Genomic DNA, 114,107 nt, shown 5'->3' on the forward strand with positions numbered 1-114,107 from the left:
CTCGCCCAGCCCGGCATCGACCTGAAGGGCATCGGCACCGTCTCGGGCAACATCGATGCCGCAGCAGGAGCACGCAACACTCTCGCCCTCCTCGAGCTCGCCGGCCGCACCGACATCCCCGTGGCCGTCGGCGCGACCGACCCGCTGGCCGGCGAGTACGACGGCTACGTCCCTCACATCCACGGCCGGAACGGCATCGGCGACGTCGAGATCCCCGACGCGTCGGTCTCGGTCGCCGACGGCAGCGCCGCCGAGATGCTCGTGGCGCTCGCGCACGAGTTCCCCGGCGAGCTCGAGGTCGTCGCCGTGGGCCCGCTGACCAACCTCGCGCTCGCGCTCCAGCTCGAGCCGGCGCTGCCCCGTCTCGTGAAGAACGTCACCGTCATGGGCGGTGCGCTCTGGGTGCCCGGCAACGTCACGCCGGTCGCCGAGGCCAACGTCTACAACGACGCCGACGCCGCTGCGATCGTCGTGAAGGCCGGCTGGCCGCTCACCCTCGTGCCGCTCGACGTCACCATGCAGCACCACTTCGACGAGGGTCACCAGGCCGCCTTCGCCGAGGTCGGCACCGGCTTCCACTCGGCGCTCGCCGGCATGCTGACCACCTATCTCGACTTCTACGAGACCGTCTTCGCCGAGCGCCGGTCGTCGCTGCACGACCCGTTGGCCGTCGCCATCGCCACCGGCGACGTCGTGCCCGACATCGTGCGGTCGGTCGGGGTCGACGTCGGCACGTCGGGCGACGAGCGCGGGCACACCGTGCCGGTCGAGGGCGGCTCGCCCGCGGTGCGCGTGGTCACGCACGCGCCGGCCGACACGGCGACGATCCTGTCCGCCGGCATCCTGTCGCTGGCAACGCCCGACCGCGCGTAGGGCGCGGGCGTCGGGGCGCCCCGCTCGCGATGCGGCGCGTTTCACGCATTGCGGCGTGACGCGTCGCGCCGTCGTGCGTCAAACGCGCCGCGTCCCGGAGCTACCATCGTCGTGCGGCGCCGCCGCGCGTGAAACGCGCCGTCCCGCGTGAGACGCGCCGCCACGGCGCCGGCCCAGGAGACGGGGCCGAGCGAGCTACGCGTGGCCGGGTGAGACCCTCGTGCTCCTGCGCCCGCCGGCTAGTCGAGGTGGATGGCGTCGCCCAGGCGCCGCAGCAGCTCGATGAGCTCGTCGCGCTCGCCCCGGCTCAGCCCGGCGAGCTGCTCGTCTTCGCTCGACACCAGCGCGACCATGGCGGCGTCGACGAGCTCGCGCCCCTCGTCGGTCATGTGGACGAGCACGCCGCGGCCGTCTTCGGGGTTGCGACGGCGCTCGACGAAGCCGCGCTCTTCGAGCAGGTCGAGGCGGTTGCTGAGGGTGCCGCTCGTGACCATCGTGATGCGCACGAGCTGCGCGGGGCTGAGCTGGAACGGCTCGCCGGCGCGGCGGAGAGCTGCGAGCACGTCGAACTCCCAGATGGCGAGGCCGGCGCTGCGGAAGGCCTGCGCGCGGATCCCGTTGAGCCGGAGCGAGATGCGACGCAGCCGCGACATGATGTCGAGCGGCGAGAAGTCGACCTCGGGCAGCTGACCGGCCCAGGCATCGATGAGGAGATCGACTTCGTCGCTCCGTCGGTCTGCCATGGGTCCGAGAATAGTGCACTGCTCCGGCCGTCCCGTCACAGGCGCCGGATGAACGTGCCGGTTCGTCACGCGCACGAAACCCGGGGTGGGTGATACTCGGTGCATGTCTCCAGAAGAGACGAGGAACGCCGCCACCCCGCCACAAGCGACCGGCGCCCTTCCCGTCACCGTGTCCATCACCCGCATCGTCGACGAGCACAGGATTCCCGAGGTCACCCGCTGGGTGCAGGCGGGCGTGAACCTCGCCAACCGCTACCCGGGATTCCTCGGCTCCGGCTGGGTCCGCGCTCACGGCCATTCGCTCGAGTGGCACATGCTCTACCGCTTTGCAGACCCGGTGCTGCTCGACGCGTGGGAGAACTCCGACGACCGCCGCACCTGGCTCGCTCTCGGCCGCGGCCTGGTCACCGAGTCGCGGGTCGAGAAGCGCACCGGCATCGAGGGGTGGTTCGACGCGCCGGTGTCCGCTGCGGCGGGTGACGATCAGGGCGCAGGATCGGCCAGTGCCGCCGAGGGCTCCGCTGCTCCTGCGGTCATCCCTCCCCGCTGGAAGCAGGCCACCAGCATCTGGGTCGGGTTCTTCCCCGTGAACCTCGCGTTCAACCTGCTTCTCGGCGCCGTCTTCCCGGCGTGGGCGCACGTGCCGGTGCTGCCGAAGGTGTTCGTGACGACCGTCGTTCTCACGCCGATCATGGCGTACTGGGTGCTGCCGCTCGCGACGCGGGTGCTGCGGCCGTGGCTGATGGCGCCGCGGCGGCGCTGACAGTCTGAAGGATCCGAGTGCCGATCGGCGGAGCGCGGCTCGCAGCCCGTCCGCCGGACCGGCGCCGGGGCGGCGCGTTTCACGCGGTGCGGCGCTTCACGACGGTGGCACCTCCGGGAAGCGGCGCGTTTCACGCATGTCGGCGCGACGCGTCACGCCGCAACGCGTGAAACGCGCCGCATCGCGAACAGTCAGGCGGACGGGCCGCGCGCCCGCTACACCAGCGCCCAGGCGTCCTGCAGCGTGCCGCGGAGGATCTGCTCCATCTCGTCGAACTCCGCCTGGCCCGAGATGAGCGGCGGCGCGACCTGGATCACGGGGTTCACGCGGTCGTCGGGGCGGCAGTAGAGGCCGTTGTCCATGAGCGCGTTCGGCAGGAACTGCTTGATCAGCAGCTCGCGCGCGGCCGCGTCGAAGGTCTCCTTCGTGCCCTTGTCGCGCACCAGCTCGATGCCCCAGAAGTAGCCGTCGCCGCGCACGTCGCCGACGATCGGCAGGTCGAGCAGCTTGCGCAGCGTGTCGCCGAAGGCCTGCTCGTTGTCGAGCACGCGCTGGTTGAGGCCCTCGCGCTCGAAGATGTCGAGGTTGGCCAGCGACACCGCCGCCGAGACCGGGTGACCGCCGAAGGTGTAGCCGTGCGGGAAGAAGTTCGTGCCCTGGAGGAACGGCTCCATCACCCGCTCGTTCGCGATCATCGCGCCGATCGGCCCGTAGCCCGACGACATGCCCTTGGCGCAGGTGATGATGTCGGGCTCGTAGCCGAACTTCTCGCAGGCGAACATCGTGCCGTGACGGCCGAACGCGCAGATGACCTCGTCCGAGACGAGCAGCACGTCGTACCTGTCGCAGATCTCGCGCACGCGCTGGAAGTACCCGGGCGGCGGTGTGAAGCAGCCGCCGGAGTTCTGCACCGGCTCGAGCACGACCGCGGCGACCGTCTCGGGCCCCTCCTGCAGGATCGCCTCCTCGATGCGGTTCGCCGCCCAGAGGCCGAAGTCGACGAGGTCGTCGCCGTGCTCGGGAGCGCGGTAGAAGTCGGTGTTCGCGGCGCGGAACCCGCCCGGCGTGAGCGGCTCGAACGCCTGCTTCATCGCGGGCAGGCCGGTGATCGCCAGGGCGCCCTGCGTGGTGCCGTGGTACGCCGACATGCGCGAGATGACCTTGTGCTTCATCGGCTTGCCGGTGAGCTTGAAGTACTGCTTCGCGACCTTCCACGCGCTCTCGACGGCCTCGCCGCCGCCCGACGTGAAGAAGACGCGGTTCAGCGAGCCGGGGGCGTACGACGCCAGGCGCTCCGAGAGCTGGATCACCGGCTCGTTGGCGATGCCCCAGGCCGGGAAGTAGGCGAGCTTCTTCGCCTGCTCCGCGGCGGCGTTCGCGAGCTCCTCACGCCCGTGGCCGGCCTGCACGACGAAGAGGCCCGAGAGTCCGTCGAGGATCTTCTGGCCGCGGTCGTCGTAGAGGTAGACGCCCTCCGCGTGGTCGATCACGCGCATCGGCTTCTCCTGGAAGGGCGCCATGCGCGAGAAGTGCATCCACAGGTGGTCGCGACCGGCCTCCTGCAGGGGGGTCCAGTTCACGCCTGCGGCGGGGGCGGACACGGGCTCGGTCTGGACGTTCGCGGTCGTCGTCATGAAGACCATGGTGCCGCGTGGGGCGCAGGATCGGAAGGACGTTCCGGCGGCTCCTGCGCCCACCCCTGCCACAGTGGCACGGCCTCAGGCGGGAAGGACGCACAGCGAGAGGAAGTGCCGCAGCTGCGCCGTGACGTTGACGGCGCCCGGCTCCATGAGCCACTGCAGCTGCGCGCCGTCCCACAGGGCGACGAGCGAGGCGCCGGCGAGATCGGGGTCGACGCCCTCGCGCAGCCGGCCGGCGGCGGCGAGAGACCGGAACTCGTCGGCGTAGTGCTCGCGGGTGCGCCGGAAGCGCGTGGCGAAGTAGTCGTGGGCAGGATGCCCGGCACCGGTCGCCTCTCCGCACAGCGTCGTGTACAGCTCGATGATGCCGGGCACCGACTCGTTGTGCCGCGCCTGGGCGAGGGTGCCGCCGAAGAGGTCGTGACCGGCCTGCACGTCGTCGCCGCGCGCGTCGCGGTCGGCGAGCACGGCGAGCAGCAGGTCTTCTTTCGCTGGGAAGTGGTGGAGCACGGCCGACTGGCTGATGCCGCACGCGTCGGCGACCGCCTGGATGCTGCCCGCGCGGTAGCCGGAGGCCGCGAAGACCTCGCGGGCCGCGTCGACGATCGCGGCGCGGCGGGCCGCCGTCTTGGCGTAGGGGCCGCGGCTGCCGGGTCGCACCGGGGGCTCGGGCGTTGGGTCGCTCATGAAAACAGTGTACTCACTCTGTTTTGGTGCTAGCGTGCTGGCATGACGACGACGCCGCTCTCGACCCTGTCCGACATCGCTCCCGGGTCGGGGCGACGGAGCCCTGCTCGGTCGTGGCTGCACTCCGACGCCCCGGCGATCGACCTGTCGGGGGAGTGGGCCTTCAGGCTGCGCGCGAACGCCGAGACCGAGGCGGGATTCGCTGATCCTGCGACCGACCTCGACGGAGGCGACTGGGCGACGATTCCGGTGCCGTCGCACTGGGTGCTCGAGGGCGGCGGCGCGTACGGGCGGCCGATCTACACGAACGTGCAGTTCCCGTTCCCGGTCGACCCGCCGTTCGTGCCCGACGAGAACCCGACCGGCGACTACCGGCGCGACTTCGAGGTGCCCGGCGACGCCTCGTGGAGCGGGTCCCGTCACCTTCTCCGCTTCGACGGCGTCGAGTCGCACTACCGCGTCTGGCTGAACGGCGAGGAGGTCGGCACCGGGTCGGGCAGCCGCCTGCAGCAGGAGTTCGACGTCACCGGCCTGCTCCGCCCCGGCCGCAACACGATCGCGGTGCGCGTGCACCAGTGGTCGGCCGCCTCGTACGTCGAGGACCAGGACCAGTGGTACCTGCCCGGAATCTTCCGCCCGGTCACGCTGCTCGCACGCCCGGCCGGCGGGCTCGACGACGTCTGGCTGCGCACGTCGTGGGTCGACGGCACGGCCGCGCTCGACCCCGAGATCGTGGCTTCGGCCGAGGCGTACCCCGTGCGCCTCCGCGTACCCGAGCTCGACGTGGACGTCACGTGGCAGGAGCCCGCCGACGTCGCCCCGCTCACCCTCGCCGGCGCCGAACCCTGGTCGGCCGAGAGCCCCCGACTGTACGACGCCCTGCTGTCGACGGCGTCCGAGACCGTCACCCAGCGGATCGGCTTCCGCACCGTGCGCATCGACGGCGACGTGCTGCTCGTCAACGGCGCGCCTCTGAAGATCCACGGCGTGAACCGCCACGAGGCGCACCCCGACCGGGGCCGCGTCTTCGACGAGGCGCACGCGCGCGAGGACCTCGCCCGCATGAAGCGCTTCAACGTCAACGCGATCCGCACCAGTCACTACCCGCCGCACCCGCGACTGCTCGACCTCTGCGACGAGCTCGGCCTCTGGGTGCTGCTCGAGTGCGACCTCGAGACCCACGGGTTCGAGCGCGGCGCCTCGGACGAGCTCGGCGGCCGGTGGCACGATCCGTCCGCCGATGCCTGGGCGGGCAACCCGTCGGACGACCCTGCCTGGCGCGAGGTCTACCTCGACCGCATCGAGCGCACCGTCGAGCGAGACAAGAACCACGCCAGCATCGTCATCTGGTCGCTCGGCAACGAAGCCGGCACCGGGCGCAACCTCGCCGCGATGGCGGCCTGGGTGCACGAGCGCGACACGTCGCGGCCGGTGCACTACGAGGGCGACCATGCCGCCGCCTACACCGACATCTACTCGCGGATGTACCCGTCGATCGTCGAGACCGAGGCGTTCGCGACCGACGGCACCTCGCTCTTCGAGGGCGCGACAGCCGCTGAGTCGGCCCGCATCCGGACGATGCCGGTGCTGCTGTGCGAGTACATCCACGCCATGGGCAACGGGCCCGGCGCGATCGACCAGTACGAGGAGCTCTTCGACGCCTACCCGCGGCTGATGGGCGGGTTCGTCTGGGAGTGGCGCGACCACGGGATCCGCACGCGCGACGCTTCGGGCCGGGAGTTCTTCGGCTACGGCGGCGACTTCGGCGAGACCGTGCACGACGGCAACTTCGTCATGGACGGCATGCTCTTCTCGGACGACACGCCGTCGCCGGGGCTGCACGAGTACGCCGCCGTGGTGGCGCCGTTCCGGTTCGGCTTCGACGACAGCGTCGTCGCGATCAGCAACGTGCGGCACTCGGCCACGACGAGCGATGTCGACTTCGTGTGGCGCGTCGAGGTCGACGGCGTCGTTTCGGCCTCGGGGTCGCTCGACGTCGTCGACGCTGGCGACATCGCCAGCTGGGGGACCGACCGCGTCATCGCGGCCGGAGAGACGCTGATGGTCTCGCTGCCGGAGGAGGCCCTCGAGGCACCGGAGGGGGCCGCGGGCCGTGAGGCCTGGCTCACGGTCGAGGCGGTGCTGCGCGACGACACGGCGTGGGCGCAGGCCGGGCACGTGGTCGGGCGCGGACAGCGCCGGCTCGCGGCTGCCTCCGGAACGCAGGCCGGGCCGGCACGCCCGGGCGGGCGCCTCGGCTCCTGGGGCCCGTGGCGCGGTGGCGGCGCGGACGTGTCTGCGACGCTCGACCTCGGCCCGGCGGCCTTCGACCACGGGCGGCTCGTCGAGCTCGCAGGGGCGCCGGTCGCCGGCCCGTCGCTCGCGCTGTTCCGGGCGCCGACCGACAACGACGCGCTGCACTCCGCCGGCCTCTACGACCCGCAGGGTCCGGAGGTGAACCTCGGCCTCGGCGTGCCCGGCCCGTCGCTCGCCGAGATCTGGCGGGCGGCCCGGCTCGACCTGCTCGCCCCGCGGACGCTCGACGTCGAGGCGTCCGCCGACGGAACGGGCCTCCTCGTGCGCGAGCGCTGGGCGGCGCCGTCGTCACGCCTCTCGTGGACGACCGAGACTCGCTGGCGGATCGCCGACGGAGAGCTCACGCTCGCGGTGGCGATCCTGCCCTCGCGCGGGTGGAACCTGATCCTGCCGCGCATCGGCGTCCGCTTCGACCTGCCGACCGCGGTCGACGGTGCCTCGTGGTTCGGCACCGGGCCGCACGAGTCGTACCCCGACAGCCGCCACGCGGCCTACGTCGGGCGCTTCGAGGCCTCGATCGACGAGCTCGCCGCGCCGTACGCCCGGCCGCAGGAGACCGGTCACCGCAGCGACGTCCGCTCGCTCGACCTCTCGCGCGGCGGCACTCCGTGGCTGTCGCTCGACGCGGTGGCCGACGAGCGCGGACGCCTGCCCGGGTTCACGCTGTCGCGGTGGACGGCGCAGGAGCTGGCGAGCGCCGCCCACCCGAGCGACCTCCCCGATCCTGCCCACTCGTACCTCTACCTCGACGCCGCGCAGAACGGCCTCGGGTCTCGGGCGTGCGGCGTCGACGTCTGGCCGGAGTTCGCGCTGCGGCCCGAGGCCCGCACCCTGCGCGTCACGCTCGCCGCCCTCTAGCCCGGCCCGCCTCTGCCGCATTTCGCGACCGAATCCGACGCCTGACCCCACCTGTGACTGCAGGCAAGCGGCGGCGGCAGTGAAACGGTCGCGAAATGCGGCAGGAGGAGCGGCGGCGCTACGAGACGGCGCGCGACTTCACGTTCGTGACGTGCGTCGTCATCGCCCGCTCGGCGGCGGCGGCGTCGCCGGCGCGCAGTGCCGACAGGATCGCCCGGTGCTCCGAGATCGCCGACTCGGCGTCGCTCACTCCGAGCCCGCCGAACAGCCGGAACCGCTGCGCCTGCCCGCCGAGCGACTCGAACGCCCGGTAGAGGAACACGTTGTCGGCCTGCCGCGCGATGAGGTCGTGGAACCGCTCGTCGGCCTCCCAGTAGGCGTGGTAGTCGGCGAACGACGGCCCCGTGGGCGACGACGCGAGCTGCTCGATCGACGCGCCGAGGGCGTCGAGAAAGGCTGCGTCGACGTGCGAGGCCGCGAGTCGCGCGTTCACCGGCTCGAGCGCGGCCCGGGCGTCGAGCAGGTCGCCGAGCTCCTTGGGGCTCAGGATCGGCGCGACACGGTACCCGCGAAGCGCCTCCCGCACCACGAGCCCCGTCGCCTCGAGCCGCGCGAGTGCCTCACGGATCGGGGTCTGCGACACGTCGAGCTCGCGCGAGAGCGCGTCGATGTTGAGCGATGCGCCAGGATCGAGCGTGTTGTCGAACAGCCGCGCCATGAGCTCGTCGTAGACGCCGTCGGCGAGCGACTGTCGGCGGGGGATCCGAGCCGGGCGGGGGTCTGCCATGCGATCAGTGTGGCACGAGGCTGGGGCGGCAAAGCCCCGCCACGCGATTTGCCCTACATCATAGATCGTATAGGATCGACGAATCTGGGATCCGCCGCCGATGACGGAACCCGGTCGCTCCGCGCCGACGCGGACCGGCCTTCGAAGGAGAAACACGCCGTGCACTCAACACCGTTCGTGGTCATCAGCGGGGTCCTCGCGATCGTCCTGCTGGTCGTCCTGATCACCCGGGTCAAGCTCCACCCGTTCTTCGCCCTGCTCATCTCGTCGATCCTGCTCGGAATCGTGAACGGACTCGGGGTCACCGACGCCGTCGGCGACTTCACGGACGGCTTCGGCTCGCAGCTCAGCGTCACCGGCGTGGTGATCGGGCTCGGCGCGATGCTCGGCGGCATCCTCATCCGCACCGGCGGCGGCGACAAGATCGCCGACGTCATCATCGGCAAGCGGAAGCTCGTCTGGATGCCGATCTCGGTCGGCCTGGTCGCCCTCATCATCGGCCTGCCGAACCTCTTCGAGGTGACGTTCGTGCTCATGGTGCCGCTCGTCTTCTCGATCGCGAAGCGCCTCGGGGTGCCCGTGCTCACGGTCGGCGTGCCGATGACCGCCGGCCTCATGACGGCCCACGGCCTGCTCCCACCGGGCCCGGCGACCGTGCTCGCGGCCACCGCGTACAAGGCGTCCATCGGCGAGGTCACGCTCTACGGCGTCATCATCGCCGTGCCAGTGCTGCTCGTCGGCGCGTGGCTGTTCCCGCGCCTCATGCGGCGCTACCTCACCGTCGGCTCGGCCCTCGACATCTCCGGCGGCTCGGGCAGTGGCGACAAGAAGCTCGAGCCCACTCGCCAGGTCGGCCTCGCCCCCGCGCTCACCTCGGTGCTCATCGCTCCGGTGCTCATGATCATCGGCACCCTCGGTCTCGACTCGGCGCCGAAGAACCAGCTCTTCCAGGCGATCGGCAACCCGGTGATCTCGCTGAGCCTCGCCGTTCTCTTCGGCTTCGTCTTCCTCGGCCGCGGCGCCGGCTTCTCCGCCGACGGGATCCTCAGCCTCGTCAAGACCAGCATCGTGCCGATCGTCGGCCTCCTGCTGATCATCGGTGCCGGCGGCGGCCTGAAGAACATGCTCACGGCGATCGGCTTGAGCGACATCGTGTCGGGGCTCGCGAAGGAGTGGTCGATCCCCGTCCTGCTCTTCGCCTGGATCGTGGCAGCGATCTTCCGCATCGCCCTCGGCTCCGGCACCGTCGCGGTGAGCGCGTCGAGCGGCATCGTGGCGGCGCTGCTCGCGGCGAACCCGGGCACCAACTCGGCGCTCCTCGTGCTCGCCACCTGCACCGGCGCGATGATCTTCTCGCACGTCTCCGATGGCGCGTTCTGGATCTTCAAGGAGTACTTCGGCCTCACCGTGCCGCAGACCCTCCGCACCTGGAGCCTCCAGGTCACCGTGATGAGCGTCGTCGGCCTGATCGGCGTCCTCATCCTGGGGGCGACCGTCCACTAGCCCCCGGGCGCCCGCCGTCTCCTCCTCGAGACCGAGAGAGCACCCCGCGATCCACCCCTCTCGGGGGATCGACGGGGTGCTCTCGGTTGTCTACCCTCAGAGGATGACCTCGCAGCCGACGGCCGGTGCCGTGCTCCCCGACGCCGCCGCAGCGCCCGACCGGACCTCCCCGATCGACCGGGCCGCGCGCAGCATCGCCATGAGTGCCGGGCTCACCGCCATCACGCTGCGCCGCATGGCGGCGACCTCCGGCCTGCCGCCCGCGACCGTCGCCTCGCACGAGCCGTCGATGGGCGCCCTGGCCGGCCGCACGTTCTCCGACCTCGCGCACGAGGAGATCGACGACATGGCCGCCCGCCTGGTCGGCGCCGCGAGCCCGCTCGACGCGCTCAAGACGCTCGTGGAGTCGCTCCTGGGCCCGGCCCACGACCTCTCCAAGACGATCTGGGCCGACGCCTGGTCGACCGGCCGTCACAACGACTTCGTCGCCACCGCCGCGCGCGAGGCGATGCTGGCCTGGCAGAGCCTGCTCGTCGAGATCCTGGTCGCAGGAGCCGAGGCGGGCCAGTTCTCGGTGAACCGCCCCGACCTCGCCGCGCAGCAGTTCTTCGCCCTGATCGACTCGACGACGGCGTACGCGCTGGTCGGCTACCTCGACTCCGACGCGCGAAGCCTGCTGGTGACGCGCTCGCTCGAGGTCGCGCTGGGGCTGCCCGAGGGCACCTTCTAGAGCGCTGCCGCCTCGTCGAGCACCGTCGCGACGTTCGCGGGGTCGTGCGCGAACCGGCCGAGGAAGAGGCCGTCGACGGCCGGGCGGAGCTCGCCGAGCAGCCCGGGGCCGGCGCTGCCGCCGTAGATGATCGGGGCGCCCGCCAGGGCCTCCGGGAGGCCGGAGCGGATTCCGGCCACGACCTCGCGCACGTACGACGGGTCAGCGGGCGCAGGGGCGCCGATGGCCCAGATCGGCTCGTACGCGAAGACGACGCGGCCGGATCCTGCGTCCGCGACCTGTGCGAGACAGGCGGCGACGGCCTCGTCGACGGTGCTGCGAGCGGACTCGCCGATGCAGAGGAGCGTCGCGAGGCCCGCGGCGGACGCCTGGGCGATCTTCGCGCGGATCACGGCCGAGGTCTCGCCGCGCTCGGCCCGCCGCTCGGCGTGCCCGATCTCGACGAGCCGCACGCCCATGTCGGCCAGAAGGCTCGCCGGGGTGTCACCGGTGGTGGGGCCAGCAGGATCGGGCGACACGTCCTGTGCGGCCACGACCACCGCCGTGCCCGAGGCCAGTCGCACGGCCGATTCGAGCAGCGGGGCCGAAGGCGCCACGAACAGACGCACGCGGCCGTCGACGACCGCCGGGTGACGGCGGGCGACGTCGGTGACGGCCTGCAGCCAGTCGAGCGAGGCGCGGTAGCCAAGGTACGCCTTCGTGGAGATGCCGATGATGACGGGACGGGCGGTGCCAGAGGCACCGCCCGTCGTCGTGCGAGGGGAGTCGCTCACGCCGAGACGGCGCGGGCGGCCCGGCGACCGGCGACCGCGATCGCGATGTCGAGCGCGTTCTGGCTCGACGTGACGCTGGCGAGGCCCTCGCCCGCGATGTCGAACGCCGTGCCGTGGGCGGGCGTCGCGATGACGACCGGAAGGCCGCCCTGGACGGTCACGCCGCCGTCGAAGCCCATGAGCTTGATCGCGATCTGGCCCTGGTCGTGGTACATCGTGACGATGCCGTCGTACTTCTCCTTCGATCCGATGAAGATCGTGTCGGAGGGGTAGGTGCCGTCGGCGTCGATGCCCGAGGCGACAGCGTCGTCGATGCCGGGCTTGATGACGTCGATCTCCTCGCGGCCGAAGATCCCGTTCTCGCCGTTGTGCGGGTTGAGCGCGCAGACGCCCAGGCGCGGCTTCTCGACACCCGAGTCGTGCAGGAGGTCGTTGAGCAGGCGGATCGCGTCGGTGACGCCCTTGCGCGTGATGCGGTCGGCGACGTCGCGGATGCCGATGTGGCTCGTGACGCGGGCCGTCCACATGCCCGGGATGATGTTGATCTCGCTGGTCACGCCGTCGTAGTGCAGCTCTTTCGCGAACCAGCGCAGCTCGTCCTCCTCGTGCATGCCGCCGAGGTGAAGGCTGGTCTTGTTGAGCGGCGTGAAGACGAGGGCGCCGATCTCGCCGGCGTTCGCCATCGCGATGCCGCGGCGCAGCTGGTGCAGGGCGCGCTCGCCGGCCTCCTTTGAGACCTGCTTCTCGGGGATCACGACGTCGCCGCGCGAGTCGTCGTCGAGCAGCGTGGCGAAGCCCGGCTTCGGCTCGTCCGACAGAGGAATCGTCACGCCGATGACCGCGGCGGCCGCGTCGAGCTCGGAGCGGTCGGCGAGGATGTAGATCTCGGCGGCCTCGAGGTTCGCAGGGTTCGACAGGAGCCGCGCGGCCAGCTCCGGGCCGACGCCGGCGGGGTCGCCGAGTGTGAGGGCGATCTTCGGGCGGACGGTGGTGGCGTCGCTCATGCGGAGACCTCCTCGGTGACGGCGGTGGCGCTCGTGGCGGGCACGGCGGCGTCGATGGTGCCCTCGACCGCCGGGCCGGATCCATCGTACGAGCAGATGGCGGCGACCTTCTCGGCCGAGGCGCTGGTCGGGTCGAAGCGGAGGTCGAGCCACTGGCGGGTCAGCTCGCGGACGAGCTCGATGCCGGCCACGCGCTGGCCGAAGCAGAGCACCTGGGCGTCGTTCGAGAGCACGGACCGCTGCACCGAGTAGATGTCGTGCGCCGTGACGGCGCGGATGCCGGGCACCTTGTTCGCCGAGATGGCGACGCCGAGGCCGGTGCCGCAGACGAGCAAAGCGCGGTCGGCCTTGCCCTCGGCGACCATGCGCGCGGCCTCGACGGCGACGTGCGGGTAGGCGGTGTGGCCGTCCGAGTCGACGCCGACGTCGAAGACCTCGGCGACGCGGGGGTCGTTCTCGAGGTCGTTCTTGAGGATGGTCTTGTAGTCGTAGCCGGCGTCGTCCGAGCCGACGACGATGCGCCAGGTGTCTGCCATGGTGGTGCTCCTTACTGGTGAGCGGGGGTTGCGGTGAGTGCGGGGAGGCCGTCGGCGATGACGCCGGCGACGCGCGAGAGCGAGACGGCGCCCGCGTCGGGGTGGCCGAGGCTCTTCTCGGCGAGCGGGCGTGCCCGGCCGCGCAGCGGGCGGAGCTGTGCGGTGGCTGCGGCGGCGTCGGCCGACGCGGCCGCGGCGCGCGACCAGGCGTCGACGACGTCGTCGCCCGCGTCGGCCGCAGCCTCGAGCGAGAGCACGAGCGGCGCGAACGCGTCGACGAGCGTCTTGTCGCCGACCTCCGCCTTGCCGAGTCGCTGGATCGCGTCGAGCGCGGCGCGGGCCGCGCGGGCCGAGGCTCCGGTGATCGCAGGATCCGACTCGTCGGCGAGCGACGCGCCCACGGCCGTGAGAGCCACTCCCCAGAGCGCCCCGGAGGTGCCGCCTGCGTTCTCCGCCCAGCCCTCGCCCGCGTCGGCGAGCAGGGCACCGAGACCCGAGCCGCGCTCAGCCGAGTCGTGGGCCGCGGCGACGGCGGCGGTGATGCCGCGCGCCATGCCGATGCCGTGGTCGCCGTCGCCGGCGATCGCGTCGATGCGGCCGAACTCCTTTTCGGCGGCGAGGATCATGTCGCGGGTCCGGCCGAGGAGTGCGACCGCGGCGGGGACTGCCGCCGAGTGGCGGGTGTCGACGTGCGCCTCGGGGCTCGCGGGCGACGCGGCGTGCGTGGCGGGGTCGGCCACCTGCTCCTGCGCCCCGATGCCAGCGCCGAGCCCGCCCGTTCGGAACGCCGGCGAGAACGCCGGTGCGCCCCACAGCTCGAGCAGGTCGTCGTCGAGCCAGGCGAGCGTCAGCGAGACGCCCGACATGTCGAGGCTCGTGACGAGCTCTCCGACCTCGGGCAGCACGACCTCGACACCCGCGGCGGCGAGGCGCTCCGCGACGAGGCCGTAGACGACGAACAGCTCTTCGTACTTGAAGGTGCCGAGCCCGTTGAGAAGGGCGACGCAGCGCGCAGGAGCCGAGGCGGGCCGCTCCGCGAGCAGCCGGTCGGCCAGCAGGGCGGCCAGCTCGTCGGCCGTGGGCAGCGCCTGCTCGGAGATTCCGGGCTCGCCGTGGATGCCGAGGCCGACCGACATGAGCCCCGCGGGCACGTCGAAGAGCGGCTCGGCGGCACCCGGGAGGGTGCAGCCGCTGAACGCCACCCCGAACGAGAACGTCGCGGCGTTGGCGCGGCGGCCGTACTCCTCGACGGCATCGAGGTCGTCGCCGCGCTCGGCGGAGGCACCGAGCACCTTGAAGACGACGAGGTCGCCCGCGACTCCGCGACGCTTGGCCGCTTCGGAGGCGTCGGCGCTTGCCACGTCGTCGGTGACCTCGATCACGCGGACGTCGATGCCCTCGCCGCGGAGGCGCTCGGCGGCCTGCCCGAAGTTGAGGACGTCGCCGGCGTAGTTGCCGAAGGCGAGCACGACGCCGCCGCCGACCTCGGTGGCGCGTGCGACGCGGCGGATCTGGCCGGCCGAGGGCGAGGCGAAGATGTTGCCGTAGGCGGCGCCGGTCGCGAGACCCGGGCCGACGAGCCCGGCGAACGCGGGGTAGTGGCCCGAGCCGCCGCCGGTGACGACCGCGACCTGGCCGGCCGGAAGGGCGTCGCGGCGGGCGACGCCGCCGTCGACGGCGCGGACGGACGGGTTCGCGGCGAGGAAGCCGGTGAGGGCGCGGGCGGCGAAGGTGGTGGAGTCGTGGTCGAGGGTGGTCACGCGGTCACCGCCGGGGACGCGGTCGCCGGGGAGGGCTCGGCTGCTCCTGCGCCCTGGCCGGAGGCCACGGCACGGCGACGCTCGGTGCCCTCGGCCGACGCGAGCGCGCGGCGGAGGTACTCGCGGTTGATCGCCGAGACGCCGAGGCCGTCGCCGCCGTAGTGCTCGCAGACGAAGCGGCCCTCGAACCCGAGCGAGATCGCGTCGCGCACGGCGTGGCGGTAGTTGATGAGGCCGAGTTCGAGCGGCGCGGGGCTCGCGGTGTAGAGACCCTGCGCGGGGTCCTCGTCGCGCGTGTAGTTCTTGACGTGCCAGTAGTTGGCGTGGGGGAGGGTCGCGGCGAGCGTCTCCTGCCAGTCGTCGATCGGGCGGTGCAGGCGGATCAGGTTGCCGACGTCGGGGTTCAGCCCCACGTTCGACAGGCCGACCTCGGTCACCAGGCGGACGGACGACGCGGCGGTGCCGAGGTAGGTGTCCTCGTACATCTCGAGGGTCAGCTCGAGGCCGAGCGAGGCTGCGTGCTCGCCGACCTCGCGGACGCGCTTCACGGCGAGGGCGAAGTTCTCCTCGTCGTCGGGGGCGTCGATCTCGCCCTGCGTCGTCCAGAACCAGAGACGCTGCCTCTGCTCGGCCGTGAGCGGGCGGTGGAAGCCGATCGAGAGCACCTCGGCGCCGAGCTGCTTCGTCGCCTCGACGGTGCGGTGCGTGTAGTCGAGGTTCTCGGCTCCGGTGACCGGGTCGATGATGCTCGACCGCACGACGCAGACGCTCGACGGCTCGGTGCCGGCCTCGCGGGCCGCCGCGGCCAGCTCGTCGACGCGGGCGGAGGGGAGGTCGCCGATGCGCACCCAGTTGTCGTTGATCTCGACGTCGGTGAAGCCGGTCTCGGCGATGCGCGAGAAGGTGTCGACCCACTCGAGTGCGTCGGCGTCCTGCGCCAGGGTGCCGTCGGGGAGGACGGCCGGGAATTGCAGCATGGCGGCCGCGATGGGCCAGGTCTCAGGCGTGTAGCGCATCTCACTCCGTTGTAAATCGTCTTTCCTATAGGATATGCGCAGTAGCCGAGGTGTCAACTCCGTCTCCTTCCTCGCGGAGTGGTCGGCCCACTAGGGTCGGGCCATGGCGAACGAACCCCTGAAGAACTTCATCGACGGCCAGTACGTCGAGGCGACCGGCACCGAGACGTTCGAGCTGATCGACCCGGCGACCGAGGAGGTCTACGGCACCTCGCCGGTCTCGGGCGCCGCCGACGTCGACCGGGCCTTCGCCGCAGCCGCGAAGGCCTTCGAGACCTGGGGCGAGACCACACCCGCCGAGCGCCAGCTCGCGCTGTTCCGCATCGCTGACGCGATGGAGGCACGCGCCGACGAGTTCGCCGACCTCGAGACCCAAGACACCGGCAAGCCGCGCGCCAACCTCGTCCAGGACGAGATCCTCCTCAGCGTCGACCAGATCCGCTTCTTCGCCGGCGAGGCCCGGCACCTGCAGGGTATGAGCGCGGGCGAGTACATGCCCGAGCACACCAGCTTCATCCGCCGCGAGCCCATCGGCGTCGTCGGCCAGGTGACGCCGTGGAACTACCCGCTCAACATGGCCGTCTGGAAGTTCGCCCCCGCGCTCGCGGCCGGCAACACCACGGTGCTGAAGCCCAGCGACACCACGCCGCTGGCGACCCTGCTGCTGGCCGAGGTCGCCGCCGAGTTCCTGCCGCCGGGCGTGCTCAACGTCGTCACCGGCGACCGCACGACCGGCGCCGCCATGGTCGACCACCCGACCCCGCAGCTCATCTCGATCACCGGCTCGGTGCGCGCCGGCATGGCCGTCGCCGAAGCCGCGTCGAAGGACCTCAAGCGCGTCCACCTCGAGCTCGGCGGCAAGGCCCCCGTGATCGTGTTCGACGACGCCGACATCCCCTCCGCCGTCGAGGGCATCGTCGCGGCGGGCTTCTTCAACGCCGGGCAGGACTGCACGGCGGCGACGCGGCTGCTCGTGCAGGGCGGAATCCACGACGAGTTCGTGCAGGCGCTCGCCGAGCACGCGCGCTCGGCTGCCCGGACGGGTGCGCCGTCGGATCCTGCCGCCTATTTCGGCCCCGTCAACAACGCGAACCAGCTCGCCCAGGTGCAGGGCTTCGTCGACCGTCTGCCCGACTCGGCCACGATCGAGCTCGGCGGGCACCGGCAAGGCACGGTCGGGTACTTCCACGAGGCGACGATCGTCTCGGGCCTTACGCAGACCGACGACGCCGTGCAGAACGAGATCTTCGGCCCGATGATCACCGTGCAGCGCTTCACCGACGAGGCCGAGGCCCTGCGCTGGGCCAACGGCGTGCAGTACGGCCTGGCGTCGAGCGTCTGGACGCGAGACCACGCCCGCGCCATGCGCCTGGCGAAGGGGCTCGATTTCGGCTGCGTGTGGATCAACACGCACATCCCGATCGTCGCCGAGATGCCGCACGGCGGGTTCAAGCACTCCGGCTACGGCAAGGACCTCTCGTCGTACGGCTTCGAGGACTACACGCGCATCAAGCACGTCATGTCGTTCATCGGCTCGTGACCGTCGGCTCCGGTCGGTTCGACCGCTTCCTCGAGCTTCTCGACGGCGTTCCGGCCGCGCCCGACGCCGAAGCCCTCTACAGGCCGCAGGAGCCCGCGGGAGCCCTGCGCCGCCGCAACCTCCTCCGCTACCTCACCCTCCTCGCCGACAGCGGCTCCCGCATGATCCTCGTCGGAGAGGCCCCGGGCTGGCGCGGAGCCACCAACACCGGGGTGTCGTTCATGAGCGTCCGCGAGCTCTCGGCGCGGCCGGGGCTGATGACGCACGGCCCGGACGGCGACGGCTTCGAGCTGCCCGAACACCCCACGGCCCCGTGGGAGGCCTCCTCGCGCGTCGTCTGGGCGGCACTCGCCGACTGGCCCGGGCCGCTGCCGGTGGCGTGGCCGATCTTCCCGCACCACCCGCACGTGGCGGGCGACCCGCTGACGAACCGCACGCCTCGGCCCGCCGAGGTGCGCGCCGGCGTTCCGGTCGCGCTGGCGCTCATCGACGCGTTCGGCGGCGACCTCGAGATCGTCGCGGTGGGGCGGAAGGCGCAGGGGGCGCTGGCGGAGAACGGTGTCGACGCGGTGGCGGTGCGGCATCCTGCGCAGGGTGGGGCCGCTCTCTTCACACAGCAGGTGCGGGCGCTCGCCCTCGCTCGCTCGTGATCGGCCCGGCACAGGAAACCGGCCCGGGACTGGCATAGAGCTCAGCGCCGCGGGCCGGTTAGAACTGAAGAGTACCCCCGAGGGCGGCCGAGCAACAGGTTTCGCCGCGTCGAGTGGACAGGAGGGTCCTCCCTCAGGACGATTTCTGTCGAAACCCATACAGTTCATTTCCCAAAAGGGGGGTACTCGCATACCGTGATGTGGTGCCTCGTCTCTCAGCCCCTCGGATCCTCGGTGCCCTGATCGGCTTCACCGGCCTCTCGGTGGTGGCCGGCGTGCTCGTCGCGATCCTCTTCGTCCCGTCCGTCGCCGTCGCCGGCGAAGGCGTCGTCACCGGCGTCAAGACCTTCAACTCGCTGCCGTCGTACCTGCAGATCACGCAGCCGGCGCAGGCGTCGTCGATCTACGCGAAGAAGGGCGGCCAGGAGGTCAAGCTGGCCTCGTTCTACGTCGAGAACCGCACCGACGTCACGCTCGAGAACATGTCGAAGTACGTGCAGGAGTCGACGATCGACACCGAAGACCCCCGCTACTACAAGGAGGGCGCGATCGACGTGCAGGGCACCATTCGCGGCGTCCTGGCCACGACCCTCGGCCACGACGTCCAGGGCGGATCGTCGATCACGCAGCAGTACGTCAAGAACGTCCTGGTGCAGCGCTGCGCGCAGGAGTACGACCAGACCACGCAGAAGGGGCTCGAGCAGGCGCAGAACTGCTACGCGCAGGTGACGGCGACGACGCCGGCCCGCAAGCTCCGTGAGATGCGCTACGCGATCGGCGTCGAGAAGCGCTACTCGAAGCACGACATCCTGCAGTCGTACCTCAACCTCGTCGGCTTCGGCGGCACCGTCTACGGCGTCCAGGCGGCTTCGGAGTACTACTTCGACAACTCGGCGAAAGACCTGCCGGTCTACCAGGCGGCGACCCTGACGGCGATCCTCAACAACCCGCAGAACCTCCGCATCGACCAGCCCGGCAACAAGGCCAACGGCGCCGCCAACGGCTACGCGCTGACGAAGGCGCGCCGCGACTATGTTCTGGGCCGCATGTACAAGGTCGGCGACATCACGAAGGCCGAGCTCGACGCCGCGGTCGCGAAGCCGATCATCCCGCACATCACGGCGCAGTCGAACGGCTGCGCCACCGCGGGCGCCTACGACGCCGGCTACTTCTGCAACTACGTCGAGGCGGCGCTCAAGGCCGACACGGCTCTGGGCGCGACCCAGGCCGACCGCAACGAGAAGCTCACCGAGGGCGGCCTCTCGGTCTACACGACGCTGAACCTCGACCTGCAGGCGAAGTCGCAGGCCGCGCTGAGCGCCTACATGCCGACGAGCGTGCCCGGCCTCAACCTGGGTGCGTCGAACGTCGCCGTCGAGCCGGGAACCGGTCGCATCGTCACGATGGTGCAGAACACCAAGTTCAACGAGACCTCCACCGCTCAGACGGGATCGACGTCGGTGAACTACAACACTGACCACGCCTACGGCGGCTCGCAGGGCTTCCAGACCGGATCATCGTTCAAGGTGTTCACCCTGGCGGCCTGGCTCGAGGCCGGGCACACGCTGAACGAGAGCGTGTCGACCACGCAGCACTCGCTGCCGATCAGCGAGTTCCACAACTCCTGCTACGGCATCGGCGGGCCCCCCTGGAACGTGTCCAACGCCGACCCGGCGCCCGCGTCGATGACCGTCGAGGCGGCGACCGCCGAGTCCGTCAACACCGCGTTCGCCGACATGGGCACGAAGCTCGACCTCTGCGACATCAGCAAGGCGGCGCAGGGCATGGGGATCCACCCGGCCGACACCACCGCGAACCCGTGGGTCGAGACCCCGTCGATGATTCTCGGCGTCAACTACATCTCGCCGCTCTCGATGGCCACGGCGTACGCCGGCATCGCCAACAACGGCGTGTGGTGCACCCCCGTCGCCGTCGACAAGGTGCTCGACCAGCACGGCAACGTCGTCAAGACCACGCCGACGAAATGCACGCAGGGCATGTCTGCCGACATCGCGCACGGAATCGCGTACGCCACGAAGGGTGTTCTGCAGGCTGGCGGCACCGGCGCAGCGGCGAACCCCGGCGACGGAGTCCCGATCCTCGCGAAGACCGGCACCACCGACGCGGCCGTGCAGAACTGGCTGGTCACCTCGACGACGAAGATCGCGCAGGCCACCTGGGTCGGCAACATCTCGGGTCAGGCCGGTTTCTATCACACCTACGTCAACGGGGTGTACGGGTACAGCCTGAAGTTCTACATGGACAAGCAGATCATCCGTGACCTCAACGCGGCCTACCCGGGCGCCACGGCGTTCCCCGACCCGCCGGCCTCCGAGATCGGCGTCGTGCAGAAGCCGGCGACCGACCCGAACTCGACCGACAAGAACGGCACGTCGAACGGGAAGACCGACGGCGGCACGTCGAACGGCAACTCCAACGGGAACGGGAACTCGAACGGCAACGGCGGCAAGAACGGCACACCGACTCACTAGCGGGCGGGTGTCGGCTGCTCCTGCGCCCTCGTGATCAGGTCGCGGGCGAGAACTCGACGTCGGCCGCCGACGCCACCTCGGCGGTGCGGCCGGGCGCGGTCTGGAACGACCAGTAGAGATTGGTGTGCGCGATGACCTCGCCCGGAGCCGGGGCGCCGTATTCGCTGAGGTCTTCGGTGGTGTGCGCGTCGCCGACGAGCGTCACGTCGTAGCCGCGCGTGAACGCGCCGTGGGCTGTGGAGCGGATGCAGGCGTCGGTCTGCGCGCCGGTGAGCACGAGGCGGCCGATGCCGTCTTTGGCCAGGATCTCCTCCAGCTCGGTCGCCTCGAACGAGTCGCCGTAGTTCTTGCGCACGATGGGCTCGCCGGCGGCCGGTGTCAGCTCGTCGACGATCTGCCACTCGTCGCTGTCGATGGCGAGGCCGTCGTCGGAGTGCTGCACCCAGACCACGGGCGTGCCCTCCGCGCGGGCGCGGTCGACGAGACTCGCGATGTTCGCGACGACGCAGTCGCGGTCGTGCGCGCCGGCCACGACGCCCTTCTGCACGTCGACGACGAGCAGGGCGGTGGCGGGGCGGTCTGTGAGCGTAGTCATGGTGGTCCTTCCGTCGTCCTCGATGGCGCCGAACCTACTCCGCGCCTCCGACACTGCCCCGTCTGGCCGCCTGCCCCCGCGGCCCCGTGCCCCGCCGCATTTCGCGACAGAATCGGGCCCGTCGTCACACCCGTCACCGAGTTTCCGGGCCGCGGCCGCCCGCGAGGTCGCGAAATGCGGCAGACGGGGCAGGAGAGGGCGGGGCGGCGGCGTCAGACGACGAGCGCCGTCTCGGGAGCGAGCGACCTCGGCGACCCGAGACCCGCCCACGCGCGCGCCAGCCGACCGACCGCGTCGTCGAGGTCGCCGAAGTGGGTGGTGATCGGGATCCTGATGTGCCTCTCGAACGCCCCGTCTATGCCGAAGCGCGACCCCGCGGTGATGGTGACGCCCTGGTCTCGTGCGGCCAGCGCCAGCGCCGAGCTGAGCGGGGCGCCGAGCCCGACCCAGAGCGCGAGGCCGCCGTCGACGTCGGGCACCTCCCACTCGGGCAGGCGAGATCGCAGGAGCCCGACGAGTCGATCCCGGGTCACCCGCAGCTCGTCTCGCCTCCCCGCCCGGATCTCGTCGAACCGCTCCATCGCCTCGACCGCGACGAGCTGCTCGATGATCGCGTTTCCCATGTCGGACGACGGGCGGGCGGCGACGATGCGGTCGATCACGTGCCGGTCGGCGCGGATCCAGCCGATGCGGAGGCCCGACCACACCACCTTGCTGAGTGAGCCGATCGTGACGACCGTGGCGCCGCGCGCAGGGATCGCGGCGAACTGCGTGGGCGTGAACGGACGGTCGATGTCGAGGTCGGCCGTGGTCTCGTCGATCACGAGCACGGTGCCTGTGCGCGCCGCGACGGCCACGAGGCGTTCGCGCGCCTCGTCGGGCATCGACGTGCCGGTCGGGTTGTGGAAGTCGGGCATCAGGTAGGCGAGCGCCGGGCGGCCGTCGCGCACGATCTCCTCGAAGTCGACCGGATCGATGCTGGACGGCCCCACCGGGCAGGCCACGAGTCGCGCGCCCGCCGCGCGGAACGAGTCGAGCGCGTGCGGGTACGTCGGCGACTCGACGAGCACGCGGTCGGCCCGGCCGAGCATCGCCCGGGCCACGAGCCCGATCGCGTGCTGGGCGCCCAGCGTGACGAGGATCTCGTCGGGTGAGGTCGGCGCGCCGGCACGGGTGTAGCGGTCGGCGATCATCTGCCGCAGGTCGGGCAGGCCGAACATGTCGATGCCGAAGCGCGACATCTGCTCGGGGAGGCGTTCGAGCGCGCGGGCGGCGAACGCCGGAAGCCCCGGCCACGGCGCGGGCACGGCCTTGCTCAGGTCGATCGACAGGGGTCGGACGGAGGCGCCGACCTGGCCGCCGCGCGGCAGCTCGAGGATGCTGCCGGAGCCCTGGATGCTCGTGAGCACCCCGCGTTCGCGCAGCGTCGAGTACGCCGAGACGATGGTCGTGCGGCTGACCCCGAGGGCCGCGGCGAGAGTGCGCTCCGCGGGCAGGCGCGACCCGGACCGCAGGCGGCCGTCGATCAGCAGCAGCTGGAGCTTCTCGGCCAGTTCGGCGTGCGCTCGGCCGCCATGACGCCACTCGCCGAGGAGCGACACCAGCGCCGTGATGCCGACGGGAAATGGACCGGGACCTGCGAGAGACATGCGTCCACAGTAGTCGAATTGGCTCTTTTTGATAAAGATATCCAGCGATTGGATTGCGACATGAGCGCACTGGACATCACGAATCAGACCATTTTCCTGCACGCCGCGAGCCGAGCGGGCCACTCCGACCGCGGCCTGAGTATCGTCATCGTCGCCACGGCCGTGATCGCAGGAATCCTCGCCGTCGGCTGGATCGCGTCCCGGACGGGCACCAGCCTGCGCACCGGAGAGCGACGCGTCGACGTGCAGCGTCGGGTCGCCCTGACCCGTCAGCCGGCGTCGGCCCGCGACCGGCTGGACTCCGGCGACTCCGGCGACTCCGATGACTCCCGCGCCACCGCCCGCGAGCGCGTCCCGTCGATGGCGGCCCAGGTGGCGGCGGCGACGGCCAGCACTGCGACGAGCGTCACCACGCCCGGCCAGCCGGCACCCGCGAAGGCGAACCCGGCGGCCCAGCCGACCACGCTGGATCCTGCGTAGTAGAAGAGATTGTAGAGCGACGCGGCCTGGGCCCGGTGCTCGGGCCGCGCGCGAGCCCCCACCCAGCCGGAGGCGACGGAGTGGGCGCCGAAGAATCCGGCGGTGAGCACGATGAGCCCGACGACGATCACGACGACGTGCGGCACGAGCGTGAGCAGCACCCCGGCGACCATCACGGCGATCGACGAGACGAGCACCGTGTGGCGACCGAGGCGCACGACGAGCGAGCCGGCCACGCGCGACGAGACGGTGCCGGCGAGGTACGCGAAGAACAGAAGGGCCGACTGCGACGCCGTGAGGCGGAACGGAGCCGCCTCGAGCCGGAACGACAGGTAGTTGTAGACGGCGACGAACCCGCCCATGAGAAGCAGGCCCTGCGCGAAGAGCACGAGGAGACCGGGATTCCGCAGCTGGCGCGCGACAACACGGGGCAGGGCCACGCGGGTCGCACCCGAGTCGCGGCGAACGAACCCCTGCGCTCGCGGGACGAGCAGCGCGAACACCACCGTCGCCGCGGCCGAGACGAGGGCGACCACGAGGATCCCGGCGCGCCAGCCCCACAGCTCGCCGAGCGGCGCGGCGACCACTCGGCCCAGGAGCCCGCCGAGCGTCGTCCCCGACACGTAGGTGCCGGCCGCGACCGCCGAGACACCCCGGCTGATCTCCTCGTGCAGGTACGTCACCGCGATCGCCGGGACCCCGCCGAGCGCGAAGCCCTGGACGACACGGACGGCCAGGAGAGACCCGAGGCCCGGCATGACCGGCACGATGAGCCCGGCGACGACCGCGGCGCCGAGCGACAGCCGCATCACCGGCAGCCGCCCCCACCGGTCGGCCGCCCACGACCACGGCAAGACGCCGATGGCGAGTCCGATCGTCGCGGCCGAGACCGTCAGCGCCGCCTGCGCCGGCGCCACCGAGAGGTCGCGCGCGACGAGCGGCAGCACGCCCTGCACCGAGTAGAGCTGGGCGAAGGTGGCGATCCCGGCGAAGAAGAGGGCCAGCAGGATCCGGCGATACTCGCGCGACCCGCGTGCGTGCCCCTCGAACCCCACGCCCTCACGCTACGCCGCCGTGCGACGCCGGCCGAGAGGGTCGCTCGGCGACGAGAAAGGCCCCGCCCACCGGGTGGTGAGCGGGGCCTTCGGGTGAGGTCGCGAGGCTAGAGCGCCGCGGCGGTCTCCGGGTGCGACACGGTCGCGTCGAGCGAGCCGTCGGCAGCGGTGAGGCGGACCTCGTCGCCGGCGGTCAGGCCGCCGTCGACCAGCAGCGAGGCGATCCGGTCGTCGACCTCGCGCTGGATCAGGCGACGCAGCGGGCGGGCGCCGTACTCCGGCTCGTACCCGTGCTCGGCCAGCCAGGCGAGCGCCGACTCGTCCGCCGAGAAGCGGATGTCCTGCACGAGCAGGCGGTGCTCCGTGTCGACGAGCATCAGCGACACGATCTCGCGGATCTCGGCGGCCGTGAGCTTCTGGAAGAGGACGATCTCGTCGATCCTGTTCAGGAACTCGGGTCGCATCGCCTCACGGAGCTTGCCCATGACGCGGTCGCGAAGCGCCTTGTCGGAGCCGAAGCCGTTGCCGGCCGACCCGTCGAACGACGAGGGCGTGAAGCCCATGGCACCGCTGCGCGATGCCAGGAACTCGCTGCCGAGGTTCGAGGTCATGATGACCACCGTGTTGCGGAAGTCGACCGTGCGACCCTGGCCGTCGGTCAGGCGACCGTCGTCGAGCACCTGCAGCAGGAGGTTGAACACGTCGGGGTGCGCCTTCTCGATCTCGTCGAGCAGGATCACCGAGTACGGGTTGCGGCGCACGCGCTCGGTCAGCTGCCCGGCCTCGTCGTAGCCGACGTATCCGGGAGGGGCGCCGACCAGGCGCGAGACGGTGTGGCGCTCACCGAACTCCGACATGTCGAAGCGCAGCATCGACGACTCGTCTCCGAAGAGCGAGGCCGCGAGAGCCTTGGCGAGCTCGGTCTTGCCGACGCCCGTCGGGCCGAGGAACAGGAACGACCCGGTGGGGCGGCGGGAGTCGCCCATGCCGGTGCGGCTCCTGCGGATCGACTTGGCGATCGCGGCGACCGCGTCGTGCTGGCCGATCACTCGGGCGTGCAGCTCGTGCTCGAGCACCGCCAGTCGAGAGCGGTCGCCCTCGGTGAGGCGCGAGGCCGGGATCCCGGTGGCGCGCGAGACCATCTCGGCGATGGCCTCCTCGCCGATCACGGCGTCGACCGAGGTCATCGAGGGCGCAGGATGCGAGGTGGCGGCCTCGAGCCGACCCTCCACCTCCTGCATCCGGTCGCGGAGCCCGGAGGCCTCCTCGTAGCGTTCGGCTGCGACGGCCTGGTTCTTCGCCGACTCGAGGTCGGCGAGCTCCTGCTGGAGAGCGCCGACGTCGACCGTCGAACCCAGACGCAGGCGGCGGCGGGCGCCGGCCTGGTCGATCAGGTCGATGGCCTTGTCGGGCAGGAACCGGTCGCTGACGTAGCGGTGCGAGAGCTCGACCGCGGCGCGGATCGCCTCGGGCGTGTATGTCACGCCGTGGTGCTCCTCGTAGCGCGGGGCGAGCCCGGCGAGGATCTGGACGGCGTCCTCAACGCTCGGCTCGGGCACCTGGACGGGCTGGAAGCGGCGCTCGAGAGCGGCGTCCTTCTCGACGCGGCGGTACTCCGAGAGCGTGGTGGCGCCGACGATGTGGAGCTCGCCGCGGGCCAGCCGGGGCTTCAGGATGTTGCCGGCGTCCATGCCGCCCTCGCTGCCGGATCCTGCGCCCACGACCGTGTGCAGCTCGTCGATGAAGACGATGAGCTCGTCGGAGTGCGCGGCGATCTCGTCGACCGCCTTGGTGAGGCGCTCCTCGAAGTCGCCGCGGTAGCGGGTGCCCGCCACCATCGACGCCATGTCGAGGGCGACGACGCGCTTGTTCCGCAGGGGCTCGGGCACCTCGCCGTCGGCGATGCGCTGGGCGAGGCCCTCGACGATGGCGGTCTTGCCGACGCCGGGCTCGCCGATCAGCACCGGGTTGTTCTTGGTGCGGCGCAGCAGGATCTCGACGGTCGCCTCGATCTCGTCGGCCCGGCCGATCACCGGGTCGACCCTGCCGTCGCGTGCGCGGGCGGTCAGGTCGGTGCCGAACTGGTCGAGGGTCGGGGTGTCCGAGGGCTCCTGGCCCGGGTGCTGCTGGCCCTCCTCGGCCGCCTGCGCCGTCTGGATGCCGCCCTGCTGGGCGAAGCGCTGCATGGCCTCGGGGGTGACGCTGGCGGCGGCCAGGAGCTGGCCGGTGACGGAGTCCTGGTTCACGACCAGGGCGAAGATCACGTGCTCGGGGTCGACGTAGGTCGAGCCGAAGCCGCGGGCGGCCTGCGCGGACTCGAGGAGCACGCGCTGGGCCGCCGGAGTCAGGCCCGGGCGCTCGGGGGCGCCTCCGCCGGAACCGGGAAGACGACCCTCGATGGCCTGGACGAGGCGGTCTCGGTCTGCTCCTGCGAACGCGATGAGGTCGCTCGCGGGGTGCTCGTCGACCGCGACCCGCAGGATGTGGAGCGCGTCGAGCTCGGCGTGGCCGTGCTCGACCGCGTAGGTGCGCGCTGCGCCGAGGAGCTCGTGGGTGCGTCGGCTCAGGAGCCGCGAGATGTCGATGGGGCGGCCGAAGTTGCCGCCGTTCTGCTGGCCGGCGAGGAGACGAGCCAAGATCTCATCGAACGAGTTGTCGTTCGACGAGCTGTCGCCGTTCGTGGGGCCGAAGTTCTCAGGCAAGGTACCTCCTGGGTAAACGTGAGTGCCTATGACTCAACTAACCCATGGAGGGTGGGGTGCATTCCCGTTCGCCGAAAAAAGTTGAGCGCACCCCGCTCAACCCTCGTCGCGTGTGCCGTGTGTGGGATGCTGGCCCGGAGGAAGGGGGCTTCGTGACCGATGAGGCGCGTCGTGTGCCGGGCGACTTCGAATCCTGGTTCGAGGGTCTCGTCCGTGCTTTTCCCGAGTTCAGCGAGACGAACGACGACGACTTCTTCCGCGACGACGACGGGCTCGTCCTGGGGCATCTCTTCGTCGGCGAGATCACGGCGAACCTGGTCGCCGGCCGGCTCGGTGACAGACATCGGGTCCGGGCACTCCTCGACTTCCTCGAGGCCGGATACGCGACGGGCGACGCCTATCGGCAGAACGTCATCGCGCTGTCGTTCGTCGAAAACCTCGGCCCGCGATCCCGCCATCTGCGGCACCTCGGGCCTCGGCTGACCGCTGTCGCTCGCGAGCTGTATCCCGATGCATTCGGCTGGCGGCGCGTGTGGGGCACGCCGCGTCGCGCGCGATCCTGACCGACGTCACCGGCCCGAGATCGCATGCTTTGTCGGCTCGGAAGGACCGGGGCGACAACGAATGCGATCTCGCGGGGCGCGGCGGGCGCGTGGCGGCGCCGGGCCGGCTAGCTGGGGTAGGTCGCCTGCGACAGGAGCTGGGTGGCGCGCGCCGCGTACTCGCCGCGCACGAGCACCTCGTACCGCCCGGCCTCCATCGTCTTGATCGACGAGAAGTCGCGCTGGCCGCGGGTCATCGCGTGCCCGACGAAGCCGAAGATGAGACCCCACACGGCGCCGATCACCACGATGGTCAGGACCACGCCGAAGAAGTTGTCCTTCGGGTTGAACAGGGCGAACAGCACGCCGAGGGCGATGCCGAACCAGATTCCCGACGTCAGGCCGCGAAGCGCCGCAGAGCCGTTCGTCACCCGGCCGCGGATGTTCTCGACCGTGCGGAGGTCGTGCCCGACGATCGACACGTTCTCGACAGGGAAGCCCTCGTCGGAGAGCCGGTCGACGGCCTTCTGGGCGTCCTCGTACTTCGTGAACGACGCGACGACCTGCGGGTACGAGCCGCCCACGAACGCGCCGACGCCGCCGAGCGACTCGGCAGCCGAGCCGGTGGCGTCGGCCGCGGGCTGCGCGGCGGCCGGCGGCGGCACGCTGCCGGGAGGGGCGTACTCGCCGTACTGCGGGGCCGGGCGGCCGGACTGCTGCGCGTCGGCCTCGGCGGCCTCCTGCCCGAGGGGCGGCGCCGAGGGCGAGGTCTCGCCGTGCGAGGTCTCGGCCGGGGGCGGAGGGGCGTCGAGCGGGCGCTCGGACGGGGGCGGCGGGGGCGTGGTGCCGGGATCCTGCTGATCGGTCATGCGGTCTCTCCTTGAAAGCTGTGTGTTTCCACCCTGCCCGCTCGATGCTTGCCGCACCCGGTGAATCCGCCTTATATCAGAAGTGCGTTCGGCAGAACAGGGATATCGCGCCACTCCACGCGCGTGTGAGAATCCGCGAGATGTCCACGCCAGACCCTGCCTTCGACGCCGAGACCGACCCTGCTCGCGACGCCGACTCCCGCCCTGCCGACACCCGTGCCGCGGACTCCCGCCGCCACTTCGAGACGGAGGGAACGGACCTCGACGAGGCCCGCGAGTTCTACACGGAGGGCTACAACGGCTCCGGCTTCCACATGGAGCGCACCGAGAAGGACTTCGTCTACCGCTACTCGCTCACCGGCGACGACGAGATGACGCTGCGCTCGTCGGCGTTCTTCGGAACGGTGCTCGGAACGGTCCAGCCGAAGGACGAGTACATCGTCTCGTGGATCTCGAGCGGCACGGCCGTCATGGACCTCGGCGGAGACGAGACCGCGCTCGCCCTCGGTCGGCCGGCGATGTTCCCCACCGGAAAGCGGTTCGCGTTCCACTTCGCCGAGACCCGGCAGAACCTCGTGCAGTTCGACGCCCGGTACCTCGAGCGGATCGCCGCTGAGCGCACGGGCGCGGCCCCGGGGCCGCTCCACTTCCACCATCAGGTGGTGCCCGAGGCGCAGGAGCTGACGGCCTGGAAATCGACGATCACCCGCGTCGCGCGCGTGGTGCTCGGTGCGCCCGGCGACGCCCCGGCGAGCCCCCTGCTGCGCGCGGAGGCGAATCGCGCCGCGGCCGAAGCGCTCCTCGCCACGTTCTCCCACGACGCACCGCGACCCACGATGCTGCTGCAGCTGCCGTCGCACGCGAAACTGCGAGCGGCCGTCGAGTTCATGCACGCGCGCGCCGAGCAGCCGATCACGGCGACGGACATCGCCGAGGCCGCGGGGCTCAGCCTGCGCGGGCTCCAGCACGTGTTCCAGCAGCAGCTCGACACGACGCCGACCGACTACCTGCGCGGGATCCGACTCGACCACGTGCGTGCAGAGCTCGGCGCGCACTCGCCGGCCGACACGACCGTCGCGGCCGTCGCCAGGCGGTGGGGCTTCGCGCACGCGGGGCGCTTCGCCGGGGCCTACGTGCGGCGGTTCGGGGAGTACCCGGCGGCCACGCTCGGGCGCGCCTGACCCTATGCTCGGGGCATGAGCTCTGCATCGGCGCCGAGTGGCCCTGCTCCTGCGCCCTCTGGCCCCGCCGCCCCGGCCGCCTTCGTCGTCGGCGAGGCCCTCGTCGACATCGTGGTCGACGGCGCGTCGACCGTCGAGCACCCCGGCGGAAGCCCGATGAACGTCGCCTACGGGCTCGCGCGCCTCGGCCTGCCCACCGTTTTCCGCACGCAGCTCGGCCGCGACGACCGCGGCGAGGCGATCGTCGCGCACCTCGACGAGACCGGCGTCGTGCTCGACGAGGCGTCGTTCGTCGACGAGCCGACGTCGACGGCGGTCGCGACGATCCAGGCCGACCGCCACGCCGAGTACGACTTCTCGATCGCGTGGGCGCCCGGTGCTCTCTCGGCGCCGGCGGGAGTGCGGCTCGTCCACACGGGGTCGATCGCGTCGGCTCTGGCACCAGGAGCCGACGACGTGCGCCGCCTGCTCGAGACCGCCTCCGCCACGGCCCTGGTGAGCTTCGACCCGAACGTGCGCCCGGGTGTCACGCCCTCCCGGCCCGACGTCGTCGCGGCCGTCGAGGCGATAGCGCGTGTGTCGCATGTCGTGAAGCTGAGCGACGAGGACGCCGCCTGGCTCTATCCGGGCGTCGAGCCCGCCGCCGTTCTCGAGCGGTTCCTGTCGCTCGGGGCCGTGCTCGCCGCGATGACCCGCGGCGGCGACGGAGCACTCGTCTTCTCGCAGTCCGACCGGCTCGACCTGCCGTCGCTGCCGGTGTCGGTCGTCGACACGATCGGGGCCGGAGACGCCTTCATGTCGGGGCTGCTCTCGGCGATCCTGCTGCGGGGTCTCGACTCGTCGCTGCGGGCCGGGTCACTGGCTCGGGCCGACCTCGAGGCCGTGGCCGACGTGGCGCTCCGCAGCGCCCGCGTGACTGTGTCGCGCGCCGGCGCCAACCCGCCGATGCCTGCTGAGCTCGCCCTCTAGCCCCTCCCCGTCTCTGAGCTACTCGTCCCCCTGCGACAAAACGCGACACCTGCGACGCACGAGAGCGTCGCAGGTGTCGCGTTTTGTCGCCCGAGACGCCGAACAGGCGGAACCGGCGCGTCAGCGGGCGACCACACGGAAGCGCGTGAGCACGGCGGGCGTCGTGTCGACGGGCGCGAAGTGCGAGCCTCCGGTGAGGGCGGAGTACTCCGCCTGGTAGTCGTCGCTCGCGTAGAACTCCTCGTGCCCCGCGCGCCACGCCGCCACCGTCTCGTACCCCTCGCCCTCGTCGATCGCGTGCGCGAGACCGACCTCGCCGAGCGGCACGACCTCGACCGCGGTCACCTCGGTGATGCAGACGGGCGCGCCGTCGGAGTCGATGACGGCCTCGCGCTCGCCGACGACCGGCAGCGGCGACCCCTCCGCCTCGTACTCCCAGAGCAGCGCCGTGGTGCTCGTCTTCGACCCGTCGAGGATGGCCGCCACGAGCTGGTCGCGCAGCGGGCCGGGAAAGGCGAACTCCGAGATCGGGAGCCCGCGGACATCGTCGTCGGTGAGCATGCCCCGACAGTACCGCCGGTCGACCGCCCCCGCGCTGCGACAAAACGCGACACCTGCGACGTGGCGAGGCGTCGCAGGTGTCGCGTTTTGTCGCATGGGGCGGGAGGGGCAGCCACAGCACCCGCGGATACGCTGGGCCGATGACGACGACCGCGCCCTTCGGCTCCTGGACCTCCCCGATCACCGCCGCGGCGCTGGCCGCCGGCGAGCACCCCGTCGAGGGCGGCACGTGGGTCGGCGACGAGGTCTGGTGGCTCGAGCGGCGCCCCAGCGAGAACGGCCGCCTGGCCGTCCGCACCCAGGGCCCCGACGGCGAGCCCGTCGACGTCCTGCCGGCCCCGTGGAGCGCCCGCACCCGCGTGCACGAGTACGGCGGCGGCTCCTGGTTCGTGACCCCCGACCGCACCCTCGTCTTCACCGAGTTCAGCGACCAGCGCCTCTACCGTCTCGACCCCGGGTCGCAGGAGCCCACGCCCCTCACCCCGGCCACCGGCTCCTTCCGCTTCGGCGAGATCCAGCTGCACGTGGTCGACGGCCACTCCGAGGTCGTCGCCGTCCGCGAGACCCACGACGAGACCGACCCCAGCCCGTCGGCCCTCACCCGCGACATCGTGGCCGTGCCGCTCGACGGCAGCGCCGCCGACGACGCCGGCGCGATCCGCTCGATCGTGAGCGGCTCGCACTTCCTCGCCTACCCGCGCTTCTCGCCCGACGGCACGCGCCTCGCCTGGATCGCCTGGGAGCACCCGCAGATGCCCTGGGACGGCACCGAACTCCGCGTCGGCACCCTCGTCGCGGACGGCGGCGGGGCGCAGGAGCTCGGCACCGTCTCCTCGTGGAAAGTCCTGGCCGGCAGCGAGACCGAGTCCGTCCTCCAGCCGACGTGGCACGGCGACAGCCTCCTCGTCACGGCCGACCGCACGGGGTGGTGGAACCTCGAACGGGTCGATCTCGACGGCACCAGGACTCCGCTGCACCCCGAGGCCGCAGAGTACGGTGGGCCGCTGTGGACGCTGGGGATGGCGTGGTACCGGGTGCTCGGCGACGGCAGGATCCTGGCGGTCCGGACCCTGGGCAGCGACCGACTCGAGCTGATCGACCCGGCCACCGGCGACGCCACCCCGATCGACCTGCCGCTCACCGCGATCGGCGTGGGCGCGGTGAACGGCGACCGCGTGCTCGTGTCGGGCGGGTCGTCGACGCTGCAATCGGGTCTGCGCGTGCTCGATCTCGGAAGCGGCGAGCTGACCGACGTGCGGCTCGAGGTCGACGACTTCCCGTCGGCCGACTATCTGCCGGGCGCCCGCGAGGAGACCTTCCCGAGCGTCGACGGCCGCGTCGTCCACGCGATCGTGCACCCGCCGCACAACGCCGAGTTCACGGCGCCCGAGGGCGAGCTGCCGCCCTACGTCGCGTTCGTGCACGGCGGCCCGACCGGGCGGACGACGGCACCGCGCGACCTGCTCACGAAGGCGTACTTCACCAGTCGCGGCATCGGCGTCGTCGACATCAACTACGGCGGCTCGGCCGGCTACGGCCGCGCGTACCGCGACGCGCTGAAGCTGCAGTGGGGCGTCGTCGACGTCGAGGACACCGTCGCGGCGGTCCGCGGCCTCGCCGACGCCGGTCTCGCCGACGGTGCGCGACTCGCGATCCGCGGGGGCTCGGCCGGCGGCTGGACCGTGCTCGCCTCGCTCACGTCGTCCGACGTCTTCGCCGCCGGGGTGTCGTACTTCGGCGTCGCCGAGCTCACGAAGTTCGCGCAGGACACCCACGACTTCGAGTCGCGCTACCTCGACGGTCTCATCGGCCCGCTGCCCGAGGCCGCCGAGCTGTACGAGACGCGCGCTCCGGTCAACAACACCGCGGGGCTGACGACTCCGGTGCTCCTGCTGCAGGGCCTCGACGACCCGATCGTGCCGCCGTCGCAGGCCGAGATGTTCCGCGACGCGCTCGTCGCCGGCGGGATCCGGCACGCGTACGTCGCGTACGAGGGGGAGTCGCACGGCTTCCGCAAGGAGGCGACGATCATCCACGCGACCGAGGCCGAGCTGTCGTTCTACGGGCAGATCCTGGGCTTCGAGCCCGCCGGGGTGCCCGTGCTGCCGCTCTCCTAGCCCGCCCAGCCCCGGTCCGAGCGACAAAACGCGACACCTGCGACGCAGCGAAGCGTCGCAGGTGTCGCGTTTTGTCGCAGGGGGGATCAGTAGCCGGAGAAGGCGTCCGTCGTCACCCGGCGCACCCCGGCCTCGTGCAGCGTTCGGCGCACCGAGTGGACGAAGCCGGGCGAGCCCGAGACGTACGCGCGGCGGTCGGCTGCATCCTGCGCCCCGGCCTGCACGAGCGCCGCGGTGAGCGGCCCGGCACCGAGGTACTCCCACCCGTCGGGCAGCGACGAGGGCGCGGCCGGCGCGACGACGAGCACCCGCGTCTCGAGCCGCACCAGCTCGGCGACGTACGGCGCCTCCTCGAGCGACGGCACCGAGTAGACCAGCGTCACGGAACGCGTGTCGCCCGTCGCCCGAAGATGCTGCAGCTGGCTGATGAACGGCGTGATGCCGATGCCGCCCGCGACGAACAGAAGGGGGGTCGCAGGATCCCGCGGCAGAGTGAAGTCGCCCCCCACGCCCGTCGCGCTCACCACGTCGCCCGGCGACAGCGCGAGCAGCGCCGCCTTGAACGTCGACGGCCGCTCGGAGGTGCGGAACCCGAAGCGCACGACCGAAGGATCGTGCGCCCCGGACGCGATGCTGAACACGCGCCGCTGGCCCCGGACGTCGGCGCGGGCGTGCGGCAGCGACAGCTCCATGAACTGCCCGGCCCCGAAGCGCACGGGGTGCGCGGGGCGGAAGGTCATCTCCCACGAGGTGGGCGTCAGCTGCTCCTTCGACACGAACGCGAGGCGCAGGCCGCGGCGCTGGCCGACCGCGAAGGCGAGCACGTTGCCGACCACGAGGGCGAGCTCGTACGAGTTGTAGACGGGCCCGACGTGGAGCGAGAGCCCGAACAGCACGCCGACGACCACGGCGAGGGCGAGCTGCTGCCACCGCTTCGGCGGCAGGGTGAGCGGCTCGGAGAGCATGAACCCGGCGAAGAACACGATCGGCGACGACAGCAGAGCGCTCTGGAGGGCCAGCGGCGCGACGAAGCCGTTCGCCGTGTAGGTCGCGGTCACCGACACCGTCGCGACGACGAAGAACAGCACGCCCATCTGCAGGTGCCGCGTGCGGAACAGGATCACGCAGGCGCCGACGACGACGATCGGCAGGATCGCCGGAGCCCCGACCCACCAGGACGGGAACGCGGCCGGGAACGCGATGCTCATCACGAGCGCCGACACCGCCGCCGGGTTGAACACGTGCCGCCCGCGCACGGCGAGCAGGTACTTCGACACCGACGCGATCACACCGGCGAGGGCGACGTAGCCGAGCGACGAGCCCGTCAGCTGCGGCGTGAACAGGAACGCCAGGATCAGCCCGGTCACGATCGACGACTCGGTGTGCGGCTTCACCCGCACGATCAGGGCGACGAGCCGGTTGCTCACGACGGTGGCGACGACGGCGACGGCGGCCGAGACGACGATCGCCCCGGGCGCGTACGCGATCCTGCCGAGGCCCGACATGATCAGCGACTCGGCGAGCACGGCCAGCAGGGCGAGCAGCACCAGCCGGTACATCGTGACCCGACCGGTGAGCCGGTCGAGCCAGGTGGTGAAGGCGGTCATGCGAAGAGGTCTCCAGAGAAGTTCGTGGTGTACTGCGCGCCGCCGTCGGCGAAGACGCGCACTGCCTCGAGGGCGAGTTCGGGGAAGGCCCGGTCGAGGGCCGCAGGATCCGCGAAGAACAGCGCCGTGGCGATCCCGTCGGCCGCTCGCGCCGTCGGCGCCACCGCCCACGTCGCGATCACGTCGGCGGTGGGGAGCCCGGTGCGCGCGTCGAGGACGTGGTGGAGCCCCTCGCCCCACGTGCGCCGGTTCACGGCGCTCGCGCAGAGGGCGCGGTTCGCCAGTTCGATCACGCCGATGGCCAGCGACGGGTCTGCCGGGTGCTCGAGCGCCACGCGGGCCGGCGTCGCCGGGTCGCCGCGGTGGCGCAAGTCGCCCGAGGCGTCGACGACGTAGTCGTCGTGGCCCGCCTGATCGAGGTGCGCCGTGACGAGATCGACGAGGAACCCCTTGCCGGCCGCCCCGACGTCGATGAGCACCGGATCTGTCGTGGTCAGCGTGAGCGCGTCGGCGTCCCACGCGGCGACGTCGTCGAAGCGCGGAACGGCCGCCGGGTCGGCGGCGGCTCCCGGAGCGGGCCGGAAGCTGTAGTCGCGGTCGTAGCCGAGGTGCTCCAGCCGCCGGCCGACGAGCGGCGACACCGCGCCGGCCGTGGCGTCGCCGAGGCGACGATAGAGGTCGAACAGGGGCGCTGCATCCTGCGGCATCTCGAAGACGCCGGGCGAGGTCGCGATGCGGGCGACGAGCGAGTCGTCGCGGAATCGCGACCAGTCGCGGTCGAACTCGTCGATGCGCCGGGCGATCGCCTCGCGCACCTCGGGCTCGACGGGTGTCGCCGTGGTGATCCGCCACGGCGCCCCGATCGCCTCGAACTCCCAGGCGTGAGGGCGCGCAGGATCGCCGAGACCCGGCATCAGGCGTCCTTTGCGGCGGCCTTGATCTTCGTCAGGGCCGCGTTGAAACCCTGGCTGGTCAGCGACGACCCGGCGACGTTCGTGACGTTGAGGTCGTCGATCTTCTTGCCGACGATGGCCGACGAGATTCCGCCGATGAACTGCTGCTCGTACTGCTGCGCGGTCGGGTCGGCCTTCACGGTCTTGACCGTCACCGCCTTGACGGAGTCGTCGGCGATCGTCAGCGAGACGTTGATGGTCTCCTGGCCGCCGGGCGAAGAGTACGAGCCGTTCGACGAGAAGGTGCCGTTCTTGTACGTGCCGGAGCCGGACGACGAGCCGGCGTCGGTCGCCGAGGAGGACGCCGAGCTCGAAGGGGAGGAAGCGGAGCCGGACGAGGAGGAGTCGCCGGACGAACCGCTTGATCCTGCGCCCTGGGTCGACCCCGAGGTGGAGGAGCAGCCGGCGAGCAGGGCGACGAACGAGGCGCCGGTGAGCGCGAGGAGGGCGGTGCGCGAGCGGGCGGCAGAAAGCATGAAGGGTCTCATCTCGAGGTGGGGGATGGAAAGATTCTCTTGGACGTTCCTACGAAAAACCCGGGGCCGCGGTTCACCGCCCGGGAATCAATTCAGCGCACTCATAAGTTGGCAACCCTGTGACCTCTCCCGCCTCTGCCTCAGCCTCCGCCTCCGGTGTCGGATTCCGCTCCGAGCGCGGGCCCATTCTGATCGCCCTCATGCTCACCACAGGACTCGTGGCCATCGACTCGACGATCGTCGCCACCGCGGTGCCGTCGATCGTGCGCGACATCGGCGGGTTCTCGTCGTTCCCGTGGGTGTTCTCGATCTACCTGCTGGCCCAGGCCGTCTCGGTGCCGATCTACGCGAAGCTCTCCGACATGGTCGGGCGGAAGCCGATCATCCTTCTCGGCATCGGGCTGTTCCTCGTCGGGTCGGTGCTCTGCGGGTTCGCCTGGAGCATGCCCGCGCTGATCCTCTTCCGGGTGATCCAGGGCCTCGGCGCCGGTGCCGTGCAGCCCATGGCGATCACGATCGCCGGCGACATCTACACCGTGAAGGAGCGCGCGAAGGCGCAGGGCTACCTCGCGAGCGTCTGGGCGATCTCTTCGGTCGTCGGGCCGACCCTCGGCGGCGTCTTCTCGTCCCTCGGCATCTGGCGAGGCATCTTCTTCGTCAACGTGCCCCTCTGCGCGCTCGCCGTGTGGATGCTGCTGCGGGCGTTCCACGAGAAGATCGAGCGGGCGCAGCATCGGGTCGACTACCTCGGGGCGTCGCTGCTCACCGTCGCGCTCACGCTCCTCATCCTCGCGGTTCTCGAGGGCGGCCAGGCGTGGGCGTGGGACTCCCCGATCAGCGTCGGGGCCTTCGCGATCGGCGCTGTACTGCTCGTGCTGTTCGTGCTCGTCGAGCGGCGGGCCGCCGAGCCCGTGCTGCCGACGTGGGTGTTCTCGCGCCGTCTGCTGCTCTCGACGTCACTCATCTCGTTCGGCGTGGGCGCCGTGATCCTGGGCCTCACGTCGTACGTGCCGACCTATCTCGAAGGGGCCGCAGGATCGTCACCGATCCTCGCCGGACTCGCCCTCGCCTGTCTCACTCTCGGCTGGCCCGTGTCCGCCTCGCAGTCCGGGCGGCTGTATCTGCGGGTCGGCTTCCGCACCACGGTGCTGATCGGCATCTCGGTGACGGTGATCGGCTCGGTGCTCCTGCTGCTCGTGGTGCATGCGCCCTCGGTCTGGCTCGTCGCGGCGGTGTGCTTCGTCATCGGCCTCGGAATGGGCCTCGTCGCCACGCCGAGCCTCATCGCCGCGCAGTCGAGCGTCGAGTGGAACGAGCGCGGAGTCGTCACGGGCACGAACCTCTTCAGCCGCTCCATCGGAAGCGCGCTCGGCGTCGCGGTGTTCGGGGCCGTCGCGAACGCGATCTACGCCCGCACCGCGCACGGCGACCAGGTGCCGTCGGTGATCGTGTCGGCGTCGGCGGCGGTCTTCGCGGCGGTGGTCGTGACGGCGGTGCTCGTGGTCGTGGCGGTGCTGGTGATGCCCCGGGTGCGGGGTGCCGCTGCTCCTGCGACCGGGCCGGTGGCGGTGCCCGCCGTCGACTGACGCCGCGGCGCCCGGCGCATACTGGGGCGATGAGGCCGGCCTGGGTCGACGCACTCGCCGCGCGGCTGCACGGCGAGCTCGACGATGCGCCTCGCCGTCTGGCCGAGTACTCCAGCGACGCCTCGAACTACCGGGTGGTGCCTCTCGCCGTCGTCTTCCCACGTGACGAGCACGACGTCGTCGCCTGCGTCGAGGCGGCGCGCGCGGCCGGCTCGTCGGTCACGGCGCGGGGCGCCGGCACGAGCATCGCCGGCAACGCGATCGGCCCGGGGCTCGTGCTCGACTTCAGCCGGCACTTCACGGGCATCGTCAGGATCGACGGCGACTCGCGCACGGCCACCGTCCGGCCCGGGGTCGTGCTCGCCGACCTGCAGCGGGCCGCCGCCGCGCACGGCCTGCGCTTCGGCCCCGATCCGTCGACGGCGTCGCGCTGCACCCTCGGCGGCATGATCGGCAACAACGCCTGCGGCCCGCGCGCCGTGCAGTGGGGCACGACCGCCGCGAACGTCCGGGCACTGCGCTTCGTCGACGGAACCGGCGAGGTCCGGACGGTCGAGAGCGGCCGCGGCTTCGACGGCTTCCCCGACCTGGAGCCGTTCATCACCCGTCACCTCGGGATGGTCCGCACCGAGTTCGGGCGATTCGGCCGGCAGATCTCCGGCTTCTCGCTCGAGCACCTGCTGCCCGAGCGCGGCCGCGACCTCGCGAAGGCCCTCGTCGGCACCGAGGGAACGTGCGGGATCGTGCTCGAGGCCACCGTCGACCTCGTGCCGCTGCCGGCGGCGACGAGTCTCGTGGTGCTGGCCTACGAGGACGCCGCGCGGGCCGCCGACGACGTGATGTCGCTCCTGCCGCTGAAGCCGCTCGCCATCGAGAGCATGGACTCCGCGCTCGTCGACGTCGTCCGCGCCGCGCAGGGCGCCACGCGCGTGCCCGACCTCCCGTCGGGAGGCGCGTGGCTGTTCGTCGAGACGCAGGGCTCCGACGAGGCGTCTGCCGACGAGGCGGCCACGGCGATCGCGGCCGCAGCGGCAGGTGCCCGGGCATCGCGCGTGGTCGGCCGCGGCGACGACGCCCGGCGGCTCTGGCGCATCCGCGAGGACGGCGTCGGCCTCGCCGGCCGCACTCTCGACGGACGACCGGCGTGGCCGGGCTGGGAGGACTCCGCGGTGCCGCCCGAGAACCTCGGCGCGTACCTGCGCGACCTCGCCGCGCTCAAGCGTCGGCTCGGCGTCTCGGGCCTCGAGTACGGCCACTTCGGCGACGGCTGCGTTCACACCCGCCTCGACTTCCCGTTCGACGAGGGTCCGCGGCGGTTCCGTGAGTTCCTGGCCGAGGCGGCGCCGCTCGTCGTGTCGCACGGCGGATCGCTCTCGGGCGAGCACGGCGACGGGCGAGCCCGCGGGGAGCTGCTACCGACGATGTACTCGCCCGAGGCCATCCACGCGTTCGCCGAGTTCACGCGGATCTTCGACCCCGACGGAGTGCTCAACCCCGGAATCGGGGTCGACCCGGCGCCCGTCGATGCCGACCTGCGGGTGCCGGCCTCGCGCATCCTGCCGGTTCGAGGCCTCTCGCTGCCCCGCGATCACGGCGACCTGTCGGAGGCCGTGCACCGCTGTGTCGGGGTGGGCGCGTGCCGCGCCGACTCGTCGGCGACCGGCGGCTTCATGTGCCCGTCGTTTCTCGCCACCCGCGACGAGAAGGACTCCACTCGCGGGCGCGCCCGCGTGCTGCAGGAGATGATCGACGGCGGCCTCGATGGTCGGGCATTCGACTCGCCCGAGGTCGCCGACTCGCTCGACCTGTGCCTGTCGTGCCGCGCCTGCGCCTCCGACTGCCCGGCCGGCGTCGACATGGCCTCGTACAAGTCCGAGGTGCTCTACCGGCGCTACGGGCGCAGGATCCGACCGGTCGCGCACTACACGTTCGGCCGGCTCCCGCAGTGGCTCGCCCTCACGAGCCTGCCGGCCGTCGCCACGACCGTGAACGCCCTGGCCCGCGTCCGCCCCCTCGTCCGGCTGGGGCTCCGTCTGGCGGGGGCCGACGCGCGCCGCGAGGTGCCCCGCCTGCCGCGACGGACCTTCCGACGATGGTGGGCGAAGCGCAGCGGCCCCGCTCGGCCGTCGGGTCGCGGACCCGTGCTGCTCTTCACCGACACCTTCACGAACGGACTGACGCCCTCGGCCGGGATCGCAGCCGTCCGTGTGCTCGAGGACGCCGGCTACGAGGTCGCGGTGCTGCCGAGGCAGGAGTGCTGCGGCCTCACCTGGATCACGACGGGCCAGCTCGACCAGGCGAAGCGGCTGCTCCGGTCGACCGTCGACGCGCTCGCGCCGTACGTCGAGCGCGGCGTCCCGATCGTCGGTCTCGAGCCGTCGTGCATGGCCGTCCTCCGCAGCGACGCGGAGGAGCTTCTGCCGGGGGACGAGCGGGCACGGGCGGTGGCGTCGGGTGTGTGGACTCTCGCCGAGCTCCTGCGCCGGACGCCGGGGTGGGAGCCGCCCCGCCTCGACGGGGAGGAGGCGGTGGTGCAGCCGCACTGCCACCAGCACGCCGTGATGGGGTTCGAGGCCGACGCCGCCCTGCTCGAGTCAGCGGGCGTCGACGCCGCGCAGGTCGCGGGATGCTGTGGGCTCGCGGGCAACTTCGGCATGGAGAGGGGGCACTACGACGTGTCGGTCGCGATCGCCGAGAACGGGCTGCTGCCGGCACTCGCCGCCCGGCCCGGCGCGGTGCTCCTGGCGGACGGGTTCTCGTGCCGCACGCAGGCGTCGCAGCTCGCGGGTCGCGACGGGATCCACCTCGCCGAGCTGCTCGCCTCCCGCCTGCCCTCGGGCGACTAGCAGGACTGCGTCGCGACCGAGGCGGTGACGACCGCGGGCTCAGGAGCAGCGGCAGACGCCGCCTCGACGACACCCGAGCCGCCGGCCCGCACCCGCCGCGCCCCCAGCGCGATCAGCACCACGGCTCCGACGACCGCGATGCCCGCCGACACCCAGAAGTCCGGCGCGATGCCGAGCGACGACACGACCGCCCCGCCGACCACGGACCCGAGCGAGATCGACAGCTGGATCGTCGACACGAAGAGCGTGAGGCCGCTCTCGGCGCCGTTCGGGCTGCTCGCCGCCATCCACGTCTGCGTGCCCAGAGGCAGAGCGCCCCAGACGAAGCCCCAGATGACGAGGAGAGCGAAGACGCCGGGCACCGACCACGCGAGCAGGGGCAGCGACAGGACCGCGGCGGCGAGCACGAACTTCGCGACGCCGAGTGTTCCGAGCACGTTGCGGCTGAGGGTGACGCCGGCCACGAAGTTGCCCGCGATGCCGGCGATGCCGAAGACCAGCAGGGCGAGGGTCACCGTGTCGGGGCTGACGCGCACGATCTGCTTGAGGTACGGCGAGATGTACGTGTAGGCGGCGAACTGCGCCGTGAAGACGAACGCGGTCGCGATCAGGCCGACGCGGGCCCGCGGGATCCGCAGGAGTCCGGCGAGCGTCGCGAACCGCACCCGGTGGATCGCGGGGATGCTCGGCAGGAAGATCAGCTGGAGCACGAGCGCCACGATCCCGAGGCCGCCGCCGATGACGAACGCGAGCCGCCACGAGGAGAGGGCGGAGACGAACGAGGCGAGCGGCAGGCTGACGACCGTGGCGACCGAGACGCCGGCCGTGATCAGCGACGAGGCGCGGATCACCGCGGGCCCGTCGACCAGTCGCCCGGCGATGCCGGCGCCGATGGCCCAGAAGCCTCCGATGCCGACCCCGAGCACGAGCCGGCCGACGAGCAGCACGGCGAAGTTCGGCGCGAGCGCCGCGATGGCGTCTGCCACGATGAGCAGGATCGAGAGCGCCACCAGCACGATCCGCCGGTCGACCCGCGACGTCGCCACGGTGACGACCGGCGACGCGACGGCGCCGATGAGCGCGGTGAAGACGACCATGAGACCCGCCGTCCCGATGCCCACGTGGAGGCCGTCGGCGATGGACGGCAGGAGGCCGATGGGGAGGAACTCGGAGAGGACGAGGACGAAGGACCCGAGGGCGACGGAGAGGACACCGGACCAGCCGCTGCGGGGTGTTGACGAGGTCATGAGCGATCCAACGCGAGCGGGGGCCGGGCATTCCCGTCAGCCGCGAATCTTCCGTGGAATCGCTGACAATTGTTTGATACTTTGGGACGCGTTCCCACTGCGAGGATCAGGGCAGTGGGAGCGGCGGTCGGCAACCGGTCGCCGGGAGGGCCCGCCGATTGGGTCGGCGGGCCCGCCCCTTCCCCCCGTGTCCTGCTGTGACGCGGGCGTAGCGTGAAGAAATGGACCCGCGCGCACAACGCAGCCGCGACCGTCTGACCCGGGCCGTGCTCGCCTTCGCGGACGCCGGACGACTCGACGACGTCAGCGTCTCCGAACTCGCGCGCGAGGCCGAGGTGACCCGCGACACCTTCTACCGCCACGCATCCAGCGTCACGGACCTCCTCACGATCGCGATCGGCGAGAAGCTCGAGGAGTTCGGCGCCGCCGCCGTCACCGAGATGCCCCCGAGGTCGGAGCTCGCCGCCGTCCTGCGCGCATCCGAGCCCGCGCTCCTGCAGCACATCGTCGACCACGCGAACATCTACCGGACCGCGCTGGCCGGCGACAACGCCGCACCCGTCTACCGAACCCTGCTGCGCTTCCTCGCCGGGAACATCGCCACGGGGCTGCGCGCCTACCCCGACATCGCGCCGCTGCCGCCCGAGCAGATGGACGACACGGCGATCCTGATGGTCTCGACGTACAGTGCCGCCGGTTTCGTGGCCGCCGTCCGCGAATGGCTCATGCTCGGCGATCTCAGCGACATCGACCGCGCGGGCGAGATCATCGCGGCCAGCGCGCCCGAGTGGTGGCGGAGGGCGACCGGTCGGGTATGAATCCGCTGGCAATTTCGGCGGCGTGATCGTAGGATGCGAGTGGAAGCGGTGAGGGTTCCGGTCGGTCCGACTCTCATCCAGCGGGCCGTCGACTTCTCTGTCGAAGACGGTGCCGTTCCGAACTCGTCAGCTCCCCTTCACTTCCTCGCTGTCCGAACCCGAACAGCGACGCCCGCACCACGAAGGGTGGCCGAAGTGCACCACGATCTCAAGATCGAATTCGTCGTCCGTGACCGCACGGGGGCCGTCGCCGCCGTCGTGACGTCCACCGGTGTCATCGACGCGGAGTTCGCGTCCGAGCAGATCGCTCGCGGCGAGGCAGCGTACTTCGCCGGCCCCGACTCGTACGTGCGAGCGCGCGTCCGGTCGATCCCGGCCCTCGGCGGCCCGTACCTCTACGCCAACTGGGACGGCACGCGGCGCAACAACCTCCACGACCTCGCGCGGGGTCTCAAGCGCATCGAGGTCCGCCGCCATGCCCACCTGGCCGCCGGCGCGACGAGCCGCCGCCGGGAGTGGTTCGAGCGTCTCTTCGGCCGGGCGCGCGCCTACCTCGCCGCCTGAGTCACGATCCCACTAGGCTGGAGTCATGGTCACCGTCTTCGCAGTCTTCCTCGGCATCGTCGCCGGGCTCATGGCGATGAGCCTGCTCGCCCTCCTCGTGACGCTGATCGTGCAGGCGGTCCGCTCGCGCACGCACGGGGTCCCCACGATCTACCGCGACTGACCTTCGACCGTCACCCTCGGGCCGCGCTTGTTGCGCGGCCCTTTTTCGTGCGCGCTGTCAGCAACCTTCCTAGGGGAATGTTTTACTCGGACTCTGGACGTGGAATTCCACGTGCGAGTACGGTCGATCCTGCCGGTGATGATGCCGGCAGGATCAGGAGTGCTCACGTGTCGTCAATCCGTCCCACCTCACGACCACCCGTCGTCTTCTCGGTGGTCATCGTTCTTGCGATCGCGGCCATGGGAGCGATCGTGCCCGCGGCGTCGGCGTCGGCAGCCACCGCAACTGGAGACGCCGATTTTCTCGCCAGCATGTCCTCGGCCGGGGTGTCACCCCTCGATCTGGTCGAGCTCTCGCACAAGGTTGCCCGCGGTGAAGCGCTCGACTCCGAGAATCCCGCGGCCGTTCCTGTGGACGTCTCGCGAGCTCCGGACGGAGCGGGTGGGCAGGCGACGACCATGACGTTCAACGATGGCTCGGTGCGCACGATCGCGACTCTCGCCATTCCTTCGGCCGACTCGAGAGCTGTGACGACGTACGTGACAATCGAGTGCAATCTGATCCACTGCACTCTCTTCATGACCAAGGCGCAGACGAAGCAGCTCGCCTCCACGGCGACCGCCGGCGCCGTCGTCGCCGCGGCCTGCAAGGCGGCCTCGTGGGCCTGCCGCATCGCCCTCGCCATCATGCGCGACACCGCGACCAGTGCCGTTTCCCAGGGGAAGTGCGTGGCGCTTCGCAAGTTCGTCGGGCCGAGTCTGGTGTCGTGGCCGGTGATCGAGAAGTGCCGGTCGTGACGGCGTCCGCGACACCTCGGCGCTATGGCGCGAGGACCAGGCTCGAGCTCGTTCTTGCCTGCTCCGGGCTCATCGTCATCGACCTTGCGTCGATCCCGCTCCGAAAGGCAGACCTCGGCCCGGTCGGCTCCGTGATCCTGATAGCCGCCGCGTTCGTGGCGATCGCCTACGCTCCGGGCCTCGTGCCTGTGGGGGCAGGGCGCCTTCGCACTCCCATCTCTGCGGTCGGCGGCGCACTGTCGTATTTTCTCGCCGTGGCCACGTCCGCTGCGGCACTCACGGCGGCGGAGATCGTCGGGGCATCCTGGCTTCCGGCCGCCGGCGCGTTCGCCGCCACGGGCATCGCCGTCGTGGTGCTGTTGCTCCGCCGCGTCTAGCGACGACGCGGCGAGGTGACGATGAGCAGGATCACGGCGATCACCGACCCGATCAGCGTCTCGACGAAGCGGTCGGCGACGAGCGTCCCGATCGCCTCGGGCGACGCGATGTGCACCATGACGAGTGCCAGAGACGTGAGGCCGATCACGGCGAGGCCGTAGTTCCGCAGCACCCAGAGCTCGGCCCAGAGCGCACCGGCAGTCGCGATGACGAGAAGCACGGGGAGGGGCGGGTTCAGCGCGAGCACCGCGCCGGCGATGACCAGCCCGAGGGCTGTGCCGGCGAACCGCTGGGTGCCCCGGCCGAGCTTCGCCCCGAGGCTCGTGCCCTGCAGCGGCACCGTCGCCGCCAGCGCCGCCCAGTACGGGTGCCCGATGCCGAGTGCGGTGGCGATGCCGCCGGCGACCAGCGGCCCGAGCGCGTAGCGGGCGACGTCGAGCCGCACCCCGGAGGCCGAGAGCAGTTCGCGCCAGCCGACGCGGGGCTTCAGGTCGTGCTTGGCCGCGCCGGTCGGCGGCAGGATCCTGCCCGCCTGCCCGATCAGGACCGCCAGCGCAGCCGACGCCAACGGCAGCGCCGACGCCCAGACGAGATCGATCGGGCTGTGCGAGAACGAGGAGACGCCGCCGGCAGCGAAGACGAGGAAGAGCGAGGGGACGGGCAGGAGGCCCTCGCGACGCGCGACGAGGAAGCCCCCGACCGAGAGGAGGGCGATCACGGCGACCGCGAGGAACGAACCCGGCTGCACCATGCCGACGAGGGTGCCCACGAAGACCGCCGAGGAGAGCGACAGGCCGGCGACGACCTGCAGGCGGAGGCGCCCGGCGTACGTCGCGTGCCGGCCGAACATCGCCGCCATGGCGCCGAAGGTCGCGTAGATCGTCAGGATCGCGTGACCCGACAGCGACAGGGCTGCGATCGGGATCAGCAGCGAGACGGCGACTCGGAACGCACCCCAGTGGGCGCGGTTGTACGGCGAGATGCCGAGGAACTCGCGACGCCACCCTGCGACAGTGCTGCGGTGCACGGGGATCGTGCGCGTGGGGGCGGTCGCTGTGCTCATCGGCTCCTCTGGTTTTTAGACAAAACCATTCTAGCGGACGCCCGCCGTGGCGTCCAGAACGCAGAACATGCCGCCCACCGGAAAGGTGAGCGGCATGTTGTGGAGCGTTCGGACGAGGTCAGGCGGTGACGCGCACGGCCTTCGCGAGGTTGGCCTCGAGCTCGGGCTTGGTCTGCTTCACGACGTAGGCCGGCTGGTCGCGCTCGACCCGCCAGCTGTCGGCGAGCGGCCCGATGTTGACCGTGTCGAAGCCGAACTCGTCGTAGAGCTTCTCGACCAGGGCGGCGGCGTCGGCGTAGTCGCTCGCCGTGGCCAGTGCCCGGCGATCCTGCGACCCGGAGGGCTTGCCGTCGGTGGTGATGTCGGCCGCGCCGATGTGGTTGAAGCCCTTCGCGACGCGGCTCGTCGGCAGGTGCTTCTGCAGGAGCCCGCTGGTGGTCTCGCGACCCTCGTCGAGGATCGCGATGTGCCCGTCTCGCTCGAAGTAGTAGTTGTTGGTGTCGATGACGATCTTGCCGGCGAGCGGCTCGACGGGCACCTGGTCGACAGCCTTGAGCGGGACGGTGACGACGACGAAGTCACCCGCGTCGGCTGCTCCGGCGGCGGTCGCGGCGCGGGCCTTCGGGCCGAGCTCCTGCACGAGCGCGGCGAGGGTCTCGGGCCCACGAGAATTGCTGATCACGATGTCGTAGCCGGCGGCGATGCCGGCTCGGGCGACCTGGCTGCCGATGTTGCCGGCTCCGATGATTCCGATGGTTGTCATACCTGGTCCAACAAGCGATCCGGCGAACGATTCCCGCCCGCGCATGGGAGCTTCCTGGACGCAGGATCGGAGGGGATTCCCAGCCGCAGGATTTGATCGCCGCCCCGACGGTGTCTACCGTGGTCGAGTCGCTGAGGCCGCCGCGAACGTCGGCCCGCGACCATGCACGGCGCTGCATCTCGCCACAGGCTGCCCAGTCTGCAGACGCCGGACCTGACCTCGAACGGCAGGGGTGGGCAGCCGACCTCTCGACCGCGAACGCGGTCGTTCCGGCGTCCCCTAGGAGCATCCCACCCCATGAAGAACACTCGAATCACTCGTACCCGTGCGCTGTTCGGCGGCGCCGCCCTCGTGGCGCTCACCGCGGGCGGCGTCGGCCTCATGGCTGCCCCCGCCAACGCGGCCTCGACGTCCACCTGGGAGTCGCTCGCGCAGTGCGAGAGCGGCGGCAACTGGGCGACCAACACCGGCAACGGCTACTACGGCGGCCTGCAGTTCACGCAGAGCACCTGGAACGCCAACGGCGGCACGGGCTCGCCTGCCGCGGCCAGCGAGTCCACGCAGATCAGCGTCGCGGAGCGCGTCCTCGCCTCGCAGGGCTGGGGCGCCTGGCCCGCGTGCTCGGCGAAGCTCGGACTGTCGGGAACCGGCGGCGGCTCGACCGCGGTGGCACCGGCCGCGAGCGCGCCGGTGACCACGACGCCGGCCGCACCTGCCGCGTCGGCCCCGGTCGCCTCGGCTCCGGCGACCACGCCGGTGAAGACCAGCGGCAAGACCTACACGGTGGCCTCGGGCGACACTCTCAACACGATCGCCACGAAGCTCGGCGTGACCGGCGGGTGGCAGGAGCTGGCGGCAGCCAACACGGCCACCGTCTCGAACCCGAACCTCATCTTCCCCGGCCAGGCGCTGCAGCTGCCCGCGTAGCGAGGCGGCTCAGAACGGCCTCACCCTTCGGGGTGGGGCCGTTCGGCGTCTCCGGATCAGTGCCGGTGCCGCCAGAGGTAGGGGATGAAGAAGGCGAGGCTCGCGCTGCCGCCGACGGACGAGCGGATGATGATCTCGGCCTCGGCCTCGTTCTCGAACGAGTCGATGTCGGCGCGCGCGCCGAGCTGATCGTGCGGGATCGACTCGATGGCGGGCGGATTCGCCCAGTCGTGTGCGGGCATGGCCTCGCACTGCGCGATCAACTCGCTGATGTCGCTCTTCGCCTCACGGACGAATTGCCGCTGATACCGATCCATGGTCTTCGTCGCCTCTCTGCGCCGCGTCCCGTTCACGCTCGACGTCGCTGTCGAGCACGCATCTATCGTACGACTGTCACGCAGTGATCGGGCGGTGCCGACCCGCTGTCGCACGTCGCGCCAGGACGGCAACGAGGGCTGCGATCAGCACCAGGAGCACGATGCTGACCGGCCCGGTGCCCCAGGCCAGACCGCCGCGGGCGTGGTCGACTCCCATCCAGTCGGCATACGAGGCGCCGAGGGGGCGCGTGACGACGTAGGCGAACCAGAACGTGACGATGGCGTGCCGACGGCCGATCGCGAACCAGAGCGCCGGGATCGCGATGACGGCCGTGAAGACGAGCCCCGAGGCGAGGTAGCCGAGATGGAACGTCGTCGCCGTGAGGTCGCCCGTCGCGGTGCCGAGCGCGAACGTGGCGAGGATCGCGCACCAGTAGAACACCTCGCGGCGCCGGGTCGTGATGCTGTGGATCGACAGCGTGCCCTCCACCCGGTGCCAGACCACGAACACCGCGGCGAGCAGGATCGCAAAGGCCGGCGCGCTCACCAGGTACGGCACGCCGAGCACCACGTGGATCACGTCGGCCACCATCGTGCCGAACACGCTCACCATCACGACCGCGAACCAGTACAGCACGGGTCGGTAGCGGTCGGCGCGGAACTGCAGGGTGAGCGCCACCACGAAGGCGACGAACGCGATCGCCACCCCGATGATCGGGTCGAGGTGCGTCACCAGGAAGTCGGACGAGGTCTCGCCTGCTCCGGTCGTCAGCACCTTGATCACCCAGAAGAGGGCGGTCACCTCGGGCACCTTCGAGAAAGCGCGAGCGGTGTGTGCGGACGACGAGATCGAGGGCGCAGGAGCCGAGGTCATGCCTGCCATCCTCTCGCCGTGCCTCCCAGAATCGACCCAGAGTGGCGTCACGACTCGTCGCCCACGACCGGAATGCCCTCCGAGCGAGCGCCTCGTGCCAGGCCTGCGTCGAACGTCGCGATGATGCCGTCCAGCTGCCGGGCGAGGAGGACGACCACGGCGTCGGGCAATCGAAGACCCGTCGACGCTCGCACCCTCGCCAGATCGAGTGCGACCTCGGCACGGAGGTCGACGAAGCGGAGCTCGAGAGCCTCGTGGCCGGCGAGTGCCGTGCTCACGGTGTCTTTCTTGACCGGGTGCACCAAGACCTCGGCGCGAGTCACCGCGCTGGCCGCGAAAGGCTGACCCGCGAACTCGTTCAGGAGCGAGACCGCGGCGTCGTGATGGGGGTCGTCGCGACTGCCGTATGCGATCAGGACGTTGGCGTCGAGGATGATCACTCGGGCCACTCGTCTTTGAGGCGTGCGGCCGCATCGGCCGGGTAGACGTCGGTGAGAGACCCCGCGTGCTCGAGGATCGCCGCACGTCGCTTCGCGATCCGCTTCTCGCGCTCGCGCTCGATCGCCTTTGAGCCCTCGTCGATGATGCGCCGGAGCGCGGCGGAGCGATTGTTCTGCAACTCGTCGTATGTGACGAGCACGATGTCGATCGCGTGCGCCAGCTCGGGCGTCTCGGAGACGCTGTACCGATGGAGAGTGGTGGCCATGCACAGAATGTAGCACTTCAGCGCGGTGCTGCACCAGGCTGAGTGCTGTACCTGCGGCGCAGAGAGGTCACTCGGTGGCGATCGTGACCTTGTTCATGTGCCGGTCGCACGTCGTGCAGTACGGCACCGACGACGCCGAGACGCCCGTCGTCTCCGACACCTTGATCCCGCACAGCGTGAGGGTGGTGTCGGACTTCGCGGCGGCGTGCAGCATCGTGCTGTTCGGCACGCGGCAGGGGACGTAGCGGAGGGGGAACTTCATGGGCATGATCTGCTCCGATCGGGTGTGCGGGTGTGCGGGTGTGACGGTGCGAGGGGCGGCCGCTCACGCCCGCTCGAGGTCGAAGCCTCGGGCGAGATGCGCGGCCTCGGTGCGGTTGGCCACACCGAGCTTGGCGAGGATGTTGCCGACGTGGACGGCGACCGTCCTGTCGCTGATGAAGAGGGCCTGGCCGATGGACCGGTTCGTGGCTCCGGCCGCGACGAGGCGCAGCACCTGCACCTCGCGACGGGTGAGGCCGCCGGGGTGCTCGTCTCCGGGGCCGGCGGACTGCGCGGCGGTGCCGTGAGGCGCGGCCTCGGGCGCCGCGACCGGCGCGGAGGTCGTCGGCGAGGGCACTGCCGCCGGCGCGGCGAGCGACGGGGCCGAGCCCTCGGGCATGAGCAGGATCGACGCGCGGCGAGCCACGGCGTCGACGAGCGCGGCCAGAGGGGCCGCCCCGAGATCGACGGCCCGCCGCCGCGCGTCGAGCAGCGTGTCTCGGGCCCGCTGCGTGTAGAGCTCGTGCACTTCGCAGGCTCCGGCGCGGGCGAGCGCGTAGGCCTCGTCGAACGGCCGCCCGAGATCCCGCTCCAGCGCGGCCAGGGCGTGCCAGGCCTCGGACGTGTCGCGCCCCCGAGCCCGGTCGGACTCGGCGTCGCACGCGGCCGAGGCCGCCGCCGCCAGGGGTGTGCGCAGGGATCCTGCGACCCGGCGGGCCTTGTCGTGCAGCTCGCGCGCGGCCGCGCTGCCCCGGGCGTCCGTGACCGTCGCCGACCGCCCCGAGTGCTGGAGTGCGTCGGCGCTGGCGCGCAGGGCGATGCGGCAGGCGTCGAGCACGAGCAGCTGGTCCTCCTGCTCGTCGAGGTCGTCGAGGGTCTCGCCGATGATGCGGATCGCGTCGGCCGGCCGTTCGGTCCACGCGGCGATCTCGGCGTCGACGAACGCCAGCTCGAAGGCGTAGGGGCTGTCGCCGATCCGCGGACGCGCCTCGTCGAGGATCGCCGACGCGGACTGCCAGTCGCCCCGCAGCGCCGCCACCTGGGCGAGCTGCGTCGCGAGGAACAGCGCGGCGGGCGAGCCGCCGGCGCCCTCGATGCCGGTGGTGGCCACCTGCCGGGCCTCCTCCCAGCGGCCGGCCGCGACCAGGGCGGTGCAGTAGTTGCTCACGATGGTGGAGGCGGCGCTCGTCACCGGCCCGTACAGCCGGCACACCTCGATCGCCTCGTCGGAGACCCGCAGCACGTCGCTCGGCCTGCCCGCGACGCCGGTCGCGAAGGCGAGATTGCCGTAGCAGCGGATCACGAGCTCGAGGTCGCCGCGGCGACGGACCTCGGGCAGCAGCGCACGAAGATCGTCGACGGCCGCGGCCGCCTCGCCGAGCTGCGCGCGACAGGCCGCCCTCGTGATGCCCGCGTGCAGGGCCACGACGTCGTCCCCGGCCTCGGCGATGGCGCGGTCGGCGGTGGTCGCGGCCGCCCGCGCCTCGCCGAGCGTCATCTCGGTCTGAGCGAGGCTGGCCAGGATCGCGGAATGCCGCTCGCGGTCGGTGTCGCCCGACGTCAGCGACTCCGCCACTCGCAGCATCCCGAGGGCGTCGCGCAGGCGGCCCGACGCGGCCATGACCCGCGCGTGCGAGTGCTCCAGCCGGGCGCGTTCGACCGGAACGAGCGCGCGCGCCCTCGCCTCCGCGGCCAGGGCGCGCGCGCGGTCGAGTCGACCCGCCCAGCGATTGGCGTCGATGGCCTCGAGGAAGACCGTGGTGAGGTCGACGTCGGCGGCGGCCGATGCTGATCCTGCCCCGCCGCCGGCCAGCGACCAGAGCCGGAGCACGGCGTCGTAATTCTCGCAGGCGTCCGCGAACGCCAGGACGTCGACCGCGTGGCGCGCACCCCTGAGGGCGGCCGCGACCGCCTCAGCGGTGCGCCCGCAGGCGAGGAGGTGCTCGGCGAGCTCGACCCCGCGCTCCGGCGACTCGGCGGCGCCCGAGCGGAGCAGAGCGTCCGCGGCCCGCGCGTGGGCGAGCGCCCGTTCGCTCGGCAGGATGTCGTCGTCGACGGCTTCGCCGACGAGGGCGTGCCGGAACGCCACGGAGCTCCGGTCGGTGACGAGCAGACCCTCGTCGACGAGGGCCGCGGCGACGCTCGTGAGCGCGTCGAGGTCGACGCCGAGGGCGTCGGCCAGCAGCCGGGCGTCGGAGCGGTCGCCCAGGACCCTCAGCTGGATCAGGAGGTCGCGGGCTCCTGACGCCTGCCGCCCCACCGCGCCGAGCAGGAGGTCGCCGATCTCGCGGGGTAGACGGTCGGGGTGCGGCTGATGGGCCAGGAGCTGCGCGTAGAACGGGTTGCCGTCGGCCAGATCGACCACGCGCGCCGCCAGGTCGTCGGCGATTCGCGGCGCCTCGCGCTCGACGATCGCCCGGGTGCCCGCGTCGCTGAGCGGACCGAGGGGGACGTCGACCGTGCGCGGCAGCCGGCGCAGCTCGGTGAGGACCCTCCGCGACTGCGACGAGCGCCCGCCGCCGGTCGAGCGCGCGGTGACGAGCAGCGACACCGGATGCGTGTCGATCAGCCGGGCCGCGAACGACAGGGCGTCGAGGGTCGCCGGGTCGGCCCAGTGGGCGTCCTCCACGACGACGAGGAGGGGCGCGGTCTCCGATGCGGCGCTCATGAGCTCGACGATCGCCGCGAGCACCCTCGTCGTCGCCAGCGGACCGGTGTCGGTGGTCGGCGCCGAGCCGTCGGCCAGGGGGCGAAGGCTGGACCACACCTCGTCGGTCACGCTGTCGGGCAGATCGGGTCGTCGCGCCAGCAGCTGGGCGAGGATCCCCAGGATCGGGCCGAACGCCACCCGCGAGCTCGAGACGGGGGCGCACCACCCGGTCACGGCCACACCGCCGCGACGCTCGAACTCGGCGGCGAACTCCGCCGCGAGACGGCTCTTGCCGGCCCCCGGCTCGCCCGTGACGATGGCGACCGTCGCGTCGCCCGACCCGCCCGAGCGCACGAGGGAGAGGAGCTGAGACATCTCGGCCTCACGCTCGATGAGAGTGCCCGCGCCCGGCGGCATGCTCCAGAGTGTAGAAGCGGGCCAGGCTCCGCGGGAGACCCTCCGCACGGTTCGGGTTCGTTCGGAGGGCCTCCCGGGTGCACCTGGGGCGCGGTCGGCCGTGATGTCGGGTGCCGGTCGGCCGGTCATGGTGCGATCTCTTCCACGCCCGAGAGCATGGCGGAGGGGCCCTCCGCGGGCCATAAGCAGTTGTGCGTATCTTGCGCGCCGCGCGCGAGCGCAGGAGCGCCGCGGCTAGCCGAGGAAGCTCGACGCCTCCGCGTACGCGATGTCGGGGAACGCCTCGGCCGTGCCCGCGTGCGTGAGATGACCCGCGACGCTCGAGACGGCCGGCAGCAGCGCCGGGTTCGCGGCGACGGCCGCCTTCCAGCCGTGCGAGGCGATCTGCACCACGTAGGGCAGCGTCGCGTTCGTCAGGGCGCTGGTCGACGTCGAGGCGAAGCCGCCCGGCATGTTCGCGACGCAGTAGAACGTCGAGTTCTCGACCCGGTAGGTGGGGTCGTCGTGGGTGGTCGGGTGCGAGTCCTCGAAGCAGCCGCCCTGGTCGATGGCGATGTCGACGAGCACCGAGCCCGGCTTCATGCGGCTCACGAGGTCGTGCGAGACGAGCTTCGGCGCCTTCTTGCCGGGCAGCAGCACCGCGCCGATCACGAGGTCGGCCTCGAGCACGCTCCGCTCGATCTCGAACGCGTTCGAGACGACGGTGGTGACCTTGCCGGCGTAGACCTCGTCGATGTGGCGGAGACGGGGAATGGAGAGGTCGAGGATCGTGACGTCGGCTCCTGCCGCGTAGGCCTGCCCGAGAGCGTTCGCCCCGGCCTGACCCGCCCCGATGATCGTCACCTTCGCCGGCCGCACCCCGGGCACGCCGCCCAGCAGCACGCCGCGGCCGCCATGGGCACCCATCAGGTGGTAGCTGCCGACCATGACCGACATGCGGCCGGCGACCTCGCTCATCGGGGCGAGCAGCGGCAGCGTGCCGTCGGGCAGTTGCACTGTCTCGTAGGCGATCGACGTGGTGCCGGAGGCGACGAGCGCCTCGGTGAGGGCGCGGTCGGCGGCGATGTGCAGGTAGGTGAAGAGCAGCAGGTCGGGGCGGAGATAGTGGTATTCGCTCGCGATCGGCTCTTTCACCTTGACGACCATCTCGGCGGCCCAGGCAGAGTCGACGTCGACCATCTCGGCCCCGGCGGCGACGTAGTCGGCGTCGGGGAACGCCGCGCCCTCGCCGGCGCCGTGCTGGATGCGCACGGTGTGCCCGCGGCCGACCAGCTCGAAGACGCCCGACGGGGTCAGGCCGACGCGGTTCTCGTGGTTCTTGGTCTCAGTGGGGACGCCGATGATCATGCGGCCCATGCTGGCGCGGATTTGTTTCAGGTGCATGTCTGACGAAGACAATTCGTCTGTCGGGCGAAAGTCGATAGATTGTGCGGCAGGATCGGGCGCATCGCCCGCATCGACGAATGACGTTCGGCCCCTTCCGGCCGGGCGGCGGAGCCCCGGGAGTGACGATGGTGGAACGTGTGTCGGATCCTGCGCTCGACCGGATCGACGAGCACATCGTCTGGGAGCTCACGCGCGACGCCCGGCTGAGCAACAAGGAGCTCGCCGACCGGGTCGGCGTCGCCCCCTCGACCTGCCTCGTGCGGGTGCGGGCGCTGCAGGAGGCCGGCGTGATCCGGTCGTTCCACGCCCACCCCGACTGGGGCGCGCTCGGGCTCTCGGTCGAGGCGATCGTCGCCGTGCGGCTGCGCGCCCAGGCGCGCGGCGAGATCGAGACGTTCGCGCAGCGGGTGATCGAGCTGCCGAACGTGCTCAACGTGTTCTTCCTCGGCGGGGCCGACGACTTCTTCATCCACGTCGCGTGCGCGTCGACGGCGCAGCTGCGGGACTTCGTGGCGCAGCAGCTGTCGATGGACACCTCGGTCGCCATGACCCAGACGAACATCGTCTTCGACCACCTGTCCGGCGTCGAGCACATGGGGCGCGGCACCGGTTGGGCCGCCGCGCGCGGGGAGTCGCCCGCTCGGCCGGGGCTCGCGCCCCGCCGATAATCGTTGATCCCCGTCGGACCCAGAATGTGCCATTCTGGATTCGAGCAGAGCTTCGGCTGTCGCCTCCACGACACTCGCCATCCATGACGAAGCCCCGGGTCCGTGAGAACGGAATACCGGGGCCTCTCGACAGTGATCGGGGAACGTGATTCAGCGGTCCGTCCGACCTTGCCCGCCCAGTCTATCGGAGAGGCGACCCTGATGAGCGGCGCGTGGTTCGACGCGTGGGTGAGCGGGCCACGATTCGCACGTTACCTCGAGGCTGCGAACGGCGACCGACACCGCGCGCGCCGTCTCTATGACTGGAACACCGAGCTGTCATCTGCCTTCCTGCACGATTTCGCGCACCTCGAGGTCGGCCTGCGCAATTCCTTCGACCGGGCCCTCACTCGAGGCGCCGTGGCCGACGACGACCACTGGACTCGACCTTCGAGTCTCGTGCGACTCTTTCCGTCTGCGGTCTCATCGCGGTCCGGGAGGAGTCCGCAGCGTGATCCTCAGGCTGTGACGCGCCGGAAGGTCGAGGAGGCGGCACTCCGGGCGGGGCGAGGCGACCGGGTCGCCCTGCCGGGGCGCGTCGTCGCCGAACTGAGCTTCGGCTTCTGGACGCAGCTCACGAGCGACCGCCACGAGAAGTCCCTGTGGGTGCCCTACCTTCACCGTGCGTACCCCGCCGGCACGAGTCGGCACGCCGTCCGCGATGCTCTCGAGGAGCTTCGGGTCGTGCGCAATCGCATCGCCCATCATGAGCATCTCCTCCGGGGCGGCGAACTGCATCGGCGACGCCTTCTCGACCAGGTCCGCCGGCTCTCCGAAGGAGCTGCAGTCGATCTGGTCGAACGGAGTCGCGTAGCGGAGATCCTGACGCGACGACCATGATGGGCGGGTGCCGCGACCGCCGATAGGATCGGCGCATGTTCGTCGACGAGCCCGAAGCAGTCCTCCGTCAGTACCAGAGCAGCCAGCAGGATCCGTCCGACTTCGACGAGTTCTGGGCCGAGACCCTGCGCGACACGAGGCAGCACGACCTCGACGTGCGCCTGTCGCCGGTCGACACGGGGCTCGCCACCGTCGACGTCTACGACGTGACCTTTGCCGGCTACCGCGGCCAGCCCGTCAAGGCCTGGCTGCGCGTGCCCCGAGGCGCGACCGGGCCGTTGCCGGCGATCGTGCAGTTCCAGGGTTACGGCGGCGGTCGCGCACGGGCCATCGACGACCTCCTGTGGGCCAGCGCCGGCTACGCGCACCTGCTCATGGACACCCGCGGGCAGGGCTCCGCCTGGGGTGGGGGAGACACCGAAGACCCGTCAGGATCGGGGCCCGCCGCCCCCGGCTTCATGACGCGGGGCATCGACAGCCGCGAGACGTACTACTACCGGCGCGTCTACACCGACGCCGTGCGCGCCGTCGAGGCCGCGCGATCGCTCGACGTCGTCGACGCCTCGCGGGTCGTCGCGCTCGGCGGCAGCCAGGGTGGCGGCATCACTCTGGCCGTCGCCGGCCTCGTGCCCGACCTGCGCGCGGCGTTCCCGCGTGTGCCGTTCCTCTGCGACTTCCCGCGCGCCACGGTCATCACCGACCGCGACCCGTACCGCGAGATCGGCCGCTACCTCGCCGTGCATCGCGACGCGACCGCACGGGTGCACGACGTGCTCGCCTACTTCGACGGCGTCAACTTCGCGCGCCGCGCGGCAGCACCAGCCTGGTTCACCACCGCCCTCATGGACGGCACCTGCCCGCCGTCGACCGTCTTCGGCGCCTTCAACGCGTACGCCGGGCCCAAGGAGATCACCGTGTGGCCGTACAACGACCACGAGGGCGGGCAGACGTACGACGACGAGGCGGTGCTGCGGCTCCTGCCGTCCGTCGTCGGCTGATCGCGGCCGTAGCCGAACCCTTTCGGGGGATCGCCGGCGTGCGGCGCGGTGCGTACCGTGAGGGCATGACGTCGACGGGAGAGCAGCTCGACGCGGTCGGCTCTCGGATCCTGCGCCGCGTCGGTGTGGCCGCAGTCGTCGCGGGCGCCCTGAGCCTGGTGGCCGCGCTGCTCACCGGCTGGCTGCTGCACGCGCTCTCCGTCACTCCCGTCACCCCGCTCGTCGAGGCGGGCGGCTACGCGCTCAACGCCCTGCCGCTGTGCATCGTGGTGTCGATCGTGCTGGCGATCGTCGCGGGTGCCCGAGGGGGCAGGGGTCGGCGGCTCGGGCTGATCGCCGGACTGCTGACCCTCGCCACGATCCCGGCCGTGTGTCTCGTCTCGTCGATCCCCGCCGCCGGCAGCTGACCGCCGTCGGCTGGTCGCCGACCGTCAGGCGCGGCGCCGGCGACGGGCACGGAGCACCGCGGCGACGATCCGCCACAGCGCGATCGCACGAACCCCGGCTGCCTCATGCTCGATGGTAGGCGTGGAGTGACGTCTCACGCGAAGAGTGACGTCACGGCGTCACTCCTCGCGTGAAGCGCCACTCCTCACGGCGCGACGGCTCTTTCGCGCGAGGGGCGGCCGCGTTAGCCTCACGCGTGAGGGGAGCGACCATGGGGACTCGGCGCGCACGCATCACGACAGGGGCGACGGCCGCGATGGCCGCCTCCGCGCTGATCGCCATAACGGCGTGCACAGGATCGCCCACGCCGCACCCGTCACCCACCTCGACGCCGCACACCCTGCCGGCCTCCGCCTGGCCCGGCACGACGACCTGTGACTCGAGCGGCGTCTCGGCGGTCGTCGAGGGGAGCTCGAAGCCCGTCTATCTCCTGGGTTGCGCCGGGGGCCTCGTGACGCACGGCACGCCCCGGAAGGTCACGATCCATCGCGGCCAGTGGATCTACCTGGCGGCGGGCTCCACCGGGCCCTTCACCGGAGGCATCACGTCGTCGCGCTCGACCGTCGCCCGGGTGTCGGGCAACGTGCTGCGAGGCGGTGTCACGGGCACCGCCGACATTCGCGCGCGGTCGGGCGTCGACTGCGACACGCGGACGGCGCCGACCGCGGCGAGCGCGTGCGTGCTCCTGCGCGTCGTCGTGACCGGCTGAGCGACGCCGCCGCGCCCGCCCGCGCCCTACCGGCCGCCCCGCACCGCGCAGTACGCTCGACACATGTCGATGACCGTCCTGCTCGAGATCACCCTGAAGCCCGACGCCGAGGGCGCCGACGACATCATCCGCGAGACGCTGGCGCAGACCGCCGCGTTCGACGGCCAGGAGAGCCTCGAGGTGCTCGTCGACGACGACGACCCGAACAAGATCGTCGTCGTGGAGATCTGGGAGTCGACGGCGCATCACGCCGCGTACGACGCGTGGCGCAAGACCCCTGAGGGCGCGTCGAAGCTCGGCACGATCACGGCCGAGCGAAACAAGCGCGTCTTCTCGCACACGATCGCCCTGTAACCCGGCGACACGCCGGTCGCGCGGGGGCATCATGTCTGCCCCCGTACTGGTGTCTTTTGTCGGACAACTGCCCGACATACAGTGGTGGCAACCAACCAGTCACCGCGGCCAGCTGTCTTATGGATCAGGTCAGCGTTCGACGCTGCGGTGACAACCGAACCAACCACTCGGAGAACACCATGAGCTCGATCGCTCCTGCCCTGCTGCGCCCGATTCGCCGTCAGAGCTACCGTGCCGCCGTCGGCAGCCCGGTGAACTCCGTGCCGCGCCCCTACGACGCCCCGCAGGCGCATGCGCCGGGTGAGAATCCCGACCGCGTGCTCGTCTTCGGCAACGGCCCCGCCGTGGGCTGGGGTGTCATCACGCAGGAGCTCGCGCTCCCCGGCCAACTGGCGAGAGCCCTGGCCGCTCGCACCGGCCGCGGATGCGACGTCGACCTCCTCGCCGACACCGCGTGGGACATGGAGTCGTCGACCGAGCACCTCGTCGGGCGCGACCTCGCCGGGTACGACGCCGTCGTGGTCGTCATCGGCCAGAGCGACGCCTACCGGTTCCTGCCCGAGAGGCGCTGGACCGCCGCCCTGGTCTCACTCCTCGACCACCTCGAGGCCTCCACCAGCCCCGCGACAGGCATCACGGTGATGGGCATCTCGCCGCTGTCGGCGGTGCCTCCGTTCCACAGTCGGCCCGGCGGCTCCAGCGATCGCTGGGCTCAGCGCCTCAACGAGCTGTCGCTGGCCATCTGCGAGGGTCGCCCGCGAGCCCACTTCGTCGACGCGCCGGCCGCCGTCGGGCCGCTGCCCGGCCAGGTGCTGCCGTCGCGCGACGACCACCGCTACCGCTCGCCGCAGCGCTTCTTCGAGTGGGCGAAGACGATCGCCGCTCACGTGGCGCCCTACCTCGACGCGCAGAGCGCCGAGGATCGCCCGGCCCGCGTCGCCCGCAACCGGCCCCAGTCTCCCGAGCGCCGCCGCGCCGCGCTCTGGGAGCTGCGCCTCGTCGACACCCCGCGCGAGAAGCGGTTCGACGACATCGTCCGCCGCGCCCAGCAGATGTTCGGCACCCTCGGCGCCGCGTTCTCGGTCATCGACGAGAACCGCCAGTGGAACAAGTCGATCGTCGGCTACGACGTCACCGAGGGGCTCCTGCGGAACTCGTTCTGCAACACGACGATCCAGCACGCGGGCCCGTTCGTCGTCGGCGACGCACGGTGCGACGAGCGCTTCGAGGAGATGGACACGCCGGTGCGCTTCTACGCCGGCTATCCGGTGGAGGCGGGGGACGGCACCCGGATCGGGGCGCTCTGCGTCTTCGACGAGCAGCCTCGCGATCCTGCGACCGTCGACCTGTCGCTGCTTCGCGACTTCGCCCTCGCGATCCAGAAGGAGCTGTCGGCGGTCACGGCGTGACTCTCGATCTCGAGGCACCGGGGCGCAGGGCTGTCGCGCCGCGGGCCACAATGGACACCATGACCACGCGCGTCTGCTTCCAGCTCCAGGTCGATCCGTCTCGTCTCGACGAGTACCGCGAGCGGCACGCTCCCGTCTGGCCGCGCATGCTGCGCGAGATCGAGGCTTCCGGGCGCCGCAACTACTCGATCTTCCTGCGGCCTGACGGGCTGCTCATCGGCTACTACGAGACCGACGACCCGATCGCGGGCGACCGCTACCTCGCAGGCTCGCAGATCGCCGCCGAGTGGGAGGAGCACATGGGCGACATCTTCGAGAACCTCGGCGGCCGGGCCGATCAGGTCGCGGTCGAGCTGCAGGAGGTCTTCCACCTCGAGGACCAGCTGGCGGCCCTCGGCGACTAGACCGCCCGTCGTGCGCCCGTCCTGCCCCGTGCGAGCCCCCCTCTTCGCGACAAAACGCGACACCTGCGACGCCCGGGAGCGTCGCAGGTGTCGCGTTTTGTCGTCCGCAGGGCATGGCGGAGATCTGCGGGAGCCCCGCTAGCCCTCGAAAGGCCAGAAGGCCCGCACCTCGACGCGCCCGAAGCGGGCCATCGGGTGGGCGGCCGCGATCTCGAGCGCCTCGTCGAGGGTCTCGACGTCGATGAGGTCGAAGCCGGCGACCGTCTCGCGAGACTCGGTGAACGGCCCGTCGGTGACGACGGTCTCGCCGTCGCGCACCCGCACGGTCTTCGCCTCGGCGGGCGGGCGGAGCCGGTCGCCGTCGGAGTGCACGCCGCGCTTCTCGAGGTCGGCGATCCACTCCTCGATGTTGTCCTGGGCCGGGTCGTACTCGGGGGCGGTGGGGTCGTCGCAGATGAACAGCATGTAGCGCATGATGGTTCCTTCCTGGTGGGATTGCGGACGCGTGGACGGGTCAGTTGTTGTGGACGAGTCGGCGCACCTCGACGGGCGCGAACCGCGCCTCGACGAAGCGGGCGGCGATGTCGAGGGCGCGCTGCTCGGTGGCGACGTCGACCTGGTAGTAGCCGCCGGTGATCTCGCGGCCCTCCGTGTACGGGCCGTCGACGATCGTCACGGCCCCGGACTCGTCGGTGCGGACCTGCTTGGCGGTCGGCACCTCGAGCTCGTCGGTCTCGACGAACTCGCCCGAGGCCATGAGCTCGGCGATCACCGCCTCGTGCACCCGCGTGTACTCGGCCATGAGATCGGCCGGGATGCTCTCGATCGTCGCGGCCTCATTGTGGATCAGGATCAGGTACTTCATCGTGGTTCCTCCTTCTCGTGGGGTGACGTCGTGTCGTTCAGCGGCATGATCGCGGAGGGCGGAGGCGCGCCGCCCCCGGGGTCCAGCTCCTCGGCCCGCCGCAGCAGCACGGCCCGCTCGCGCTCGTTGACCGACAGCGACGCGGCCGTCCGAAAGGCGCGGGCCGCAGGAGCCGCGTGCCCGAGCCGCTCGAGCAGGTCGCCCTGCACGGCGTGGAGCGGAGCGTAGTCGTCCAGTCGGCCGCCTCGGGCGATGGCGTCGACCAGGCGCAGGGCGGTGGCCGGGCCCGTGGAGCGTGAGACGGCGACGGCGCGGTTGAGCGCCACCACGGGCGAGGGACGCAGGTTGAGCAGGGCGTCGTAGAGCACCACGACCTCGGTCCAGTCGGTGTCGGCCGGCTCCTGCGCCCTGGCATGGCACGCGGCGATCGCCGCCTGCAGTGCGTACGGGCCCCGGCCCCGCGAGTCGATCAGCGAGTCGGCGAGGTCGAGCGAGCCGAGGCCTCGGGCGATGGCGGCGGCGTCCCACAGCGATCTGTCCTGGTCGTCGAGCAGGATCGCGTCACCCTCCGCGTCGACCCGCGCCTCGAACCGCGACGCCTGCAGCTCCATGAGCGCGACGAGCGCGTGCGTCTCGGCGTCGCGGGGCACGAGTCGGGCGACGAGCGTCCCGAGCCGGATCGCCTCCCGCGCGAGGTCGGCGCGCACCCACGTGTCGCCCGAGGTGGCGGCGTAGCCCTCGGTGAAGACGAGGTAGATCACCTCGAGCACGTCGGCGAGGCGTGTGTCGAACTCGCCGGCCGAGGGCGTCTCGAACGGCACCTTCGCCGCTCGCAGGGTCTTCTTCGCGCGGACCACGCGCTGCTGCACCGTCGCGACCGGCACGACGAACGCCCGCGCGATCTCCTCGCTCTGAAGGCCTGCGACGACGCGAAGCGTGAGCGCGATGCGGGCCTCACGGCCGAGCACAGGGTGGCACGCCACGAAGATCAGGCGCAGCACGTCGTCGTCGACTCCTCCGTCGACCAGGGCGGCAGGATCCGAGACCGTCCCGAACCCCGGCTCCCTCGCGATCAGCTCGTACCTCGTGGCGAGCGCATCGCCGCGCCGGAACAGGTCGATCGCCCGCCGCCGCCCCACCGTCGTGAGCCACGCGGCCGGGTTCTCGGGGATTCCGTCGCGGGGCCACTGCTCGAGCGCCTGGGCGACGGCCTCCTGGGCGAGGTCTTCGGCGAGCGGCACGTCGCGCGTCAGATGCGCGAGGGCGGCCACGATTCGGGCCGATTGGGCCCGCCACGTCGTCGCGACCGCGTCGCGCGCGGCGTCGGCCACCGCGCCACCCTGCTCGTCGGCCATGACGGCTCCTCCCTGTGCGAGCCTCGCGGCCCCGGGCCCGGGCGGGCCCTCACACAAGCGTCGAACGCCATCGTGGCAGATCGACACTCCTCCCGAACTTTTTCCTGTGCCTCCCAAAAACGACTCCGCACACGTGATTTCGCGTGCGGAGAGTCGTTTTTGCGAGGGGTAAGAGGGGCTAGGCGGGCACGGTGCTCGCGCGCACGACGAGCTCGGGCTGGTACACGACGTGGCGCGGCTCGAGCGGCGCCTCGACCGACGACTCGGCCAGCAGGATCTCGAGCCCCGTCCGGCCGATGAGGCGCGCCGGCTGACGCACGCTCGACAGAGGCACCACGGTCGACTGCGCGAACGCGATGTCGTCGTAGCCGATGATCGCGATGTCGGCGGGCACGCGGACCCCCTGCAGGATCCCGAGGCCCTGCAGCATCCCGACCGCCACGAGGTCGTTCGCGCAGAACACCGCATCCGGTCGCGAGGCCTCGGGCCGCCCGGCGAGCGCCTCGCCGACGGCGCGCCCCTCGAGAACCGTCAGGGCCGCCGTGGGGATCACCTCGAGCGTCGCCCCGGCCGCGGCGACCGCCTCCCGGGCGCCCGAGAGTCGGTCGGACACCTGACGGATGCTGTGGGGGCCCCCGACGAACGCGAGGCGTCGGCGGCCGGTGTCGAGGAGGTGGCCTGCCGCGATCCTGCCGCCGGAGACGTCGTCGACCGAGACGGACGAGAACGGGGAGCCGGGGGCCGCGCGGTCGACGAGCACCGACGGGATGCCCCGCTCGCGCAGCTGCCGCAGGCGCGCGACGCTGTCGCCGAGCGGCGACAGCAGCACGCCCGAGACGCGCTGCTTCTCGAACAGGTCGAGGTAGCCGGACTCGCGCGTGCGGTCGCCGCCGGAGTTGCCGAGGAGCACCGAGAGGCCGTCGTCGGCGGCGCGGTCTTCCGCGCCGCGGGCCAGGTCGGAGAAGAAGGGGTTGCCGGCGTCGAGCACGATGAGCCCGAAGTTGAGGCTGCGCCCGGCCCGGAGCTGGCGGGCGGCGTCGTTGCGGACGAAGCCGAGCCGGTCGATGGCGTCGTGGACGCGGGCGAGCGCCTGCTCGGAGACCTTGTCGGGCCGGTTGAGCACGTTCGACACGGTGCCGACGGAGACCCCGGCGAGCGCGGCCACGTCGCGAACGCTCACGCTCGACATGCACGCCTCCCAGGGGCCGGAATCGTCTCATTATGCCTTGACGTCTCCGCTCGACCGCGAGTACCGTGACTTGAAACGATTCACAATGCTGTGAGAACGGACCATCATGACCACTTTCGCCGACATCGCGCCCGCCCTGGAGCGGCAGGCAATCGAGCTTCCCAGCTGGGCCTTCGGCAACTCCGGCACCAGGTTCAAGGTGTTCACCACCCCGGGCACGCCGCGCACCCCCGAAGAGAAGATCGCCGATGCGGCGAAGGTCAACGAGTACACGGCGCTCGCACCGACCGTCGCGCTCCACATCCCGTGGGACATGGTCGACGACTTCGCCGCTTTGTCGCGCTTCGCCGAAGACCACAACGTGAAGCTCGGCACGGTCAACTCGAACACCTTCCAGGACGACGTCTACAAGTTCGGCAGCCTGGCGCACTCCGACCCAGCGGTGCGCCGGAAGGCGATCGACCACCACCTGAAGTGCCTCGAGATCATGACCGAGATCGGGTCGCGCGACCTCAAGATCTGGCTCGCCGACGGCACCAACTACCCGGGGCAGGACGACCTGCGGGCCCGCCAGGACCACCTCGCGGAGTCGCTCCAGGAGATCTACTCGCAGGTCTCCGAGACGCAGCGTCTCGTTCTCGAGTACAAGTTCTTCGAGCCGGCGTTCTATCACACCGACGTTCCCGACTGGGGCACGAGCTTCGCGCAGGTCTCGGCACTCGGCGATCGCGCCTACACCTGCCTCGACACCGGTCACCACGCGCCCGGGACGAACATCGAGTTCATCGTGATGCAGCTCCTGCGCCTCGGGAAGCTCGGCTCGTTCGACTTCAACTCGCGCTTCTACGCCGACGACGACCTCATCGTCGGCGCCGCCGACCCGTTCCAGCTGTTCCGCATCATCGTCGAGGTGATCCGCGGCGGCGGCCTCGAGGTCGACTCGCCCGTTCAGTTCATGCTCGACCAGTGCCACAACGTCGAGGACAAGATCCCCGGCCAGATCCGCTCGGTGCTCAACGTGCAGGAGATGACCGCCCGCGCGCTCCTCGTCGACCGGCCGGCTCTCACCGCCGCCCAGGAGGCCCACGATGTGCTCGGCGCGAACGGGATCCTCATGGACGCCTTCTACACCGACGTCCGCCCGGCCCTCGCGTCGTGGCGTGAGGAGCGGGGACTTCCCGCCGACCCGATGGCCGCCTACCTGGCCTCGGGCAACCAGAGCAAGATCGCCGCCGAGCGTGTCGGCGGCACGCAGCTGAGCTGGAGCGCATAGACACCGATGAGCACGACCACCACGACGACCACCGCGGCCGACGACCTGATCGCGAGGTCGAACCGGTTGGGGCAGGATCCCGCGAACACCAACTACGCGGGCGGCAACACCTCCGCGAAGGGCACCGCGACCGACCCGGTGACGGGTGAGCCGGTCGAGCTGCTGTGGGTGAAGGGCTCCGGCGGCGACCTCGGCACTCTCACGCCGAAGGGACTCGCCGTGCTGCGGCTCGACCGGCTCCGCGCCCTCGCGAACGTCTATCCGGGCGTCGACCGCGAGGACGAGATGGTCGCCGCCTTCGACTACACGCTCTTCGGCACCGGCGGCGCGGCGCCCTCGATCGACACGGCGATGCACGGCCTCGTCGACGCGGCGCACGTCGACCACCTGCACCCCGACTCCGGCATCGCGATCGCGACCGCGGCCGACGGCGAGGCGCTCACGGCGACCATCTTCGGCGACAAGGTCGTCTGGGTTCCGTGGCGCCGACCGGGCTGGCAGCTGGGGCAGGACATCGCCGACATCAAGGCGGCGCACCCCGACGCGATCGGAACGATCCTCGGCGGCCACGGCATCACGGCGTGGGGCGACACCTCCGACGAGGCCGAGCAGAACTCGCTCTGGATCATCCGCACCGCCGCCGACTACATCGCCGAGCACGGGTCGGCCGAGCCGTTCGGCGCCGCCCGCGAGGGCTTCGGCCCGCTTCCCGAGGCTGACCGTCGCGCGCGGGCGGCTGCCCTGGCACCGGTGCTGCGCGGCCTCGTGTCGACCGACGGCGTGAAGGTGGGGCACTTCTCGGACGACAGCAGGATCCTTGAGTTCCTCGCCTCCGAGTCGCTCGACCGGCTGGCCGCCCTCGGCACCTCCTGCCCCGACCACTTCCTGCGCACGAAGGTCAAGCCGATGGTGCTCGACCTCCCGCCGACGGCGTCGGTCGAGGAGTCCGTCGCGCGGCTGCATGAGCTGCACGAGCAGTATCGCGCCGACTATGCGGCGTACTACGAGCGGTATGCGACGCCGGAGTCGCCGGCGATGCGGGGGGCTGATCCTGCGATCGTGCTGATCCCGGGCGTCGGGATGTTCTCGTACGGGGCGGACAAGCAGACGGCGCGGGTCGCGGGGGAGTTCTACCTCAACGCGATCAACGTCATGCGCGGCGCCGAGGCGATCTCGACGTACTCGCCGATCGACGAGTCGGAGAAGTTCCGCATCGAGTACTGGGCGCTCGAGGAGGCGAAGCTCGCGCGTCGACCTGCGCCTGCGCCGCTCGCTGGTCGTATCGCCCTGGTGACCGGTGCCGCGAGCGGCATCGGCAAGGCCATCGCCACGCGCCTGGCGAAGGAGGGCGCGTGCGTGGTGATCGCCGACCTCGACGCGTCGAAGGCGCAGGAGGCGGCAGCGTCGCTCGGCTCGACCGACGTCGCCGTCGGCATTGCCGCGAACGTCACGAGCGCCACCGAGATCCAGGCGGCGATCGACGAGACCCTGCTCGCCTTCGGCGGACTCGACCTCGTGGTCAATAACGCCGGGCTCTCGCTGTCGAAGTCGCTGCTCGAGACCACCGAGGCCGACTGGGACCTCCAGCACAACGTCATGGCGAAGGGCTCGTTCCTCGTCTCGCGAGCAGCAGCGAAGGTCCTCATCGACCAGCAGCTCGGCGGCGACATCGTCTACATCTCGTCGAAGAACTCCGTCTTCGCCGGCCCGAACAACATCGCCTACTCGGCGACGAAGGCCGACCAGGCGCACCAGGTGCGGCTGCTCGCGGCCGAGCTCGGCGAGCACGGGATCCGCGTGAACGGCATCAACCCCGACGGCGTCGTCCGCGGCTCCGGCATCTTCGCCGGCGGCTGGGGTGCGAAGCGCGCGGCGGTCTACGGCGTGCCGGAGGAGAAGCTCGGCGAGTACTACGCCCAGCGCACCCTGCTCAAGCGCGAGGTGCTGCCCGAGAACGTCGCCAACGCCGTGTTCGTGCTCGTCGGCAGCGACCTGTCGCACACGACCGGGCTGCACATCCCCGTCGACGCGGGCGTCGCGGCCGCGTTCCTGCGCTAGGGGCGGCGCATGGGGAGCAGCGCCACGGGCGGTCACGTGACGGGCGGCAGCGTCGCCGCCGTCGACCTGGGGGCGACGAGCGGTCGCGTGATCCTGGGCCAGGTGGGGCCCTCGACGCTGCGCCTTCAGCACGTCGCGCGATTCCCGAACCGTCCCGTCGCGGTGCCCGAGGCGGGCGGCGTCGAGGGGCTGCACTGGGACATCCTCGGGCTGTGGCAGGCGATCGGCGACGGTCTCGCCGCCGCCGGGCGCGCCACGGGCGACCTGGCGTCGATCGGCGTCGACTCGTGGGCCGTCGACTACGGGCTGCTGCGGCAGGGGCGGCTGGTGGGGCTGCCGTACCACTACCGCGACGAGCGGACGGCGGGCGGCGGCGCCGGAGCCGGCGTCTCGCTCTCGAGCCTCACCGAGACCGATCTCTACGCCAGAACCGGGATCGCCAACCTCCCCTTCAACACGGTCTTCCAGCTCGCCGCCGACCGCGCCGCCGGCACCCTCGACCTCGCCGACCGCGCGCTGCTCGTCCCCGACCTCATCGGGCGGTGGCTGACCGGCGTGGACGCCACCGAGCTCACCAACGCGTCGACGACGGGCATGCTCGCAGCGGGGGAGGAGGCCTGGGACGCCGAGATCCTCGCCGCGGCGGGGGTGCGGGCGGGTCTCTTTGCGCCGTTCGTGCCGCCCGGTGAGGCGGTCGGCGGGCTGCTGCGACCCCTGGCCTCGCGCGTGGGGCGCGACGTTCCGGTGACCGCGGTGGGATCGCACGACACCGCGTCGGCCGTGGTCGGCGCGCCGCTGCTCGACGACGAGTCGGCGTACCTGTCGAGCGGCACGTGGTCGCTGCTCGGCCTCGAGCTCGACCGGCCGATCGTGTCGGAGGAGGCGCGGCTCGCCGGGTTCACGAACGAGGGCGGTGTCGACTCCCGGGTGCGGTTCTTGAAGAACATCTCGGGGCTGTGGCTGCTGTCGGAGTCGATACGCGCGTGGGACGCCCAAGACGCGGGCGGCGGCGACGCGACCCGGACCGACGCCACTCGCTCGTCCGACCTGGCGTCGCTGCTCGCCGCCGCCGCCGACGTCACCGCCGAGGTGCCCGTCTTCGACGCCGCGGACGACTCGTTCACGGCGCCCGGCGACATGCCCGCGCGCATCGCCGCGTGGTGCACCTCGCACGGGCTGAGGGCGCCCGAGTCGCGCCCCGAGTTCGTGCGCAGCATCCTGGAGTCGCTCGCCGCCGCCTACGCCGCCGCCCTCGACGAGGCCTCACGGCTCTCAGGGCGCAGGATCCGCACGCTCCACGTGGTCGGAGGCGGCTCGCAGAACGACCTGCTCTGCCGCCTCACCGCGGACCGCACCGGATGCACAGTGCTGGTCGGCCCCGTCGAGGCCACGGCGATCGGCAACGTGCTCGTCCAGGCGAGGGCCGCGGGGCTCGTGCCGCGCTCCTCGTCGCTGGAGTCGCTGCGGGCACTGGTGCGCTCGGCGTACCCGCCGCGCCGGTACGAGCCGTCGCCGGCTGCCGCGCGCGCCTGACCGCGCCTGCGCGCCAGTTCTCGGCGCGACAAAACGCGACACCTGCGACGTGCTAGAGCGTCGCAGGTGTCGCGTTTTGTCGCGTGTGCGTGCCGCTACGCGCGGGGGCGCGGCGCCAGACGCTCCAGCTGGGTGACGTGCGCCGGCGTGAGCTCCTCGAGCGAGTGCGCGCCGAGGAGCTTCATCGTGCGGACGATCTGATCCTGCAGGATCGCGATCATGCGGTCGACGCCCGCGCGCCCCCCTGCCATCAGCCCGTACAGGTAGGCGCGGCCGACGAGCGTGAACGAGGCGCCGAGCGCGATGGACGCGACGATGTCGGCGCCGTTCATGATGCCGGTGTCGACGATCACGTCGACGTCGCCGCCGACCTCGCGAACGACGGACGGCAGCAGGTGGAACGGGATCGGAGCACGGTCGAGCTGCCGGCCGCCGTGGTTCGACAGCACGATGCCGTCGACGCCCAGGTCGGCGAACTTCTTCGCGTCGTCGACGCTCTGCACGCCCTTGATCGCGAGCTTGCCCGGCCACATCTCACGGATGATCTTGAGGTCGTCGAAGCTGATCGTCGGGTCCATTGCGGCGTCCAGGAGCTCGCCAACGGTGCCCCCGGTCGACGACAGCGAGGCGAACTCGAGCTTCGGGGTGGTGAGGAAGTCGATCCACCACCACGGCCGCGGAAGCGCGTTGATGACGGTCGAGGGCGTCAGCTGCGGCGGGATCGAGAAGCCGTTGCGCTTGTCGCGGAGCCGGGCGCCGGCGACGGGGGTGTCGACCGTGAACAGCAGGGTCTCGAATCCTGCGGCCGCCGCCCTCTCGACGAGTCCGTAGGAGATCTCGCGCTGGCGCATCACGTAGAGCTGGAACCAGTTGCGCCCGTTCGGGTTCTCGGCCTTGACGCCCTCGATCGAGGTCGTGCCGAGGGTCGAGAGCGAGAACGGGATTCCGGCGGCGGCGGCAGCACCCGCGCCCGCGATCTCGCCCTCGGTCTGCATGAGGCGCGTGAATCCGGTCGGGGCGATGCCGAACGGCAGGGTCGAGGTCGCCCCGAAGACGGTCGCCGTGGTGTCGACGTTCGCCACGTCGCGCAGCACCTGCGGGTGGAACTCGACGTCGCGGAACGCCTGCCGCGCCCGCTGGATCGAGATCTCGTTCTCGGCCGAGCCGTCGGTGTAGTCGAACGCGGCCTTGGGGGTGCGACGCTTGGCGATCGACCGCAGGTCTTCGATGGTGAGGGCGGCGTCGAGGCGCCGCTTCTTGCCGTCGAGCTCGGGCTTCTTGAACTGGAGGTACTCGAAGATGTCCTGGGGCTTGGGGAGCTGGCGCTGCGTCATCGCATTCCTTCTGTGTGGGTCGGCCGGGGCTGGTCGGCCCGGCTGGTCGAGTTCGGTGGCCGGTGTCTGGGCGGCCTGAGGGTCAGGGTCGTGGTCGGTGGTGCTCGGCGAGCGTCGCCCGGTCGACGTGGTCGAGCAGGCGGTCGCGGGAGGTCTCGATGTGCTCGCGCACGAGCCGTGCGGCCTCGTCGGGCGTTCCTGAGACGACGGCGCGCAGGATCAGCGAGTGCTGCCCGGCGATATCGCTCGGCGGCCACAGCGAGTTCGCGTCGACCTGCCCGATGCACAGCTCGATCTCGCCCATCAGCGCGTCGTGCATGCGGGTGAGCCGAGGGCTGCCCGCGGCACTGACGAGGGCGCGGTGGAACGCGATGTCGTCGGCCGCGAACGGGGCCTCGTCGGGAGCCAACTCGAGGGCGCGGTTGTGCGCCACCGCCGCGGGCGGGACGGCGCCGGTGCGCGCGAGAGACGCGAGAGCGGCGGATTCGACCAGGGCGCGCGAGTCGTACAGGTCGACGATGTCGGCGCGGCTCAGCACGGGCACTCGGGCGCCGCGATTCGCCTCGCGGCGGAGGAGCCCCGCGGCCACGAGCTGGTCGATCGCCAGCCGGGCGGTGGGTCGTGACACCTCGAACCGGGCGCTCACGGAGGCCTCGGTCACGGCCTCGCCGGGCAGGATCCGGGCCGAGACCACCTCGGAGCGCAGCGCTGCCGCCACTGCGGCGGGCACTCGGGCGACCTCGTTGTTCTCGACCATGATTGCCTGCCAATCTAGCAGATTGCCAGGCAATCGGTCACCTCCGGACTCGTCCCCGCCCGGTTTCGCGACCGATCCCGGTCGCGAGCCGCTAAGTGCCGGTAACGGGTGTGACTGGGGCGGCGATTCGGTCGCGAATTCGCGCCAGGGGCTACAGGCGAGCGGCGTCGTAGGCCCGCGACGGTATCTGCGTCGCCAGCTTCCCGCCCGACACGTCGATGAGGGCCCCGGTGATGTACGACGCCTGATCGCTCGCCAGGTAGGTGATGAGGTCGGCCACGTCGTCGGGGGTCTCCCAGCGGCGGAGGGTGAGTGTGTCGAGGAGTCGACCCTGTGCATCCGGCGCCATCTCGGCGAAGCCGTTCATCGCGGTCGGGATCATGCCCGGCGCGTACGCGTTGACGGTGACGCCCCACGGCCCGAGCTCGCCGGCGAGCACGCGCGTGAGCTGAACGACAGCGGCCTTGGACGCGGCGTAGGCGGCGCTGCCGATGCTGGGCACGATCGCGGCAAACGAGGCGGCGTTGATGATGCGGCCGGACTTCTGCCGCTTCATGATCGGCGCGACGGCCTGACTCATCAAGAAGACGCCGCCGACGTTCACGTCGAAGCACTTCTGCCAGCGTGCGAAGTCGAGGTCGTCGATCAGCCCCTCGACGTTGATGCCGGCGTTGTTGACCAGCACGTCGATGCGGCCGAAGCGATCGTCGATCGCGGCGACGGCCGAGGCCACCGACGACGGGTCGCTGACGTCGCAGTCGAGGCGCAGGATCCGATCGCCGACCGGCACCCCGTCGCCCGTCGCGGCGCCGCCACTCGTTCCCTCCTCGCCGAACGCCAGATCGAGCGCGACGACCCGCGCACCCTCGCCCGCGAATCGCGAGACCAGGCCGGCGCCGATTCCGCGCCCGCCGCCGGTGATGACGACCACGCGGTCGGTCAGATCGATGTGCACCGTCGCACTCCTCCCGGGCGGAGCCCGATTAGTCATACTATTGGGGTCAGCCTACCCGTGCGGGGCGGCGGGAGGAAGGTGCGATGAGCGAGGTCAGGGCGGTTGGCGGTCCTGCGGCGGAGGGCGGCGCGGGGGCGCCCGGCGACGAGAGGGTCGTGTGGGTCACGGGCGCAGGCTCGGGCATGGGGCGGGCCAGCGCCCTCGCGGCGGCCCGCGCCGGCTGGCGCGTCGCACTCATGGGCCGCCGCGAGGGCAGGCTCGAGGGCGTGGCCGGCGAGATCGAGGCGGCGGGCGGCGCTGCGCTCGTGGTGCCGGGCGACACGGCGGTGACGGGTGACGTCGAGGTGGCACGCGATCGGATCCTGCGCACCTGGGGCCGAATCGACGCCGTGGTCGCGGCCGCCGGGCTCAACGCGAAGCGTCGCGCCTTCGCCGACCAGACGATGGCCGGCTTCGACGAGGTCGTCGCGACGAACCTCGGCGGAACGATGCGGGCGATCGACGCGGCGCTCCCGTCGCTGCGCGAGCGCGGCGGCACGGTCGTCGTGATCTCGTCGTACTCGGCGTGGTCGTTCGTGCCGTACTCCGGCGTCGCCTACAGCGCCTCGAAGACCGCGCTCGGGGCGATGACGCGCATGCTCAACGCGCAGGAGGCGGGGCACGGCATCCGCGCGACGCACCTGTGCCCGGGCGACGTGGCCACCGAGTTCCTCGAACTCCGGCCGAGTGTGCCCGACGAGGCGGCGCGCGCCGTCATGCTCACGCCCGACGACATCGGCCGCACCGTGCAGTTCGTGCTCGACTCGCCGCCCCACGTGCGCATCGACGAGCTCGTCGTGTCGCCGCTGTCGCAGGTGTGAGCGGCGCCGGCGTGAGCGCCCACGGCAACCCCGTAGGAGCCGACGTCGGCGGCCGCGCCTTCGCGCGCGTCCTCGAGACGGTCGGCCCCCGCATCGTGAGAGGCGCCCTCCCCGCCGGCACCGTCACCACGGTCGACGCCCTCGTCGCCGAGACCGGCGCCTCGCGCAGCATCGTCCGAGAGGCCACCCGCGTGCTCGTGTCGCTCGGCCTGCTGAGCGCCGGGCGCCGCGTGGGGCTCCGCGTGCTGCCGGCGACCGACTGGAACGTGCTCGACCCCGCCGTCATCGCATGGCGCCTCGACTCACCCGACCGCCCGCGGCAGCTCGACGAGCTGCGGCAGCTCCGCGCCGCCGTCGAGCCCGAGGCCGCGCGTCTCGCCGCGCTCCGACGCACCGACACCGAGGCCGATCAGGTCGCAGGAGCAGCCCGAGACCTCGAAGCATCCGACCCCGCCGGGTACCTCGACGCCGACCGGCGACTGCACGCCCTCGTCCTGGCCGCGTCGGGCAACGGCCTGTTCGCCCGGCTCACGGCCGTCGTCGACGCGGCGCTCGAGGATCGGGCCCTGCGAGAGCGCCCGGCCCTCGCCGCCGACCCGTACGACGTGGCGCTGCACGTCGCGGTCGCCGCCGCCGTCGTGGCGCGCGACGCCGACGCGGCGGCTCGTCTCATGCGCGAGATCGTCGACCGCACCGCCTGACGGCGCCTCGCACAGAGAACCGCCCTCCGGCGGACGAACCGCCGCGCGCGGAGGTTCGTCCGCCGGAGGGCGGTTCTCAGAGCCGCGGGCCGCCTCTACGTCGTCAGGTCGAGGTCGATCTCGCTGCGGTCGACCGACACCGTCGGGATCGACGCCGTGACGACGCTGCCGTCGGGGCGGAGCATGCCGCGCAGATCGGAGGTCGTCGGGGGCGGGGTCTCGAGTCGCGGGCCCTGGTTCGGCAGTGCGACCGTCACCGGGGCTCCTGCGGTCACCTCGACCCTCTCGTGGGCGACGTGCACCGTGACCTCGGTGCCCTCCTCGATGGTGAAGGTGATGTCGTGCTGCGTGAGGTCGACGCGCATGCGTGACCCGCGGACCGTCATGCGGAAGGTGAGGTCGTCCCAGGTGGAGGGCAGGCGCGGGTTGAAGGTGATGCGACCGCCGTGGTCGCGCATGCCGCCGAAGCCGTAGACGAGCGCCGACCAGATGCCGCCGGTCGACGCGACGTGCACGCCGTCGGAGGTGTTGTTGTGCAGGTCCGCGAGGTCGACGAAGAGGGCCGACAGGAAGTAGCTCTGCGCGAGGCGGTGGTGACCCACCTCGGCCGCGATGATCGACTGCACGACCGCCGACAGCGTCGAGTCGCCGGTCGTCAGCGCGTCGTAGTACTCGAAGTCGCGGCGCTTCTCGGCCGGGGTGAACTCGTCGCCCTGGAGGAAGAGGGCGAGCACGACGTCGGCCTGCTTGAGCACCTGGAACCGGTAGATGACCAGCGGGTGGTAGTGCAGGAGCAGGGGGCGCTTCGACGCCGGAGTTGAGTCGAGATCCCACAGCTCCTTGTCGAGGAACTGCGCGTCTTGGGGGTGGATGCCGCGGTGCGGGTCGAACGGGATCTCCATTGCGTCGGCGGCGGCGCGCCAGCCGCGGATCTCGTGCTCCTGCAGGCCGAGGCGGGTGACCATGCGGTCGTAGGCCACGGGGTCTTGCACCATGAGCTCTTCGCAGGCGCGGACGGCCGACCAGAGGTTCGCCCGGGCCATGACGTTCGTGTAGAGGTTGTCGTCGACGACGGTGGTGTACTCGTCGGGCCCGGTGACGCCGTCGATGTGGAACTTCTGGTCGCCGTTCGAGCGCCAGAAGCCGAGGTCGGCCCACAGCCGGGCGGTCTCGACCAGGATGTCGATGGCCCCGCGGGCGAGGAAGTCGTCGTCGCCGGTCGCGGCGACGTACTGCGTGAGCGCGTGGGTGATGTCGGCGTCGATGTGGTATTGAGCCGTGCCGGCGGCGTAGTACGCGCTCGACTCGAGACCGTTGATGGTGCGCCAGGGGAAGAGCGCACCGCGCTGGTTCAGCTCGGTGGCGCGGTCGCGCGCGGCGTCGAGCATGCCGTGGCGGAACCGCAGCACGTTGCGCGCGACGTTCGGCGCCGTGTAGGTGAGGAACGGCATGACGTAGATCTCGGTGTCCCAGAAGTAGTGCCCGCCGTAGCCGGACCCCGAGACTCCCTTCGCCGCGACGCCGCCGCCGTCGGTGCGGGCGGTCGACTGGGCGAGCTGGAACATGTTCCAGCGGATGGCCTGCTGCAGGATCGGATGGCCCGACAGCGAGACGTCGACCCTCGTCCAGTAGTCGTCGAGCCACTCCCGCTGCGTAGCGAAGATCTCGGAGACGGGCGTCTCGCGCGCACGGTCGAGGGTGCGGTCGCAGCGGTCGGCGAGCTCGCGCGGGGGCACGCCGCGCGACGTGTGGTAGCTCACGGTCTTGACGGAGCGCACGGGCACGCCCTGCTTCGCCTTGACCCGGTAGACGTGCTTGGCGATGTCGTCGTCGATCTGCGACGACTCCTGCCAGTCGTTGTCGGTCTCGATCGCGTGCTCGGCGCCGACGGCGACGGTCATGCCCGACATGGTGGTGCGATAGCCCAGGATGTAGCGAGTGCCGACGTTCCTCTTGATCACGGGCTGCAGCACCCGGTCGGTGAACGACTCGGCCTTGCGCGGGTCGAACGTCGCCGCGGCCCGCATGCCGGCGTGGTACTCGTCGCCGAGGTCCTGGCGGTTCAGGATCTGCGACGACAGCAGGAGCGACGCGTCGGCATCCAGCATCGTCACCTCGTACTCGATGACGGCGAGGTGGCGGTCGGTGAACGACACGAGGCGACGGCTGGTGATCTGCACCCGCTTGCCGGACGGCGTGCGCCACTCGATGTCGCGGATCAGGTAGCCCTCGCGGAAGTCGAGGCGGCGGGTGTACTCGAGCAGGTCGGCCTCGGCGAGCACGAACGGCTCGTCGTCGACGTAGAGGCGGATGACCTTCGCGTCGGGCACGTTGACGATGGTCTGGCCGACCCGGGCGAAACCGAACGCCTCCTCGGCGTGACGGATCTGCCAGGTCTCGTGGAAGCCGTTGATGAAGGTGCCGTCGGAGGCGGAGCCGCGACCCTCGTCGTGGTTCCCGCGCATGCCGAGGTAGCCGTTCGCGACGCCGAAGATGGTCTCGGCGACGCCCTGGTCGTCGGCCGCGAACTCTTTCTCGACGAGGGCCCACTCGTCGACCGGGTAGCGGTTGCGGTCGAGGGGGTCGGACGTGATGACGCTCATGAGTGCTCCGGTGCTGTGGAGGAGGTGCTGGTGCTGGTGGTGCCGTCTGCCAGTCTCGCGGCGACGGGGCTGCCGTCTGTTGCGCCGAGGCCGTCGGCCGACGAGGAATCTTCGTTCACGGCGGCTGGGAGATCGCCGACGAGCTCGCCGAGGTCGGTGACGACGAAGTCGGCGCCGTTGTCGAGCAGGGTGTCGGCTCCGACGCCGCGGTCGACGCCGATCACGAGGCCGAAGTCGCCCGCGCGGCCCGCCTGCACGCCCGACTGGGCGTCCTCGACGACGACGCTCTGCGAGGCCGGGAAGCCCAGGAGCCGGGCGCCGTCGAAATACGTGTCGGGTGCCGGCTTGCCGGCGAGGCCGTCGCGCGCCGCCACCTCGCCGTCGACGACGACGGTGAAACGGTCGAGGAGCCCGGCCGCGGTGAGCACGGGAACCGCGTTGCGCGACGACGACACGACGGCGACGGCATAGCCGCGGGCGATCGCCGCGTCGAGGAACGCGACGGAGCCCGGGTACGGCTCGACGCCGTTCTCGGCGAGCTCGGCGGCGAACACGCTGTTCTTGCGGTTGCCGAGACCGCAGACGGTGTCGGCGTCGGGGGAGTCGGAGGGCTCGCCCTCGGGCAGCGTGATGCCGCGCGAGGCGAGCATCGAGCGCACACCGTCGTAGCGGGGCTTGCCATCGACGTGGTCGAAGTAGTCGGCATCCGTGTAGGGCGCGGCGTCGGGCGCGTGCTCGCTCAGGTAGGAAGTGAAGAGCGTCGCCCAGGCGCGCATGTGCACCTCGGCGGTGGGCGTGAGGACGCCGTCGAGGTCGAAGAGGAGCGCTCTCGTGTGCGCGAGCCGGTCTCGGTCGCGCGTGCTCGGAGAAGGAGTGGACACCAGGCCTGGACGCTTTCGACGGAGGGGAGGGGACGGTGCAAGCGGCGGTGATCGCACGGGTCGGCGCTTGCTGCAGACACCGCGCCACCGACAAGTCTGACACGCTCGGCGGGCCTCGGGATAGTGAACAGGTGATGCGTGTCGGGGGCCAGCCGTGTGCTCCTGCGCCCTGAGGGTCTAGAGCTGCTCGGAGGCAGTGCCGTCGACGCCGCCCATACGCTCGAGAGCGGCCGTCAGCAGAGTGCCGACCGCGTCGGGGAGCACGTGGTGGTTGAGGTAGATGCCCTCGAGCCACGAGAGCACCTCGTCGGCCGGGAGGCCGACGAGCGACCAGTCGACGCCGGCGATCGCCGTGGTGACGGGCAGCTCGGTGCGCGGGTCGAGGCGGGCCTCGGCGATGGGCACGTCGGGCGTCTCGCTGGTCGCCGACCAGAGCAGCGCGATCGGGTGGTTGTCGCCGTCGATGTGCTCGTGGTCGACGTGGCCGGAGCCGAGCCAGGGGAGGGTCAGCAGCTCGCCCTCGATGTCGACGGTGAGCAGGTCGAGGTGCGTCGGCTCTTCGACCTCGCAGACGTACAGCGCGTAGCCCTCGTCGTGCCACGCCGCTGCCTCCTCGAGGTCCTCGAGCAGCTCGGGCATGCGCCGATGGAACTCGGTGAGCAGGATCGACGCCCACCTCACGACCGGCTCGGTGATGCCGTCAGGCCACGGGCTGCCGTCGGCCTCGGCCCCGTCGCCGGTGTGGAAGTGGTAGTCGATTCCGTCGTCGACGGTCTCGAGGTGCACCTGGCCACTGGCGAACTCGACGGCGAGGCTCGACTGCTCGGTCTCGTCGTCCCAGTCGCCGAAGAGATCGGGCTTGCCGAGGTTCTGCGGCGGCGGCACGGCGGCGGCGGTCTTGGGCCCGAGGTCGAGAACGGCCTGGAACCTCGTCGTCGGCAGCCGCAAAGACATATCGGTCACGAGGCAAGGCTACCGGCCCCGGGGTGCTGCTACGCCACGGCGTTCAACTCGGCGAACTCGTCGTCGGTCAGCTCGATCTCGGCGCCGTGCATGTTGTCGTCGAGGTGCGCGACCGTCGACGTGCCGGGGATCGGCAGCATGACCGGGGAGCGCTTCAGGAGCCAGGCGAGGGCGAGCTGCGAGGGCGTCGCCCCCTTCTTCTTCGCGATCTCGTCGAGCGGCCCGCCCTCGCCCGCGAGCGACCCCGTCGCCAGCGGGAACCACGGGATGAACCCGATGCCCTGTTCGGCCGACCAGTCGAGGAGAGCCTCCGACTTCCGGTTCGTGAGATTGAAGAGGTTCTGCACCGAGACGATCGTCGCGGTCTTCTGCGCCTCCTTCACCTCGTCGATCGAGACCTCCGAGAGGCCGATGTGGCGGATCTTGCCCTCCTGCTGCAGCTTCGTCAGCTCGCCGACCTGGTCGGCCAGGGGGACCTTCGCGTCGATCCTGTGCAGCTGGTAGAGGTCGATGCGGTCGACGCCGAGCCAGCGCAGGCTCATCTCGGTCTGCTGCCGGAGGTACTCCGGGCGGCCGACGGGGCGCCAGTCGTCGGGGCCGGAGCGGGTGAGCCCGCCCTTCGTCGCGATGACGAGGTCGGAGGCGTAGGGCTTGAGCGCCTTGGCGATGAGCGGCTCGGCGACGGCGGGGCCGTACGAGTCGGCCGTGTCGATGAAGTTGACCCCGAGCTCGACGGCGCGGCGAAGGACGCGGACCGCCTCCAGCTCGTCGCGCGGCGGCCCCCAGACGCCCTTGCCGGTCAGCTGCATGCTGCCGTAGCCGAGCCGGTTGATCGTGAGGTCGCCGCCGAGGTCGAACGTGCCTGCGGCCTGGGCGGGGAGTGCTTCGAGAGTCATCGGGGGTCCTTCCGTCGATCGGCCGGTGGGGCCGACACGACGAGTTAACGCGCGGCGGCCTGACCGACTTCCCAGGTCACGGCATCGAAACAGTTGTAGGTACAACCAATGGGAGGTAGGATCGGTGACATGTCCACGAATGCCGACCTCCTCGCCGCCGACACCCGCATGGGCGCGGTCACCCTGCGCGTCGCCGACCTCGACGCGATGACCGCGTACTACCGCGACGCCGTCACGCTCACGGTGCTCGCCGCCGAGCCGGGTGGCGACGGGAGGCCGGCCACGAGCATCCTGGGCCGCGGTGCGACCCCGATCGTGATCCTCGAGCACGCGCCCGAGCTGAGGCACGCAGGCCCTCGCGAGGCCGGGCTCTTCCACACGGCGATCCTCTTCGAGACCGAGAGTGCGCTCGCCTCGGCCGTCTACGGCGTCGCCTCCCGCTACCCGGGCTCGTTCACGGGCAGCGCCGACCACCTCGTCTCGAAGGCGTTCTACTTCACCGACCCCGAGGGCAACGGCATCGAGCTCTATTGGGACCGCCAGCGCACCGAGTGGAGCTGGACCCACGGTCAGATCGACATGGCCACGCTCGCCCTCGACCCGAACGCCTTCCTGCGCGACCACCTCGGCGAGGCCGCGGCGAGCCCCGAAGGCACGGCGGCGGCTCCTGCGACCGTCGGCCACGTGCACCTCTCGGTCGGCGACGTGCCGAGCGCTCGCCGCTTCTACGTCGACCAGCTCGGCTTCGAGACGACCGCCGACAGCTGGCCGCAGGCCCTGTTCGTGAGCGCCGGCAAGTACCACCACCACATGGCGATGAACACCTGGCAGAGCGCAGGAGCAGGCCGCCGCCAGCTCGCCCTCGGCCTGGGGCTCGTGAGACTCGAGCTCCCCACCCCCGACGACCTGGGGGCGCTCGACGAGCGGCTCCGCCACCACGGCGTGGCGACGGCCGACGACGGTCGGACGCTCTCGTTCGAGGACCCGTGGGCCAACCGGCTCGAGGTGCGGGTGGCCTAGACAGGTTTTCGGGGCCGCCACGGACGACGACAGCCCGCGAGACCGTGGGGTCGCGCGAGCTGTCGGATCCTGCCTCAGGCTTCTAGACCGAGGTGCGGGAGTACCACTTCACCTTGCCCCCGGCCGTCAGCACCATGTTGCCGTCGGTCTGCGTCTGCAGGATCGGGTTCGCCCCCGTCGACCGCGAGGTCCAGATCGCGCGCCCGGCGCTGTTGTACAGCACGAGGTTGCCGTCGCTCTGGAGGTCGAGGCGAGAGCCGGGGTTGCCGCCGGTGCCGCTCTGCCACTTGGCCTTGCGGTTGATGTAGACCACGAAGTTGCCGTCGGACTGCATGATGCCCTGCACGAGGCCGCTGACGTCGTGGATCGTCTGACCCGCGACGAGGTTCGTGCCCTTCGAGATGTACGAGGTGCCGGTCCAGCCGCTCGTCCACACCTGGCCGTTCGAGGTCGTCACCTGCAGCTGACCGCTCGACGAGAGCACCATCGTGCCGCCCGTGCCCGTCGTCGACGTCTTCCAGAGCGCCGTGCCCGTGGCCGAGTAGATGACGAGATTTCCGTCGGCCTGCATCGTGAGGTAGGCGCCGGATCCGCTCGTGTGCGAGTACCACATGACGTGGCCGTTGCCGGAGAGCACGAGGTTGCCGTCGGACTGCATCGACAGCGTGAACTGGCCGTTCGACGAGGTCATGGACTTGCCGGCGGTGAGCTTCGCGCCGGCCGCGAGGGTCGACGACGCCGTCGCGCCCGCCACGGGCACACTCGAGGCGGTCGTGCCGAGGGCGAAGTACTTCAGCTGGCCGATCGTGCCGTTGAAGACGTCCTGGTCGCCGGGGAACACGCCCGAGTCGGCCCACTGCCATACGGACCACGACTTCCAGCTCGCCGGCAGCGTGCCCGGCGTCGACGCGGTCGTGTAGTGCGCGATGAAGAGCGGGTTCTGCGAGAAGCCGCTGTTGTTGCCCGTGCACTGCGACCACCAGTCGGTCGTCGAGTAGATCGCCGGGCGGATGCCCGTGAGCTTGAGGACCGTGTTCGAGAAGTCCTTGATCCAGGCGACCATCGCGGCCTGGCTCAGCCCCCAGCAGGTGGCGTTGTAGCCGTACTCGATGTCGAGCAGCGGGGGCAGCGTGCGGCCGTCGTTGGTCCAGTTGCCGCCGTGGTTGACGAAGTAGGTCGCCTGCGCGGCGCCGGTCGAGGTGTTCGGCGTCGCGAAGACGTACGCGCCGCGGCTGAGGCCGGCGGCGTAGGCGCCGTTGTACTGCGACGCGAAGGTCGAGCTGGTGTAGGTCGTGCCCTCGGTCGCCTTGATGTAGGCGAACTTGGCGCCGTTGGCGGCGACGGACGACCAGTTGACGCTCGGCTGGTACGCGCTCACGTCGAGGCCCTTGAGGCCCGACGGCGTCGCGGCCTGCGCGGTCGCCTGCACCGTGGCCAGCGAGTGGAGCTTCAGCGACGTGGCACCCGACGCGGAGTCGTCGGCGGGGATCGTCGACCCCATGGCGTGGTTGCCGTTGGCGTTCTGCACGGCCAGGGAGGGGTCCTGGCCTGCGGTCGCGGAGCTTCCGCCGGCGCCGGACGAGCTGCCGGACGTCGCCGACGGGGACGCGGTCGCGGTCGGCGCCGCGGTCGTGCTCGCGCTCGGCGATGCGGTCGCGGCCGACGTGGCGGCCGCGCTCGGCGTGGCGGTCGCGGCAGCCGTGGCCGCCGCGGAAGGATCGGTGGCGGCCTGGGCCGCAGCGGCGAGCCCCACACCGCCTGCGGCGACGACGGCGAGGGTCGTCGTGAAGATCGCGGCGCGACGGACGAACGAGGTCATGAGTCTCCCTGAAAGAGGCCAGACGTACCCCTAGTAGCGCCCGACCGTTTCACGAGGCTAACAAGCCCCGAATGGTGTGCATACCCCCCGAATGAGTCCCAGTATTCACTCGATTCACACCAGTCACAAAGAAAGCCCGGAAAATCAAGGGTTTCGTAAGGCGCCGTTTTCCAAGCCGAGCGCCGATTCGAGCGCCGCGAACACGAGACCGCTCCGTTCGTCCTCCGTCTTGTACCCCACGAGGGCGTACGCCGTCGTGCTGTCGACGAGGGCGAACAGCTGCAGCGCCACGAGGTCGACGTCGGGCACCGACCACGCGCCCGCGGCATGGCCCTCGCGCAGGATCCGGGTCGCCTCCGCCGTCCATCTGTCCATCCCCTCGCGCGCGGCCTCGGCGACGAGGGGGAGGCGGCGGCCGAGGCTCCAGGCGTCGGCCCACACACTCGACACCGCGTCCCTCGCCGGGTCGAGCAGCAGGGTCAGGAGCAGGGCGAGGGTGCGGCGGGCGGCGGCGGCCGTGCCGGGTGATGCGGCGGGCGGGGTGAGGGCCGAGGTGAGCTCCGCCAGCTCCTGCGCCGCGATGTCGGCGAATGTCCGTGCGACGAGCGCCTCCATGGAGGGCTCGTAGTGGGCGACTAGGCCCGAGGCGACGCCGAGGCGCGAGGCGACGGAGCGGAGGGTGACGCCGGCGAGCCCCTCCTCGAGGGCGATGGCCCGTGCCGCCGCCACGATCTGCGCGCGACGCTCGTCGGCGCTCAGGCGAGTGCGGGGCTTGGCGGTGGTCACGCCGAAAGTCTAGGTGGTGCAGCCGGGTATTTGATCATATGATCAACAACATGCAGATCATCGAGGCCCCTGCTCTTCCGTCCCCGCTCGCACCGGCGTCCGGCGCCGAGCCCGCCCGTCGCGCGCCGCTGCGCGTCGCCCTCGTCCAGATGCGCTGGCAGCCCGACGCCTCCGCGCACCTCGCAGAGCTCGCCGAGGGCATCGCCGACGCGGCGTCGGCCGGCGCCGGCGTCGTGTTCCTGCCCGAGCTGACCCTGTCGCGCTACCCCGGCGACACCCGGGCCGTCGGCGTGCCGAAAGACACGGCCGAAGACCTCCAGACCGGCCCCACGTTCCGCTTCGCGGCGGCCCAGGCGCAGGAGCACGGCGTCTTCGTCCACGCCTCCCTGTACGAGCGCCCCGCCGCCGACGACCAGCCCGACGACCCGCGCGGCTACAACACGGCGATCCTCGTGGCGCCCGACGGGACCCTCGTCGGCCGCACCCGCAAGACGCACATCCCGATCTCGGCCGGCTACTACGAAGACACCTTCTTCCGCCCCGGCCCCGCGACCGACGCCTACCCCGTGTACGACCCGTCGGGTCTCGGCGCGCGCGTCGGCCTGCCCACCTGCTGGGACGAGTGGTTCCCCGAGGTCGCCCGGTCGTACGGGCTCGGCGGCGCCGAGGTGCTCGCCTACCCGACGGCGATCGGATCCGAGCCGACCTTCCCCGACTTCGACACGATGCCGATCTGGCGCCACGTGATCGTCGGCAACGGCATCACCTCCGGCCTGTTCATGGTCGTGCCGAACCGCTGGGGCGACGAGGGCGACATCACCTTCTACGGGTCGTCGTTCATCTCCGACCCGTTCGGCCGCGTCCTGGTCGAGGCGCCGCGCGACGCGTCGGCCGTGCTCGTCGCCGATCTCGACGTGCAGGCCCGCGACGAGTGGCTGAAGCTGTTCCCGTTCTTCGTCACCCGCCGGCCCGACACGTACGCGCCGCTGGCCGCGCCGGTCGACGTCGAGCGCGACTCATACGGCGCCTACGAGGCGATCGCCGAGGCCTCGGGCGTGAGCGTCGAGGACGCCGCCGCGTCGAAGGTGGCGCGGGCGTGAGCGGGGCGGATGCGGCGGGCGCGGGCGGGGTTGCCGCGAGTGCTTCGGGCGCAAGCGGGGCCGCCGCGGGCGCTTCGGGCGCCATCGTGCCCGGGCCGTGGCGCATGCCCGCCGAGACCGAGACGCACGAGCGCACCTGGATGGCCTTCCCGACCGCCGGCTACACGCTCGGCGACACCGAGGCGGAGGCCGAGGAGGCCCGCACGGCCTGGGCGGCCGTCGCCAACGCGGTCGCCGAGTTCGAGCCGGTGACGATCGTCGTCGACCCGTCGGCGGTGCAGGATGCGAAGCGTCACCTCTCGGGGGCCGTCACGATCGAGGTGGCGCCCCTCGACGACGCGTGGATGCGCGACATCGGGCCCACGTTCGTCGTGCCGGTCGCGGGGGAGACTCGCGGGGCGGGTGTCGGCCATCCTGCTGGATCGGGGTCTGCGGACTCGGGCTTGGGCGCCGTCGACTGGATCTTCAACGGGTGGGGCGCTCAGGAGTGGGCGTCGTGGAAGCACGACGGCCTCATCGGCGGCACGGTCGGGGCGCTCGCGGGCGCGTCGGTCGTCTCGTCGCTGCTCGTGAACGAGGGCGGTGCGATCCACACCGACGGTGACGGGACCGTGCTCGTCACCGAGACGGTGCAGCTCGATGCCGGGCGGAACCCCTACGCGACGCGCGAGCGGGTCGAGGCCGAGCTCGCCCGTACGATCGGGGCGCGGAAGGTCATCTGGCTGCCGCGGGGGCTCACCCGCGACTACGAGGAGTTCGGCACCCGAGGCCACGTCGACATGGTGGCGTCGATGCCGTCGCCCGGTGTCGTCCTGGTGCACGCGCAGCAGGATCCCTTGCACCCCGACTTCGCCGTCTCGGAGGCGGTGCGCTCGGTGCTCTCGTCGGCCGAGACCGCGTCGGGTGCCCCGCTCGAGATCGTGGACCTGCCGGCTCCCCGACAGCTGCGCGACGAGCTCGGGTTCGTCGACTACAGCTACGTGAACCACTACGTCGTCAACGGCGGCGTGATCGCGTGCGGCTTCGGCGATGCCGAGGACGATGCGCGGGCGGCCTCGGTGCTGGCGTCGGTGTATCCGGGGCGCTCGGTCGTGACGGTCGACGCGCTGCCGATCTTCGCGCGCGGCGGCGGGATCCACTGCATCACGCAGCAGCAGCCCGCGCTGTAGCGCTCTGCCCCGCGCCGCGCCGCGGCCGCCGCGCGGCGGCGGGCGGGAACGCGCGAGTCAGGCGGGGGCGACGCGCGTGTCGCCGGGCGGCAGGCCCCGGCCTCGGGCGAGCGAGTCGAGGGCGCGGAGATCGGCGGCCAGGCGGGCTTTCGGATCCTGCCCCACGTGGCCGTGGCCCGGGATCACGAGCGCCGCCTGCTCGACGAAGGGGCGCAGGGTCTCGAGGCCGTCGAGGTACGCGGCGAATCCCGCCGGGTCGTCGGTCGCGGGCAGCGGCGGCTCGACGTCGCTGAGCATGTCACCGGCCAGCAGGATCCGAGAGCCGCTCAGCCACAGCGCCCCGTGGCCGGGAACGTGGGCGTCGTGCACCACGACTTCGACGGGCTGGCCCTGCCACGGCAGGAGGCGACCAGGGCCGGGGAGCGGCGCGACGTCGCCGACCAGAGGCAGCAGCTCCGCGGGCCACGGCCCGAGCTCGCCGAGCAGCTCGTCGCGCGTCGGCGACGACGTGGCGCGGCGAGCCGTCTCGGCCGAGGCCCACCGCGGCGGCGACCCGAAGCGCGGGTGCCAGAGCACGTGGTCGAAGTGCGCGTGTGTCGAGAATCCGGCGACGACTTGCAGACCCAGCTCGTCGAGGTCGTCGGCGAGGGCCTCCAGCTCGTCGGGCTCCCAGGCAGGGTCGACGAGCAGGACCTCGTTCGACGCGGGCGTCGCTCGCACGACGGTCGACGTCGTGGTGTCGCGACGGCTCGTGGCGACGAGCACTCCCGGCGAGACCTCGACGAGACGCCGGGTCACGCGGCTGCTCGCGTCGGCTCGGTCGGACGCCGGGTCACGCGGGGGTGGGGCCGCCGGGCTCTGCAGACGCCGCCACGCCGACCCCGGCTGCGGCGTCGTCGAGCTCCTGCGCCAGGGCCCGGTTCTCGCGCCGCGTCTTGGTGCCGAGCGCCCAGAAGATCACGCCGATCACGATGAACGCCACCACGGGCACCAGTTCGGTGAGGAGGTAGAGGCCGGCCTCGGAGGCCTTCCAGCCGTCGGGGCGGAAGTCGGCGCCGAACCAGTCGTAGAAGGCGCCGGGCGCCATCAGCTGCACGACGGTGAAGGCGAGCAGCAGCATGAGCACGACGGTGAGGCCGCGCATCCACGGCATGCGGAACGGCCGCTCGACGTCGGGGTGCGAGCGGCGGAGCTTCCAGAGCGACGGGAAGATGAGCAGGTAGCTGATCAGCGTGGTCGAGATCGTCACGCCAAGCACCGCGCCGAAGAACTTGTAGGCGTTGCCCTCGGTGATCGTGGTGGCGAGCACCAGCACGACGGTCGAGACGATGCCGCTGAAGATGTTGACGCGCACCGGGGTGCCGAGCTTCGCGTCGATGACGCCGAAGAAGCGCGGCGCGGCGCCGTCGTAGCCCGACACCGCGAGCGAGCGGTCGGAGCCCATGATCCACGTGACGCCCGACGTGAGCACGCAGGCGACGAACAGAACTGCCGCCGCGGCGCCGACGGTGCCCGAGGCTCCGCCGAACACCGAGAACGTGGTCTGGATCGCGTCGACGAAACCGCCGAGGTTCGTCACCTTGTCGACCGGGATCACCAGCAGGATCCCGAGGATCGGCACCGCGTACAGCACGAACGAGAACGCGGCGGAGCGCAGGATCGCGAACGGCACGTCGCGCTTCGCGTTGGTCATCTCCTCGCCGGCGCTGTTCGGCAGCTCGAAGCCCACGTAGTTGAACAGCAGCACGCCGACCAGGGCGACGAAGCCCGCGTACGACGGCGTGAAGGATCCCGCGCCCAGCCCGTGCACCCCGTGCTCGACGCCGTAGACGATCACGGTGACGACGAAGACGCCGAGCAGGAGGAAGCGCGCGAAGGCGCCGACGGTCGTGATCCACTTGCCGACGCGGAACGAGAGCACCGCGGCGAGCACGGCGACCCAGATGAACGGGATCGTGATGACGTAGAACGCCCACGGGAACGCGTAGCCGCCGATCATCACCGTCGGCCAGTCCTTGCCGGCGTGGAAGAACACCTGCAGCGCGTACGCCGCGGCCGAGGCGAGCGTGCCGCCGAGCCACACCGGGTTCGTCACCCAGTAGAGGAAGTTGTTGATCGCGCCGGCGAGGTGGCCGAACGCCATCCTGGTCCAGATGTACGGCCCGCCCTCCTGCGGGAACGTGCTGCCCAACTCTGCGAAGAGCAGCGCCTGCGGCACGAAGAACACGACCGCGAGCACCACCATCCACGTGAAGGCCTCGCCGCCCGACGCCGCCACCGAGGCGATCGTGTCGACGCCGACGATGGTGCAGATCAGGAAGAACAGGATGTCGAACCGGCCGAAGTGCTTCTTCAGCTTGCTGCTCTCGGCTGCCGCCGGGGCGAGATTCGGGGTGGAGATGTCGAGTGCCATGGTGTGCCGTGCCTCTGAACGATGCGGGAAGGGAGGGGCGGTGCGGTGGGACGGGACAGTGCTGGTGGTGCTGTGGAGTTATGGGGTGGTGCTGATGGTGCGCAGGAGCAGACGCGGTGCGTCGCACCCCGGGGGCCCGCCTGCCGACAGGCCGACCCCCGGGGTCGGGGCGGCTACGCGCTCGCGACCGCGGTGGCCGCGAGCGACTCGGCGATCTCGGCGCCGATGCGGTGCCCGACGCGGATCGCCCCGTCGACGTGCTGGAACCCGAGCCCGGCGAGGTCGCTCGAGCCGAAGCGGATCGGCCCCACCGGAGAGTTCTGGTCCTGACCGTAGCGGCTCAGACCCCCGAGGTCGTAACTCGCGGCGTACGCGCCCTGCGTCCACTCCTCGGAGGCCCAGTCGCTCTCGTAGTAGACGGCGGGGCTGAGCGCCTCGTCGCCGTAGTAGGCGGCGAGCGACTCGAGGATCAGGCGCTTGCGCTCGTCGGCGTCGAGAGCGAAGACGCGGTCGGCCTTCTCGTCCGACACGAAGCCGACCAGGGTGCCGCGGGTCTCGCCGTGGTTGCTGTTGTCGTATGCCTCGTGCACGAGCTGGTACGGGCTGAACGCCGTGCCCGAGAGGCCCTTGTCGCGCCAGAACGGGGTCTCGTAGGTGGCGTGCACCTTGATCACGAGACCGAGCGAGAGGTGCTGGTGGAGCTGGTGCCGGCGGCGGGGCAGCGGCGGCACGTAGTCGATGCGCCCGTAGAGGTTCGGCGGCACGGCCACGAGGGCGCGCTTCGCCTCGACGCGCAGGGTGTCGGTCGTCGCGACGACGCCGTCGTCGCTCCACTCGAGGGTGTGGACGGGCTGCTCGAGCTTCACTCGGTCGCCGAGCGACGCGGCCAGGGCGAGCGGCACGCCCTGGAGGCCGCCGACGACGCGCTTGTCGAGGATGAAGTCGGCGTCGACGAGGTTCGAGAAGCTGCCGGCGCTCGCGGCCATGAGCAGCGCCTGGAGGGTCGAGAAGGCGTGCGCGGGCTTGGTCAGCATGGCGTCGGCGATGAAGAGGGCGATGTTGTCTCGCGCCTCCTCGTCGTCGGACTGCTGTTCGAGCCACGTCCTGAACGACACGTGGTCGAGCTCGTGGGCCTGCGGGTGCGCCCAGGGGGCGTCGGGGTCGACCTGGGCCACGAGCTCGTCGAGCACGACGATGAGGCGCTCGATCTCGCTCTCGGTCGTGGGGGAGGCGGGGAAGATGTCGCCGGTGAACCGCTTGGCGACGCCGTCGCGGCCGACGTAGACGCTCTCGCCCTCGCGGTACCGCGAGTAGGTCGGCAGGCCGAGCTCCTCGAGGGTCGCGAGCAGGGCCGTCTGGTCGGGCGACACCCACTGGCCGCCGATCTCGAACATCTGGCCCTCGATGTCGTTGGTCCAGAGCCGGCCGCCGACGCGGTCGCGCGCCTCCAGCACGACGACGGAGTGCCCGGCCTTCACGAGGTCGGTGGCGGCGGTGAGGCCGGTCGCGCCCGCGCCGATGATGACGACGTCGGCATTCAGTGTCTCGGTCATGGGTCGTACTTCTTTCGGTGCAGGGTTCAGTGGGCGCTCATCACGTGCTTGATGCGCGTGTAGTCGTCGATCGAGTATGCCGACAGGTCTTTCCCGTAGCCGGACTCCTTGAATCCGCCGTGCGGCATCTCGGCCACGAGCGGGATGTGCGTGTTGATCCAGACGCAGCCGAAGTCGAGGTCGCGCGCGAAGCGCTGGGCGACCCGGTGGTTCTCCGTCCAGACGCTCGACGCCAGGGCGTAGCGGACGCCGTTGGCGAGCTCGAGCGCCTCGTCGTCGGTGTCGAACGCCTGCACGGTGAGCACGGGCCCGAAGGTCTCGTTCTGCACGATGTCGTCGTCCTGCTTCACGTCGGCGATGATCGTCGGCGCGAAGTAGAACCCCGTGTCGCCCACGCGGAAGCCGCCGGTGCGGATGGTGGCGTGCTCGGGCAGCCCCTCGACGGCCTTCGTGACGGCGGCGAAGTGCCGCGCGTTGTTGAGCGGCCCGTAGAACGCCTCGTCGTTCGGCCCGGTCACCGTCGACTCGGCGGCCTTCACGAGCGCGTCGACGAACTCGTCGTGGATCGACCGGTGCACGATGACGCGGGTGGCCGCCGTGCAGTCCTGACCTGCGTTGAAGAAGCCGGCCTCGCAGATCGCCTGGGCGCTCGCCTCGATGTCGACGTCGGGGAACACCACGACGGGCGCTTTGCCGCCGAGCTCGAGGTGCACGCGCTTGAGTCCGGCTGCTCCTGAGGTCGCGACGGCCCGACCCGCGCGCACGCTGCCGGTGATCGCGACGAGACCGGGCACCGGGTGCTCCGTGAGCAGCGTGCCTGTCGACGCGTCGCCGAGCACCACGTTGAAGACCCCGTCGGGCAGGATGCCACGGGTGAGTTCGGCGAGGACCAGCGTCGACTCCGGCGTGGTGTCGCTCGGCTTCAGGACGATCGTGTTGCCGGCGGCGAGGGCCGGCCCGATCTTCCACAGGGCCATCATCAGCGGGTAGTTCCACGGAGTGACCTGGGCGACGACGCCGATCGGCTCGCGCCGGACCTGCGAGGTGAGGCCTTCGGCGAACTCGCCCGACGTGAGGCCGCGGGGGTCGCGGGCCGCGCCCGCGAAGAAGCGCATCTGGTCGGCTCCGACCGCGACCTCCTCGGTGGCGACGAACGAGGCGACCTGGCCGGTGTTGCGCACCTGCGCCTCGACGAGGCGGTCGGAGGCGCCCTCGATGGCGTCGGCCAGTGCGAGCAGCGCCTTCTGCCGTGCGCTCGGCGTCGCGGCCTTCCAGCCCGGGAACGCCGCCGCCGCGGCGGCCATGGCGCGGTCGACGTCTGACGCGTCGGAGATCGGCGAGGTGGCGACGACCTGCTCGGTGCGCGGGTCGACGACGTCGAGGGCGCCGGTGCCCGAGGCGTCGACGAAGTCGCCGTCGATGAAGTTCTGAAGCGTTGCCATGTCTCTCCTCGTGTGGGGCGTCAGGCGGTGGTCGTGGGAAGCAGGGCGTAGATGGTGTCGAGGTACTCGTGGATTCCCTCGGCGCCGCCCTCGCGGCCGAGACCCGACGACTTCACGCCGCCGAACGGCGCCGCCGCGTTCGACACGACGCCGGCGTTCAGCCCGACCATGCCCGCCCGCAGCGAGCCGATCAGCCGGTGGCCGCGCGCGAGGTCGGTCGTGAAGGCGTAGGCGATCAGCCCGAACTCGGTGTCGTTGGCGAGGTCGACGCCCTCCTGCTCGGTCTCGAACGTCGCGATCGCGGCGACGGGGCCGAAGATCTCCTCGCGCAGGAGCCGCGTCCCCGGCGTGATCCCGTTCAGCACGGTCGGCTCGAAGAACGTGCCCGGGCCGTCGATTCGCGACCCTCCGGTGAGCACGGTCGCGCCGCGCGACGTGGCGTCGGCGACGAGGTCGGCGCTCTTGTCGACCGCCGCGGCGTTGATGAGCGGGCCGATCGACACGCCATCCTCGGTGCCGCGGCCCACGCCGAGCGCCTTCACGCGCTCGGTGAGGCGGCGCGAGAACTCGTCGGCGACGTCCTTCTGCACGAAGAAGCGGTTGGCCGCGGTGCAGGCCTCGCCGATGTTGCGGAACTTCGCCAGCATGGCGCCGTCGACGGCCTTGTCGAGGTCGGCGTCGTCGAAGACGAGGAACGGGGCGTTGCCGCCGAGCTCCATCGAGGTGCGCAGCACGTTGTCGGCGGCCTGCTTCAGCAGCTTCTTGCCGACCGGCGTCGACCCGGTGAAGCTGATCTTCCGCAGCCGAGGGTCGGCCATGATCGCGCTCGAGACGCCGGCAGCGTCGGTCGAGGTGACGATGTTGACCACGCCGGCGGGCACGCCGGCCTCGAGCAGCAGGCCGGCGAAGAACAGGCTGGTGAGCGGCGTGAGCTCGGCGGGCTTGACGACCACCGTGCATCCTGCGGCCAGGGCCGGCCCGATCTTGCGCGTGAGCATCGCGAGCGGGAAGTTCCACGGCGTGATGAGGTAGCAGGGCCCGACCGGGCGGTGCGACACGATGGTGGTGCCGGTGCCCTCGGGGTTCGAGCCGTACCGGCCCGAGATGCGCACGGCCTCCTCCGAGAACCAGCGGAGGAACTCGGAGCCGTAGGTCACCTCGCCCCGCGCCTCGGCGAGGGGCTTGCCCATCTCCATCGTCATGAGCAGGGCGAGGTCGTCGGCGTGCTCCTGGCAGAGGTCGAAGGCGCGGCGCAGGATCTCGCCGCGCTTCCGCGGAGCGGTCGCGGCCCACGCGTCGGCGGCGGCGTCGGCCGCGTCGAGCGCGGCGATACCGTCTTCCGCCGACCCGTCGGCCACCTGCGCGAGCGTCTCGCCGGTGGCCGGGTCGACGACGGCGAACGTCTCGCCCGAGCCCGCGGACCTCCAGACGCCGTTGATCAGGATGCCGGTCGGCAGCTGGGCGAGGAGCTCCTCCTCGCGGGTCGACGTGGTGGTCATGAGGCCTCCAGGGCCTGGCGCACGATGTCCAGCCCCTCGCGGAGCAGGTCGTCGCCGATCGCGAGCGGGGGCAGGAAGCGGATGATGTTGCCGTACGTGCCGCAGGTGAGCAGGATCACGCCGTGCTGGTGACCGAAGCTCGCCACCTTCGACGTGAGGGCCGCGTCGGGCTCGCCCGTCACCGGGTCGACCAGCTCGATGGCGATCATTGCCCCCCGGCCGCGGACGTCGCCGACGCGCGGGTCGGCCTGCTGGATCTCGCGCAGGATCGGGAGCATCACCGCCTCGATGCCCCTCGCCCTCTCGACCAGCCCGTCGCTCTCGTACGTCGCGATCGCAGCCAGGGCGGCCGCGCAGGCGACGGGGTTGCCGCCGTAGGTGCCGCCGAGGCCGCCGACGTGCGGGGCGTCCATGATCTCGGCCCGGCCGGTGACCGCCGCGAGCGGCATGCCGCCGGCGATGCCCTTGGCCGTCGTGATGAGGTCGGGCACGACGCCCTCGTGCTCGCAGGCGAACATGGCGCCGGTGCGGGCGAAGCCGGTCTGGACCTCGTCGGCGATGAAGACGACGTCGTTGGCGCTCGCCCACTCCGACAGGGCCTTGAGGTAGCCGGGGGCGGGCACGATGAAGCCGCCCTCGCCCTGGATCGGCTCGATGATGATCGCCGCGAGGTTGGCCGCGCCGATCTGCTTCTCGATGACGCTGATCGCCTTCTTCGCGGCCGTCGGCCCGTCGAGCCCGTCGCGGTAGGGGTACGAGAGCGGCGCGCGGTAGATCTCCGGCGCGAACGGCCCGAAGCCGGACTTGTAGGGCATCGACTTCGCCGTGAGGGCCATCGTGAGGTTCGTGCGGCCGTGGTAGGCGTGGTCGAACGCGACCACGGCCTGCTTGCCGGTGTACGACCTGGCGATCTTGACCGCGTTCTCGACCGCCTCTGCTCCGGTGTTGAACAGCGCCGTGCGCTTGTCGTGGTCGCCGGGCGTGAGGCGGTTGAGCGCCTCGGCCACGTCGACGTAGAGGTCGTAGCCGGTGACCATGAAGCACGTGTGCGTGAAACGGCCCACCTGCTCCTGCACGGCGTCGACGACGGCGGGCGCGGCGTTGCCGACGCCGGTCACGGCGATGCCGGTGCCCAGGTCGATGAAGCTGTTGCCGTCGACGTCGACCAGCACGCCGCCGCCGGCGACGTCGGTGAAGACGGGGAGGCTGATGCCGATGCCCTGCGGCACGGCGGCCGTCTTGCGGGCCAGGAGCTCGCGCGACCGCGGCCCCGGGATCTCGGTCACGATGCGGCGCTCCTGCGGGAGCGACGGGCCACCGGTCTTGTGGTCTGGTTCGACGATCGTCATCGGGCGTCTCCTCTCGCAGCCGCTGTCGGACTGCCCACCGGTGCAGCCCCGGTCGGACTGCCCACGCCCACCGTAGAGAGGCACGCCGAAGCGCGTCGTTGCCATTTCGGCAGATTGTGGAGAACACCTGGCCTGAGCGGCAATTGGGGATAACCTCGGACGGTGCTGACCACCACGCCCCCGACGGTCCGGGGCCTCCTCGCCGAGGGCGACCTCCGGCTCCTGCCCCGCCTCGAGGGCGAAGGGCTCGACACCCCCATCGCCTGGGTCCACTCGTCCGACCTCACCGACCCGACGCCGTTCTTCACCGGCGACACCATGCTGCTCACGACCGGCACGCAGTTCCCCGCCGACGACTCCGACGCCGCGTACTACGACGCCTACGTCGAGCGCCTGGGCGCGGCCGGGGTCGTCGCGATCGGCTTCGGCCTCGAGGTGATCCGCGAGGGCACCCCGGCGCCGCTCGTCGCCGCCTGCGACGCGCGCGGCGTCACCCTGGTCGAGGTGCCCTACGAGGTGCCCTTCATCGCCCTCATCCGCTGGGTCGCCGATCGCATCGCCGCTCGAGACCGCGAACGCGACTCCTGGACCCTGCGCGCCCAGCGCGCCGTCTCCATCGCCGCGCTCACCACCGGGACCCTCGCGGCGGTGGCCCGTGCGCTGGCCGAGCAGGTGGGCGGCGCCGTCGTCGTCCTGTCCTACGGCGGCGACGTGGTCCTCGAGGAGCGCGTCGGCCACGTGGGCCTCGACCCGCTGATCGTCGAGGGTCGCAGGATGCTGGGGAGAGGCACCCGCGCGAGCGCCGAGGTCCCCGTCGCCGCCTGGGACGGCTTCGCCACCGTCCAGACCCTCGGCCCCCGCGGCACCCTCCGCGGAGCGATCGGGGTCGCCGGGGTGGGGCGCCACGACGTCGCCACGCAGGCCGTCGTCACGGGAGCGGTGGCGATCGCCGAGGTGCTGCTCGGCTACGGCGACTCGGAGCGCCGGCTCGGGCAGAGGGCCGGTGCCGTGATCCTGCGCCTCCTGCTCGAAGGCCAGCTGCCGGCCGCGGCCGCGCTCGCGGCGGAGTTCGACTCGCCGCTGCCCGACCCCCTGCGCGTCGGCATCGCAGCGCTGCCCGCGGGCACGGGCGAAGCCGCGCGCGGCCAGATCGTCGAGGCGCTGACCCGCGACGGCCTCTCGTTCGCCGACGATCGCGTCGACCGGATCGTGACCGTCTCGACGGCCGGCTCGCTGGATCACCTCCAGCGCCTCGTCGCCACGGTGCCCGCGTTCGACGGCCTCACGATCGGCCTCTCCGCCGCGCTCGCGCCCGCGGAGGCGCCCACCGGCTTCGCGCAGGCGCAGCGCATGCTCGCCCAGCACGACGAGGCCGGGCTGGCCGTCTTCGGCGAGTCGACCGGCGGGCTCCTGGACGAGCTGTGGTCGCCGGCCGCCGAGAACGTCGCCCGGAAGCGTCTCGCGGTGCTCCTGGGCGAGCCCGGCGACCTGATCGAGTGCTCCCGCCTGTGGCTGGACCACAACGGCCACTGGGAGTCCGCCGCCCGCGAGGCCGGCCTCCACCGCCACACCCTCAAGGCCAGGATCGCGAGAGTCGGCACGCTCCTGCAGCTCGACCTCGACGAGTTCTCGCAGCGAGCCGAACTGTGGGCGCTGCTGCAGGCGTCGCGGGCCTGAACGGAGTCTGTGACGTTCTGGTTACAGGGGGTCCCGGGGAGTGCTTAATCGGGCGATCGGAGTTACGCTCTTACGACCACTGGTCGAACCTCCGCGACGGAGCGGAAGGCCGATCACCTGAAAGGACATCCCATGCTGCGAGACCTCGGAGGCTGGCACCTCCTCATCATCCTGGGCATCGTCGTGCTGCTCTTCGGCAGCACCAAGCTCCCGGCGCTGACCCGCGGCGTCGCCCAGTCCATGCGAATCTTCAAGAGCGAGATGAAGGAGCCGAAGGAGCCCGCCACGGCGACCTCGACGGCCGCTCCGACCGCTCCCGCCGCCGGCACGACGGCTCCGACCGTCGCCGAGCCGGTCACGACCCCGAACGTCCCGCCGACGCAGTAGCGCCCGCACGACAGCCGAAGCGCGGCATCCCCTCGGGGGTGCCGCGCTTCGTCGTTCCCCCGCTCGATCCCCTATTCCCCGCGACAAAACGCGACACCTGCGACGCGCGAGAGCGTCGCAGGTGTCGCGTTTTGTCGCAGGAGGGCAAGGCGTCAGGCGCCCACGAGCCACAGCGGATCGTCGAGGTAGCGCGCAGCCACCTCGACGGTGCCCGGGAGATTCTCGTCCCACAGGTCGGCGGGCAGCGCGTCCGCCCGGTGAGTCGTCGCCCAGCCGAGCATCGTGAGCCGCCGCATGAGCGACAGCGCGCCCGCGACCTCGAGGTCGTCGCGCGACAGAGACGCGACCGACCGGTAGCCGTCGAGCCACCGGGCGCCCATCTCGAGCGCCTCGGGCCGGTGCTCGTAGAACGTGAGCGCGGCTCCGAAGTCGTAGAGGTAGTAGCCGTCGCCGCAGTCGTCGAAGTCGATGATCGTCATCGCACCGTCGTGCGTCATCACGTTGGAGGGCCGCAGGTCGGAGTGGATGAGGCCCCAGTGCTCGCCCGTGCGGGGAACTCCGGACAGCAGCGCCCGGGCGGTGTGCTCGGCCCGCTCGACGACGTGCCTCTCCTGAGGAGTCAGCGCGGCGTTCCTCCAGTCGCCCCAGCGCGCTCCGCCTCCGGTCATGTCGTCGAGCCCCCAGGCGAACCGCTGGAATCCGGTGGGCCGCGCCCACTGCCGCGAGTGCCCGTGCAGCCGAGCCGTCAGCGCCCCGATCTCGGTGAAGTGCGACGCGAAGTCCGACTGGTCCTCGAGCATCGTCCCGGTCACGAAGTCGAACGCGACGGCGGTCCACGACGCCCCCGAGTCGTCGACCACGAACTGCACGAGGTCGCCGTCGGAGCCGTGACGCGGCGACGGCGTCGGCACTCCGGCATCCTGCTGCAGCGCCTCGACCCAGAGCAGCTCGCTGCGCACGTGCTCGATGCTCTCGGCGTACCCGGGTCGCCCGAGGCGCACGACCATCGCGGGAACGCCGTCGACCCGCACCATGAACGTGATGTTCTCCGAGACGGCGATCAGCGCGACGGCGGTGCGGCCGGGGTCGAGGTCCCAGGATCGGCACACGCCGCCGTGCACCCACGACGGCGCGGCATCGCCCCGCCGCACGTGGTCGAACGCCGAGAGCGATCCGGTCGGGGCTGCGGCGGCGAGGGAGGGTTCGATCGTCATGAGCCCGAAAATACGGCAGGCCGGCGCCTCGGACGCCGACTCTTCATGAGCCGTTCATGATCGAAACACGCCGTTCATGCGCCGGAGGCCATTGGTAACGTCCCGGCAACGCCGGGCCCTCCTCTCGCCGGCCGAACCCGGCCAGAATTGACGCATGTCCAGCACCGCATCGATCCTCGACGGCAACAGCTTCAAGGCGTCCGACGCAGCCGCGCTCGACCCGCGCACGCGCGAGCTCACCCGGCGCCGGCGCGTGCTGGGCGACGCCTACCGCCTCTTCTACCGGCACCCGGTCGAGGTCGTGCGGGGCCGCGGCGCCCACGCGTGGGACGCCCAGGGCAACGAGTACCTCGACATGTACAACAACGTGCCGAGCGTCGGCCACGCCCACCCGCGCGTCGTCGAGGCCGTGCACCGACAGATGTCCGAGCTGAACACGCACACCCGATACCTGCACGAGGCGATCCTCGACTACGCCGACGACCTCCTCTCGACGATGCCCGACGGGCTCGACGAGGTCATGTTCGTCTGCACCGGCTCCGAGGCGAACGACCTCGCGCTCCGCGTCGGCCGCGAGTACACCGGCGGCCGCGCCTACATCGCCACCGCCGAGGCGTACCACGGCAACACGGCCCTGGTGTCGGCGCACTCGCCCTCGCTGGCCGGCGCCGAGACGATGGACCCCACTCTCCGCGTGGTCACGCCGCCCGACACCTACCGCCTGGGCGACGAGACGGCCGAGGGCGCAGGAGCCGCGTGGCTCGCCCGCATCGAAGCCGCCATCGCCGAGATCGAGGCGTCGGGCGACGGCTTCGCGGGCCTCATCCTCGACTCGTCGTTCTCGTCCGACGGCATCTTCCTCGGCGAGACCGGCATGATCCGCGCGGCGCTCGACCTCGTGCACGCGCACGGCGGCGTGGTCATCGCCGACGAGGTGCAGCCCGGCTTCGGCCGCACCGGCGAGGCGTTCTGGGGCTTCGCCCGCCAGGGGCTCGGCCCCTTCGACGCGGCCGGGCGGCCGGCCGACCCGTTCGTGCCCGACCTCGTCACCACCGGCAAGCCGATGGGCAACGGGTTCCCGATCGCCGCGATGGCCGCCCGGCACGAGGTGCTCGAGGCGTTCGCCACCAAGCGGCCCTACTTCAACACGTTCGGCGGCAACCCGGTCGCGATCGCGGCGGCGCAGGCCGTGCTCGACGTGATCCGCGACGAGGGGCTGCAGCGGCGGGCTCTGGACGTGGGGGCGCAGGTTCGCGAGGGGCTACGGGAGGTCGCGCTGTCGCATCCTGCGATCGGAGACGTCCGCGGGTCGGGGCAGTACACGGGGCTCGAGCTCGTCGTCGACCGCGAGACCAAGGAGCCCGCGACCGCGCTGGCCCTCGACCTGCTGGAGGAGCTGCGGGAGCGCCGCCTGCTCACGAGCGTGTGCGGGCCGAACAACAGCGTGCTGAAGCTGCGGCCGCCGCTGGCGTTCGAGTCGTCGGACGTGCCGCGCCTGGTGGAGACGCTCGACGCGTCGCTCACGGCGCTCGGCGCCTGAGTCGCCTGCCTCGACGGTTACGATGGGCGCACCCCGCCCACCCGAAGAGGACCCGTGCCGAGAGACGCCTCCGAGCTCGCCGAGCGAGTGCGCCGCGCCATCGCGCGTGCCGAGCTGCGCACCGGCGACCGCCTCGGGTCCGAGCGGGCCTTGGCCGAGCAGTTCGGCGTGCCGAGGTCGGCGCTGCGGGAGGCGCTCGAAGAGCTGGAGTCGGAGGGGCGGATCCGCCGCACCATGGGCCGCACGGGAGGAGTGTTCGTGAGCGACGGGAAGATCGAGCGGCAGCTCAACACGATCCAGGGCGTGCCCGACATGCTGCGGCAGCAGGGGTTCTCGTCGTCGACGACGGTGCTCGAGAAGGGCATCGGCCTGGCCTCGCCGGCCGAGGCGCGCAACCTCGCGCTCGCCGAGGGCGACAACGTGTACCGGATGCGCCGGCTCCGGATCGCGGACGGCGTTCCGCTGTCGATCGACACGATGGCCCTGCCCATGCGCCTGCTGCCCGGCTTCCAGGACCAGGACCACTCGGGTTCCGTCTACCGCCTGCTGTCGACAGAGTACCGCATCGAGATGCACCAGGCCGACGAGACGATCGACGTCGCGGCCGCCACGGCGCAGCAGGCCTCCCTGCTCAAGGTCGAGGTCGGCGCACCGCTGTTCGAGATCTGGCGGGTGACGCTCGACGCGTCCGAGACGCCGGTGGAGTACTCGCACGACTTCTTCCGAGCCGACAGGACCCGCATCAGCCTGCGCCGATACGGTTCCCGGTGGAAGCGGGCGGTCGCGCCCGCGCGCTGAGCGCCTGCCGTTACACGGGGTCGGGGACGGCGTCGCCTGGGGTGGGGATCGACTCCGCGCGCTCCTGCTCCATGACGCCGGCTTCTCGAGATGGATGCAGGCCCTCCTCCTGCGGATCGCGGTGCAGCCCGCCCGAGAGCGCGTACTCCTCCTCGGGAGCCAGCACGAGATTCTTGCGGCCGACGGTGGCGAAGGCGACGATGCCGACGGCGTAGACGATGAGCATGATCACGATCGCGCTCCACAGGGCCGGGTTGAGGATCTCGCCGACGAAGATCGCCAGCCCGATGATCCCGGCGATCCAGGCGCCGGCGAGCCCCCACGGCGAGTGGTACGGCCGCTTCGCCCGCGGGTACTTGCGCCGCAGCAGCACGAACGAGGCCATCTGCAGCATGTACGACACGACCGCGCCCCACACCGCGATGTTCAGCACGAGTCCGCCGCCGCCGCCCGGCGTCGAGAGCTCGGCGGCCACGAGAGCCGCGAAGCCGATCACACTGGCCACCAGGATCGCGAGCACCGGCGTCTGACGCTTGCCCGTCACCGAGAGGCCGCGCGGGTAGTAGCCGGCCCGCGACAGCGAGTACATGTTGCGGCCGGCGGCGAACATGATCCCCTGGAGGCTGGCCAGGAGCCCGACGAGCGCGAAGGCGGAGAGGATCGCGGCGATCCTGTCGTCGGGGATGATCGCCCGGAAGCCGTCGAGCAGCGGCTCGGCGCTCGCCCCGGTCTTCGCGCCGCCCACCACGGCGGGGTTGAGGATGAGCACGATCGCGCCGCAGACGATGAGGGTGACGAGGCCCCAGACGCTGGCCTTGGGGATGTCCTTCGTGGGGTTGTGGGCCTCCTCGGCGCTCAGCGGCAGCTCTTCGATGCCGAGGAACAGCCACACGCCGAAGGGCAGGGCGAAGAAGATCGGCAGGACGCCGTGGGGGAGGAAGGCGGTCTGCCCGGCGTCGGGCTTGACGTCGAAGAGGCCCGCGAAGTCGAGCTTCCCGGAGAACACCGCGAGCAGGCCGAAGGCCACGAGCACCGCGAGCGAGATGAGCGCCACGACGAGGGCGAACCGGAAGGACACGCTGGAGCCGAGGCTGTTGAGGCCGATGAAGACGACGTACAGGATCGCCCACCACACCTGCTGCGGCAGGCTCACGCCGGTGAGGTCGTGGAAGATCGCGTCGGCGTAGCCGGCCGAGAAGTAGACGACGGCGGCCGTGGTGAGGACGTACTCGAGGGTCTCGGCGAGGCCCGTGATGAAGCCTCCCCACGGGCCCATGCTCGCCCGGGCGAACGAGTACGCCCCGCCGGTGTGCGGCATCGCGGCGCTCATCTCGCCGATGGAGAAGATCATGCCGAAGAACATCACGACGACGATCGCGCTCGCGATGAGGAGGCCTCCCCATCCTGCGCTCGTGATGCCCGCGTTCCAGCCGGAGAAGTCGCCGGAGATCACGGCCGCTATGCCGATGCCCCAGATGCCCCAGAACCCGGCGCTGCGCTTGAGGGCTCGTTTCTCGAAGTAGCTCTGATCCGCCGTGGCGTAGCTGACGCCCTGGGCCTTGAGGTCGGTCGACATGTCTTCTCCGTGGTCGTGGATACGGGGAGGTGCGTGTCGACCATTGGACCGGCTGGGCGCGGGCTGGATGTTCCGCACCCGTAAATGGGTCGTAACGAGCGTGTTAAGCGCTCCGCGGCGGCGGGCGCACGAAGGCCCCGTCACCCAGAGTGACGGGGCCTTCGATGCCCTGCGTCAGAACCGGCGCGCGAACCTCTCGAACACGCGGGTGAACGCCCACGGCGACTGCGCCACGCCCGAGCACAGGGATGCGCCCTTCGTGCCGACGCACGAGCCGTTGTCGCGCTCGAGGGCCCAGAACGACACCGTCCCGACGCCCGCCGACCGCGCCCACGCGATGAAGCCGGTGGCGCCCGAGACGGTCAGCGTTTCGCTCGGCCCGTAGTCGTCGATGCCGATCATCTGCGTGATCCCGACCTGCTGCCACAGGGCCGCCTGCGACGAGCGGGGTGAGATCGTCGAGCGCAGCTGTCCGGTGAGGGCGGTCGCGGCCGTTCGCGCGTCGGCCGCCATGTCGTGCGAGGCGCCGTCGTAGTAGTCGAATGTCATGATGTTCACGGTCGCGATGCGGGCGCCGACGGCCGCCGCCGACTGCAGCACGGCCAGCCCCGAGGGGGCGAGCCCCTGCGGCGTCGAGGGCAGGGTGTAGCTGAACGAGATCGGCCGGCGATGCTCGGCGGCCCACTTCTCGACGAGCACGATGGCCTCGTTGCGGCGCTGGATCGCGGCGGTGTCGTCGAGCGACGCCGCCTCGATGTCGAAGTCGAGCCGCTGCACCCGGTAGGTCGTGATGACGCGCTCGTAGTCGGCCGCGATCGCCGGCACCGAGGTGCAGCTGTCGGCGAGCTCCGTGCCGGTCGTGTCGGCCGAGTAGCCGCCGAACGACGGGATCACGTCGCCGCCCCGCAGCCGGATCCGGTCGATGGCGGCGCCGTACGTCGACGCCGCCACCGGGGTGGCCGTGTCGCCCGCCCAGTCGACGGTGCAGGAGCCGGCGGTCGGCGTCTGCAGGAAGGCGAGCGTGAGGTCCGCGGCTCCTGACGCCCTGGAGGCCGCCGCCAGGTCGGGCACGGCGGTGACGTCGACGTAGGGCGCGACGAGGTGTGCGGGCAGGGGCACCGCGGGGAGGATCGGCACGGGGTGGGCGGCCGGGGCAAGGGACGCACCCGGCGCGCCGGAAGACGAGGGACCCGGCGTGGCCGACGCAGCCGTCACCCCGAACCCGCCGAGCGCCGATACCGCCGCGAGAGCTGCCACGGCCGTGACGCCGACCGCGAGCCGCCGCCACGCGCGGCCGGCGGCGGGCCGCACGATCACGAGAGGCTCCCTAGCGAAGCCGAGACCGCGTTCGCGAAGGCGTACCCGTTCGAGGCGTCCCAGTTGATCGACCAGTCCATGGCGCCGCGGATGTCGGGCGCCATGGTCGAGGGCGTGAACGTGCCGCAGGCGGTTCCGCTCGCCAGGCAGGTCAGGGCGGAGGTCACGGTGGACGGGTCGACGTACCCGGATCCTGCGGCGCTGGAGGACGCGGGGAGCCCGAGCCCGATCTGGCTGCCGGAGAGACCCGCCTGGAGCGCGGTGCAGGCGAGAGTCGTGATGAAGTCGACCGAGCCCTCGCTGTAGACGCCGCCGTCGCAGCCGTTCATCGAGCCCGAGTTGTAGTACTGCGTGTTCATGATCGTGAGCACGTCTTTGATGTCGAGCGCGAGCGCGAGGTAGTCCGACGACGCCGAGAGCACGTCGATGGTCTGCGGGGCGAGGGTGATGATCGCTCCGGGGTCCGCCGCCGCGATCGAGTGCAGGGCCTGCGACATGTAGGTCGGGTTGACGCCGTTCTCGAGGTCGATGTCGACGCCGTCGAAGCCGTACTGACCGATCAGCGACTCGACGCTCGAGGCGAAGGCGTCGGCGGAGGTGGAGTCGCTCACCGAGATCGTGCCGTTCTGGCCGCCGACGGAGAGGATCACCTTCTGTCCGCGCGCGTGCAGCGTGGCGATGTCGGCGGTGAAGTCGGCGTCGGTGTAGCCGCCGAGGGCCGTCGACAGATCGGGGTCGACCGAGTAGGTCACGGCGCCCGGCGTCGTCGTCGCCGTGGCGAACGCGACCGCGACGAGGTTGTAGGTCGTCGGGACGTCCGACAGGCGCAGCGGCGTCGCGCCGTTGACGAAGTCCTGCCAGTAGCCGGTGAGCAGGTGCGCCGGCAGCTCGGAGGCGGGGCCGGTCGCGGCCGCGGAGGTGGAGGCGGTGGCGGGCGCTGCGGCGGCGGAGGGCGCTGCGGTCGCGGCCTGCGCGACCGACGGCCCGGCGAGACCGCCGACGATCAGGGTGCCCGCCGCGGCTGCGGCGAGGGCGAACGAACGGATTCTCATGCGTGGACTCCTTCGACCAGTTTGTTAGTGATCTTTACAAACTCTGTGTCAGAAGCCTAGGCGCGGCCGGCGAGGCTCGACAAGGCGGCCAAAAGGGGGACGCGCGCAGGATCGCGCCAAGAGTGCAGACGTCGGAAGACCCCGCGACCGGCGGGGCGGCGGTGACACCTGGTCGGCTCAGCCGCCGATCGTCGACTCGCGGATCACGAGCGTCGGCTCGATCACGCTCGACGACACCGGCGACCCCGCGATGAGGTCGAGCAATACCCGCCCCGCATGGCGCCCGACCTCGTCGAGCCGCAGGTCGACGGTCGTGAGCGGCGGCCTGGAGGCCAGCGCCATGACGTCCCAGTCGTCGTACCCGGTCACGGCGACGTCGCCGGGCACGGAGCGCCCGAGCTCGCGCAGGCGGTCGCAGACCCCGCGGGCGACCTGGTCGGACCCGCAGGCGATCGCGTCGAGATCGGGTGTGGTGCGCAGGAGCAGGTCGACGGCCTGCCGCCCCCACCTCTCCGACCACTCCCCGTAGAGCGGGGCCGCGGCCAGTGCGTCGCCGAGGGCCTCGGCCGCCGCCTCCGCCCGCCGGGTGGCGGCGGCATGCCGCGCGGGGCCGGAGACGAAGGCGACGCGCCGCCGCCCGGTGTCGAGGAGGTGTCGCGCCAGCACGGTCGCGCCGGCGGCGTCGTCGACCGACACCGACACGTCGTCGGGGTCGGTCGAGGGGGTGAATGCGTAGACGACGGGGATGTCGATGTCGATCGGCGGCCGGGCGTCGGACGACCGCCCGGTGACGATGATGCCGTCGACCCGCCTGGCCGACAGTGACCGGAGGTAGTGCTGCTCGCGGACCGCGTCGTCGCGGGTGTCGCACATGAGCACGGCCATCTGACCGGCGCTCAGGACGTCTTCCGCGCCGAGCATCACCGGGATCGAGAACCGGCCGAACGAGTCGGTCGTCACCATGCCGACGGTGAAGCTGCGGCCCGACGAGAGGGCGCGCCCGCGCGCGTCCATGACGAACCCGAGCTTCTCGGCGGCGTCGCGCACCCGCAGCCGGGTCTCGTCGCGGAGCTGGCCCGTGTTGTTCAGCGCCTTGGAGGCGGTGCCGATCGACACTCCGGCGAGCGCGGCCACGTCGGTGATCCGCACCAGGCCGGGGCGCACGGCGGGCTCAGTCGACACGGCAACCTTCTTTCCGAGAGAACGGCATCATATGCGCGTTCGTACCCCTAATGGAAATCACAGCAATCACGTGTTGCGGTTCGTGGAGCACGAGCCTAGGGTGATGAACAGAAAACGTATTCCGATTTTTTCCGGAAAGCCCGGGCCGCAGAGCCGGAACCGGAACGACCCCCTCACGCACTGGAGCGCCCATGACCGCAACGTCGCCGTCCGCCGTCCCGACCCTCGGGGCCCCGAGAAGGGCTCAGCCCGTCGTCCCGTCCGAGAGCGCGACGACCACCTTCGGCCCCCTCGAGGCCGGTGCCGCCCACATCGCCGGCGGCTTCTGGTCGCTCCGGCAGGAGCGCAACGGCGAAGCCGCAGTCCGTGAGGCCTATGACCTGCTCGAGAAGGCCGGCAACTTCGACAACCTCCGCATCGCCGCCGGCACGAAGGAGGGGAAGGCGCGGGGCCCGATCTTCATGGACTCCGACGTCTACAAGTGGCTCGAGGCGGCGGCCTTCGAGTACGGCCGCAAGCCCAGCGACGACCTGCTCGAGATGCAGCGCGAGGTGACCGCTCTCGTCGCCAGCGCTCAGGCCGACGACGGCTACCTCGACTCGGTGCAGCAGATCGAGGGCGGCCGCGAGGGCCGCTACACGAACCTGCCCTGGAGCCACGAGATGTACTGCGCCGGCCACCTCTTCCAGGCGGCGGTGGCGCAGCTCCGGGCGACCGGCGACACCGGCCTCCTCGACGTCGCCATCAGGCTCGCCGACCACCTCGATGCCACCTTCGGCCCCGGCAAGCGCCAGGACATCGACGGCCACCCGGTGGTCGAGATGGGCCTCGTCGAGCTCTACCGCGCGACCGGCGAGCGTCGCTACCTCGACCTCGCCGCTCACTTCGTCGATGCCCGCGGCCGCGGCTACACCAAGAGCCAGGGTAAGGAGGAGACCTACTTCTCCGACCGAGTGCCCGTCCGCGAGCAGACCACGGTCGAGGGCCACGCCGTCCGCGCGGTGTACCTGGGCGCAGGAGCTGCGGACGTCGCCCTCGAACTGAACGACGCCGCGCTCCTGGAAGCCCTCGAGACCCAGTTCGCCAGCATGATGGCCTCGAAGGCCTTCATCACCGGAGGCCTCGGCCAGCGCTGGGACTGGGAGGCGTTCGGCGACCCGTACGAGCTGCCCACCGACCGCGGGTACGCCGAGTCGTGCGCGGCGATCGGCGGTGTGCAGTGGGCGTGGCGCCTGCTCCTGGCGACCGGGAAGCCGGTCTACGCCGACGCGATCGAGCGGTTCCTCTACAACGCGTTCCTGCCCGGCGTGTCTCTGAGCGGCACCGAGTACTTCTACGTGAACCCGCTGCAGATGCGCGCCGACGCCCACGCCGACGAGAACCGCTCGCCGGCCCACGGCCGCCGCGGCTGGTTCGACTGCGCCTGCTGCCCGCCGAACATCATGCGCACGTTCGCGAGCCTCGACGCCTACCTCGCGACCTCGACCGCCGACGGGCTGCAGCTTCACCAGTTCGCCACCGGCTCGTTCGAGAGCGAGAAGGGCTCCGTGAGTGTCACGACCCGCTACCCGTGGGAGGGCTCGATCGGCATCGAGGTCACCGAGTCGACCGGCGAGTGGACGCTCAGCGTCCGCGTGCCGATCTGGTCGGACCACTCGACGCTCACCGTCAACGGCGAGGTTGTCGACGTGACGCCCGGCGAGTACGCCCGCCTCACCCGCGACTGGAAGGTCGGCGACACCGTCGTCCTCGAGCTCGACATGACCGTGCACCTCTACGCCGCCGACGCCCGCATCGACGCCAGCCGCGGCCAGGTCGCCGTCGAACGCGGACCCCTCGTCTACGCGCTCGAGCACGTTGACCAGGAGGCCCCCGAGGTCGACGACGTGCTGTTCGGCCTCGACGAGGAGATCGGCGTCGTCGAGCGCCCTGAGCTCCTCGACGGCATCGTCACGCTCGAGCTCCACGGCGAGACGCCGTCGACCCACACGGCGACGGCCTGGCCGTACCAGCGGGTCGACTCTGCGGCGTCGGGCGTCGGCTACCCGGGGGCGAATCACGACGCAGAGCCTCAGGATCCTGCGCCCGTCACCCTGACCGCCATCCCCTACTACGCCTGGGCCAACCGCGAGATCGGCCCGATGCGCGTCTGGATCCCGACGAACTAAGGAGTTCCGTCATGGACAGGAGGACCTTCCTCGCGGGAGGTCTGCTCGGAGCAGCGACGCTCGCCCTCGCCGGGTGCGCCGGTGCGCTCCCGCAGATCGACTCGGCCTCGAGCGCGTTCGAGAAGAAGGCGACCGGCACGGTCAACGTCTGGTGCCGCGCGGCGACCCAGACGGGGCTCGCGTCGCTCGTGACGTCGTTCAACAAAAGCCACTCCGACCTGAAGGTCAACCTGACGCCGATCCCCGACGCCCAGTACGTCACGAAGCTGGCCACCGCGATCCGCGGTGGCCAGCCACCGGACGTCGTCGACATGGACGACATCAACTCGGTGCTCTTCGCCTACCGCGACGTCTTCGCCGACCTCACGCACGTCGTCCAGGGGCTCGACTACTACAAGGACCTCTCGACCGGTCACCTCGACCTGGTGAAGCAGCGCGGCAAGATCTGGGGCATCCCGTACCTTGCCGACAACTCGATGCTGTACTACAACACCGACATCCTGAAGAAGGCCGACGTCGACCCCGCGTCGCTGACGAAGGGCTTCGACTCGCTGATGGCGGCGGCGAAGAAGATCAAGAAGCTCGGCGGCGACGTCCAGCCGTGGAGCCTTACCGGGGCCGCGGCCGGCATCCTCGGCTTCACCGTGCAGCCCAACATCTGGGCCACGGGCACCGACATGCAGATCGGCACGCTCGGCAAGCAGACCGGGCACATCGTCGGCAACGACGCCCTGCAGCGGACCCTCGAGTTCTACCGGCAGCTCTGGCAGGACAAACTCGTCTCGTCGGGCGCCTACGCCGACCAGGGCACGACCTGGGGAGCCGACTTCCGCGCCGGCACCGTCGGCATGATCCCGATCTCGTGGGGCTCGGTCTACACGGCCGACCCGGCGCAGCTGGCGAAGTTCGACGCCGTACTGCTCTCCGGCCCCGACGGCGGCTCGGCGTTCTTCGACGGCGGCGACAACATGTGCATCCCGAACGGCGCCGCGAACCCCGGCGGCGGGTGGGAGTTCATGAAGTACGCCACGTCGCTCTCGACGCAGGCGGCCCTGCCGGCAGGCGGCTACTTCCCGACCCGGTCGGACGTCTTGACGCCGAGCTACGAGAAGAAGTACCCGCTCTCGATCCTGCCGCTGAAGAACCTCGACAAGGGGTACGCGCCGCAGACGCTCGCGTACAACCTGCTCTACAACCAGACGGCCAGCCCCTTCCTCGCGATGTTCCGCGAGGCGGTCTTCACCGGCACCGTCAGCGGCGCCCTGAAGACAGGGCAGTCGACCTGGGACCGCATCCTCGAACAGTCGCAGGCCTGACCGGTGACTCGCACGAGCGCAAGGAGGCGCAGCTGATGTCCACGACCACCGTCAAGGCCCCCGCGGGGCAGGTGGGAGCCCGCGGCTCCACCAGGCCGCGCGCCTCGCTCACGCACCCGCCGAAGGTCGGCTTCGCCCTCGTCTCGCCGGCGCTCGCGTTCGTGCTCGTGTTCGTGGTGGCGCCGCTGATCCTGGCGGTGTACATCTCGCTGACGAACTGGCCGCTGATCGGCGGGTACCACTTCGTCGGGCTGCTGAACTACCTCAACCTGTTCCAGGATCCGACGTTCGTCCAGTCGATCCTCTACACGCTGCTCTACACGGTGATCGTGACCGTGCCGATCCTGGCGCTCGGGTACTTCCTCGCGGTCGTGGTGAGGTCGAGGCGGCGGGGGGCGACGCTCCTGCGCACCATCTTCTTCCTGCCCTACGTGGTCGGCCTCTCGACCCTCAGCTTCATGCTCGTGCTCGAGGCCCAGCCGAACTCCGGTCTCGTGAACGTGCTGCTGAAGCTCCTGCACATCACCGACGGCTCGACCGCGTGGCTGGTCAATGGGCCCCTCGCGACCGGGCTGATCATCGTCTTCGTCGTGTGGGCCGTGTCGGGGCTCACGATGGTGCTTGTCATGAGCGCGATGCAGGGCATCCCCGACGAGATCTACGAGGCCGCGTCGCTCGAGGGAGCCACCTGGTGGCAGCAGGAGCGCCTCATCACCATGCCGATCATCCGCAACACGATCGCGCTCAGCGTGATCATCTCGGTGACGGGATCGCTGCTCGCGTTCACGCAGTTCTACATCCTCACCCAGGGCGGCCCGGGCACCGAGACGCAGACGATCGTCGGCTACATCTACAACCGCGCGTTCGTGCAGCTGCAGCTGGGCGCCGCGACGGCCGAGGCGTTCGCGCTCATCGTGCTGATCGCCCTCATCACGGCGTTCCAGTTCTGGGCGCTCCGCGATCGCGACGGACGGGAGGCCCGCGCATGAGCACCGCCACCGCGCGGCAGACGTCGGGTGCCTCCGGCGCCTCGGTCGCAGGATCCCGCGACACCCGCACGCTGAAGCACCACCAGGGCAGCGTGAACCACCCCCGCGACACGCGAGTGAAGCGCACCCTCTACGTGATCGCCGGCGTCGGGAGCGCCCTGATCTTCGGGGTGCCGCTGTTCATCGCGATCCTGCGCGCCTTCCAGCCCAACGCCACGATCGTGGCCTCACCCACGTGGTCGTCGTTCTGGCACTTCGGCTGGCAGAACTTCGAGGCGATCTTCAGCCCGCAACAGCACCTGCTCACCGGGCTCGTGAACAGCCTCATCGTGGCGATCTCGACCGCGGTGATCACGGCCGTGGTGGCCACCATGGCCGGGTACGGGCTGTCGAAGTTCCGGTTCAGAGGGTCGCGGTTCTTCTTCGGGCTGATCCTCTTGACGATGATGGTGCCGTTCCAGGCGATCCTCACGCCGCTGTACCTGCAGCTGAACGCCATGCACCTCACCGACTCGCTGATCGGGCTGATCCTCTTCTACGTCACGGTGAACCTGCCGTTCGGCACGTTCGTCATGCGGAACGCGTTCGACGCGATCCCCGACGAGCTCGAGGACTCGGCGCTGGTCGACGGGGCGTCGCGCACCCGGGTCCTGCTGTCGGTGCTGCGGCCGATGCTCATGCCGGGCGCCGCGACGGCCGCGCTGTACGCGTTCCTGGCCGCGTGGACGGAGTTCCTCGGGGCCCTGACCTTCCTCACCAAGGAGTCGCTCTACACGCTGCCGGTCGCGCTGCTGAACCTGCAGGTCGGAGCGTTCGGCCAGGTCAACTACGGCACGCTCGTCGCCGGCTCGGTCGTCGCGATGATCCCGTGCATCGCGCTCTACGTCGGCCTGCAGCGGTTCTACGTGGCGGGGCTCTCGTCGGGTGCCCTCAAGGGCTGACCCCCGAAAGGCTGACCCCTGGGCCTCCCAAAAACGACTCCCCCAGACGTGAATCCACGTCTGCGGAGTCGTTTTTGGGAGGGGCATCGTTGCGGGATCGTGAGGTGCGCTCGACTGACGCCGTGACACGATCGACCCACGAAGCCCGGGGGAGGGATGGCGCTCGCCGGTGTCGGCATCGCCGCGGCGGCGATCATCGCGGTGGTCGTCGTGTCAGCGCATGCGACACCCGAGTTCGACGCGTGCCCGGCCGTCGGCTACGTCACCACGGTCGACGTGCGGATCGCGGGCGACGCCGCCGACGTGCACGACGTGCGACTCTGCACCACCGGTGGTTGTTCGGCGCCTGCCGCAGAGGCCGCGTGGGCAACTCCGGAAACGGGTGCGAGCGCGCCGGCGACCACTCCCGCCGACGACGGCTCGACGTCCTCGATTCCGGAGAAACCGACCGGGCCTGAGCTCCCCGCGCCCGTGCCGCCCACCGGTGCGGCTCGGGTCGAGGCGCCGAGCCTCGCGTTCGTGAACACCGAGATCCCGCGTACCTGGGAGTTCGAGTTGCCGACGGGGAATCCGCGTCGGGTGAGTGCGGCGGCCTACGGCGCAGACGGTCGCGCGCTGGCCGGCCGGGTGTTCGACCTCCGTTGGCACAGGAACTCGCCCGGCGACCGCTGTGACCTGTCGGAGTCGACGGGTGCGGTCACGCTGCACGTCGGCTCCTGAGGCGGGGAGCTACGCCACAGGCAGGTGCTTGCGGAACGACACCATCACGAGCACCCAGCTCACCAGCGCGAGGGCGACGACGACGCCCAGGATCGCCGTGACCGGCACGAGCGACGCCACCGCGGCGATGACCGCCGGCGCGAGGAACCCGGCGTACGCGACCGCGTAGAAGAGCCCGGTGAGCCCCGCGAGCCCATCGGGCCCGGCGATCCGCTGCACCTCCAGGAGCCCGGACACCAGCCCGATCCCCATGCCGAAGCCGATCACCGCGTTGGCCGCGAGTCCCACCCAGATCGACTGCTCGACGTCGGAGACGATCACGAGCCCGATGCCGGCCGCGATCACGAGCACCATCACGCTGAGGCCGCGGGCGCTCGTCGCCGAGTGGACCCGCCGCGCGAACGGCTGGAACGCCGACGACACACCGAGGGCCACGACGGTCGCCGTGGTGGCGAAGACGAGCCCCCAGGATCCGGTCGACGCCCGCAGCAGTGTGGGGAGGTAGCCGTAGGCGATCGCCGCGCCGGCGAAGATCCACGGGCACGACACCATGACGACTCGGACGAAGCGGCGGTGTGACGCGGCGGGGATCCGCAGCTGTCGCCACCACGGACCGGCGGCGCGGGCCTGGGCGAGCGCGGGTTCCGACCGGGACTCGGGCACGCGCGCCACCACGAAGAAGAACGGCACCGCCACGGCGATGTGGATGAGGAAGGGCAGCACCTCGGGGGCGGGCCCCCACTGCGCGATGAGTCCGGCCACGAGGGCGCCGACCCCCGACCCCAGGGTGAAGCTGAGTGACGCTCGTCGGGCTCCTGCTGCCCGGTCGGCCCGGGGGTCGAACGGGGCCTGCGAGAGCTCTTTGATCCAGGAGTTGCCGACGGCCATGGCGATGCCGACCGTGGCGCCCGAGAAGAGCCGCCCGATGAGGAGGAACTCCGGCCCCAGCGGGCCGAACGCGAGGAGGCCCGAGCCGACGATCGCCGTGCCGAGGCCGACGAGCGTGACGCGCTTGCGGCCGTGCCGGTCGGAGAGCGACCCGGCGACGAGGAGCGCCGGCGCCAGCCCCAGCACGTAGACGCCGAGGAAGGCGTTCACGAGCAGCGACGTGTAATGCTCGCGGTTCTCGTACATCAGCAGCAGCGGGCTGAACTGGTTGCCGCCCCACGACGACACGAAGACGGCGCCCCAGACCAGCGCCCAGCGCGGGAGAGACCGTCGGGCGGGAGCGGGGCGCTGATCCTGCGACCCCTGTGCCCGGCGGGGCAGGGTGACGCTGCCGGTGTCGACGCTCACAGCACGCCCCGCAGCACGTCGACGTGGCGGGCGAGCGTTCGGGCGTAGGCGTCGGCGTCACCGGCGGCGACGGCGTCGGCCAGTTCGCGGTGGTCGGCGAGCGACGTCGCCAGGTGCTCGGGGCGGATGCGCATGAGGTGGTGGCGCAGACGCTGGGCGCGGTCGTGCAGGAGCCGCGAGAAGTGCGCCGCGATGGGGTTCCTGGCCGCCTCGACGATCAGCGTGTGGAACTCGTCGTCGGCCTCGACGAAGCCGTCCACGTCGGCGGGCGTGTCGGCGATGCAGGATTCCTGTCGGTCGAGCAGCGCCTGGAGCCGCTCGACGAGGTCGGCGGGCACCGGATTCCGGAGAAGCCGACGCGCGGCCGCCGCCTCGACGGCCTCGCGCATCTCGACCACGTCGTCGGCCTCGCTCGGCGACATCGGCCGCACGACGGCGCCCTTGCGCGACTCGAGCGTGAGCAGCTCTTCGGAGGCGAGCCGCAGGAACGCCTCGTGCACCGGCGTCCGGCTGAGCCCGAGCTCGGCGCACACCGCGACCTCGCTGAGCGTGGACCCGCCCGGAAGATCGCCGCGGATGATCCGCGCCTTCGTCTCGCTGTAGGCCCGTTCGGCGGCGGGCACGTCGGTCGTGATGGTCACAGGTCGAGACTACTTTGCATGCAAAGATGCATGCAACACGTCCGGCAGGCGCGACCGGCGTACTGTAGCGCCGTGCGCCTGTTGCTCATCCGTCACGCCGAGACCCCCGCCAACGTCTCGGGCGCGCTCTCGACCAGGCCGCCGGGGCCGGGCATCACCGACCTGGGGCAGGAGCAGGCGGAAGCCCTCGCCGAGGCACTCGCCGACACGCCCCTCGACGGTCTCTACGTCTCCACGCTCCGCCGCACGGCCCTCACCGCGGCGCCTCTGGCGGCCCGGCTCGGGCTCGACGCCCGGGTGATCGACGGCGTGGAGGAGATCGAGGCCGGCGACTACGAAGACCTGACCGACCGGCAGTCGTTCCAGGACTACCTCGCCCCGATCAAGCGGTGGGCCGAGGGCGACCTCGACGCGTGCATCCCCGGCGCCTACGACGGGCGGCACTTCCTCGAGCGGTTTGACGGGGCGGTGGCCGAGGTGGCCCGGCGTCACGGTGACGACTCGACCGTCGCCGTCGTCTCGCACGCCGGAGCGATCCGGGTGTGGCTGGGCGGCCGGGCCGCGAACCTCGACGCGGCGTTCACGGCCTCGCACAACCTCGCCAACACGGGCGTGATCGTCCTCGTGGGCTCGCCCTCCGACGGCTGGATCATCGAGACGTGGATGGGCGAACCGGTCGGCCCCGTCGACGTCGCGGCCCGCGACCCTCTGGGCGAGGCGCTCTAGGCGGCTCCTGCGCGACGTCAGGCGCCCGCGCCGGCGCCGGGAGCCTCGAGCAGCGCCCGCGCGCAGCTCTCGTCGACGATCACGTCGGTGACGAGCCCGGCGGCCAGGGCCCCGCGCAGCCCCTCGGCCTTGGCGACGCCGGCGGCGACGCACACGCGCCGCGGCGCCCGGCGGATCGTCGCGAAGTCCGGGCCGGACGCCCGCTTGTTCAGCGTGATGTCCGTCGACGAGCCGTCCGCCCGGAAGAACACCGTCGCCACGTCACCGACGACGCCCTCGGCCGCCAGGCTCTCGTGGTCCGCCGCCTCGAGGTACCCGCCCGAGTAGACGTGGCTCGGCACCAGTGCGTTCGCCGCGCCGATGCCGAAGAGAACGACGTCCATGGCCTCCTGGAACTCCAGCACCCGCTTCGTGGAGCGCTCCCGCCACAGCGCCAGCTTCGTCTCCGGATCGTCGAAGAACGCCGGCACCGGGAACTGCTGGACGGTCGCCCCGAAGGCGTCGCCGAAGCGGCGGAGGATCTCGGAGGCGTAGACGATGCCCGTCGTGCGCGTGTTCGCGGCGCCGTTGAGCTGCACGATCGTCGATCCGTGCGTCGCCTTCGGCACGAGGTAGCGGCTGATGGCGCTGACCGTCGAGCCCCAGGCGACGCCGATCACCATGTTCGAGTCGACGAACTGGGTGAGAATTCGTGCAGCCGACAGGGCGACGCGGTCGAGCCGGTCGACGTCGGTGGTCTGGTCGGGCACGGGCACGACGTGGGCGACGACGCCCCAGCGGCGGTGGAGGGCCTCCGAGATGACCGTCGCCTGATCCAGCGGCGACTTGATCTGGATGTCGACGAGGCCGGACTCCCGCGCGAAACTCAGCAGTCGCGACACGCTCGAGCGGCTCGTGCCGAGCTCGCGCGCGATCGCCTCCATGGTGAGGTCCTGGAGGTAGTAGAGGTGCGAGGCGCGTAGGGCGTCCTGGGTCTTGTCGCTGGACTGCGTCTCGAACGTCACCGGTCGGACTCCTCGTCGAATTCTCCGCTGCACATATGTGCAGACCTCTTGACCGCCATGCGCGGCGGGTCAAGTATGGCTGAATCGACGTGATGCGTCGATCACATGAGACGAATTGCGAAAAGGCAGAGTCATGACTGAGTCGACGACGACAGGCGAGAAGGCCCTCCGGGCCAACGTGAAGGCAATCCAGGAGCGCCCCACCGCGCAGGTGCTCATCATCGGTGGCGGCATCAACGGCATCGCCACCTTCCGCGACCTGGCCCTGCAGGGCGTCGACGTCGTGCTCGTCGAGCGCAACGACTACGCCTCGGGTGCGTCGGCCGCGTCGAGCCACATGATCCACGGCGGCATCCGCTACCTCGAGAACGGCGAGTTCCGCCTCGTCCGCGAGAGCGTCGAGGAGCGCAACGGCCTCCTCAAGATCGCTCCGCACTACGTCAAGCCGCTCCAGACGACCATGCCGATCTTCTCGACGTTCTCCGGCATCATGAACGCCCCCCTGCGTATGCTCACGCACAAGCAGCGCTCCACGAAGGAGCGCGGCGCTCTGCTGATCCAGATCGGCATGACCCTCTACGACTCGTTCTCTCGCGACGGCGGCTCGGTGCCCCGCCACGTGTTCCGCACCCGCAAGGCCGCCCTCCGCGACATGCCGGCGCTGAACCCCGATCTCAAGTACACCGGCACGTACTACGACGCCTCCGTGCACGAGCCCGAGCGCCTCGCGCTCGACGTGCTGAAGGACGGCCTGGCGGCCGGCGACCGCGGCGGCGAGGGCAAGCTCGCCCGCAGCGCCAACTACGTCGAGGCCATCGGGGCGCAGGATGGCGGCGTCCTCGTCCGCGACATCGTCTCGGGCGCCGAGTTCGCCATCACGGCCCCCGTCGTGATCAACGCCTCCGGCCCGTGGACCGACCTCACCAACGACGCGTTCGGCGCGAAGTCGCAGTACATGGGCGGCACGAAGGGCTCGCACATCGTCGTCGACCACCCCGAGCTGCTCAAGGCGACTAACGGCCGCGAGCTGTTCTTCGAGAACAACGACGGCCGCATCGTCCTCATCTACCCGCTGAAGGGCCGCGTGCTCATCGGCACGACGGACCTCGAGGCCGACATGTCGCAGCCCGCG

Annotated in this window: 101 protein-coding genes (2 of these 101 running past the window's edge); 46 read left to right on the forward strand and 55 right to left on the reverse strand. The window is 71.3% G+C overall.

The window, feature by feature from the left end; genetic code table 11:
- Positions 1-873 carry the 3' portion of a nucleoside hydrolase gene (locus tag C8E83_RS18265; protein WP_121371497.1) on the forward strand. The gene continues 78 nt to the left of window position 1, outside the view, so the window shows 873 of its 951 coding nt (coding positions 79-951); its start codon lies beyond the left edge, outside the window; the stop codon is at positions 871-873.
- A 239-nt stretch (positions 874-1,112) separates the two neighbouring features.
- On the opposite strand, the gene C8E83_RS18270 is transcribed toward C8E83_RS18265, so the two are convergent.
- Positions 1,113-1,616 carry a MarR family winged helix-turn-helix transcriptional regulator gene (locus C8E83_RS18270; protein WP_121371498.1) on the reverse strand — a complete coding sequence of 168 codons (504 nt, stop codon included), beginning with the start codon at positions 1,614-1,616 and terminating at the stop codon, positions 1,113-1,115.
- Between the two features lie 103 nt (positions 1,617-1,719).
- Between C8E83_RS18270 and C8E83_RS18275 the strand changes: the two genes are divergently transcribed.
- Positions 1,720-2,379 carry a putative antibiotic biosynthesis monooxygenase gene (locus tag C8E83_RS18275; protein WP_121371499.1) on the forward strand — a complete coding sequence of 220 codons (660 nt, stop codon included), beginning with the start codon at positions 1,720-1,722 and terminating at the stop codon, positions 2,377-2,379.
- Between the two features lie 215 nt (positions 2,380-2,594).
- Here C8E83_RS18275 and C8E83_RS18280 read toward each other — a convergent pair whose 3' ends face one another.
- Both C8E83_RS18280 and C8E83_RS18285 read right to left on the reverse strand, forming a co-directional pair.
- On the reverse strand, positions 2,595-4,013 hold the full coding sequence (locus tag C8E83_RS18280) for an aspartate aminotransferase family protein (RefSeq protein ID WP_121372003.1): 1,419 nt from the start codon (positions 4,011-4,013) through the stop codon (positions 2,595-2,597).
- Between the two features lie 84 nt (positions 4,014-4,097).
- Positions 4,098-4,706 carry a TetR/AcrR family transcriptional regulator gene (locus C8E83_RS18285; RefSeq protein ID WP_121371500.1) on the reverse strand — a complete coding sequence of 203 codons (609 nt, stop codon included), beginning with the start codon at positions 4,704-4,706 and terminating at the stop codon, positions 4,098-4,100.
- A 42-nt stretch (positions 4,707-4,748) separates the two neighbouring features.
- Here C8E83_RS18285 and C8E83_RS18290 point away from each other — a divergent pair, with 42 nt between their 5' ends.
- Positions 4,749-7,880 (forward strand): glycoside hydrolase family 2 TIM barrel-domain containing protein, encoded by a 3,132-nt coding sequence (locus C8E83_RS18290; RefSeq protein ID WP_211331731.1) that lies wholly within the window; start codon positions 4,749-4,751, stop codon positions 7,878-7,880.
- A gap of 118 nt (positions 7,881-7,998) precedes the next feature.
- Here C8E83_RS18290 and C8E83_RS18295 read toward each other — a convergent pair whose 3' ends face one another.
- A complete protein-coding gene (locus C8E83_RS18295) occupies positions 7,999-8,667 on the reverse strand; it encodes a GntR family transcriptional regulator (RefSeq protein ID WP_121371501.1) in 669 nt (222 codons plus the stop codon).
- Positions 8,668-8,826: 159 nt separating this feature from the next.
- Between C8E83_RS18295 and C8E83_RS18300 the strand changes: the two genes are divergently transcribed.
- Together C8E83_RS18300 and C8E83_RS18305 are read left to right on the forward strand one after the other, a co-directional pair.
- Positions 8,827-10,170, forward strand: a complete 1,344-nt coding sequence (locus tag C8E83_RS18300; protein WP_211331732.1) for a GntT/GntP/DsdX family permease — start codon at positions 8,827-8,829, stop codon at positions 10,168-10,170.
- A gap of 103 nt (positions 10,171-10,273) precedes the next feature.
- On the forward strand, positions 10,274-10,900 hold the full coding sequence (locus tag C8E83_RS18305; protein WP_121371503.1) for a TetR/AcrR family transcriptional regulator: 627 nt from the start codon (positions 10,274-10,276) through the stop codon (positions 10,898-10,900).
- Here C8E83_RS18305 and C8E83_RS18310 read toward each other — a convergent pair.
- The 5 genes from C8E83_RS18310 to C8E83_RS18330 are packed head-to-tail and all read right to left on the reverse strand — an operon-like array spanning position 10,897 to position 15,989.
- Complete coding sequence (locus C8E83_RS18310; protein ID WP_121371504.1) at positions 10,897-11,673, reverse strand: triose-phosphate isomerase family protein; 777 nt, start codon at positions 11,671-11,673, stop codon at positions 10,897-10,899. The two genes, C8E83_RS18305 and C8E83_RS18310, sit on opposite strands and share 4 nt — an antisense overlap.
- On the reverse strand, positions 11,670-12,677 hold the full coding sequence (locus C8E83_RS18315; protein ID WP_121371505.1) for a 4-hydroxythreonine-4-phosphate dehydrogenase PdxA: 1,008 nt from the start codon (positions 12,675-12,677) through the stop codon (positions 11,670-11,672). The genes C8E83_RS18310 and C8E83_RS18315 overlap by 4 nt, the downstream gene beginning before the upstream one ends.
- A complete protein-coding gene (locus C8E83_RS18320) occupies positions 12,674-13,213 on the reverse strand; it encodes a ribose-5-phosphate isomerase (protein WP_121371506.1) in 540 nt (179 codons plus the stop codon). Before C8E83_RS18320 ends, C8E83_RS18315 begins: the two co-directional genes overlap by 4 nt.
- Before the next feature lie 11 nt (positions 13,214-13,224).
- Positions 13,225-14,973, reverse strand: a complete 1,749-nt coding sequence (locus C8E83_RS18325) for a dihydroxyacetone kinase family protein (protein WP_121371507.1) — start codon at positions 14,971-14,973, stop codon at positions 13,225-13,227.
- Entirely contained in the window at positions 14,970-15,989 is a 1,020-nt protein-coding gene (locus tag C8E83_RS18330) for a sugar phosphate isomerase/epimerase family protein (protein ID WP_121371508.1), read from the reverse strand. The genes C8E83_RS18325 and C8E83_RS18330 overlap by 4 nt, the downstream gene beginning before the upstream one ends.
- 103 nt (positions 15,990-16,092) lie before the next feature.
- Between C8E83_RS18330 and C8E83_RS18335 the strand changes: the two genes are divergently transcribed.
- The 3 genes from C8E83_RS18335 (at position 16,093) to C8E83_RS18345 (ending at position 20,671) form a co-directional block, all read left to right on the forward strand.
- The gene (locus C8E83_RS18335; protein ID WP_121371509.1) at positions 16,093-17,529 is read left to right on the forward strand and encodes a gamma-aminobutyraldehyde dehydrogenase; all 1,437 of its coding nucleotides are present in this window, start codon (positions 16,093-16,095) and stop codon (positions 17,527-17,529) included.
- Positions 17,526-18,179 (forward strand): uracil-DNA glycosylase, encoded by a 654-nt coding sequence (locus C8E83_RS18340; protein WP_121371510.1) that lies wholly within the window; start codon positions 17,526-17,528, stop codon positions 18,177-18,179. Before C8E83_RS18335 ends, C8E83_RS18340 begins: the two co-directional genes overlap by 4 nt.
- A gap of 203 nt (positions 18,180-18,382) precedes the next feature.
- A complete protein-coding gene (locus C8E83_RS18345) occupies positions 18,383-20,671 on the forward strand; it encodes a transglycosylase domain-containing protein (protein WP_245981820.1) in 2,289 nt (762 codons plus the stop codon).
- A 34-nt stretch (positions 20,672-20,705) separates the two neighbouring features.
- Here the strand turns inward: C8E83_RS18345 and C8E83_RS18350 are convergent, their stop codons facing one another.
- From C8E83_RS18350 to C8E83_RS18365, 4 genes are all read right to left on the reverse strand, one after another.
- The gene (locus C8E83_RS18350) at positions 20,706-21,266 is read right to left on the reverse strand and encodes a cysteine hydrolase family protein (RefSeq protein WP_121371512.1); all 561 of its coding nucleotides are present in this window, start codon (positions 21,264-21,266) and stop codon (positions 20,706-20,708) included.
- Positions 21,267-21,478: 212 nt separating this feature from the next.
- Positions 21,479-22,915 (reverse strand): MocR-like transcription factor YczR, encoded by a 1,437-nt coding sequence (gene yczR, locus C8E83_RS18355; protein WP_121371513.1) that lies wholly within the window; start codon positions 22,913-22,915, stop codon positions 21,479-21,481.
- A gap of 269 nt (positions 22,916-23,184) precedes the next feature.
- The gene (locus C8E83_RS18360; RefSeq protein WP_121371514.1) at positions 23,185-24,450 is read right to left on the reverse strand and encodes an MFS transporter; all 1,266 of its coding nucleotides are present in this window, start codon (positions 24,448-24,450) and stop codon (positions 23,185-23,187) included.
- Between the two features lie 107 nt (positions 24,451-24,557).
- A complete protein-coding gene (locus C8E83_RS18365; RefSeq protein WP_121371515.1) occupies positions 24,558-27,152 on the reverse strand; it encodes an ATP-dependent Clp protease ATP-binding subunit in 2,595 nt (864 codons plus the stop codon).
- Positions 27,153-27,304: 152 nt separating this feature from the next.
- Here C8E83_RS18365 and C8E83_RS18370 point away from each other — a divergent pair, with 152 nt between their 5' ends.
- The gene (locus C8E83_RS18370; protein WP_147430244.1) at positions 27,305-27,715 is read left to right on the forward strand and encodes a DUF7674 family protein; all 411 of its coding nucleotides are present in this window, start codon (positions 27,305-27,307) and stop codon (positions 27,713-27,715) included.
- A 107-nt stretch (positions 27,716-27,822) separates the two neighbouring features.
- Here the strand turns inward: C8E83_RS18370 and C8E83_RS19975 are convergent, their stop codons facing one another.
- Entirely contained in the window at positions 27,823-28,563 is a 741-nt protein-coding gene (locus tag C8E83_RS19975; RefSeq protein ID WP_245981822.1) for a YflT domain-containing protein, read from the reverse strand.
- 140 nt (positions 28,564-28,703) lie between these two features.
- Here C8E83_RS19975 and C8E83_RS18380 point away from each other — a divergent pair, with 140 nt between their 5' ends.
- Positions 28,704-29,744 (forward strand): AraC family transcriptional regulator, encoded by a 1,041-nt coding sequence (locus tag C8E83_RS18380; RefSeq protein ID WP_170160007.1) that lies wholly within the window; start codon positions 28,704-28,706, stop codon positions 29,742-29,744.
- Positions 29,745-29,759: 15 nt separating this feature from the next.
- Positions 29,760-30,713 (forward strand): carbohydrate kinase family protein, encoded by a 954-nt coding sequence (locus C8E83_RS18385; RefSeq protein ID WP_121371518.1) that lies wholly within the window; start codon positions 29,760-29,762, stop codon positions 30,711-30,713.
- A 120-nt stretch (positions 30,714-30,833) separates the two neighbouring features.
- On the opposite strand, the gene C8E83_RS18390 is transcribed toward C8E83_RS18385, so the two are convergent.
- Positions 30,834-31,274: an ASCH domain-containing protein gene (locus C8E83_RS18390; protein WP_121371519.1), complete on the reverse strand. Its 441-nt coding sequence runs from the start codon at positions 31,272-31,274 to the stop codon at positions 30,834-30,836.
- A 140-nt stretch (positions 31,275-31,414) separates the two neighbouring features.
- On the opposite strand from C8E83_RS18390, the gene C8E83_RS18395 reads away from it, so the two are divergent.
- Positions 31,415-33,391 carry a S9 family peptidase gene (locus C8E83_RS18395; protein WP_121371520.1) on the forward strand — a complete coding sequence of 659 codons (1,977 nt, stop codon included), beginning with the start codon at positions 31,415-31,417 and terminating at the stop codon, positions 33,389-33,391.
- Positions 33,392-33,477: 86 nt separating this feature from the next.
- Here C8E83_RS18395 and C8E83_RS18400 read toward each other — a convergent pair whose 3' ends face one another.
- The 3 genes from C8E83_RS18400 to C8E83_RS18410 are packed head-to-tail and all read right to left on the reverse strand — an operon-like array spanning position 33,478 to position 36,427.
- Positions 33,478-34,998 (reverse strand): RnfABCDGE type electron transport complex subunit D, encoded by a 1,521-nt coding sequence (locus tag C8E83_RS18400; RefSeq protein ID WP_121371521.1) that lies wholly within the window; start codon positions 34,996-34,998, stop codon positions 33,478-33,480.
- Positions 34,995-35,912, reverse strand: coding sequence for an FAD:protein FMN transferase (locus tag C8E83_RS18405; protein WP_121371522.1), 918 nt, complete (start codon positions 35,910-35,912; stop codon positions 34,995-34,997). The genes C8E83_RS18400 and C8E83_RS18405 overlap by 4 nt, the downstream gene beginning before the upstream one ends.
- Positions 35,912-36,427 carry a hypothetical protein gene (locus C8E83_RS18410; RefSeq protein ID WP_121371523.1) on the reverse strand — a complete coding sequence of 172 codons (516 nt, stop codon included), beginning with the start codon at positions 36,425-36,427 and terminating at the stop codon, positions 35,912-35,914. The genes C8E83_RS18405 and C8E83_RS18410 overlap by 1 nt, the downstream gene beginning before the upstream one ends.
- A 200-nt stretch (positions 36,428-36,627) precedes the next feature.
- Between C8E83_RS18410 and C8E83_RS18415 the strand changes: the two genes are divergently transcribed.
- Together C8E83_RS18415 and C8E83_RS18420 are read left to right on the forward strand one after the other, a co-directional pair.
- On the forward strand, positions 36,628-38,013 hold the full coding sequence (locus tag C8E83_RS18415; protein ID WP_121371524.1) for an MFS transporter: 1,386 nt from the start codon (positions 36,628-36,630) through the stop codon (positions 38,011-38,013).
- Between the two features lie 29 nt (positions 38,014-38,042).
- Positions 38,043-40,859: an FAD-binding and (Fe-S)-binding domain-containing protein gene (locus C8E83_RS18420; RefSeq protein ID WP_121371525.1), complete on the forward strand. Its 2,817-nt coding sequence runs from the start codon at positions 38,043-38,045 to the stop codon at positions 40,857-40,859.
- Here C8E83_RS18420 and C8E83_RS18425 read toward each other — a convergent pair.
- Positions 40,856-42,106: an MFS transporter gene (locus tag C8E83_RS18425; RefSeq protein WP_121371526.1), complete on the reverse strand. Its 1,251-nt coding sequence runs from the start codon at positions 42,104-42,106 to the stop codon at positions 40,856-40,858. The genes C8E83_RS18420 and C8E83_RS18425 overlap by 4 nt on opposite strands.
- 221 nt (positions 42,107-42,327) lie before the next feature.
- Here C8E83_RS18425 and C8E83_RS18430 point away from each other — a divergent pair, with 221 nt between their 5' ends.
- From C8E83_RS18430 to C8E83_RS18445, 5 genes are all read left to right on the forward strand, one after another.
- On the forward strand, positions 42,328-42,924 hold the full coding sequence (locus C8E83_RS18430) for a TetR/AcrR family transcriptional regulator (protein WP_121371527.1): 597 nt from the start codon (positions 42,328-42,330) through the stop codon (positions 42,922-42,924).
- A gap of 195 nt (positions 42,925-43,119) precedes the next feature.
- Positions 43,120-43,488 (forward strand): hypothetical protein, encoded by a 369-nt coding sequence (locus C8E83_RS18435; RefSeq protein WP_147430245.1) that lies wholly within the window; start codon positions 43,120-43,122, stop codon positions 43,486-43,488.
- Between the two features lie 25 nt (positions 43,489-43,513).
- Entirely contained in the window at positions 43,514-43,651 is a 138-nt protein-coding gene (locus C8E83_RS19675) for a hypothetical protein (RefSeq protein ID WP_170160008.1), read from the forward strand.
- 458 nt (positions 43,652-44,109) lie between these two features.
- Positions 44,110-44,448 (forward strand): hypothetical protein, encoded by a 339-nt coding sequence (locus C8E83_RS19340; RefSeq protein ID WP_147430246.1) that lies wholly within the window; start codon positions 44,110-44,112, stop codon positions 44,446-44,448.
- The gene (locus C8E83_RS18445) at positions 44,445-44,825 is read left to right on the forward strand and encodes a hypothetical protein (protein ID WP_147430247.1); all 381 of its coding nucleotides are present in this window, start codon (positions 44,445-44,447) and stop codon (positions 44,823-44,825) included. The genes C8E83_RS19340 and C8E83_RS18445 overlap by 4 nt, the downstream gene beginning before the upstream one ends.
- On the opposite strand, the gene C8E83_RS18450 is transcribed toward C8E83_RS18445, so the two are convergent.
- Together C8E83_RS18450 and C8E83_RS18455 are read right to left on the reverse strand one after the other, a co-directional pair.
- Complete coding sequence (locus C8E83_RS18450; protein WP_121371531.1) at positions 44,822-45,889, reverse strand: FUSC family protein; 1,068 nt, start codon at positions 45,887-45,889, stop codon at positions 44,822-44,824. The two genes, C8E83_RS18445 and C8E83_RS18450, sit on opposite strands and share 4 nt — an antisense overlap.
- Positions 45,890-46,007: 118 nt before the next feature.
- Complete coding sequence (locus tag C8E83_RS18455) at positions 46,008-46,652, reverse strand: NADPH-dependent F420 reductase (RefSeq protein ID WP_121371532.1); 645 nt, start codon at positions 46,650-46,652, stop codon at positions 46,008-46,010.
- 297 nt (positions 46,653-46,949) lie between these two features.
- Here C8E83_RS18455 and C8E83_RS18460 point away from each other — a divergent pair, with 297 nt between their 5' ends.
- The gene (locus C8E83_RS18460) at positions 46,950-47,579 is read left to right on the forward strand and encodes a LysM peptidoglycan-binding domain-containing protein (RefSeq protein WP_121371533.1); all 630 of its coding nucleotides are present in this window, start codon (positions 46,950-46,952) and stop codon (positions 47,577-47,579) included.
- A gap of 56 nt (positions 47,580-47,635) precedes the next feature.
- Here the strand turns inward: C8E83_RS18460 and C8E83_RS18465 are convergent, their stop codons facing one another.
- The 7 genes from C8E83_RS18465 to ald form a co-directional block, all read right to left on the reverse strand.
- Positions 47,636-47,896, reverse strand: a complete 261-nt coding sequence (locus C8E83_RS18465) for a hypothetical protein (RefSeq protein ID WP_121371534.1) — start codon at positions 47,894-47,896, stop codon at positions 47,636-47,638.
- Between the two features lie 76 nt (positions 47,897-47,972).
- Complete coding sequence (locus C8E83_RS18470) at positions 47,973-48,779, reverse strand: COG4705 family protein (RefSeq protein WP_245981824.1); 807 nt, start codon at positions 48,777-48,779, stop codon at positions 47,973-47,975.
- A gap of 38 nt (positions 48,780-48,817) precedes the next feature.
- Positions 48,818-49,210, reverse strand: a complete 393-nt coding sequence (locus tag C8E83_RS19680; RefSeq protein WP_170160009.1) for a type II toxin-antitoxin system VapC family toxin — start codon at positions 49,208-49,210, stop codon at positions 48,818-48,820.
- Positions 49,207-49,476 carry a hypothetical protein gene (locus C8E83_RS19685; protein WP_170160010.1) on the reverse strand — a complete coding sequence of 90 codons (270 nt, stop codon included), beginning with the start codon at positions 49,474-49,476 and terminating at the stop codon, positions 49,207-49,209. Before C8E83_RS19685 ends, C8E83_RS19680 begins: the two co-directional genes overlap by 4 nt.
- Positions 49,477-49,543: 67 nt before the next feature.
- Positions 49,544-49,744 carry a hypothetical protein gene (locus tag C8E83_RS18480; protein ID WP_121371537.1) on the reverse strand — a complete coding sequence of 67 codons (201 nt, stop codon included), beginning with the start codon at positions 49,742-49,744 and terminating at the stop codon, positions 49,544-49,546.
- Positions 49,745-49,801: 57 nt separating this feature from the next.
- Complete coding sequence (locus tag C8E83_RS18485; RefSeq protein WP_170160011.1) at positions 49,802-52,804, reverse strand: helix-turn-helix transcriptional regulator; 3,003 nt, start codon at positions 52,802-52,804, stop codon at positions 49,802-49,804.
- A 234-nt stretch (positions 52,805-53,038) separates the two neighbouring features.
- A complete protein-coding gene (gene ald / locus C8E83_RS18490; protein WP_121372006.1) occupies positions 53,039-54,151 on the reverse strand; it encodes an alanine dehydrogenase in 1,113 nt (370 codons plus the stop codon).
- Between the two features lie 116 nt (positions 54,152-54,267).
- On the opposite strand from ald, the gene C8E83_RS18495 reads away from it, so the two are divergent.
- The 7 genes from C8E83_RS18495 (at position 54,268) to C8E83_RS18530 (ending at position 60,058) form a co-directional block, all read left to right on the forward strand.
- Positions 54,268-54,858: an Lrp/AsnC family transcriptional regulator gene (locus C8E83_RS18495; RefSeq protein ID WP_245981826.1), complete on the forward strand. Its 591-nt coding sequence runs from the start codon at positions 54,268-54,270 to the stop codon at positions 54,856-54,858.
- Between the two features lie 914 nt (positions 54,859-55,772).
- Positions 55,773-56,735 carry an acetylxylan esterase gene (locus tag C8E83_RS18505; protein WP_121371540.1) on the forward strand — a complete coding sequence of 321 codons (963 nt, stop codon included), beginning with the start codon at positions 55,773-55,775 and terminating at the stop codon, positions 56,733-56,735.
- Between the two features lie 65 nt (positions 56,736-56,800).
- Positions 56,801-57,142, forward strand: coding sequence for a hypothetical protein (locus tag C8E83_RS18510; RefSeq protein WP_121371541.1), 342 nt, complete (start codon positions 56,801-56,803; stop codon positions 57,140-57,142).
- Between the two features lie 251 nt (positions 57,143-57,393).
- A complete protein-coding gene (locus C8E83_RS18515; protein WP_147430249.1) occupies positions 57,394-57,891 on the forward strand; it encodes a hypothetical protein in 498 nt (165 codons plus the stop codon).
- 63 nt (positions 57,892-57,954) lie between these two features.
- Positions 57,955-58,245: a putative quinol monooxygenase gene (locus tag C8E83_RS18520; protein WP_121371543.1), complete on the forward strand. Its 291-nt coding sequence runs from the start codon at positions 57,955-57,957 to the stop codon at positions 58,243-58,245.
- 179 nt (positions 58,246-58,424) lie between these two features.
- Complete coding sequence (locus C8E83_RS18525) at positions 58,425-59,654, forward strand: GAF domain-containing protein (protein WP_170160012.1); 1,230 nt, start codon at positions 58,425-58,427, stop codon at positions 59,652-59,654.
- A gap of 59 nt (positions 59,655-59,713) precedes the next feature.
- Positions 59,714-60,058, forward strand: coding sequence for an L-rhamnose mutarotase (locus C8E83_RS18530; RefSeq protein ID WP_245981829.1), 345 nt, complete (start codon positions 59,714-59,716; stop codon positions 60,056-60,058).
- Positions 60,059-60,196: 138 nt separating this feature from the next.
- Here C8E83_RS18530 and C8E83_RS18535 read toward each other — a convergent pair whose 3' ends face one another.
- The 4 genes from C8E83_RS18535 to C8E83_RS18550 all read right to left on the reverse strand — a co-directional run bounded on the left by C8E83_RS18535 (position 60,197) and on the right by C8E83_RS18550 (position 63,467).
- On the reverse strand, positions 60,197-60,532 hold the full coding sequence (locus C8E83_RS18535) for a YciI family protein (protein ID WP_121371546.1): 336 nt from the start codon (positions 60,530-60,532) through the stop codon (positions 60,197-60,199).
- A 40-nt stretch (positions 60,533-60,572) separates the two neighbouring features.
- The gene (locus tag C8E83_RS18540) at positions 60,573-60,923 is read right to left on the reverse strand and encodes a YciI family protein (protein WP_121371547.1); all 351 of its coding nucleotides are present in this window, start codon (positions 60,921-60,923) and stop codon (positions 60,573-60,575) included.
- Entirely contained in the window at positions 60,920-62,278 is a 1,359-nt protein-coding gene (locus tag C8E83_RS18545) for an RNA polymerase sigma factor (RefSeq protein WP_121371548.1), read from the reverse strand. The genes C8E83_RS18540 and C8E83_RS18545 overlap by 4 nt, the downstream gene beginning before the upstream one ends.
- Positions 62,279-62,456: 178 nt before the next feature.
- On the reverse strand, positions 62,457-63,467 hold the full coding sequence (locus C8E83_RS18550; RefSeq protein WP_121371549.1) for a LacI family DNA-binding transcriptional regulator: 1,011 nt from the start codon (positions 63,465-63,467) through the stop codon (positions 62,457-62,459).
- A 106-nt stretch (positions 63,468-63,573) separates the two neighbouring features.
- Between C8E83_RS18550 and rhaI the strand changes: the two genes are divergently transcribed.
- From rhaI to C8E83_RS18565, 3 genes are read left to right on the forward strand one after another with little or no spacing between them, the layout of a single operon-like run.
- Positions 63,574-64,740 carry an L-rhamnose isomerase gene (rhaI, locus tag C8E83_RS18555; RefSeq protein ID WP_121371550.1) on the forward strand — a complete coding sequence of 389 codons (1,167 nt, stop codon included), beginning with the start codon at positions 63,574-63,576 and terminating at the stop codon, positions 64,738-64,740.
- Positions 64,741-64,746: 6 nt separating this feature from the next.
- Positions 64,747-66,798 (forward strand): bifunctional aldolase/short-chain dehydrogenase, encoded by a 2,052-nt coding sequence (locus C8E83_RS18560; RefSeq protein ID WP_121371551.1) that lies wholly within the window; start codon positions 64,747-64,749, stop codon positions 66,796-66,798.
- 9 nt (positions 66,799-66,807) lie between these two features.
- Positions 66,808-68,331 (forward strand): rhamnulokinase, encoded by a 1,524-nt coding sequence (locus tag C8E83_RS18565; RefSeq protein ID WP_121371552.1) that lies wholly within the window; start codon positions 66,808-66,810, stop codon positions 68,329-68,331.
- A 95-nt stretch (positions 68,332-68,426) separates the two neighbouring features.
- On the opposite strand, the gene C8E83_RS18570 is transcribed toward C8E83_RS18565, so the two are convergent.
- From C8E83_RS18570 to C8E83_RS18580, 3 genes are all read right to left on the reverse strand, one after another.
- The gene (locus C8E83_RS18570; RefSeq protein ID WP_121371553.1) at positions 68,427-69,665 is read right to left on the reverse strand and encodes an alpha-hydroxy acid oxidase; all 1,239 of its coding nucleotides are present in this window, start codon (positions 69,663-69,665) and stop codon (positions 68,427-68,429) included.
- A gap of 82 nt (positions 69,666-69,747) precedes the next feature.
- Positions 69,748-70,422, reverse strand: coding sequence for a GntR family transcriptional regulator (locus C8E83_RS18575; RefSeq protein WP_121371554.1), 675 nt, complete (start codon positions 70,420-70,422; stop codon positions 69,748-69,750).
- A 151-nt stretch (positions 70,423-70,573) separates the two neighbouring features.
- On the reverse strand, positions 70,574-71,377 hold the full coding sequence (locus C8E83_RS18580; protein ID WP_121371555.1) for an SDR family NAD(P)-dependent oxidoreductase: 804 nt from the start codon (positions 71,375-71,377) through the stop codon (positions 70,574-70,576).
- 83 nt (positions 71,378-71,460) lie between these two features.
- On the opposite strand from C8E83_RS18580, the gene C8E83_RS18585 reads away from it, so the two are divergent.
- Positions 71,461-72,237 carry an SDR family oxidoreductase gene (locus C8E83_RS18585; RefSeq protein WP_121371556.1) on the forward strand — a complete coding sequence of 259 codons (777 nt, stop codon included), beginning with the start codon at positions 71,461-71,463 and terminating at the stop codon, positions 72,235-72,237.
- 11 nt (positions 72,238-72,248) lie between these two features.
- Entirely contained in the window at positions 72,249-72,938 is a 690-nt protein-coding gene (locus C8E83_RS18590) for a FadR/GntR family transcriptional regulator (RefSeq protein ID WP_121372008.1), read from the forward strand.
- A gap of 95 nt (positions 72,939-73,033) precedes the next feature.
- On the opposite strand, the gene C8E83_RS18595 is transcribed toward C8E83_RS18590, so the two are convergent.
- The 4 genes from C8E83_RS18595 to C8E83_RS18610 all read right to left on the reverse strand — a co-directional run bounded on the left by C8E83_RS18595 (position 73,034) and on the right by C8E83_RS18610 (position 78,281).
- Positions 73,034-75,541, reverse strand: coding sequence for a glycoside hydrolase family 65 protein (locus C8E83_RS18595; RefSeq protein WP_121371557.1), 2,508 nt, complete (start codon positions 75,539-75,541; stop codon positions 73,034-73,036).
- The gene (locus tag C8E83_RS18600) at positions 75,538-76,422 is read right to left on the reverse strand and encodes an HAD family hydrolase (RefSeq protein ID WP_121371558.1); all 885 of its coding nucleotides are present in this window, start codon (positions 76,420-76,422) and stop codon (positions 75,538-75,540) included. The genes C8E83_RS18595 and C8E83_RS18600 overlap by 4 nt, the downstream gene beginning before the upstream one ends.
- Before the next feature lie 177 nt (positions 76,423-76,599).
- Positions 76,600-77,385 (reverse strand): hypothetical protein, encoded by a 786-nt coding sequence (locus C8E83_RS18605; RefSeq protein WP_147430250.1) that lies wholly within the window; start codon positions 77,383-77,385, stop codon positions 76,600-76,602.
- 29 nt (positions 77,386-77,414) lie between these two features.
- Positions 77,415-78,281 (reverse strand): aldo/keto reductase, encoded by an 867-nt coding sequence (locus C8E83_RS18610; RefSeq protein WP_121371560.1) that lies wholly within the window; start codon positions 78,279-78,281, stop codon positions 77,415-77,417.
- 129 nt (positions 78,282-78,410) lie between these two features.
- Here C8E83_RS18610 and C8E83_RS18615 point away from each other — a divergent pair, with 129 nt between their 5' ends.
- Entirely contained in the window at positions 78,411-79,301 is an 891-nt protein-coding gene (locus C8E83_RS18615; RefSeq protein ID WP_121371561.1) for a VOC family protein, read from the forward strand.
- A gap of 82 nt (positions 79,302-79,383) precedes the next feature.
- Here C8E83_RS18615 and C8E83_RS18620 read toward each other — a convergent pair whose 3' ends face one another.
- Both C8E83_RS18620 and C8E83_RS18625 read right to left on the reverse strand, forming a co-directional pair.
- Entirely contained in the window at positions 79,384-81,120 is a 1,737-nt protein-coding gene (locus tag C8E83_RS18620) for a GH25 family lysozyme (RefSeq protein ID WP_121371562.1), read from the reverse strand.
- Positions 81,121-81,264: 144 nt separating this feature from the next.
- Entirely contained in the window at positions 81,265-81,906 is a 642-nt protein-coding gene (locus tag C8E83_RS18625; RefSeq protein WP_121371563.1) for a TetR/AcrR family transcriptional regulator, read from the reverse strand.
- A 50-nt stretch (positions 81,907-81,956) separates the two neighbouring features.
- Here C8E83_RS18625 and C8E83_RS18630 point away from each other — a divergent pair, with 50 nt between their 5' ends.
- Together C8E83_RS18630 and C8E83_RS18635 are read left to right on the forward strand one after the other, a co-directional pair.
- Positions 81,957-83,006 (forward strand): nitrilase-related carbon-nitrogen hydrolase, encoded by a 1,050-nt coding sequence (locus C8E83_RS18630; RefSeq protein WP_121372009.1) that lies wholly within the window; start codon positions 81,957-81,959, stop codon positions 83,004-83,006.
- 104 nt (positions 83,007-83,110) lie between these two features.
- The gene (locus C8E83_RS18635) at positions 83,111-84,175 is read left to right on the forward strand and encodes an agmatine deiminase family protein (RefSeq protein ID WP_121371564.1); all 1,065 of its coding nucleotides are present in this window, start codon (positions 83,111-83,113) and stop codon (positions 84,173-84,175) included.
- 57 nt (positions 84,176-84,232) lie between these two features.
- Here the strand turns inward: C8E83_RS18635 and C8E83_RS18640 are convergent, their stop codons facing one another.
- The 6 genes from C8E83_RS18640 to gabT form a co-directional block, all read right to left on the reverse strand.
- Entirely contained in the window at positions 84,233-84,973 is a 741-nt protein-coding gene (locus C8E83_RS18640; RefSeq protein WP_170160013.1) for an MBL fold metallo-hydrolase, read from the reverse strand.
- A 34-nt stretch (positions 84,974-85,007) separates the two neighbouring features.
- On the reverse strand, positions 85,008-86,588 hold the full coding sequence (locus C8E83_RS18645) for an APC family permease (RefSeq protein ID WP_121371566.1): 1,581 nt from the start codon (positions 86,586-86,588) through the stop codon (positions 85,008-85,010).
- Positions 86,589-86,761: 173 nt separating this feature from the next.
- The gene (locus C8E83_RS18650) at positions 86,762-88,141 is read right to left on the reverse strand and encodes a flavin monoamine oxidase family protein (RefSeq protein ID WP_121371567.1); all 1,380 of its coding nucleotides are present in this window, start codon (positions 88,139-88,141) and stop codon (positions 86,762-86,764) included.
- Between the two features lie 26 nt (positions 88,142-88,167).
- Positions 88,168-89,583: an aminobutyraldehyde dehydrogenase gene (locus C8E83_RS18655; protein ID WP_121371568.1), complete on the reverse strand. Its 1,416-nt coding sequence runs from the start codon at positions 89,581-89,583 to the stop codon at positions 88,168-88,170.
- A gap of 20 nt (positions 89,584-89,603) precedes the next feature.
- Positions 89,604-91,082: an NAD-dependent succinate-semialdehyde dehydrogenase gene (locus C8E83_RS18660; RefSeq protein ID WP_121371569.1), complete on the reverse strand. Its 1,479-nt coding sequence runs from the start codon at positions 91,080-91,082 to the stop codon at positions 89,604-89,606.
- On the reverse strand, positions 91,079-92,431 hold the full coding sequence (gene gabT / locus C8E83_RS18665; protein WP_121371570.1) for a 4-aminobutyrate--2-oxoglutarate transaminase: 1,353 nt from the start codon (positions 92,429-92,431) through the stop codon (positions 91,079-91,081). The genes C8E83_RS18660 and gabT overlap by 4 nt, the downstream gene beginning before the upstream one ends.
- A 162-nt stretch (positions 92,432-92,593) precedes the next feature.
- On the opposite strand from gabT, the gene C8E83_RS18670 reads away from it, so the two are divergent.
- Positions 92,594-94,108: a PucR family transcriptional regulator gene (locus C8E83_RS18670; RefSeq protein WP_121371571.1), complete on the forward strand. Its 1,515-nt coding sequence runs from the start codon at positions 92,594-92,596 to the stop codon at positions 94,106-94,108.
- A gap of 132 nt (positions 94,109-94,240) precedes the next feature.
- Positions 94,241-94,495 carry a twin-arginine translocase TatA/TatE family subunit gene (gene tatA / locus C8E83_RS18675; protein ID WP_121371572.1) on the forward strand — a complete coding sequence of 85 codons (255 nt, stop codon included), beginning with the start codon at positions 94,241-94,243 and terminating at the stop codon, positions 94,493-94,495.
- Between the two features lie 152 nt (positions 94,496-94,647).
- Here the strand turns inward: tatA and C8E83_RS18680 are convergent, their stop codons facing one another.
- Positions 94,648-95,709, reverse strand: a complete 1,062-nt coding sequence (locus C8E83_RS18680) for a phosphotransferase enzyme family protein (protein ID WP_121371573.1) — start codon at positions 95,707-95,709, stop codon at positions 94,648-94,650.
- Positions 95,710-95,863: 154 nt separating this feature from the next.
- On the opposite strand from C8E83_RS18680, the gene C8E83_RS18685 reads away from it, so the two are divergent.
- Positions 95,864-97,249 carry an aspartate aminotransferase family protein gene (locus tag C8E83_RS18685; RefSeq protein WP_121371574.1) on the forward strand — a complete coding sequence of 462 codons (1,386 nt, stop codon included), beginning with the start codon at positions 95,864-95,866 and terminating at the stop codon, positions 97,247-97,249.
- A 54-nt stretch (positions 97,250-97,303) separates the two neighbouring features.
- Complete coding sequence (locus C8E83_RS18690) at positions 97,304-98,047, forward strand: GntR family transcriptional regulator (RefSeq protein WP_121371575.1); 744 nt, start codon at positions 97,304-97,306, stop codon at positions 98,045-98,047.
- Positions 98,048-98,057: 10 nt separating this feature from the next.
- On the opposite strand, the gene C8E83_RS18695 is transcribed toward C8E83_RS18690, so the two are convergent.
- The 4 genes from C8E83_RS18695 to C8E83_RS18710 form a co-directional block, all read right to left on the reverse strand.
- Entirely contained in the window at positions 98,058-99,623 is a 1,566-nt protein-coding gene (locus tag C8E83_RS18695; RefSeq protein ID WP_121371576.1) for an amino acid permease, read from the reverse strand.
- Between the two features lie 174 nt (positions 99,624-99,797).
- Positions 99,798-100,940 carry a chitinase gene (locus tag C8E83_RS18700; RefSeq protein WP_211331733.1) on the reverse strand — a complete coding sequence of 381 codons (1,143 nt, stop codon included), beginning with the start codon at positions 100,938-100,940 and terminating at the stop codon, positions 99,798-99,800.
- The gene (locus C8E83_RS18705) at positions 100,937-101,992 is read right to left on the reverse strand and encodes a glycosyl hydrolase family 18 protein (protein WP_121371577.1); all 1,056 of its coding nucleotides are present in this window, start codon (positions 101,990-101,992) and stop codon (positions 100,937-100,939) included. Before C8E83_RS18705 ends, C8E83_RS18700 begins: the two co-directional genes overlap by 4 nt.
- A 177-nt stretch (positions 101,993-102,169) precedes the next feature.
- The gene (locus C8E83_RS18710; protein WP_121371578.1) at positions 102,170-103,174 is read right to left on the reverse strand and encodes a LacI family DNA-binding transcriptional regulator; all 1,005 of its coding nucleotides are present in this window, start codon (positions 103,172-103,174) and stop codon (positions 102,170-102,172) included.
- 191 nt (positions 103,175-103,365) lie between these two features.
- Between C8E83_RS18710 and C8E83_RS18715 the strand changes: the two genes are divergently transcribed.
- From C8E83_RS18715 to C8E83_RS18735, 5 genes are all read left to right on the forward strand, one after another.
- A complete protein-coding gene (locus tag C8E83_RS18715) occupies positions 103,366-105,342 on the forward strand; it encodes a glycoside hydrolase family 127 protein (RefSeq protein ID WP_121371579.1) in 1,977 nt (658 codons plus the stop codon).
- 11 nt (positions 105,343-105,353) lie between these two features.
- Positions 105,354-106,658, forward strand: a complete 1,305-nt coding sequence (locus tag C8E83_RS18720; RefSeq protein WP_245981831.1) for an ABC transporter substrate-binding protein — start codon at positions 105,354-105,356, stop codon at positions 106,656-106,658.
- A gap of 35 nt (positions 106,659-106,693) precedes the next feature.
- Positions 106,694-107,647 carry a carbohydrate ABC transporter permease gene (locus tag C8E83_RS18725; protein ID WP_121371581.1) on the forward strand — a complete coding sequence of 318 codons (954 nt, stop codon included), beginning with the start codon at positions 106,694-106,696 and terminating at the stop codon, positions 107,645-107,647.
- Complete coding sequence (locus C8E83_RS18730) at positions 107,644-108,588, forward strand: carbohydrate ABC transporter permease (protein WP_121371582.1); 945 nt, start codon at positions 107,644-107,646, stop codon at positions 108,586-108,588. Before C8E83_RS18725 ends, C8E83_RS18730 begins: the two co-directional genes overlap by 4 nt.
- Positions 108,589-108,744: 156 nt before the next feature.
- Complete coding sequence (locus C8E83_RS18735; RefSeq protein WP_121371583.1) at positions 108,745-109,308, forward strand: hypothetical protein; 564 nt, start codon at positions 108,745-108,747, stop codon at positions 109,306-109,308.
- 9 nt (positions 109,309-109,317) lie between these two features.
- Here the strand turns inward: C8E83_RS18735 and C8E83_RS18740 are convergent, their stop codons facing one another.
- Together C8E83_RS18740 and C8E83_RS18745 are read right to left on the reverse strand one after the other, a co-directional pair.
- Positions 109,318-110,604 (reverse strand): MFS transporter, encoded by a 1,287-nt coding sequence (locus C8E83_RS18740; protein ID WP_121371584.1) that lies wholly within the window; start codon positions 110,602-110,604, stop codon positions 109,318-109,320.
- Complete coding sequence (locus tag C8E83_RS18745) at positions 110,601-111,245, reverse strand: GntR family transcriptional regulator (RefSeq protein WP_211331734.1); 645 nt, start codon at positions 111,243-111,245, stop codon at positions 110,601-110,603. The genes C8E83_RS18740 and C8E83_RS18745 overlap by 4 nt, the downstream gene beginning before the upstream one ends.
- A 72-nt stretch (positions 111,246-111,317) precedes the next feature.
- Here C8E83_RS18745 and C8E83_RS18750 point away from each other — a divergent pair, with 72 nt between their 5' ends.
- A complete protein-coding gene (locus tag C8E83_RS18750) occupies positions 111,318-111,971 on the forward strand; it encodes a histidine phosphatase family protein (RefSeq protein ID WP_121371585.1) in 654 nt (217 codons plus the stop codon).
- A 17-nt stretch (positions 111,972-111,988) separates the two neighbouring features.
- Here the strand turns inward: C8E83_RS18750 and C8E83_RS18755 are convergent, their stop codons facing one another.
- A complete protein-coding gene (locus C8E83_RS18755) occupies positions 111,989-112,894 on the reverse strand; it encodes a sugar-binding transcriptional regulator (RefSeq protein ID WP_121372012.1) in 906 nt (301 codons plus the stop codon).
- 214 nt (positions 112,895-113,108) lie between these two features.
- Between C8E83_RS18755 and C8E83_RS18760 the strand changes: the two genes are divergently transcribed.
- On the forward strand, positions 113,109-114,107 hold the 5' portion of the coding sequence (locus C8E83_RS18760; RefSeq protein WP_121371586.1) for a glycerol-3-phosphate dehydrogenase/oxidase. The gene runs 792 nt beyond the window's last position; only the first 999 of its 1,791 coding nucleotides appear in the window; its start codon is at positions 113,109-113,111; its stop codon lies beyond the right edge, outside the window.

The organism is Frondihabitans australicus (genome assembly GCF_003634555.1).
GTDB lineage: Bacteria > Actinomycetota > Actinomycetes > Actinomycetales > Microbacteriaceae > Frondihabitans > Frondihabitans australicus.

Bases quoted from the DNA above. Each gene is read 5' to 3' on its own strand.
- C8E83_RS18660 (WP_121371569.1), bottom strand. From the start codon at position 91,082: ATGACCACCACGTCGACCCGCGAGGAGGAGCTCCTCGCCCAGCTGCCG.
- C8E83_RS18735 (WP_121371583.1), top strand. From the start codon at position 108,745: ATGGCGCTCGCCGGTGTCGGCATCGCCGCGGCGGCGATCATCGCGGTG.
- C8E83_RS18595 (WP_121371557.1), bottom strand. From the start codon at position 75,541: ATGAGCGTCATCACGTCCGACCCCCTCGACCGCAACCGCTACCCGGTC.
- C8E83_RS18695 (WP_121371576.1), bottom strand. From the start codon at position 99,623: ATGTCGACCGACCTCAAGGCCCAGGGCGTCAGCTACGCCACGGCGGAT.
- C8E83_RS18505 (WP_121371540.1), top strand. From the start codon at position 55,773: ATGTTCGTCGACGAGCCCGAAGCAGTCCTCCGTCAGTACCAGAGCAGC.
- C8E83_RS18705 (WP_121371577.1), bottom strand. From the start codon at position 101,992: ATGAGAATCCGTTCGTTCGCCCTCGCCGCAGCCGCGGCGGGCACCCTG.
- C8E83_RS18615 (WP_121371561.1), top strand. From the start codon at position 78,411: ATGTCCACGAATGCCGACCTCCTCGCCGCCGACACCCGCATGGGCGCG.
- C8E83_RS18275 (WP_121371499.1), top strand. From the start codon at position 1,720: ATGTCTCCAGAAGAGACGAGGAACGCCGCCACCCCGCCACAAGCGACC.
- C8E83_RS18330 (WP_121371508.1), bottom strand. From the start codon at position 15,989: ATGCGCTACACGCCTGAGACCTGGCCCATCGCGGCCGCCATGCTGCAA.
- C8E83_RS18320 (WP_121371506.1), bottom strand. From the start codon at position 13,213: ATGGCAGACACCTGGCGCATCGTCGTCGGCTCGGACGACGCCGGCTAC.
- C8E83_RS18415 (WP_121371524.1), top strand. From the start codon at position 36,628: ATGCTCACCACAGGACTCGTGGCCATCGACTCGACGATCGTCGCCACC.
- rhaI (WP_121371550.1), top strand. From the start codon at position 63,574: ATGACCACTTTCGCCGACATCGCGCCCGCCCTGGAGCGGCAGGCAATC.
- C8E83_RS18635 (WP_121371564.1), top strand. From the start codon at position 83,111: ATGCCCGCCGAGACCGAGACGCACGAGCGCACCTGGATGGCCTTCCCG.
- C8E83_RS18720 (WP_245981831.1), top strand. From the start codon at position 105,354: ATGGACAGGAGGACCTTCCTCGCGGGAGGTCTGCTCGGAGCAGCGACG.
- C8E83_RS18565 (WP_121371552.1), top strand. From the start codon at position 66,808: ATGGGGAGCAGCGCCACGGGCGGTCACGTGACGGGCGGCAGCGTCGCC.
- C8E83_RS18685 (WP_121371574.1), top strand. From the start codon at position 95,864: ATGTCCAGCACCGCATCGATCCTCGACGGCAACAGCTTCAAGGCGTCC.
- C8E83_RS18400 (WP_121371521.1), bottom strand. From the start codon at position 34,998: ATGACCGCCTTCACCACCTGGCTCGACCGGCTCACCGGTCGGGTCACG.
- C8E83_RS18390 (WP_121371519.1), bottom strand. From the start codon at position 31,274: ATGCTCACCGACGACGATGTCCGCGGGCTCCCGATCTCGGAGTTCGCC.
- C8E83_RS18350 (WP_121371512.1), bottom strand. From the start codon at position 21,266: ATGACTACGCTCACAGACCGCCCCGCCACCGCCCTGCTCGTCGTCGAC.
- C8E83_RS18520 (WP_121371543.1), top strand. From the start codon at position 57,955: ATGTCGATGACCGTCCTGCTCGAGATCACCCTGAAGCCCGACGCCGAG.
- C8E83_RS18730 (WP_121371582.1), top strand. From the start codon at position 107,644: ATGAGCACCGCCACCGCGCGGCAGACGTCGGGTGCCTCCGGCGCCTCG.
- C8E83_RS18430 (WP_121371527.1), top strand. From the start codon at position 42,328: ATGGACCCGCGCGCACAACGCAGCCGCGACCGTCTGACCCGGGCCGTG.
- C8E83_RS18530 (WP_245981829.1), top strand. From the start codon at position 59,714: ATGACCACGCGCGTCTGCTTCCAGCTCCAGGTCGATCCGTCTCGTCTC.
- C8E83_RS18645 (WP_121371566.1), bottom strand. From the start codon at position 86,588: ATGGCACTCGACATCTCCACCCCGAATCTCGCCCCGGCGGCAGCCGAG.
- C8E83_RS18295 (WP_121371501.1), bottom strand. From the start codon at position 8,667: ATGGCAGACCCCCGCCCGGCTCGGATCCCCCGCCGACAGTCGCTCGCC.
- C8E83_RS18540 (WP_121371547.1), bottom strand. From the start codon at position 60,923: ATGAAGTACCTGATCCTGATCCACAATGAGGCCGCGACGATCGAGAGC.
- C8E83_RS18405 (WP_121371522.1), bottom strand. From the start codon at position 35,912: ATGCCGGGTCTCGGCGATCCTGCGCGCCCTCACGCCTGGGAGTTCGAG.
- C8E83_RS18315 (WP_121371505.1), bottom strand. From the start codon at position 12,677: ATGAGCGACGCCACCACCGTCCGCCCGAAGATCGCCCTCACACTCGGC.
- C8E83_RS18610 (WP_121371560.1), bottom strand. From the start codon at position 78,281: ATGACTCTCGAAGCACTCCCCGCCCAGGCCGCAGGCACGTTCGACCTC.
- C8E83_RS18585 (WP_121371556.1), top strand. From the start codon at position 71,461: ATGAGCGAGGTCAGGGCGGTTGGCGGTCCTGCGGCGGAGGGCGGCGCG.
- C8E83_RS18510 (WP_121371541.1), top strand. From the start codon at position 56,801: ATGACGTCGACGGGAGAGCAGCTCGACGCGGTCGGCTCTCGGATCCTG.
- C8E83_RS18470 (WP_245981824.1), bottom strand. From the start codon at position 48,779: ATGGCAGGCATGACCTCGGCTCCTGCGCCCTCGATCTCGTCGTCCGCA.
- C8E83_RS18620 (WP_121371562.1), bottom strand. From the start codon at position 81,120: ATGACCTCGTTCGTCCGTCGCGCCGCGATCTTCACGACGACCCTCGCC.
- C8E83_RS18570 (WP_121371553.1), bottom strand. From the start codon at position 69,665: ATGACGCAGCGCCAGCTCCCCAAGCCCCAGGACATCTTCGAGTACCTC.
- C8E83_RS18465 (WP_121371534.1), bottom strand. From the start codon at position 47,896: ATGGATCGGTATCAGCGGCAATTCGTCCGTGAGGCGAAGAGCGACATC.
- C8E83_RS18755 (WP_121372012.1), bottom strand. From the start codon at position 112,894: ATGGAGGCGATCGCGCGCGAGCTCGGCACGAGCCGCTCGAGCGTGTCG.
- C8E83_RS18525 (WP_170160012.1), top strand. From the start codon at position 58,425: ATGAGCTCGATCGCTCCTGCCCTGCTGCGCCCGATTCGCCGTCAGAGC.
- C8E83_RS18560 (WP_121371551.1), top strand. From the start codon at position 64,747: ATGAGCACGACCACCACGACGACCACCGCGGCCGACGACCTGATCGCG.
- tatA (WP_121371572.1), top strand. From the start codon at position 94,241: ATGCTGCGAGACCTCGGAGGCTGGCACCTCCTCATCATCCTGGGCATC.
- C8E83_RS18535 (WP_121371546.1), bottom strand. From the start codon at position 60,532: ATGCGCTACATGCTGTTCATCTGCGACGACCCCACCGCCCCCGAGTAC.
- C8E83_RS18420 (WP_121371525.1), top strand. From the start codon at position 38,043: ATGAGGCCGGCCTGGGTCGACGCACTCGCCGCGCGGCTGCACGGCGAG.
- C8E83_RS18715 (WP_121371579.1), top strand. From the start codon at position 103,366: ATGACCGCAACGTCGCCGTCCGCCGTCCCGACCCTCGGGGCCCCGAGA.
- C8E83_RS18630 (WP_121372009.1), top strand. From the start codon at position 81,957: ATGCAGATCATCGAGGCCCCTGCTCTTCCGTCCCCGCTCGCACCGGCG.
- C8E83_RS19675 (WP_170160008.1), top strand. From the start codon at position 43,514: ATGGTCACCGTCTTCGCAGTCTTCCTCGGCATCGTCGCCGGGCTCATG.
- C8E83_RS18450 (WP_121371531.1), bottom strand. From the start codon at position 45,889: ATGAGCACAGCGACCGCCCCCACGCGCACGATCCCCGTGCACCGCAGC.
- C8E83_RS18290 (WP_211331731.1), top strand. From the start codon at position 4,749: ATGACGACGACGCCGCTCTCGACCCTGTCCGACATCGCTCCCGGGTCG.
- C8E83_RS18725 (WP_121371581.1), top strand. From the start codon at position 106,694: ATGTCCACGACCACCGTCAAGGCCCCCGCGGGGCAGGTGGGAGCCCGC.
- C8E83_RS18285 (WP_121371500.1), bottom strand. From the start codon at position 4,706: ATGAGCGACCCAACGCCCGAGCCCCCGGTGCGACCCGGCAGCCGCGGC.
- C8E83_RS18270 (WP_121371498.1), bottom strand. From the start codon at position 1,616: ATGGCAGACCGACGGAGCGACGAAGTCGATCTCCTCATCGATGCCTGG.
- C8E83_RS18485 (WP_170160011.1), bottom strand. From the start codon at position 52,804: ATGCCGCCGGGCGCGGGCACTCTCATCGAGCGTGAGGCCGAGATGTCT.
- yczR (WP_121371513.1), bottom strand. From the start codon at position 22,915: ATGTCTCTCGCAGGTCCCGGTCCATTTCCCGTCGGCATCACGGCGCTG.
- C8E83_RS19975 (WP_245981822.1), bottom strand. From the start codon at position 28,563: ATGACCGATCAGCAGGATCCCGGCACCACGCCCCCGCCGCCCCCGTCC.
- C8E83_RS18460 (WP_121371533.1), top strand. From the start codon at position 46,950: ATGAAGAACACTCGAATCACTCGTACCCGTGCGCTGTTCGGCGGCGCC.
- C8E83_RS18280 (WP_121372003.1), bottom strand. From the start codon at position 4,013: ATGACGACGACCGCGAACGTCCAGACCGAGCCCGTGTCCGCCCCCGCC.
- C8E83_RS18425 (WP_121371526.1), bottom strand. From the start codon at position 42,106: ATGACCTCGTCAACACCCCGCAGCGGCTGGTCCGGTGTCCTCTCCGTC.
- ald (WP_121372006.1), bottom strand. From the start codon at position 54,151: ATGATCATCGGCGTCCCCACTGAGACCAAGAACCACGAGAACCGCGTC.
- C8E83_RS18395 (WP_121371520.1), top strand. From the start codon at position 31,415: ATGACGACGACCGCGCCCTTCGGCTCCTGGACCTCCCCGATCACCGCC.
- C8E83_RS18480 (WP_121371537.1), bottom strand. From the start codon at position 49,744: ATGCCCATGAAGTTCCCCCTCCGCTACGTCCCCTGCCGCGTGCCGAAC.
- C8E83_RS18575 (WP_121371554.1), bottom strand. From the start codon at position 70,422: ATGGTCGAGAACAACGAGGTCGCCCGAGTGCCCGCCGCAGTGGCGGCA.
- C8E83_RS18680 (WP_121371573.1), bottom strand. From the start codon at position 95,709: ATGACGATCGAACCCTCCCTCGCCGCCGCAGCCCCGACCGGATCGCTC.
- C8E83_RS19340 (WP_147430246.1), top strand. From the start codon at position 44,110: ATGACGTTCAACGATGGCTCGGTGCGCACGATCGCGACTCTCGCCATT.
- C8E83_RS18335 (WP_121371509.1), top strand. From the start codon at position 16,093: ATGGCGAACGAACCCCTGAAGAACTTCATCGACGGCCAGTACGTCGAG.
- C8E83_RS18550 (WP_121371549.1), bottom strand. From the start codon at position 63,467: ATGTCGAGCGTGAGCGTTCGCGACGTGGCCGCGCTCGCCGGGGTCTCC.
- C8E83_RS18455 (WP_121371532.1), bottom strand. From the start codon at position 46,652: ATGACAACCATCGGAATCATCGGAGCCGGCAACATCGGCAGCCAGGTC.
- gabT (WP_121371570.1), bottom strand. From the start codon at position 92,431: ATGACGATCGTCGAACCAGACCACAAGACCGGTGGCCCGTCGCTCCCG.
- C8E83_RS18495 (WP_245981826.1), top strand. From the start codon at position 54,268: ATGACGTTCGGCCCCTTCCGGCCGGGCGGCGGAGCCCCGGGAGTGACG.
- C8E83_RS18515 (WP_147430249.1), top strand. From the start codon at position 57,394: ATGGGGACTCGGCGCGCACGCATCACGACAGGGGCGACGGCCGCGATG.
- C8E83_RS18410 (WP_121371523.1), bottom strand. From the start codon at position 36,427: ATGCTTTCTGCCGCCCGCTCGCGCACCGCCCTCCTCGCGCTCACCGGC.
- C8E83_RS19685 (WP_170160010.1), bottom strand. From the start codon at position 49,476: ATGGCCACCACTCTCCATCGGTACAGCGTCTCCGAGACGCCCGAGCTG.
- C8E83_RS18385 (WP_121371518.1), top strand. From the start codon at position 29,760: ATGAGCTCTGCATCGGCGCCGAGTGGCCCTGCTCCTGCGCCCTCTGGC.
- C8E83_RS18305 (WP_121371503.1), top strand. From the start codon at position 10,274: ATGACCTCGCAGCCGACGGCCGGTGCCGTGCTCCCCGACGCCGCCGCA.
- C8E83_RS18655 (WP_121371568.1), bottom strand. From the start codon at position 89,583: ATGGCAACGCTTCAGAACTTCATCGACGGCGACTTCGTCGACGCCTCG.
- C8E83_RS18650 (WP_121371567.1), bottom strand. From the start codon at position 88,141: ATGACCGAGACACTGAATGCCGACGTCGTCATCATCGGCGCGGGCGCG.
- C8E83_RS18545 (WP_121371548.1), bottom strand. From the start codon at position 62,278: ATGGCCGACGAGCAGGGTGGCGCGGTGGCCGACGCCGCGCGCGACGCG.
- C8E83_RS18380 (WP_170160007.1), top strand. From the start codon at position 28,704: ATGTCCACGCCAGACCCTGCCTTCGACGCCGAGACCGACCCTGCTCGC.